Origin of the sequence: Streptomyces sp. NPDC005496 (assembly GCF_042872045.1) — a bacterium.
Taxonomy (GTDB): domain Bacteria; phylum Actinomycetota; class Actinomycetes; order Streptomycetales; family Streptomycetaceae; genus Streptomyces.
On record NZ_JBIAJQ010000015.1, the window covers coordinates 1 to 115,343 of the forward strand.

The following is a 115,343-nucleotide window of genomic DNA, read 5'->3' on the forward strand; positions in this document are numbered from 1 at the left end:
CTTTGTACTCACCCTCTCGGGCTTTCCTCCGGGCGCTTCCCTTCGGTCTTGCGTTTCCGACTCTATCAGACCGTTTCCGGTTCTGATTTCCTCGGTGCTTTCCAGGTTTCCGCTTTCGCGTTTCCCTTTCCGGCGACTCCGACTTTATCAGAGACTCTGAGTCGGAATTTCCACCCGGTCGAGGTGGTCCAACGCATAGTCACGTCGGGTTCCCCTCGGGCGGAGCCGTAAACGTACTGGAGCGGGCGGCCCCGATGCAAATCGGGGCCGCCCGCTCCAGGTTGGGGCGTGGCCGGGGTCAGACCTCGACGACGACCGGGAGGATCATCGGGCGCCGGCGGTAGTTGTCCGAGACCCACTTGCCCAGCGTGCGGCGGATGAGCTGCTGCAGCTGGTGGGGCTCGACGACCCCGTCCTGGGCCGAGCGCTCCAGGACTTCCGTGATCTTGGGGACGACGTCCGAGAAGGCGCTGTCGTCGATACCGGAGCCGCGGGCCTGGATGTGCGGGCCCGCGGTGATCTTGCCGGTACTGGAGTCGACCACCATGAAGACCGAGATGATGCCCTCGTCGCCGAGGATGCGGCGGTCCTTCAGCGCGGGCTCGCCCACGTCTCCGACCGAGAGGCCGTCGACGTACACGTATCCCGCCTGGACCTTGCCGGAGATCTTGGCCTTGCCGCCGATGAGGTCGACGACGACGCCGTCCTCCGCGATGACGATGCGGTCGTGCGGGACGCCGGTGAGGGCGCCGAGCTCGGCGTTGGCGCGCAGGTGGCGCCATTCGCCGTGGACCGGCATCAGGTTCCGCGGCTTGCAGATGTTGTAGAAGTACAGCAGCTCGCCCGCGGAGGCGTGGCCCGAGACGTGCACCTTGGCGTTGCCCTTGTGGACGACGTTGGCGCCCCAGCGGGTCAGGCCGTTGATGACGCGGTAGACCGCGTTCTCGTTGCCCGGGATGAGCGACGACGCCAGGATCACCGTGTCGCCCTGGACGATGCGGATCTGGTGGTCGCGGTTGGCCATGCGGGACAGCGCGGCCATCGGTTCGCCCTGCGAGCCGGTGCAGACGAGCACGACCTCGTGCTCCGGCAGGTCGTCCAGGGTCTTCACGTCGACGACCAGGCCCGGCGGGACCTTCAGATAGCCGAGATCCCGGGCGATGCCCATGTTGCGGACCATCGAGCGGCCGACGAAGGCGACCCGGCGTCCGTACTCGTGGGCCGCGTCCAGGATCTGCTGGATGCGGTGCACGTGGCTGGCGAAGCTCGCCACGATGATCCGCTTGCGGGCGCCGGCGAAGACCGTGCGCAGCACGTTCGAGATGTCGCGCTCGGGCGGGACGAAGCCCGGGACCTCGGCGTTCGTGGAGTCCGAGAGGAGGAGGTCGATGCCCTCCTCGCTCAGACGCGCGAAGGCGTGCAGGTCGGTGAGGCGGCCGTCCAGCGGGAGCTGGTCCATCTTGAAGTCGCCGGTGTGCACGACCATGCCCGCGGGGGTGCGGATGGCCACCGCGAGGGCGTCCGGGATGGAGTGGTTGACCGCGACGAACTCGCAGTCGAACGGGCCGATGCGCTCGCGGTGCCCCTCCGCCACCTCGAGGGTGTACGGGCGGATGCGGTGCTCCTGGAGCTTCGCCTCGATGAGCGCGAGGGTGAGCTTGGAGCCGATCAGCGGGATGTCCGGCTTCTCGCGGAGCAGGAAGGGCACGCCACCGATGTGGTCCTCGTGGCCGTGCGTGAGGACGATGCCCTCGATGTCGTCGAGGCGGTCCCTGATGGACGTGAAGTCCGGCAGGATCAGATCGATTCCGGGCTGCTCCTCCTCGGGGAAGAGCACTCCGCAGTCGACGATCAGCAGGCGGCCGCCGTACTCGAAGACGGTCATGTTCCGGCCGATTTCGCCGAGACCGCCGAGCGGGGTGACCCGGAGGCCGCCCTGGGGAAGCTTCGGCGGCGGCGCGAGTTCAGGATGCGGATGACTCAAAAGACTCTCCTCACCACGCGCGCCACGTACCTGGCAAGGCACGTGGCGCGCGTGACGTTCGTGCAGTAGCAGTTGTCTGTGTGGGTGCAGGCGGACGCCTGCGGGTCGTGCGTATTCAGTTGTGAAGTCTTTGTCAGAGCTGTACCCCGCCGGCGGCAAGATCGATCTTGAGCTGGTTGGTCTCCTCGGGGGACAGCTCGACCATCGGGGCGCGCAGCGGTCCGGACGGCAGGCCCTGGAGGGCCAGCGCGGCCTTGGTCGTCATGACGCCCTGGGTGCGGAACATGCCGGTGAAGACGGGGAGCAGCTTCTGGTGGATCTCGGTCGCCTTGTGGACGTCGCCCTGGAGGTAGGCGTCCAGCAGCTCGCGCAGTTCCGGGCTGACGACGTGGCCGACGACGGAGACGAAGCCGACGGCGCCTACGGAGAGCAGCGGGAGGTTGAGCATGTCGTCGCCGGAGTACCAGGCGAGGCCGGAGCGGGCGATGGCCCAGCTGGCGCGGCCGAGGTCGCCCTTGGCGTCCTTGTTGGCGACGATCCGCGGGTGCTCGGCGAGGCGGACGATCGTCTCGGTGTTGATCGGGACGCCGCTGCGGCCGGGGATGTCGTAGAGCATCACGGGCAGCTCGGTCGCGTCGGCGATCGCCGTGAAGTTCCGGTACAGGCCCTCCTGAGGGGGCTTGTTGTAGTACGGCGTGACGGTGAGCAGGCCGTGCGCGCCGGCCTTCTCGGCGTCGCGGGCGAGCTCGATGCTGTGGCGCGTGTCGTTGGTGCCGACGCCCGCGACCACGTGCGCCCGGTCGCCGATCGCCTCGACCACAGCCCGTACGAGCTGGGCTTTCTCCGCGTTGCTCGTGGTCGGTGACTCGCCGGTGGTGCCGTTGATGACCAGGCCGTCGTTGCCTGCGTCCACCAGGTGGGCGGCGAGCCGCTGCGCGCCGTCGAGGTCGAGTGCGCCGTCCGCCGTGAAGGGCGTGACCATGGCGGTGAGGACCCTCCCGAAGGGGGTCTGCGGAGTGGAGGTCGGAGCCATGGGTGACACGCTACTCGCTGCTCAACGCGGGGTCTGCCCTCGGGGCAGGCGACAAGTGGGGACAAATGCGGAGCCCGGCACTGCCTGCTCGGGGGTTCAAGCAGTGCCGGGTCCGTTTGATCAGGCTAGATGAACTTCTAGAAATGCCGCAATACGGACACTTCGACCGGCTGATGCGTACATCTGTGCCGGATGGCGCGCGGAAGCGCGTTACGGCGCGACGCGGCCGTTCGCGTTGAAGGCGGCGTACGTGAGCGGCATGAGCTTGGCCCACTCCGCCTCCATCTTCTCGCCGACCATCTCGATCTCGCGCTGCGGGAAGGACGGGACCTTGGCGAGCTCGTGCTGGGTGCGCAGGCCGAGGAAGTGCATCAGCGAGCGCGCGTTGCACGTGGCGTACATCGACGAGTAGAGGCCCACCGGGAGCACGGCGCGGGCCACCTCGCGGGCCACGCCGGCCGCGAGCATCTTCCGGTAGGTCCGGTAGGACTCGGCGTACGACTCGTCCATGGAGTCCGCCACCAGCTCCCGCTGCTCGGGCGTGCCCTCCACAAAGACGTACTTCCCAGGGCGGCCCTCCTGGACCAGCCTGCGGGACTCGTCCGGGACGTAGAAGACCGGCTGGAGCTCCCGGTAGCGGCCTGATTCCTCGTTGTACGACCAGCCCACGCGGTGACGCATGAACTCGCGGAAGACGAAGATCGGGGCGCTGACGAAGAACGTCATCGAGTTGTGTTCGAAGGGGCTGCCGTGCCGGTCCCGCATGAGGTAGTTGATCAGTCCCTTCGAGCGCTCCGGGTCCTTGTTCAGCTCGTCCAGGGACTGCTCTCCGACCGTCGAGACGCGGGCGGCGAACAGCACGTCGGAGTCGGCGGCACTGTGCTTCACCAGCTCGACGGTGACGTCGCTGCGGAGTTCGATCTTGGGATCGTCGGCGGGGGTGTCGGTCACGATTCGAGGGGTCCTTCCATCACAGCTCTCAACGCCGCCACTCTACGGCGCGGCGGCACGGGGAACACCTGTCCCCCTCCGCGGGGAAATCGGCGGAATCGGGCACCTCTCGGCCCGTTCGTACGTCTGTATCGGTGACAGAGATACCTTCGAGTCACCAGAGGAGAAGAACCGCCCATGTTCCGTCGGCGCGAGCCCGTTCCCTTCGCCTTCATCGCCGAGGCCGACAGGTTCCGCAGCAATGTCGCTCCCCCGCCGCGCCGGCGCCCCTCCGCCGGCGAGCTGGCCGGCCGCTGGCTCATAGGCCTGACCGTGGTCGCGGGTCTCGTGGGCTCACTGCTCATCGGGATGCCCTCCCTCTCGCTCGACCGGTCGGTCCCGGCCACGCAGCACTCCCAGGCCTCCGACGGGCGCTGACCCGCGCCCGCCCGCCCGGACGGCCCACAGGCACCCCCATGGCCCCCCAAGGGTGGTGAGCGGGGATCCGGCTCGATAACCTCACCGGGCATACCCCATGCGTGGATTGAGTGAGGATCAGTCGTGCCCCTGCCCTTCCTGACGGCGGACCGCGCTTTTGACGAGGCAGCGGACGATCTCGCACTGCCGTTCGACGACCGCGACCAGTGGCGGCGTCCGTACCGGCCCGGTCCCTGGCGGGTGGGCGCGGCCGCGCTCGTCCTGCTGCTGGCCTCCTACGTGCTCTTCGCCGCCGTGATCATCGCGCTCACCGGGACGACGGCCGGCGCCGCCGTCTGCCTGGCCGGCGCTCTCGTCGTCATACTGTGCGCGCTGCGGCTCCTGCGGATGGGCGTGTGGGTCAGCGCGAACGGACTGCGCCGGGTGAGCTTCCTGCGTACGAGCACGACTCCCTGGGAGCAGGTCGGCGCGGTGCGCACGGTCCAGCAGCCGGTGCGCTGGCTCGGGCTGCCGCGCACGGTGCAGGGGCAGGCGCTGGTCCTCGTACGCAAGGGCCGCTCGCCGGAGGACCTGGTGCCGCTGCTCACCACGCACGGTGCCGACTTCCTGGCGCGCATGGAGGCCTTCGACCGGGCGGCGGACGCCGTGGAGGTGTGGGCCGACGAGTACCGCAGGGCCTGAGCGGCCCGTCAAGGCCCGGAAAAGGGGCCGGTCCGCCTGGTGCGGGCCGGCCCCTTCGCCGTACTCCTGGTGCCCTGCCCTCCGGTGTGCGCCGGTGCCATCCGTCAGACCTGGACGGAGCGGCCCTCGTGCAGGGCGATCGCGCGCTGCATCGCCTTCCGGGCGCGCGGGGTGTCGCGGGCGTCGTGATAGGCGACCGCCAGCCGGAACCAGCTGCGCCAGTCGTCCGGGGAGTCCTCGGTCTCGGCCTTGCGCCGGGCGAAGACCTCATCGGCCGAGTCGCGGTCGATGCGGCCGCCCGGCGTGCGCTTCAGCTCGTCGACGGGCAGGCCGCCCTCGGCGTCGAGCTCGGCGGCGAGCCGGTTGGCCTTGCGCACGAACTGGGTGTTCTTCCAGAGGAACCAGACGCCGATGACCGGCAGGATCAGCACGGAGACGCCGAAGGTGACGGTGAGGAGCGTGCCGGTCCGGACGAGCAGGACTCCGCGCCAGCCGACCAGCCCGAAGTAGGCGACCAGGACGGCCGCCGTGATGGCGTATGTGATCTTCGCGCGCATGTCTCTGCTATCTGCTGTCTGCTGTCGGTCCCCGCCCCCGGCTCAGCCGAGGTCCAGGAAGTGTTCCAGGCCGAAGGTGAGGCCCGGGGTGGTCACGACGCGGCGCACCCCGAGCAGGATGCCCGGCATGAAGCTGCTGTGGTGCAGCGAGTCGTGCCGGATGGTCAGGGTCTCGCCCTCGCCGCCCAGCAGGACCTCCTGGTGGGCGAGCAGGCCGCGCAGGCGGACCGCGTGCACCGGGACCCCGTCGACGTTCGCGCCGCGGGCGCCGTCCAGGGTGGTCGTCGTGGCGTCCGGCTGGGCGGCGCTGCCGGCGCGCTCCCGGGCGGCGGCGATGAGCTGGGCCGTGCGCGTGGCGGTGCCGCTGGGGGCGTCCACCTTGTTCGGGTGGTGCAGCTCGACGACCTCGACCGACTCGAAGTACGGCGCGGCCACCTCGGCGAACTTCATGGTCAGCACGGCGCCGATGGAGAAGTTGGGCGCGATGAGCACGCCCGTCTCCGGGGAGCCGGACAGCCAGGCGTCGAGCCGCGCGAGCCGCTCGTCGTTCCAGCCGGTCGTGCCGACCACGGCGTGGATGCCGTTGCGGACGCAGAAGTCGAGGTTGTCCATCACCGAGTCCGGTGTGGTCAGTTCGACCGCGACCTCGGCGCGGGACGCGGTCAGCGCCTCCAGTGAGTCGCCCCGGCCCAGCGCGGCCACCAGTTCCAGGTCCTCGGCGGCCTCGACGGCTCGTACCGCCTCGGCCCCGATCCGGCCCTTCGCACCGAGGACCGCCACGCGCAGCTTGCTCATTGCTTGGTTCCTTAACTGAGACGGGGGTTAAGCGACCGCATCGTGCAGCCGGGACGCCTGCTTGTCCCGGAGCGGGCCGATCACCGACAACGAGGGCCGCCGGCCCAGGATCTCGTGGGCGACCGAGCGGACCTCGTCCGGGGTGACCGCCGCTATCCGGGCCAGCATGTCGTCGACGGACATCTGGTCGCCCCAGCACAGCTCGCTCTTGCCGATACGGTTCATCAGCGCGCCGGTGTCCTCCAGGCCGAGGACCGTCGAACCCTGGAGCTGCCCGACGGCACGGCCGATCTCGTCGTCCGAGAGACCGTGCTCGGCCACGTGGTCGAGCTCGTCCCGGCAGATCTTGAGCACGTCGTGCACCTGGGACGGGCGGCAGCCCGCGTACACGCCGAACAGACCGCAGTCGGCGAAGCCCGAGGTGTACGAGTACACGCTGTACGCCAGACCGCGCTTCTCGCGGACCTCCTGGAACAGGCGGGAGGACATCCCGCCGCCCAGGGCGGTGTTCAGGACGCCGAGCGCCCAGCGCCGGTCGTCGGTGCGCGCCAGGCCCGGCATGCCGAGGACGACGTGCGCCTGCTCGGTCTTGCGGCCGAGCAGCTCGACGCGGCCCGCGGTGCGGATGGTGCGCCGGCCGTCGCGGGGGGCGACCGGAGCCGCCTCGGGACCCTTGAGGGCGCCCGCCTTCTCGAAGGCCGCGCGGACCTGCCGTACGACCTTGTTGTGGTCGACGTTGCCCGCGCACGCCACGACGAGGTGCGTCGGGTCGTAGTGCTTGCGGTAGAAGCGGCGGATGCGGTCGGCCGACAGGGCGTTGACCGTGTCGACCGTGCCGAGGACCGGGCGGCCGAGGGGGGTGTCGCCGAGCATCGTGTGCGCGAACAGGTCGTGCACGCAGTCGCCCGGGTCGTCCTCGGTCATGGCGATCTCTTCGAGGATCACGCCGCGCTCGGCGTCCACGTCGGCCTGCTCGATCAGCGAGCCGGTGAGCATGTCGCACACGACGTCGATGGCGAGCGGCAGGTCGGTGTCGAGCACGCGTGCGTAGTAGCACGTGTACTCCTTCGCCGTGAACGCGTTCATCTCGCCGCCGACCGCGTCGATGGCGGAGGAGATGTCCAGGGCGGAGCGGCGCCGCGTGCCCTTGAAGAGGAGGTGCTCCAGGTAATGCGTGGCGCCGTTCAGTGCCGGCGTCTCGTCACGGGAGCCGACGTGCGCCCAGATGCCGAAGGTGGCGGAGCGGACGGAGGGCAGGGTCTCGGTGACGATGCGCAGGCCACCGGGGAGGGTGGTCTTACGGACCGTGCCGATGCCGTTGCGGCCCTCGATGAGGGTTTGGGTACGGGCGACGGCCCGCGCCTCCGAGGAGGTGCGGGCCGTCGCCGTGGAGCTGCTCGACGTCACTTGTCGGTGTCGTCCTTCTGGTCGTCGCCCTCTTCGCCCTCGATCACGGGGATGAGGGAGAGCTTTCCGCGGGAGTCGATCTCGGCGATCTCGACCTGGACCTTCTGGCCCACGCCGACGACGTCCTCGACGTTCTCCACGCGCTTGCCGCCGGCGAGCTTGCGGATCTGCGAGATGTGCAGCAGACCGTCCTTGCCCGGGAGCAGCGACACGAACGCACCGAAGGTGGTCGTCTTCACGACCGTGCCCAGGTAGCGCTCGCCGACCTCCGGCATGGTCGGGTTGGCGATGCCGTTGATCGTGGCACGGGCGGCCTCGGCCTGCGAGCCCTGGGCGGCACCGATGTAGATGGTGCCGTCGTCCTCGATCGTGATGTCGGCGCCGGTGTCCTCCTGGATCTGGTTGATCATCTTGCCCTTGGGGCCGATGACCTCACCGATCTTGTCCACGGGGATCTTGACCGTGATGATCCGCGGGGCGTTCGGGGACATCTCGTCCGGCGTGTCGATCGCTTCCATCATCACGTCGAGGATGTGGAGGCGGGCGTCGCGGGCCTGCTTGAGGGCCGCGGCCAGGACGGAGGCGGGGATGCCGTCCAGCTTCGTGTCGAGCTGGAGGGCGGTCACGAACTCCTTGGTACCGGCGACCTTGAAGTCCATGTCGCCGAAGGCGTCCTCCGCACCGAGGATGTCGGTGAGGGCGACGTAGTGCGTCTCGCCGTTGATCTCCTGGGAGATCAGGCCCATGGCGATACCGGCGACGGGGGCCTTCAGCGGCACACCGGCGTTCAGCAGCGACATGGTCGAGGCGCAGACCGAGCCCATCGACGTCGAGCCGTTGGAGCCGAGGGCCTCGGACACCTGACGGATCGCGTAGGGGAACTCCTCGCGCGTCGGCAGCACCGGCACGATGGCGCGCTCGGCGAGGGCGCCGTGGCCGATCTCGCGGCGCTTCGGCGAACCGACGCGGCCGGTCTCACCGACGGAGTACGGCGGGAAGTTGTAGTTGTGCATGTAGCGCTTGCGGGTCACCGGGGAGAGGGTGTCCAGCTGCTGCTCCATGCGGAGCATGTTCAGGGTGGTGACGCCCAGGATCTGGGTCTCGCCACGCTCGAACAGTGCGGAACCGTGCACGCGCGGGATGGCCTCGACCTCGGCGGCCAGGGTGCGGATGTCGGTGACACCGCGGCCGTCGATGCGCTTCTTCTCCTTGATGACGCGCTCACGGACCAGGGACTTGGTCAGCGAGCGGTACGCGGCGGAGATCTCCTTCTCGCGGCCCTCGAACTGCGGGAGCAGCTTCTCGGCGGCCAGACCCTTGACGCGGTCCAGCTCGGCCTCGCGCTCCTGCTTGCCCGCGATGGTGAGGGCCTGCGAGAGCTCGTCCTTGACGGCGGCGGTGAGCGCCTCCAGGACGTCGTCCTGGTAGTCGAGGAAGACGGGGAACTCGCCGGTCGGCTTCGCGGCCTTGGCGGCGAGGTCGGCCTGGGCCTTGCAGAGCACCCGGATGAAGGGCTTCGCGGCGTCCAGACCGGCGGCGACGACCTCCTCGGTCGGCGCCTCGGCGCCGCCCGCGACCAGCTGGATGGTCTTCTCGGTGGCCTCGGCCTCGACCATCATGATCGCGACGTCGCCGTCCTCGAGGGTGCGACCGGCGACGACCATGTCGAAGACGGCGTCCTCGAGCTCGGTGTGCGTCGGGAACGCGACCCACTGGCCGTTGATCAGCGCGACGCGGACGCCGCCGATCGGGCCGGAGAAGGGCAGGCCGGCCAGCTGCGTGGACGCGGACGCGGCGTTGATCGCGACGACGTCGTACAGGTGGTCGGGGTTGAGCGCCATGATCGTCGCGACGACCTGGATCTCGTTGCGCAGGCCCTTCTTGAAGGACGGGCGCAGCGGGCGGTCGATGAGACGGCAGGTGAGGATGGCGTCCTCGGAGGGACGGCCCTCACGGCGGAAGAAGCTGCCGGGGATCTTGCCGGCGGCGTACATCCGCTCCTCGACGTCCACCGTGAGGGGGAAGAAGTCGAGCTGGTCCTTGGGGTTCTTGGAGGCGGTGGTGGCCGACAGCACCATGGTGTCGTCGTCCAGGTACGCCACGGCGGAGCCGGCGGCCTGCTTGGCCAGGCGGCCCGTCTCGAAACGGATGGTGCGGGTGCCGAAGGAACCGTTGTCGATAACGGCCTCGGCGTAGTGGGTCTCGTTCTCCACTAGCGTTTTCTCCGATACTTTTCGTCTTTCGTCCTTCCTGCCCGTGTGACAGGGGGACGGTGGCGGAGAAGCGCTCCTTCTGGTGCGGGCCGGTCTTCGATCGAAGCACCCGGGCTTGCTTCCCCCGGGGGCCACTACCGAGGACCGGCGGCGGCGAGGCGCGCTTCTCCTCGTTCAGTGTGTGATCTCGCTCTACCCGGTGCGGGTAGGCGCAGTCACGCTGTGTCGTACGTGGTGTGTCGTGCTACCACATTACAAAGGGGCGGCGACACTCCGCACGTACAGCAAAGGGAGCGGTCCCATCCTGAGGTGGGAACCGCTCCCTTCACGGCGTCTTACTTGGCGCCCGCCGCACCGCGGCGGATGCCCAGGCGGTCGACCAGCGCACGGAAGCGCTGGATGTCCTTCTTGGCCAGGTACTGCAGCAGGCGGCGACGCTGGCCGACCAGGATCAGCAGACCACGGCGGGAGTGGTGATCGTGCTTGTGCGTCTTCAGGTGCTCGGTCAGGTCCGAGATCCGGCGGGACAGCATGGCGACCTGGACCTCGGGGGAGCCGGTGTCGCCCTCCTTCTGACCGAACTCGGTGATGAGCTGCTTCTTCGTAGCGGCGTCGAGCGGCACGCGTACTCCTCGTAGTCTTCTGATGGCCACCGAGTGCCCCTGGTCCACATCTCAGGGGAGCTTCCGTGACTCGGTAGGCGGGGATCCGCTGGGCGCGACCTCCAGAACGCGGGGCTCCGGGGGTGCGTACACAAACGGCCGTCACACAGCGTACCAGCCTGGGAGGACCCGCTCGCCCGGGTCCCGGAAGCACCCCTACCGGGGAGGGCCCGGCCACTAGGGTGAGCGCTCGGATCGTCGGTACACCGGGAAGGGGTCGCTTCGCCATGGCCGAGGCACAGGACAAGGATGTCAGGGCCCGCAAGGAGCGCGAGAAGGACGAGCTCTACGCCCTCGACATCTCGGGCGTCGAGTGGCACAGCGCGCCGGGTACGGAGGAGCACGAGGAGCGGGTCGAGATCGCGTATCTGCCGGCCGGCGCCGTGGCCATGCGGTCCTCGCTGGACCCGGACACGGTCCTTCGCTACACGGAGGCGGAGTGGACCGCCTTCGTGCTCGGAGCGCGGGACGGGGAGTTCGATCTCGAGTCGGCGCCGGGCGGTGGGGTGGACGCGGATTCCGCGTCGTGACCACGCTCCCGGCGGGCGGTGCCGCGCCGGGGGCTTGAACGACGGCGGTGCGGCCCGCGTCCAGGGCTTGGACGGCGGAGGTGCGGCCCGCGTCCAGGGTTTCCGCCCCGCCGCGCAGCCGTGAAGCCTGCCGTGGACTTCTCGACCGTCCGCCGGCCCCCTCCGTGCCGTGATCCGACCGGCCGGAGGGGTGTGCGAGGCGGCGGGCCCGCCCTCAGCTGGTCATGGCTCGGGCTGCCGCGTACACGTCGAAGACCGCCAGAGCGAGCGGGACCAACGTCAGCAGGACGAAGCCCTCGGCAATCTCCAGGAAGCGGCCCCAGAACGGGGTGACCCCGCCGCGCGGCAGGATCAGGCCGAGCGCGGTGACCAGCGCTGCGGCCGCCGCGATCACCGCGACGAGCCAGACCGTGCGCAGGTCCAGCGCCGAGCGGTCGCCCGCCAGGGCGTCGCGCATCAGGGCGTGCGGCGGGTTCAGCGCCAGGCCGAGGCCGAGCAGGACGAGGGCGGCGAGACCGGCGGCCAGGATGGGCGCCACCTGCGCGGTGTAGCGGAAGAGGTGGGCGCGCATCAGCAGGGCGACACCGGTCGCGCAGGCGAGCAGCTGGCCCCAGAGGTCGTCGGAGAAGCCGAGCACCGCGCAGGCCGCGACGGCGACCAGCGCGCAGCCGCCGACCAGGCCGACGAGGAGTTCGTGGCCGCGCCGGGCCTGGGCCTGGATGCGCTCGGCGTCCACCGGCTCGGGCTGCACGGGGTCGGCGCCGTACGCGCCGCGCCGGTCGCTGTCCGGCGGGTCGAAGCCGATGGGCAGGCGGGCGAAGCGCATGGACAGGCCGGGCAGGAAGGCCAGGGCGCCCACGGCCACGGGGGCGCACAGCGCGGCGGTCTCGGTGGGCGTCCAGTGCGCGAGGAGCGAGACGAACACGGCGAGCACGCCGATGGCGGAGGCGCACACGAAGGCCACGAACGGGCCGTCGCCCCGCGGGGAGCACAGGGTGAGGACCACCGAGGCCACCAGGACCGCCGCGCAGCCCAGCAGGAACTGGAGCTTGCCCACGCCCTGGCCCTCGGCGAGGGCCAGCAGTCCGGAGCCGGCCACCGCGGTGTTCGGCAGGGCACCGAGTCCGAGCGCGATCGCCGAGGCCCGGTCGTCGTAGACCCGGGCGCGCACGGCGGCGACGACGACCAGGAGCACGCCGGTGACGGCCGCGAGGATGCCCGGCAGGCTGTGCATGTCGTGCAGCGGGTCGGCGGTCCACGCGACGAAGGCGAGCAGGGCGGGCAGGACACCGCCGCCGACGAGGCCCGCGGCGCGGGTCAGGTCGCCGTTCCACAGGGTGCGCTCCCGGGTGACCGCGGAGGCGACCGCCTCGGACACGTCGTCGAAGACGGCGGGCGGCAGCGACTCGGAGAAGGGGCGCAGCGTGAGGAGTTCGCCGTCGAGAATGCGCTGGGCGGCGAAGGAGCGGGAGCTGTCGAGGACCGTGCCGTCGCGGCGTACGAGGTGGTAGCCGACCGGGGCGCCCTCGGCGGGGCTCTGGCGGGAGAGCCGCAGGATCTCCGGGTAGATGTCGGCGACGGGGATGTCGTCGGGCAGCGCCACGTCGATCCGGCTGTCCGGCGCGACGATGGTGACCCGGCAGAAACCGAGTCCGGTGCCCGCCCCGGAAGGGGCCCCGGTTCCGGGGCCGCCGGCTCCGGTGGTCGTCGCGGAGGCCGTCATGCTCACCTGCTGCTCCCCCTCAGTGATGGTTGTGGAACTGCGCCGTGAAGGTCCTGCGCCTGTTGCTCCGGTTTCCTGGTGCACCGCGCCGATCGCTCGGCGCGACGCGGAACCGGCGCCCGTCAGGCCGAGCGGCGGGCTCCGCGCACCTTCACATGGCGCGAAATGCCCTGATTCCCCGGCCTCGTTCGCGTGTGCTCACGCGAACATCCGGCACCCTACCGCCCACCGGTCCGCTGTGAAGTCAGTAGGATCACGCGGCGGCCTCCGCCCGCCTGACACGGGGCGGCGGGCGGAAGACCCTGGGGCCGGCAAGGGAATTGGTGAGCAGTGAGCCAAATCGTCGTGAAGCGCCCGCCGCGGGCGCTGCCGTCCGAGGTGCCCACGGACGAGGTTGTCCTGCAGCCTCCGCCCGAGTTGCCGCGCGGTCATCATGAGAGCGTCCTGATGCAGCTGCTGCCGACCCTCGGCATGGGCGGCTCGGTGGTCTTCTTCTTCACGAACGGGCAGCCGTTCATGAAGATCATGGGCATGGTGATGATCGCCTCGACGGTGGCCATGTCCATCGCGATGGTGGTCCGCTCCCGGCGCGGTTCCCAGGGCCAGCTCGCCGATCTGCGGCGCGACTACCTGAGTTATCTGTCGCAGACCCGGCGCGCGGCCCTCGGCACCGCGAAGGCGCAGCGCGACGCGCAGTACTACCTGCACCCCTCCCCCGAGCAGCTGTGGGCGCTGGTCGCCGAGGGCAGCCGGCTGTGGGAACGCCGCCCGGGTGACGAGGACTTCGCGCAGGTGCGCATCGGGCTCGGCCCGCAGTCGCTCGCCACCCCGCTGCTCACCCCCGAGACCGGTCCCGTCGACCAGCTGGAGCCGCTGACCGCGGGCGCCATGCGGCGGTTCGTGGCCACCCACAGCACGCTGGACGACCTGCCGATGGCCGTGTCGCTGCGCGCCTTCTACCACGTGACCGTCAGCGGTGAGCCGCAGTCCGTACGGGCCTCCGCGCGCGCCCTGACCGGTTCGCTGGCCTCGCTGCACTCCCCCGAGGACCTGGTCATCGTGGTCGCGGCCGGGCGCGAGTCCCTGCCGCACTGGGAGTGGGCCAAGTGGCTGCCGCACGTCCAGGTGCCCGGCGCGGTGGACGGCGCGGGCACCCGCCGGCTGATCGGCAGCGACTCCCGTGAGCTGGAGGACCTGCTGGCCGGCCGTCTCACCGGCCGCCCGCGCTTCCACCCGAACGCCGCCCCGCTGGCCGACGAACCGCACATCGTCGTCGTACTCGACGGCCTGTCGCTGCTTCCCGGTTCCGTCCTCGCCTCCCCCGAAGGCCTGCAGGGGGTGACGGTCATCGAGGTCGTGCCCGGGGAGCTCACGGGCGCGCCGGGCGACCTCTCCATCGTGGTCCAGCCGAACGAACTGCACCTGGAGTCCGGGCACGGGGTCGTCTACGAGGGGATCCCGGACGCCCTCTCCTACGAGTCCGCCGAGGCGCTCGCCCGGCAACTGGCGCCGCTGCGCATGGCGTCGGGCGGCGACGACGACGAACCGCTGCTCGCCAACCTGGAGTTCACCGATCTGCTGAGCCTCGGGGACGCCGCGTCGGTGGACACCAAGCGCACCTGGCGGCCGCGTTCGCTGGCCGAGCGGCTGCGGGTGCCGATCGGTGTCGGCGAGGACGGCCGGCCCGTGATGCTGGACCTCAAGGAGGCGGCCCAGGAAGGCATGGGCCCGCACGGCCTGTGCGTGGGCGCCACCGGTTCCGGCAAGTCGGAGCTGCTGCGCACCCTGGTGCTCGGCCTCGCGGTCACGCACTCCTCGGAGACCCTCAACTTCGTCCTCGCGGACTTCAAGGGCGGCGCCACCTTCGCGGGCATGGCGCAGATGCCGCACGTGGCGGCCGTCATCACCAACCTCGCGGACGACCTGACCCTGGTCGACCGCATGGGCGACTCCATCCGCGGCGAGCTCAACCGCCGCCAGGAGATGCTGCGCGACGCGGGCAACTACGCGAACATCCACGACTACGAGAAGGCGCGCGCGGCCGGCGCCCCGCTCCAGCCGATCCCGTCGCTCGTCCTGGTGATCGACGAGTTCAGTGAACTGCTCAGCGCCAAGCCGGACTTCATCGAGATGTTCGTGCAGATCGGCCGCATCGGCCGTTCGCTCGGCGTGCACCTGCTGCTGGCGTCGCAGCGCCTGGAGGAGGGCCGGCTGCGCGGACTGGAGACGTACCTGTCGTACCGCGTCGGTCTGCGGACGTTCTCCGCCGCCGAGTCGCGTGCGGCGCTGGGCGTGCCGGACGCCTACGAACTGCCGAACGTGCCCGGTTCGGGTTTCCTGAAGTACGGCACGGACGAGATGGTGCGCTTCAAGGCGGCGTACGTCTCCGGGGTGTACCGCTCGGGTTCCGCGCAGGCCGCCGCGCTGGGCGGCCCGCTGCCGGTGGACCGGCGTCCCGTGGTGTTCACGGCGGCCGAGGTGCCCGTGCGGTACGTGACCGTGCCCCAGCAGCGGCCGGAGGCGTCCTCCGACACGGACGACGCGCTCGCCGACACCGTCCTGGACGTGATCGTGCGCCGGCTGGAGGCACAGGGGCCGGCGGCGCACCAGGTGTGGCTGCCGCCGCTGGACAGCCCGCCGTCGCTGGACGGGCTGCTGCCGGGTCTGACGGCGGTCCAGGGCCGGGGGCTGACCCAGCCCGGGTACGAGGGGGCGGGACGCCTCGTGGTCCCCGTCGGCCTCGTCGACAAGCCGTACGAGCAGCGCCGCGACCCGCTGTGGGTCGACTTCTCGGGCGCGGCCGGCCACATGCAGATCGTCGGCGGTCCGCAGTCCGGCAAGTCGACACTGCTGCGGACGCTGATCGCCGCGTTCGCCCTGACCCACACACCGTACGAAGTGCAGTTCTACGGGCTCGACTTCGGCGGTGGCGGCCTGTCGGCGATCGCCGGGCTGCCGCACGTCGGCGGTGTCGCGTCCCGGCTCGACCCCGAGCGGGTGCGCCGCACGGTCGCCGAGGTGTACGGCGTCATGACCCGGCGCGAGGAGTACTTCCGCTCGTCCGGCATCTCGTCCATCGCGGAGTTCCGCACCAAGCGGGCCCGCGGGGAGATCTCCGTGACCGAGCAGCCGTGGGGCGACGTCTTCCTCGTCATCGACGGCTGGGGCAACTTCCGCGCGGACTACGAGGGTCTGGAGCAGGTCGTCCTCGACATGGCGGCGCGGGGCCTCGGCTACGGCATCCACGTGGTGCTGAGCGCGTCGCGGTCGATGGAGGTGCGGTCCAACCTCAAGGACCACCTGATGAACCGTCTGGAGCTGCGGCTCGGCGACACGATGGACTCCGAGCTGGACCGCAAGGTGGCGGCGAACGTCCCCACCGGCGTGCCGGGGCGTGGCCAGTCGCCGCAGAAGCTGCACTTCATGGCCGCCGTCCCGCGGATCGACGGGCTCACCTCGGACACGGACCTCGCCGACGCCACGGCGGCGCTGACGACGGAGGTCGCCCGGCACTGGCAGGCGCCGGGTGCGCCCGAAGTCCGGCTGCTGCCGCGGGAGTTCCCGGCCGGGCAGCTGCCGCCCGGTGACCGGTTCCCGCGGCGCGGGGTGGCCTTCGCGCTCGACGAGGACAACCTCGAACCCGTCTTCGTCGACTTCGAGCAGGACCCGTTCTTCCTCGTCTTCGGCGAGAGCGAGACCGGCAAGTCGAATCTGCTGCGGCTGCTCATCAAGCAGCTGACCGAGCGCTACTCGGGCGACGAGTGCAAGCTGTTCGTCGTCGACAACCGGCGCTCCCTGCTGGACGTCACGCCGTCCACGCACCTGGCGGAGTACATCCCGATGTCCAACGCCATGGACCACCACATGACGGCGCTCGCGGACCTCATGCAGCGCCGGACGCCCACGGCCGACGTGACCGCGCAGCAGCTGCGGGACCGGAGCTGGTGGCAGGGGCCGACGGTGTACGTGATCGTGGACGACTACGACCTGGTCTCCACGTCGAGCGGGAACCCGCTGGGCGGACTGACGGAACTCCTGCCGTTCGCCCGGGACGTCGGCGTGCGCTTCATCATCGCGCGGTCGACCGCGGGTGCGGGGCGCGCGGCGTACGAGCCGTTCATGCAGCGCATGAAGGAACTGGGCGCGCAGGGTGTGGTGATGGCCGGTGACCCGGGCGAGGGCGACATCCTCGGCGGGGTCAGGCCCCGGCCGATGCCGGTGGGCCGGGGCGTCTTCGTCTCCAGGAAGCGCGGAAAGCCGCTGGTGCAGACGGGACTTGTGCCGGAGGTGTCGTACTGACGAGGCGGGGTGGCCGGAACCAACGGCCGTCAAGAAGTAAGGACAAGAAGGGCGACTCATGGACCTCGACGCGCTCCGCTTCGCCGACTTCAAGCTGCTCGAAGAAGCGGTCACCGACTGGACCACCATGATCGGCGACCTCGACGAACTCAAGGAGTCCGCCGACAAGGGACTCAGAGGCGCCGCCAACAAGGCCGCCTGGACCGGCCAGAACGCCACCGTCTCCAAGGAGTTCGTCGGCAAGACCGCCGGTGAGTTCGCGGACGCCCACACCCAGGCGACGTCCATCAGGAACATCCTCCGAGACACTCTCACCGAACTCGAGGGCTACAGGACCAAGCTCAACGACGCCATCGCGCGCGGCGAGAAGAAGAACCTCACCGTGACCACCAACGCCGGCGGCGGCTTCACGGTGGCCACGCATGTCCACCCTGATCGTGTGGCGCAACCCAGTCATGACGCCGACGAGGTCACGGCTTTGCGCGACGAGGTTCAGAAGATCCTCGACGACGCGACGGCGAGCGACGACTCGGCCGCCAAGGTGCTCCAGGCACTGGTCGACCAGAGCAGGCTCGGCTTCTCCGACGCCAGCTACGCGAACCGGGACGCCGCCGCCGACGCCGTCAAGGAAGCCGACGAACTCGCCGCACTGGCGAAGAAGAAGCCGGAGGACCTCAGCGTCGAGGACTTCGACAGGCTCAACTCCGGCCTGAAGAAATACGCCAACGACGATCTCTTCGCGGAAGAATTCGCTACCAAGCTCGGCGCCAAAGGCACGCTCGAGTTCTGGACGAACGTCAGTTCACCCGCAACCAATCCAAAACTCTACCGCGCGCGACGCGAACAGCTCGACGATCTGCAGCAGCACCTCGGCCTCACCCTCGCTAGCGCGACCCAGAGCGACACCGCTGCCATGACGGAGTGGAAGAGCAGAGTGGTGGAGCTCGGTGACAAGCCGCTCTCCAAAACTGGCGGATTCCCCCTTGGCGTCCAGGTCATGAGCAACCTCATGCGGTGGGGGAATTTCGACGACCAGTTCCTGAACGACTACGGCCACAAACTTGTCGAGACGGACAAGAAGTTCACCGGCGATGGAAAACATGGCGCATGGCGGCGTACTGGCGCCGACTGGTATCTCAACCGCACAGACAGCGACGGCGGTTCGGATCCCATGACCGGATTCCTGGAGGCCCTCGGGCACAATCCTGATGCCTCAACAGAGTTCTTCTCCGCACCTGAAGGAACGAAGGGGAGAGTCACTAGCGAACCGGAAGTCAATGAAAATCTTAGCTACCTTATCGACCGCCACTGGTTGAACGACCCTGCGTCGGAGGGCGGCAACGGCAAGATCATGGCTGGACGAGACGCCCTGGGGCACGCCCTCGAAGCCGCAACCACCGGCTACGCCTACGACGCATCTGCGACAGCTGGCGATAATTCTGTGGTTCCCGGCAGCGGAGACCGCCGCACCCCGGCGGCAGCGGGCGTTATGGAACAGGTGGCCTACCTCTTCGGCGACCAGGACGGCGCAAAATTGCTGCATGAGCAACCGGAGTTGGCTGACAGCCTCGGCAAAATGGGCTCCGCCTACATCGACGATATCAATTACAGCCTGTCGGGTATCGGCGATCACGGGCGAGACACCGGCGATTTCCCCGCCATGTACCGCGATCGAGCTGACTTCGGCAATCAGGGGGCCATCAATTTCCTCAGCGTGCTCGGACAGGACGAGACCTCGCATGGCATCGTCACGGCGGGCCAGCATCTTTATACCCTGAGCCTTCTCGACTCCAATCCGCCAACTAACCAGGCGGGCTATGAGCACGGCAAGGACGCCCTGTTCATGGAGGCGGAGGCGCGAGGGATCCTGGATCACGCACGGGTCCAGCAAGCCGAGACCGATTTCAAGGCGGGCTCGGAGGATGCGAACAAATCGCTCGGCAGGTCAGCTGAGTGGGGAAAGTACTTTGCGGGCGCTGCAGTTGGAACCGGAATCGCTTTCCTTCCTTTGCCCGGCGCTCAGTATGCCGGCGTCGCACTCGCCCCCATTGCAGCAGACCTCACGGGGGAGGCTCTGAACACATTCATTGGGCAAGAGACCGATAGAGCCGTCGACAAAGCGGAGCAAGACCATATCGAGCAATCCCAATTGACGAGTCAGCAATTTTACAATAAGGGAGCAGACACGCTGGGGAAAAGTTACGATGCATACTTCGAAGACTATGCAAAGTACGGCGGCAAAGCAGATGCCGACGATGTCGCCCGACAGTTGCGGACCACTTACGTTTCGACAGGCTCCGACGAAGATGACCTGCGCGGTCTCCCTCCCTACAAGGACTGATCGATGAGGCGACACGACAGCATCAGCGTAGGCGCCGTGCGCGCCTACCGTGGTCGAATCCGGTGGGGTGCGCTGAGTGCGACATTCCTGCTGGCGCTCTCCGGATGTTCGGGCGAGGACGACAAGAGTATGCCCGGCCGTCCGCCCGGTCGGATCTGCGACGGTACGCTGAATAAATCAGCGGCGGACTCTCTGCGCAGACTCGCCGGAACCGGAAGGTTTACTGAACTCACAGGAACGAACGAGGTCGGCGAGCCGAACAGGTTCTCCTTGGAGAAGGCCGCTTCCCATCTTCACAAGGAGACGCCCGAACGCAGCAGATGTACGGTCTACAGGGCGGATGACGACAGCGGAATTCCCCTGATCCAGATCGATTTCAAGGCAGCAGACCGCTACCCCGACCGAGAGAAGACCGATCAGAACCAGGCACGCAAGACGGTTTTTTATGACATCGGAGCCTACGCAAGCACAAAGGGTAATGATTCGACTTCTTTGTATTTTCGCTGCCAGTCCAGCGACGGCAAAGAGAACACCGAGTACGTCAACGCAGGAATGTTCAGCACAGGAAGCAAACTGAAGGGAAGTTTCAAAAGCAGCGACAGGATGAACATCCTCAACTCCGTAGCACGTCACGTAGCCACGCAATTGAAGTGCAGCGATGAGGCAGGACTGCCCGTCGAAGTGACCGAGAAGGAAGGTGAATGAGCTTTTGCAGGCATCCGCATAGTCCTGCGTGCGGCACACAGGCAGCGTGGAGTTCGTCTCTTGGCCGCACTGACGTCTTCTCCGATGCACCCGCTTGAACTTGGCGATAAAGCAAACAGTATGCCGAATGGTTTCATTGCCCCACCGTTGGTCGCATCCGAGAGTTGCAAAGACGTGTGCCAGGGGCGGTGGAGAAGATGGTGAGGTCCGTGAAGGCTCTTGATTTGGCCTCATGGATCTGACCAGTTGGTGAGTGACGGAGTGGGTCTCGTCCTTGGGGGCGGGTTCGACGGGGACACGGGAGGGGTTCGCGCATGGCGTGGGACGAGTGGGAGCAGTTGAAGTCGCAGGCTGCCGAGCGGCGGTCGGACGACCACATGCAGCTCAATCAGCTGGAGCCGGGCGGAGGCGGCGGCCGGGTCGTGGACCCCGCCCAGTACGGGGACCTCACCGTGAACCAGGGTGACCTGGCGAAGATCGGCGAGCACGCGTTCACGCTCTACAACGACCTGTGGAACAAGGGCCGCAGGGCCGTGCCGAGCAGTGACAAGGCGGCCGGTGACCTCACCCGGCAGGGCTTCGCCCTCGGCGGCGGACTTCAGCACGTCTCCTCCCGCTGGGACGAGCAGTTGTCCTCCCTGCGCGACGCGTGCGCCCACATCTCCAACCACATGAGCGTCACCAAGAAGCTCCACACCGGCGACGACCACTACATCCGGCGGCAGATGAGCAGCATCGACGTCCTGGACGCGGGCTTCGACGAACGCGTGGGCGCTCCGGGCGAGAAGAACCCCGCGTACGCCGAGAAGGACGACAAGAAGGACAAGAAGGGCGACTGATGGACCTCGACGCGCTCCGCTTCGCCGACTTCAAGCTGCTCGAAGAGGCGGTCACTGACTGGACCACCATGATCGGCGATCTCGACGAACTCAAGGAGTCCGCCGACAAGGGACTCAGAGGCGCCGCCAACAAGGCCGCCTGGACCGGCCAGAACGCCACCGTCTCCAAGGAGTTCGTCGGCAAGACCGCCGGTGAGTTCGCGGACGCCCACACCCAGGCGACGTCCATCAGGAACATCCTCCGGGACACTCTCACCGAACTCGAGGGCTACAAGACCAAGCTCAACGAGGCCATTTCACGCGGCGAGAAGAAGAACCTCACCGTGATCACCACCGCGGGCGGCGGCTTCACCGTCACGATGAACATCCACCCCGACCGCGCGGCGAAGGGGACGACGGTCCCCGAACACGTCGCGCAGGACGTCACCGCCCTGCGCGACGAGGTCCAGAAGATCCTCGACGACGCGACGGCGAGCGACGACTCGGCCGGCAAGGTGCTCCAGGCACTGGTCGACCAGAGCAGGCTCGGCTTCTCCGACGCGAGTTACGCGAACCGGGACGCGGCGGCGGACGCGGTCAAGGAGGCCGACGAACTGGCCGCACTGGCGCGGAAGAAGACGGAGGACCTCACCGTCGAGGACTTCGACCGCCTGAACGCCGGGTTGAAGAAGTACGCCAACGACGACCTGTTCGCGGAGGAGTTCGCCCGCAACCTCGGGCCGAGGGGCACGCTCGACTTCTGGACCGGGCTCAACGACCCGCACAGCGCCTACGCGGTGGGCAGCAAGCGGGTGGACCAGTACGACGATCTCCAGAAGAACCTGAGCCTCACGCTGGCCAACGCCACCCAGAGCGACACGGCCGGCATGACGGAGTGGAAGAGCGGGATGGTCGACCTGGTCGACAAGCCCGTCGGCCGCAACGGCGGCTTCCCCCTCGGCGCCCAGGTCATGTCCAACCTGATGCGGTGGGGCGACTACGACGACAGGTTCCTGGTCGACTACGGCGACAAGCTGATCGACGCGGAGAAGAAGTTCACGGGCAACGGCCGGCACGGCGCCTGGCAGCGCATGGGCATGGACCCGCTCGTCAACCGCACCGGCACGGACTCCGGCTGGGACCCGATGACCGGCTATCTCAAGGCGCTGTCGAACAGCCCCGACGCCGCAACGGAGTTCTTCAACGGCGACTTCGTCACCAAGGACGAGGACCACGACTTCACCGAGAAGAAGGACGGCAAGGACGTCAAGCGCTCGCTGTCCAACTTCGACTACCTTTTCGAAGAGCGCGACTGGCCCATGGACCAGGACGACAAGGGCGAGGACAGCATCGCGGGCCGCAACAATCTGGCGCTCGCCCTGGAGGCGGCGACGACGGGGCATCCGGCGGGTGAGCTGCCTACTTCGGACACTCCGCCGCACAACGCGGAGCAGGCGAAGCTGATGGAGAGCCTCGTCGCGTCCGTCTCGGACAACAACGAGCGGGTCACCGACCACGGATACATGAGTGACAGCCTCGGACAGATCGCGTCGGAGTACCTTCCGGACATCAACCGGGCCATGACCGACGACGGTGACGGGGACACCGACCGCCTCTTCCCGGTCGCGGGTACCGAAGCCGAGCTCGACCACCGGGACGTGACGCGTTTCCTCTTCACCGTCGGCCAGAACCCCGAGGGGTACGCCGCGGTCGAGGTGGGCCAGAAGGACTACATGTCCAGGCTGATGGAGTATCACCTGAATCCCGACCTCCCGGCGGGCGAACGCTACGCCCAAGACCCGCAGTTCGTGGTCGAGCAGATCGCGAAGGGATCGGGTGAGGTGTCGGGAACGCTGGCACAGGGCCGGGCGGAGGCCGTCGCCGGTGAGGCTGAGGAGAAGGACAAGGCCTACGAACACTCCATCGCCCAGCGGAAGAACTTCATCTCGGGTGCGGTCGGTACCGTCACCGGAGTCGGCGCGTCCTTCATCACCAGTCCCGTCGGAGGTGCGGCGGCCGGCGGCGCCGCTGGAACGGCCACGAGCATGGTCCTCGAAGAGATCTTCAAGGACGCCGAGGGCAAGGCCAAGGACGACGCCGGGCCGGTGATGGGCGAGTACTGGGAAACCGGCCTGGACAGCAACAGCAAGTACACGGAGATGGCTGCCGAGGAAGCGGCCAAGGGCCACAGGCGAACCGATCTGCCCGACGTCGGAGAATGGGCTCGGGACGGTGCGCAGCGCGGCTTCAAGGAGTCCGGCACGAACGTCAGCGCCATGGCATCCGACCTCAAGACGGACATCTGACGTGACCGCCCCCGCCTCACCCCCAGGTCTTGCGTCGCGCTCCTTCCGCACAGAGAGGCATACGGCTTTGCGGCATCTGCGTCTTCGACATGTTCCGGGATTGCGGACGGTCGCCCTGACCGCCGCCGTCGTGTTGGGAACGGCCCTCTCGGGCTGCTCGCAGGAGGAGAAGCGCGAGTACGCGCTCCCGGAGTCTCTCTGCGGAGCCCCTGTCCAGCCCGAACTGCTGGATTCGTTGCTGCCGCCCGGGAAGAAGGTGTCCGCCCGGACGCAGACACCCAACGGAGGGACCAGGCGGTGCAGCGTCACCGTGGACGACAAGGTCGCCCTGGTGGCCGGACAGATCTGGTGGGACAAGGACGAAGGTGTGTCCGATGTGGCGGCCGCTCACGCGAAGGTGAGCCCCGGCACGGTCACCGGGTCCGGGAAGTACCTGTACTCCGGCACCGGCGCCGTGGGCAGGACCGAGGGGTGTGAGACGTCGGAGCACCCCGGTCAGGCGCTCTTCGCCACACTGCAGCTCTACGCGTCCGGCCGGAGCGACAAAGCCGCGATGAAGAGCCTGATCGCGGACTACACGACGTCGGTCGAGAAGTCGGGCGCCTGCGCCTGAAGCGAAGACTCGACGGGCTCCCCACTCCTCTTCTCACACTCAGGAAAGCTTCGGATCATGCTGGGACTGTCCCACCGCCGCCACCGGATCGTCGCCGCCTTCGCCCTCCTCCCACTCCTCGCCGCTTGTGGTACGGACACGGACGAGGGGACTCCGCTCGACGCCAGGACGACGCGCGACGTACTGCCGGACGAGAAGGCCGTCCCCGGCTGGGACATCACGGCGGAGCCCACCGCGGAATCCCTGAAGAAGGCCAGGTCTCAGGGTCTCGTACGGTGCTACACCCGTGCCTCGTGCGAAGACGTGCGCTTCGCGGGCGTCTCGCTGTTCCAGGGCACTCACAAGCCCCGGTTCACCTTCATGATCATGTCCTATGAGGACGCGGACACGGCCGAATCCGCGTACGGCCGGGTATGGAAGGCGTGGAAGGCGCGCGTCCCGAAGTCGCGGGTCGTGAATGTCGGCGACATCGGCGACCAGCGCGACGCCGTGGTCGGGCCGGGCTCTTCCTTCGACGAGCGGACGAAAAGCACGCTCGTTCAAGTACGTGTGGGCAGCGCGCTCATGTTGACCACCGGGGAGTCCGCGGCCGGGGTCGACATGAGCGACGACCTGGTGGCCGAGTTCGCCTCCACGTTCGCCGAGCGCGCACGCCAGGTCCAGGACGGCGAGGTGGCTTCCGCCGCCGTGGACGCCGGCTGACGGCGATTGACGCCGCGGAACGGCTCCTGGCGCGCCGCCCCGCGCGCGTGGGAACGCGCCTGGAACACCGGCAGGGCGCACAGCGCGGTGCCGCTTCTCAGGAACCCTGTGATCAGGGCACAGTTCGGGGTGGGCGCCTCCCGCGCGCGCCCACCCCGGTGACCTGTGCTCATCAGCGCTACGCGTAGTAGCTGGCGGCCTTCTTGTCGCCGCCCATGTAGTCACCGCCGGCGCGGCCGACGACCTGCGCGATGGAGACCAGGGCCTGGTGGATGTCCCGGGCTTCCTTGTCCCAGAGGGCCTGCTGCTGCTTGTACATGTTGTGGGCCTCGCCCTCCCAGCCGGAGGCAACGCTGGCGACCATCTTCTTGATCTCTTCCAGGTCCTGCTCGAGCTGCTTCGCCTGGTTGCCGATCTCGGTCGCGGCGGCGTCGAGGGCCCCGTACTTGACTACGAGTTCATCGTGGCTGTTGCCGGCCATACTCACTCCACTCCTTCATGTTGTGCATCGACGGATCCGGCCCCGGGTGTCCGAGGACGGCACTCGCTCAGAACCCGCTGAGGCTCGACTTCGGGGCTCCGTCGTACACGTTGATGCTGTTGACGGCCTGACGGACGTCGTCCTCGGTGCCGTCCTTGATCTTCCGGGTGGCGCTCATGGCCTCGAGGAACTTGGTGAGGATGTTGCCGATCCGCACCAGGGACGTGTTGATCTCGTACTGCTTGGTGTTGAAGGCACCGGCACCGATGCCCTTCCACTGACCGCTCTCGAGGCTGTCGATGGTGCCCTGGAGGCGGTGGACCTGCCCCTTGATCGACTCGAACTTCGTCGCGATGTCCTGCTCGAGCTTGACTACTTGGGCATCTGATAGCCGCTGGCCGTCTGCCATGAATGGGCTTCCTTCCTGGATTGCCGTGCGAACGTGCCGGGTTCGCGCGCCACCGGGCGGTGGGTGCGCGACCCGGCCTGGAAAGTCGGGCCGGAGTTGGACCGGAGGGGAGGGCTTGCTCAGCCGTTGCGGCGCGCACGCAGCACGGCGAAGCCGCCTCCTCCGATCACCGCCGCCGCGGCGACGGCTCCCAGGACCACCCACAGCGTGTTGCCGTCGGACGGCTCCGAGCTTGATCCTGCCGCTGAAGTCTCCCCGCCTGAAGTGCTTTTCGGGGGCTGTGACGAGGCTGGGACGGAGGTGGAGGGGGTGGCGCCCGCGGCTCCGGCCGGTGTCTTCTCGTTGGTGATCGGGTTGACGTCGGCGGGGCCTGGGTCGCCCTTGCCCTTGAGCAGATTGGCGCTGGGGCGGATGAGTCCGTAGCCGAGGTACTTGCTCGGCGTGTTCTTCGGCCAGTCACGCGCCGCCGTGTCGATCAGAACGCGGAGCACCTGGTTCGCCGTCCACTCGGGGTGCGCGGACCAGACGAGGGCGGCAGCGGCGGAGGCGATGGCGGAGGCTTGGCTGGTGCCCGTGCTCTTGCAATAGCTGTGGAACGTGTTGTCGCACCACACTGGTACGTCCAAGCCCGGTGCCGCCAGAGTGATGTAGTCCCCCGACTGCGAGAACTCGCCTACGGCACCACTTTCGTCAGCCGCTCCCACTCCGACTACTTCCGGGTACGCAGCTGGGTAGCCGATGAAGTTGTCGGTGTCGCCGTCGTTCCCGACAGAGGCGAAGAGCAACTTGCCCTTTTCCGCCGCATACTTGACGGCAGCCTTTTCGTCCTCTTCCGGCGTATACCCACCGATCGACATATTGATGATCCGCGCGTCGGAGTCGGCTGCTGCACGGATCGCCTCAGCGGGCGAAGAGGTGCGCTTGCGCTCGGCCTTGTCCTTGAGTGACGAGAGCGTCACCCTGAACGGGATGATTTTCGCCTCGGGCGCAAGGCCTCGAATGCTGTTCCCGCGACCTGTGCCCGCGATCAACTCGGCCATACTCGTACCGTGGCCCTGGTAGTCCTTGGTCGCCCCATAGGCCACCTCGCGTGGAACGTCCTCGGTCAGCAGTTGCCCCTTCAGCCCAGGTGTTGAAGCACTGACGCCACTGTCCAGCACCGCGACCTTGATGCCCTTGCCCGTGCTGACCTTCCACATCTGCGGAGCGGACAAGGCCTCCAGGTACCACTGCTTCGGTGACGCGCCGTCGGCGTGTGCCTGCGGAGTCATTCCCGCGGATACACCGACGCAGACAGCGAATGCAGCGGCTGCCGACGCAGTCCTTCGCCAGACGCCGCCCCGACGTGTCGCCGTTCCCGTGCCGAGTCGGCTGGTTCCTGCCTTCATGCCTCTGAACGTCCCTGCTCGCGCCTGTCGGTCACTGGTGGTGCAGAGCCCTGCCCGGGAGGGGTGCTCTCTTCGTCGGTCGTGCCTTCCTCAGCCTTCCGGGAGGCACTGCGACCGGCATTATGCGCGGATCGGCTATTGCTCGGAGAGCTACGCACCAGCCCCGCGCCGCCTGCGGTAGGAACTCCACGAGTGTTACGAGGTCCAGCAGCTCGGCCTTGAGGGGCACCGACCACTCCGTCGGCATTGGCCGTCGAGCGAGCGCCGGCAGAGCGGCCCTCACCGCTCGTCGCACCCGGATTGCCGATCACACCACGTTGCCTGACCCTTGCGCCCGTACCCGCGCCTGGGTTTCGTGCGGCAGCGGACTTCTCGCCGCCGATGACCGTGCCTCGGGGGACCCGTGAACCGGAACCGCTGGGTGCGGCCCCGGTCGGACGCCCGCCCACGACTCCGTTGCTGCGCGCTGCGCCGGTGGCCCCACTACGCGGCGCATTGTTCGCTCCGGTGGCCCTCGGCGTGCCTCCTGAGACCGGTCGCCCCATAGGGGATCTGGCACTCGCCGACGAGCGTCCCCCGGCCGTGCCTTGGCCGGTCGCTGCCGCGCGTCCCATGGGACCGGCGGTGCGGTTCGCGGCGTTCGCGGCCGCGCGGCCGGTAGCAGCGGGATTACCTGCTCGCCCGGTGGCGGCCGGGTTGCCTGCTCGTCCCGTAGCGGCCGGGTTTCCGGTTCTTGCCGCGCTTTGTCGAGCGCTCGCCTGAGTCTGCCCAGTCGCCCTTGGTCCACCTGAGGCAGTGAGGGACTTGGACGGACCACTCGCTCCCGTTTTCACGAATCCCGGAGCGAACGGCATCGGGGTACCGGTCGAGGACGGCGTCCCGCTGCTCGTCGAAACGGGCGTGTTGGTGGTGGGCGCGTTCACCGTGGGCAGGGTGGCCACGCTGTCGATCTCCGTACCGACGTGCGCCACTGGCGGGGCAATCGACTGGCCCAGTTCGGTGCCCCCGGGCTGTCCCTCGGAGGCCGTCCCGACATGCCCGTAAGCGGCGTGCGGGCTACCAGCCTGCCTCCCGCCACCCCCTTGCGCACCGATCTGTTCTTCTCGCCCGCCCCAACCACCGCCAGAAGCCGGCTTGGGAACCCCAAGGTCCGGCATCGTCGAGAACGTGGGCGGTTCGCTCGCTGCCAGGGTTTGCTCCGAGACGGAGTAGAAGGACGCGAGGCGGTTCATCTGGTTGATGGCCTCTTGGCGGTCCTTCTCCACCTTCAGGGCAGCGGCATAGTCCTCGTTGCCCTCGACCCTGCCCGGCGTGGGGATGTCGTCCACGGTCTTCTTGTCGGTCCTGGTGTCACGCGGCGGCATCGCCTTGCGCACGGACGCCAGACCCGTACCGGCAGCGGTGATCTGTACGCCCGCGACCTCCGCGTAGTCCGCCAGCAGGTTCGAGTCCTTGGCGAGGTTCCGCCCCCACTTACGGAAGGCGTCACCGGCCTCGCCCTCCCACTCGACGCGGTCGATGTGCTCGCTGAGCTCCTTCGCCGCGGCGCTGATGGCGTCCCGTGCCTTCCACAGGGCCTCGCCGGCGCGCTCGAGTTCCTCGGGCTTGGTGTTCTCCACCAGGTCGATCATCGCGTTGAGGGAGTGCCCCTCGAAGTTCGTGCTCCCGAACATGTTCATCCGGGCGAACCCGAAGGCGTCGTGCATGATCTCCGACACGCGGTTCGGCATGTCGGTGACGCCTACCTGGACGTCGGCCGCCTCGTGGACGTCCTTGGGCTGCTCTTTGTCCGTCACTCGTCGTCCCCCCAGCCGCCGTCGACCTTCTTGTCGTTGCTGCGCTGCGGCTGCTGCTTGCCGTCCTTGGTCCGCTGCGCGGCTTCGTGCTCGTGGTCCACCTTGGCCTTGATCGCCCAGAAGCGACTGCGCAGATCGTCCTCGAGATTGTCGTACGTGACGTCCGCGCCGTACACCGCGATGCCCATAGCCTCGATCTGGAGACCCAGCGTCTTGGAGAGCGAGGTGAGGCGCTCGTGCACCTGGTGGTACTGCGTGTAGAGGCCGTCAGCCTCGGGGAAGTCGCCCGCTCCACTGAAGGCGTGCTTCGGGATGGTGTGCGCCGCGACCTTGGACGCGTCGGCCGCCGAGCCCTCGAACTCCGTCAGCAGTGTGTCCACGCGCTTCTTGAAGTCCTTCAAGGCTTCGAGACCCCGTCTCAGGCCCACCGCCCCGCTGCCCATGTCCGCAGGAAGCACGATGCGTCCCCTTCCCCGTTCCCCGTTTGTCCAGCTGTCGAGCGGCTGTTGCGGCTCAACCGCCCGCAGCGCACTCATTGACCACTGTAGTCACTGTGTAAATCGCGGCCAACTGAACTTCGTACTGAGTCAGTTACGAAGCAGTCGGGAGGTCGACAGTAGCCGTCCGTCAATCGATCTCAAATATCCAGATAGAGCGCCAAATCACACATCTCCTCCGTGGTCGAGTGGTGACTCTCACCATCCCCCGGGCCTCGCCGCCGACCTGAGTGGATCTTTGCAACTACAAAACCTGCGGGTGCCGCCGCCCGTTCCCGTGTTGACGGCGGCTGAGCGGGGGTCAAGTCGCGCCACCCCCGTCCCTCCAACGTGTCGCGGCAACCCGCTCACCGCACGTACTCGCACTTCGCGCACCCCTCCCCCTTCCGGCGTCCCGCTCGGCACCCACGAACAACGCTACTCTGCGTCACTGACAACGACTGAGAGTGCACTTGGGGAGGTGGCCCGCCGTGACGTGGGACGAGTGGGAGCAGGCGCGAGGGCGGGCCGCCGGGCAGGTCGGCGTACGGCTGGACCAGTTGCCGGCGCAGCGGAATGGCCCCGCCGGCGGCGGTGCCGGCGGCCCTGATCTGGCGTCACGTCCCGCCGAGAAGAAGGCCGCCGCGCGGGCCATCGAGGAGCATCTGGAGCCCGACACGCGGAAGTCGGGCGCCTGGGCCGACGAGGAGACTACCGCCGCCGTCAAGGAGTTCGGGGCGCGGGACGGGCACGGATGGGTGACGTCCGGCGCCCTCAAGCGCGCGCACAAGGCGTGGGGCGATCAGGTCAAGGCGTTGATGGACCGGCTCGGTTCGGAGAAGGACGCGCTGCGCAGCACCTCGGCCCTCTTCCAGAAGACGGACGTCGGGGTGGGTGCGCAGGTACGTCGCCCGTCAGGTCTCGACCTGCTCTAGTCCGAGTCGGGACCTCAACCCCGTTGCTGAGCAGTCGCGTTGTGCTGATCGCACTTCTCCTCGTCCTCGTTGCCGTCCTCGTCCTCACCCCTGGAACCATGCCGACGTACCACGAGATCATGACCACCGACCTCTCCTCTCTCGTCACCGCCGCCGAGCGCTGGGACGGCATGGCCGGGGAGTTCGAGAAGCGCGAGGCCCAGTACCGACGAGACGTGTACGGCGTCTCCGTCGGGCGCTCCTGGGAGGGGATGAGCGCGGACGCGGCCCACGCCCGTTTCGACATCACCCTCAAGGAGTTCCAGGCCGCCCAGACCGAGGCCAAGGCGCTCGCGTCGCTACTGCGGGACGCGCACGCGCAGTTCGTCGAGCTGCGCGGCAAGGTCAAGGCCGTACGGCGGGAGGCCGTGGAAGCGGGTATGCGGGTCTCCGAACGGGGAGTCGTCTCGTACGCCGGGCAAAGCGCGTCGGTGCACCCGGACGCCGGCCACGCCCAGCGGGCCTGCACGTCGACGTCCTCCTGGCAGGACAGCCTCGACCGCGCGGTCCGTGCCGTCGCCGACGCCGACCGGGGACTCGAGATCGCCCTCAAGGCCGTCACCGTCGACTCCGACGTCACGGACGGCACCTGCGACGGCTTCAACTCCCGTGCCCGCGGCGACATCGAGAAGTACGAGGCAGAGGCTGCGGACGCCATCGCCCTCCGGCTGAACGGCGGTGCGGAACTGTCCGACCGCGATGTCGCGGAGCTGCGGCGCACCTTCCGCGACAACGGCCACGACAAGGCGTTCAGCCGCACGTTCCTCGACGGACTCGGCGCCGGCGGCACCATCAGGATGACCAACCGTCTCAACGACCTCATCCACGTCCGTGGCGGCAAGGGCGTCCGCGACTTCTCGACGATCGAGTCCGGACTGGCACGCACCCTCGCCACGGCCACCAAGGACACGAAGTCCAAGTGGTACGAGGAATGGCGGCGCGACATGCGGAAGGCCGGCGTCGAGCGGTACGAGACGGACTTCCAGGGCGCCCGTCTCGACAAGGCCCGCGGTTACCAGTCACTCGTCACCCTCATGCAGAAGGGGGACGGTTACGCGCCTCAGTTCCTGAAGGATCTGGGTGACGACATCATCAGGGCCGAGAAGAGCGACCCCGACGTCTGGGATCTCAAGGGCGGCTACTCCGGCAGGCGGGACGGGTGGTTCGCGAACGATCCGCTCGACGGGCTGCTCGGCGTGATGAGCCACGATCCGGACACCGCCGCGTCCTATCTGAAGTCCGACGACCGGATGAAGTACCTCATGGAGGAGCGCGACTGGAAGGTGGTCGAGGAGGCGCAGGAAGGCGCCAAGGCTCCGACCTACGGCGCCGCCCTGGACAAGGACGACCGCGCCGGGTTCGCGGCCGCGCTCCAGGCCTCGACGACGGGGATCGATCCCTCCGACCGGGACGCGGAGTTCGTCCCCCACTCCGAGGAGAACAAGGCGATTCTCCGGTCCACGGTGCGGTATCTCGCCGACAGCGGCGACGACTTCCCGCCCTCCCTGCGGGAGCCCGTGGCCAGGATCCTCGCCAATCACGGCGACACCGTGCACGTGGCTGCCAGCAGCATCGACATGTCGGAGGCGCCGCTGAAGCAGGAGCAGCTGATCGAGGTCATGAAGCAGGTGTCCAGGGATCAGGGCGCCTACGGGACCCTGAACCGCGGGATGAACCAGGCGCTGGTCGCCGCGATCCACGAGCCCGATCAGCGGTACCCCGACGAGTCCCTTCTCCGCGCGGGACGCACGGTCGGCTTCATGGAGGAGGCCCGCGCCCAGGTGGCAGCGGAGCCCAAGACGGCGGAGATCCAGGGCAAGTGGGTGGTCGACCAGGCGATCGGCTACCTCCCCGTGGGCAGCGGCGAGGTGCAGGCAGGCGTGGACTACGTGACCGAGCAGTGGCTCGCCGATGAGCAAAGACGCCTTGATGACGAGATGGCCGACCGGAAGGTGGCCACCTACGACAACCGGATCTCTCAGCTGATGGCTCTGAGCGGTGAATGGTGGTCGGCACATGGGACTGGCGGTCCGACGCCGTACCCCATCAGGAGTACCGCCGAAGAAGCGACGGAGGCCGGAATCAGCCGGGCTCAGGGAGTGTCAGGAGTGTAAGTCCGTTGAAACTCAGGGGAATCGCATGGCTCGGCCTTCTGCCGGCTCTGGTTCTTGTCGCATGCAGCCGCACCTACTCCGAGGACAGCATTCCGAGGACTCTCTGTGGTACGCCCGTCAGCAGAAAACTGTCCAACGGGCTACTTCACCCGCTGGACAAGGTCACGGAGTGGACGAGCGCCGGTTTCAGGGAACCGGGAGCCTCATCGTCCTGCGTGGTCTACGTGGGCGACGAGCGTGCGCTGCACCTGAAGTTCGCCTCTCACGGCGGCCCCATGAGCCCCATGAAGGCCGCCTCCCCCGACAACTCCGTAACCGGGCTCCAGAACGCCCGGCCCCTCCCCCGTATCCCCCTCGCCGACAAGGCCGTCGGGGCCGATGACGGGGCCATCGCCACCACGCGGTGCAAGGACGGGAGCGGGGCCGATCACTTCACGCTCGCGCTCAAGGTGACGCGGGGGGAGTTCGACGCGGAGCGCCGGGTCGCCATCGAGAGGTTCATGCGGGCCTACATGCCGGCCACGGTGAAGACGCTCCACTGTCAGGAGAAGCGGCCCTCCCGTTAGCGGCCGGCGACCCGGCGGGAGCGGCGCCGCGCGTCCCGTACGGCGACGGCCGTTCCACCCAGTGCGGCGACCAGGACCGCCGCGCCGACGGCCACGTACGTGCCGAGGCGGGCGTTGCGTTCGTCAGGGGACTCGCCGAGCTGGAGCCTGGCCGGGGTGGGGGCCTCCGCCTTGGTGACGCCCTCGTGGGGGCGGGGTGACTCGATCGGCTGGTCGTCCTCCGTCAGGGCGCGGACCGGGTCCACCACGCCCCAGCCGACGAGGCGGTCGTGGCCCGCGACGGAGCGCTCCGCGGTCTGCTCGATCTGGGCGACGATCTCGCGCTGGGTCCAGTCGCCGTGCTTCGCCTTGATGAGCGCGGCGACTCCGGCCACGTAAGGGGCGGAGAAACTGGTGCCGTTGTCGGGGCAGTGGCCGCCCTTGGGGACGGTGGAGATCATGTCGACGCCGGGTGCGGCCACGCCGACGAACTCGCCGGACTGGGAGAAGGCGGCGCGCTCGTTGTTGCGGTCGGAGGAGGCCACGGCGAGGACACCGTCGTACGAGGCCGGGTAGGTCCGCTTGACGTTGCCGCCGAGGCCGTCGTTGCCCGCGGAGGCGACGACCACGATCTGCCGGGCCAGCGCCGCGTCCACCGCCTGCTTGAGGTCGGGTGCGGGCTCGACGGCGTTCGAGGTGTCCTGGGAGATGTTGATGACGTCGGCGCCCGCCTTGATCGCGTGGCGGATGGCCTTGGCGAGGGTGTCGGCCGTGCCGTGGCCCTCCGCGTCGTTCTGCTTGACCGGGATGATCGTCGCCTCCGGGGCCAGGCCCACGAAGCCGGTGCCCTTCGCGGGGCGGGCCGCGATGATGCCCGCGACGCGCGTGCCGTGGCCGACGGTGTCCGTGGTGCCCTGGGAGTTGCCGCGGTCGATCTTCTCGCCCTTGTCGTCCTTCGGAGGCAGGAAGTTGGCGCCATCTGAGGCGTCCACCGCGTGCGTCAGCTGCGGGTTCTTGACGTCGACTCCGGTGTCGATCACCGCCACCCGTACGCCCTTGCCCCGGGACTGGCTCCACAGTTCGTCGAGGAGGACGCGCTGGAGGGACCAAGGGCGGCCCGCGTACTTCTTGTTGGGGAAGGTGCACTGGTCGGTGGAGGAGTCGGCGGTGGCCGGGGGCGCGAGCGCGAGGCCGGTGAGGGTCAGCGCCGCGGCCGCTGCGGCGACCGTGCGGCGGGTGCCCGCGGCGGCGGAAGGGGCGTACGGCATGGTCTCCTCCGTCCTACGAGCCCTGCGGCTGACGTGCGGCCGACGTCGACAGGCGGGGGCCCGTGGACAGGAAGCGGGACCACTCGGCCGGGATCGGCGCCGGGTCCACGTCGGCGTAACCCAGGCGGATCTGGGCGAGTTTGGCCTCCTGTTGGAGCTGCTTGCGCTCCTTGGCCGTGGTGCCGATGCCCGAATCGTCCGTGGCGCTGTCGTCGTTGGACTGCATGGCGTAGCGCAGGCCGGTGTCGGTGACGAGGAAGACGCCGCCGGCCTTGACCTCCTCGCCCTTGAACTGGCGGTACAGCTGGCCGGAACCGGGCGTGACGTACGCGCTGTCGCTGCCGGTGGGCAGGGCGGCCGGGAATCCGGTGCCCGCCCAGGTGCTCAGCGTCGTGGCGCCCTTGTTCTCCTCGTCCACGTCGCGCAGGACGTTGCAGACGGTGTTGCGGCTGCCGTCCGTGGTGCCCGCGTCGTTGACGGCGGTCGGGGCGTGGCTCGGCCAGTCGCGGTCCGCCGCGAAGGCGGCGGTGGTCGGGACGAAGGCTCCCGCGCTGACGTCGAGGGCGTTGCCTGCCTGACCGGTGGCGACCAGATCGCGGCTGTTCAGGAGGAGTTTCGCGGTGAAGTCCGAGACGGGGACCACCTTGCCGGGCTCCACGAGGTAGTGCTGCTCGGTGTCGCCGTTGGGGGCCTTGAGGATCATGCCGATCCTGTTCGCCTCGTCGGGCAGGCTGCCCTCGACGCCCGCTCCGGCGCCGATCCGCCCCTGGACCTTCGGGAAGTCGATGGCGTCGCCCTGGTGCAGGGTCGCCAGCCAGGGGGCGGACACACGCTGCGGTTCGCGGCCGGAGCCGACCAGGGTGCGCAGGAGCAGTTCGTCGGTCGCGTCCACCTGGTACGCGGTGCCGTGCGCGTCCACGATGTAGCGGGTCTTGTCCGGGCCGACGACGTACATGAGTTCGCCGCCGCGCAGCCGGTTCCCGCCCTCGGTCTTGCGCATGTCGCGGGAGGCGAGGACGAAGGCGGCCTTCTGGATGGACCGGCCCCCGGCGCTGGGGCGTTCGCAGACGGCCCAGCGCTTCGCGGAGCCGGCCTCCTCGTCGGACGGCAGGCGGTCGGGGGCGTACGGGATGCCGATCGTGACGCCGCGCGGGATGTCGCCCTTGTCGAGGACGGACTCGTCGACGGTGACGACCTCGCCCTCACCCGTTTTGAGGAGGAGTTTGGCGGACGCCATGTTGAGGACGGGGTGGAGGCGGGTCTTGCCCTTGGTCGTCAGGACCACGTAACGGGTGGTCGACTTGCTGGCGACGATGACCTTCTCGCCGGGGCTGTCCCAGCCCTGCGGGGCGGTCGGCTTGAACATGCCCCACGCCCCGAACGCGGCCATCACGATCACCCCGACGATGACACCCGGGACGACCGCCCGCAGCGGACGCGGCGCCCCCTCCTCGGAACCGTCGGGGGACGACTGCACGAAGGACGCGAGCATGCGGCGCTTCGCGAAGGTGTAGGCGTTGAGCTGGTCCCGCCGAGATGCCATGTGTGCCCGCTTCTCCCCGTGTCTCGCCTGGTCGGCGCTCGGGGGTCACCGTCCCCCGCCCTCCGTTGTCGGACCGGCCCCCTACTATGCCTGGTAAAAGAACGGTCTCGTGGAGCGGGTAGGGTACCCGGACCTTCAAGGGCCCCATGCGGTGGCGTGATTCCAGCGAGTTGTGAGCATTACGGGGGGATGGAGTGATGGCTTCCGGAGCGCGGACGCGATTGCGCGACCGGTCACGGACGCGCGGCTCCGCGGCACCTGAACCGCCGCACGCGCAGCGGCAGTCCGCCCCGCCCGGCCGGCCGCAGGACGCGGACACGACTCATCTGCGGACACGGCCCGGGCAGTTCGGGTCGTTCCGGTTGCAACGGGTCGTCCTGCTGGAGCTCGCCGCCGCCGTGCTGCTCACCGGCTGGGTCGTCGACCCCATGGCGCTGATGGCGGCCGGCGTGATCGCCGTGGTGCTGGTGCTGCTCGCCTTCGTCCGCCGTCGCGGCCGCTCCCTGCCCGAATGGCTGGGTACGGCACGGGCGTTGCGCGCCCGCAGGCGCCAGGCGGCCGGTACGGCGATACGGCCGGGCACGGAGCCCGGTCTCGCCCCCGCCGTCGAGTGCGACCCGAGCCTGCGCACGTACGCGTACGGCGGCCGGGACCGGCGCTCCGTCGGGATGATCGGCGACGGCACGTTCGTCACCGCGGTCCTCCAGGTGGAGGCCGACGCGACGGCGCTGCGGGCCGAGCGGAGCCGGCAGCCGCTGCCGCTCGGGCTGGTGCGGGACGCCCTCGAAGTGGACGGGATCCGGCTGGAGTCGGCGCAGATCGTGCTGCACACGCAGCCCGCGCCCGCGCTGCATCTTCCCCAGCAGTCCGTGGCGGTGAGCAACTACGCGCCGCTGCAGGCGCAGACCGGGGCCCCCGCCGTGCGCATCACGTGGATCGCGCTGAAGCTGGACCCGGAGCTGTGTCCGGAGGCGGTGGCCGCGCGCGGGGGCGGGCTCGTCGGGGCGCAGAAGTGCGCCGTGCGGGCGGCCGACCATCTCGCGAGCCGGCTGACGGGCGCGGGTTTCCGTACGACGGTGCTCGACGAGGAGGAGCTGATCGCGGCCGTCGCCACGTCGGCGTGCGCCAACCCCCTGGTGACCGCCGAGGCCGGGCGGACGGACGTGCCCGAGCGGCGGACCGAGGAGTCCGGCCGCAGCTGGCGCTGCGACAACCGCCGGCACACGACGTACTGGGTGCGCCGCTGGCCCCGGCTGGGCGGGCGGGGTCCCTCGATGGCGCAGCTCGTGGCGCTGCTCACCGCCGTTCCCGCGCTGGCCACCACCTTCAGCCTCACGCTGGCGCGCGGTGAGCGGCAGGACGTCTCGCTCGTCGGGCATCTGCGTGTGACGGGGCGTTCCGACGACGAACTGGTCGCGGCCCGGCGCGCGTTGGAGGATGCCGCGCGGCAGGCGGGGGCCGGCCTGGCCCGCCTCGACCGGCAGCAACTGCCCGGCGTACTCGCCACTCTGCCCCTGGGAGGTGCCAGGTGACGGCCATGACCTCACCGCCGACGGGCGGGCCTGGCGCGCAGGCGCCGGGGCCGTACGGGCCAGGCGTGGGTCCGGCAGCGTACGTACCGGCCGGAGGCCCCGCCTCCGGTGGTCCCGCGTCTGGTGGCCCCGCGGGGCCGTCGGCCGCGGACCGGCTGCGCTCGCGGGTGCGGAGCGGGTTCGGGCTGCTCGGCCCGCGGCACGGACGGCACACGCTGTCCGCGGAGCAACTGGACGCGCTCGCCCTGCCCATCGGCGACGACGGGGTGGTCATCGGCGTGGACGCCGGCGGGCAGCCCGCGGTGCTGGGCCTCAACCGGCCCACTCCGTACGACGTCGTCCTGATCGGCGGGTTGTGGACCGCCCAGGTGCTGGCCCTGCGGGCGGCGGCCACGGGGACGCGCGTCGCCGTGGAGACCGGCCGCGCGCAGGCCTGGGCGCAGATGGTGCAGGCAGTCGGCGGCGGGCAGTCGGGGATGACCGTGTACGACGTGGGCCGGGTGCCGCCGCAGGGCGCCTCGGCCGGCAACCCGGTGCTCGTGGTGCGGGACTGCGGCATGCGGCCGCCGCGCGGGCGGGTCGTCGCGGGACCGTGGCAGGCGGTACTGACGCTGCTGCCGTATCTGAGCCCGGTGGCACCGCGGTTGATGCGGCAGGCACGGCTCGTCGGGGTCCAGCGTGTCTCGCCGGACGAGGCCGCGGAGATAAGCCGCACGCTGGCGCTGCCGCAGGGGGACATGGACTCCCTGCCGACGCTCGCCGACGGCGTCACCCTGTGGTGCGCCGATCGCGACCGGCAGTACGTGATGACCCAGCCGATGGACGCCGAGACCGGATTGTTGGGTACGCCACGCAGGATGGACTGATCCCTCAACAGGCGACCGCCCTGGGGCGTTTGAGACCGTTTCGCCCCCGCTTCCGCTCGATACGTTCACCACAATCACCCGTTTTGTTCGCGGGCGGTCCACGTGTGCACGGCACCCGTGGGCCGCGCGTGACGGAGCGGTCGGGCGCGGAGGGGTGGACGGCCCTGCCCTGGGGACGCTTGTGGTGATTAGGCTGGGACAGGGCGCGACACCGAGACCCGCGAGCGGGCCGTCGGCACCCCAGGGGGACAGCCGGGCGGATTCGGACGACTTCGGACAACGAGAGCGGTCGCCCCGGCACGGCACGAGGGTGCTCGACCACACCAGGAGGAATTGTGAACAGCGATCGGGACGGGATCCGCGGGGGCTGGGCCACGCCCGGCGATGACCAGTCCGACGCGGAGTCCGCCATCGAGACGACGGGCGAGTTCACCATCGACTACGCGCCGCCTGCCTGGTACACGCAGAACGCGTCGGGCGGTACGGCGGAGACGTCACCGGCTCCGGAGCCCCAGGCCCCGTCGCAGCCGGCCCCGCCGGCACCCCCGGCGCCTCCGTTCGGCCAGGTCCCGCCGTTCCACCAGGCTCCGCCGGTCAGTCCGGCTCCCCCGGTCGGTGCGGCGGCGACGGCTCCTCCGCCGGTCGGTGTGCCCGTCGACCTGCCGCCCCCGCCCGCGGACGGTTTCCCGCAGCAGGGCCAGCCGAGTTGGACGCAGCCGGCCCCGCCGGTCGCCGAGGCCGACAGCGGGAACGGCGACCTGGAGAGCGGCGCGACGATGCGCTTCTCCTCCGCCGCGCTGCGCCGCGAGATCGCGGACCGGGCCGAGGCCGCGGCGACCGCCGAGCCGACGAGCGCCGAGCCGACGTCTCCGGGCGCTGGTACGGGCCCCGAGGGCGCCGGTACGACGGCTGCGGGCGCCGATGCGCAGGACGGTGCCCGTACGCAAGCCGCCGCCGGGTCCGCTGCCGACGGCTCCGGTCCAGAGGCTCCCCATGTTGACGGTTCCCGTGCGGACAGTTCCCGTTCCGACGGCACCGGTCTGGACGCTTCCCGTGCCGGGGGTTCCGGCGTGGACGGGCTCGGCACTCCGCCGTTCCGGAGTGAGGAGAGCGCCGGGTCCGGAGACGCCCACGCCTCGGACGGCGCCTCCGATGCCGCCGTGGTGTCCGAGAACGCCGCTCCCCACAACGCCGTCCCCGGTGCCGATCGGGCCGAGGTCGGCCTGGGCTCCGCTGACGCAGAGGACAGTTCCTCCGGTCCCGCTCAGGACTCCGGGCCGGAGCCCGCGGCCGACGGTGCGGGTGTGACCGACGTCGACGGCACCACCGTGACGCCAGACGTCGCCGTGTCCGACGTGCGTACCGGCGACGGCGTGGACCTCTCGGCCTCCGCTGCCCCGACCGACGCCCGATCGGCCGAGGCCGGATCGACCGAGGCCGGATCGACCGAGGCCGGATCGACCGAGGCCGGATCGACCGAGCCCATCGGGCCCGCCGAGTCCGGTGCGACCAGTGCGTCCGCCCAATCCGACGTGGCCGTGGACGCCGACGGGCCTGAGGGCACCCCCGGTCCGGCGGCTCCGGTCGCCGACGCCGTTCAGGAGACCCCGGGACCGGACGCGGAAGCGCCCAACTCCCCCGAGGCCGACGGCAATCCGAACGCCCCGGCACCGCCGGATGCCGGTACGGGAGCCGATGCGGACGCGTCCGCATCCGCGCCCGGCGTGCCCACGCCCGGCCACGCCCCCGCGGGACCGCCGGCCTGGACTCCTCCCCCGGCGCCGCAGAGCGGTCTTCCGCCGCTGCCGCCCGCCTACCAGCCCGCGGCACCCGCCCCCGCCGCCCAGTGGCCCGCCTCCACGCAGCCCGCCGAGCCGCAGGCACCCGTACCCCCGCACGCCCAGCCGCAGACCGCGCAGGCCCAGCAGCCCGCCGCCCCCGCGCAGGCACCCGTGCCCCCGCAGGCCCCGGTACCGCAGCAGGCGCCCCAGCAGCCGTCCTTCCAGCCTCACGCCCACCCGGACGCGCAGCCCCGGCCCGAGGTCCCGCAGGCCGCTCAGCCTCAGGCCGCGCAGCCCGCCCCGGCCGCCTGGCAGGCGGCCCCGGCACCGCAGCCGCCCCAGCCCGCACAGCCGCAGGCCCAGCCCGCGGCGGACACCCCGCAGGTCCCGCAGGCCCCGCACGCCGGTTACGGCTTCCCTCAGCCCGGCACCCCGGGCACGCCTGCCGTGGCACCCGAAGCCCCGGCGCAGCCGACCGGTTACGGATTCCCGCAGCCTTCGACCCCGGCCCCGAACGCTCCTGTCCCGAACGCCGCTGTCCATCAGCCGCCCACACCGCAGGACCCTGCCCCTCAGTCCTCGGCGCCCCAGCCCGGCTACGGCTTCCCACAGGCCGGCGCACCGGTCCCGGCACAGGGCGGCTACGGATTCCCCCAGCCGGGAACACCGGCCCAGAACGCCCCAACTCCCCAACCGTCGGCACCCCAGGCCCCTGCACCCCAGGACTCGACACCCCAGCCCGGCTACGGCTTCCCGCACACCGCTCCGCCTGCCGCGCCCAACGCCCCCGCCCAGCCGACCGGTTACGGCATCCCGCAGCAGCCGGCGCCGCAGGGGTACCCGCAGCAGGCCGCCCCGCAGGGTGGTAACCCGCCGCAGCCTCCCGTCGCCCCCGTGGATCCCCGCGCCGGCAACGCGTGGCCGCAGCCGATCCAGCACGACCAGCGGCAGCCGGTCAACCCGGGTGCCGCGCCGCTCGGTTACACCGCGGCGGTGGAGCTGTCCTCGGACCGGCTGCTCAACAACAAGAAGCAGAAGCCGAAGAGCGGTCGTCCCACCGCGGGCGGATCGCGGTTCAAGATCGGCGGCAAGAAGGAAGAGGCGGAGCGCCAGCGGAAGTTGGAGCTGATCCGCACGCCGGTCCTGTCCTGCTACCGGATCGCCGTCATCAGCCTCAAGGGTGGCGTGGGCAAGACGACCACGACCACCGCGCTGGGCTCCACGCTCGCCAGTGAGCGGCAGGACAAGATCCTCGCGATCGACGCCAACCCGGACGCCGGCACGCTCGGACGCCGGGTGCGCCGGGAGACCGGTGCCACGATCCGCGACCTCGTGCAGGCGATCCCGTACCTCAACTCGTACATGGACATCCGGCGGTTCACGTCGCAGGCGTCCTCGGGGCTGGAGATCATCGCCAACGACGTCGACCCCGCGGTGTCGACGACGTTCAACGACGAGGACTACCGCCGGGCGATCGACGTGCTCGGCAAGCAGTACCCGATCATCCTCACCGACTCGGGCACCGGTCTGCTCTACAGCGCCATGCGCGGCGTGCTCGACCTCGCCGACCAGCTCATCATCATCTCGACGCCGTCCGTCGACGGTGCGAGCAGCGCCAGCACGACGCTGGACTGGCTGTCCGCGCACGGGTACGCGGACCTGGTCTCGCGGTCCATCACGGTGATCTCCGGGGTGCGCGAGACCGGCAAGATGATCAAGGTGGAGGACATCGTCGGGCACTTCGAGACGCGGTGCCGGGGCGTCATCGTCGTGCCGTTCGACGAGCACCTGGCGGCGGGCGCCGAGGTCGACCTGGACATGATGCGGCCGAAGGTGCGGGAGGCGTACTTCAACCTGTCCGCGCTGGTCGCCGAGGACATCGCGCGCCACCAGCAGTCGCTCGGCCTGTGGACGTCCGACGGCAACCCGCCGCCGGTCGCCGCCCCGCCGCTGCCGGGCCAGCCGATGCCGCAGCAGCCGATGCCGGGGCAGGCCCATCCCGGCCAGCCGATGCCGGGGCAGCCGTATCCCGGCCAGGCGCCCGGCCGGCCGATGCCGGGGCAGGCGCATCCGGGCGCGCCGTTCCCGGGACAGGTTCCTCAGCCGCCGCAGCCGGGACCGGCGTACCCCCAGCAGCCCGGCGGCGCCCCCTACCCGCCGCAGCAGCCCCATCCGCAGCAGGGTGCCGCTCAGCCGGGGTATCCGCAGCAGGGCGTCCCCCAGCCGGAGTACCCGCAGCACCCGGGGCAGACCCCGCCACCGTCCGCGCCCCCTCAGCAGTAGTCCGGCCGGTCCTCTCCGGGGACCGGTCACCGCCCGGGCCCGCACCGTCGACGACGGTGCGGGCCTTTCGCATGTCAGCCGGATCCCTTCTCACGCTTCCCCGGTCCACGCATGGACGATACGGAGCGTCAGGCCCCCACCTGGGCGACTTCAGGGGTCTGGACCAATGAGCGAGAAATCCGCATCAACTCGTTATTTCCGCAGGCCACATGGGGTTCACGCGCCGTTGACGTGCGGAGACCGCCGCTGATAGACACACACATCAACCCCGCCGGCGTCACCCGATCAACCTTGATCCAGCAGTCCGAGAAGCCATCCCTGTGCGAGCGATGACGCGAGGTCACCGAGCCATGAACACACAAGACCACAACGCCAGAGGGCCGTTGCGCCCACGGATCCGTCTGCCCCGGCTCGTCGCCCTCGCAGGCGCCGCGGCGCTGACCCTCACCGCCGGTCTCGCCACGCCGCTCAACCCGGCGCCCCGGACGGCGCAGGCCGACGAGGGCAAGAAGGTCCTCACCGTGGCGGTCGCGCAGAGCGTCGACTCGCTGAGCCCGTTCCTGGCGTCGCGCCTGGTCAGTACGAGCATCCACCGGCTCATGTACGAGTACCTGACCAACTACGACCCCAAGGACAACCACGCGATCCCGGGCCTCGCCACCAAGTGGTCGCCGTCCGCGGACAAGCTCACCTGGACCTACACCATCCGCTCCAACTCGAAGTGGTCGGACGGCGAACAGGCCACCGCCGAGGACGCGGCGTGGACGTTCAACAAGATGATGACCGACGAGGGCGCGGCGACGGCGAACGGGAGTTTCGTCGCCAACTTCCGCAAGGTGAGCGCCCCGAGCCCCACCGAGCTGGTCATCGAGCTGAAGAAGCCGCAGGCCACGATGGCCGCGCTCGACGTGCCGATCGTGCCCAAGCACGTCTGGGAGAAGGTCGACGACTTCTCGAAGTTCAACAACGACAAGAGCTTCCCGATCGTCGGCAACGGCCCGTTCGTCCTGACCGACTACAAGGCCGACAGCTACGTGAAGCTGAAGCCCAACAAGAGCTTCTGGCGGGGCGCGCCCAAGTTCGACGAGCTGGTCTTCAAGTACTACAAGGACGGTGACGCGGCGGTCGCGGCCCTCCAGAAGGGCGAGGTGTCGTTCGTCTCCGGCCTGACGCCGGCCCAGGCGTCGGCGCTCAAGAGCCAGGACGACGTCAAGGTCAACGACGCCCCCGGCCGCCGCTTCTACGCCCTGGCCACCAACCCGGGCGCCCAGGCGAAGAACGGCAAGCACTTCGGCGACGGCGCCAAGTCGCTGCTCGACCAGAAGGTCCGCCAGGCGCTGTTCATGGCGATCGATCGCGAGGCCCTCATCGACAGGGTCTTCCAGGGCCACGCCGTGGAGGGCGAGGGATACATCCCGCCGCGCTTCTCGACGTACTACTGGAAGCCGTCGGCGGATCAGAAGCTCGCGTACGACCCGGCCAGGGCGGCCCGGCTCCTGGACGAGGCCGGCTACAAGAAGAACGGCGACGGCAAGCGCGTCGAGAAGAACGGCAAGCCGATCAACTACCGCGTGCTGTGCCACGCCACCGACCCGAACGACAAGGCGGTGGGCAAGTACCTCAAGGAGTGGTTCGGCAAGCTCGGCATCGGCGTCACGCTCAACTGCCTAGACAACGTGACCGATCCGTGGCTGGCGGGCACCTACGACCTCGCGTTCGACGGCTGGTCCGTCAACCCGGACCCGGACTTCGTCCTGTCCATCCACACCTGCGCGGCGCTGCCCGCCACGCCCAAGGACACCGGCGCCACCGACAACTTCATCTGCGACAAGAAGTACGACGACCTGTACACCCGCCAGCTCGCCGAGTACGACACGGCCAAGCGCGCGGACCTGGTCAAGCAGATGGAGTCGCGGCTGTACGACACCGCCTACATGAACGTCATGGCGTACCCCAACGCGGTCGAGGCCTACCGCACCGACCAGATCAAGTCGATCACCACGATGCCGGAGGCCGCGGGCAACATCTACGGCCAGGACGGCTACTGGAGCTGGTGGTCTGCGGTTCCGGCCGCCTCCTCCGGTGAGTCCTCCGACGATTCGAGCTCGACGGGCGTCATCATCGGCATCGTCGCGGGCGTCGTCGTCCTCGCGGGTGCCGGCCTGTTCTTCGCGCTGCGCCGACGCTCCACCGCCGAAGACCGCGAGTAGTGAGAGCCACTGATGACCGCTGAGGCAACACCAGCGCTGGTCGAGGAGACCGGCGGTCCGGCTGCGGCCGGGCCGTCGGCCCGCGGCCCGAGAGCGCGCACCAGGACCGCGTATCTGCGGTACCTGGCGGGCAAGTTGGGCGGGGCCGCGGTCTCGCTGCTCGCCGTCCTCGTCACCAGCTTCTTCCTCTTCCGGCTGATCCCGGGCGACCCGGTCAAGTTCATGACGGGCGGCCGCCAGGTCTCTGCCGAACAACTGGCTTCCTACCGGCGCGAGTTCGGGCTCGACCTGCCGATGTGGCAGCAGTTCACGGACTACTGCGGCAAGGCGCTGACGGGCGACCTGGGCACCTCGTACCAGTTCCGGGCGCCCGTCATGGACAAGATCACCGAGGCGCTGCCGAACACGCTGCTGCTCACCGGCACGGCGTTCGTGCTCTACACCGTGCTCGGCATCTTCCTCGGCACGCGCTCCGCGTGGCGCAACGGCGGGCTGGGCGACCGGCTCAACACCGGTCTCGCGCTGACCCTCTACTCGATCCCGTCGTTCTGGCTCGGGCTGCTGCTCATCATCGTCTTCTCGGTGGGCATCGGACCGGTCCCCGGTCTCTTCCCGACCGGTGGCATGGAGTCCGGCGGCGAGGAGGGCTTCGCCTACGTCCTCGACGTCGCCCACCATCTGATCCTGCCCGTGGTCACCCTGGTGGCCGTCGAGTACGGGCAGACGCTGCTCGTCACCCGCTCCGCACTGCTGGACGAGATGGGCAGCGACTACCTGACCACCGCCCGCGCCAAGGGCCTGCGGGACGACCTGGTGCGTCGCCGGCACGCGGTGCCCAACGCGCTGCTGCCGACGGTGACGCTGATCTTCGTCAACCTCGGCCGCACGGTCGCGGGCGTCATCCTCGTCGAGACGGTGTTCTCCTGGCCCGGTCTCGGCGGCCTCTTCTACCAGGCCCTGAGCGTGCCCGATCTGCCGCTGGTGCAGGGGCTGTTCTTCGTCTTCGCGGCCGCGGTGATCGTGATGAACACGCTGGCCGACCTGATCTATCCGCTCCTGGACCCCCGGGTGGGCCGATGACCACGACCGAGTCGGACGGGCCGCTGACGCCCGGGGCAGCCCCCCGCGCGTCCACGGCCGGTCCGCGCGCCCTCGCCTGGCAGCGCCGCCGCCACTCCGCCGCGCGCTTCTGGCGGCAGTACCGCACCCACCGGGCCGGCGTCGCCGGACTGGCCGCGCTCGCGCTGTTCGCGCTGATCGCCCTGACCGCCCCGCTGACCGTGGGCGCGGACGTGCAGAACGTCACGGACGCGCCGGGCCGGCCGATGGAGAGCCCGAGCGCCGAATTCCCCCTCGGCACCGACCAGTTCGGGCGCAACCTGCTGGGCCTGCTGGTGTGGGGGGCGCGGGTCTCGCTGCTCGTCGGGCTGCTCGCCGCCGTCCTGTCCGTCGCCATCGGCGCGCTGATCGGCATCACCGCCGGGCACTTCCGCGGCTGGTACGCGACGGTGATCATGCGGATCACCGACTGGTTCCTGGTGATGCCGACCCTGGTCCTCGCCATCGCCCTCGCGACGGTCATGTCCCGCTCGCTCGGCACGATCATCCTGGCCATCGGGGTGACCACCTGGCCGACGACGGCACGGCTGGTGCGCGCCCAGACCCTGGCGGTCGAGTCGCGGCCGTACATCGAGCGCGCGAAGGCGCTCGGCGGCGGCCACTGGCACGTCATGTCCCGCCACGTGCTGCCCAACGTGATGCCGCTCGTGCTGGCCCAGACGACCCTGATCATCTCCTCGGCGATCCTCGCGGAGGCCACCCTCGCCTTCCTCGGCCTCGGGGACGCGACGGTCGTGTCGTGGGGCGGGCTGCTCCAGGACGCGCGGGAGGCGGGCGCGGTCAGCTCCGGCGACTGGTGGTACCTCGTGCCTCCCGGGGTGGCGATCGCCGTCGTGGCACTCGCCTTCACCCTGTGCGGGCGTGCCGTGGAGTCCGTCCTCAACCCCAGGCTGGGGGTGGCCCGTTGAGTCTCCTTGAACTGCGCGACCTGGAGGTGACCTACGCGGGCGGCGCGGCGGCCGTACGCGGGGTGAACCTCTCCCTCGACGCGGGGCAGAAGCTCGGCATCGCCGGCGAGTCCGGCTGCGGCAAGTCCACACTCGCGCTCGCGCTGCTGCGGCTGCTGCCCGCCGGGACCCGTGTCGGCGGGCAGATCCTGCTCGACGGCGAGGACGTCCTGACCATGAAGTGGGGCCGGGTGCGGGCGGTCCGCTGGGCCGGCGCCTCGATCGTGTTCCAGGGCGCGATGCACTCGCTCAACGCGGTGCACCGCATCGGCGACCAGATCGCCGAGCCGATCCTGCTGCACCGCAAGGCCACGCCCGCGGGGGCGAAGAAGAGGACCGGGGAGCTGTTGGAGCAGGTGGGGCTGCCCGCCGCCCGCGCGGACGCGTATCCGCACGAACTGTCCGGCGGCCAGCGCCAGCGCGTCATGATCGCCATGGCGCTGGCCTGCGACCCGCGGCTGGTGGTCGCCGACGAGCCGACCACCGCTCTCGACGTGATGATCCAGGCGCAGATCCTGCGGCTGATCGAGCAGCTCGTGAGCGATCAGGACCTCGGGCTCGTCATGATCAGCCACGACCTGGCGGTGCTGGCGGACACCTGCGACCGGCTCGCGGTGATGTACGCGGGCCGCGTGGTCGAGGAAGGGCCCGCGGCGCAGGTCTACGAGGACGCGCTGCACCCGTACGGCAAGGCGCTGTCGGCCGCGTTCCCGCGGATCGGCGACCCGGCGTCCCGGTTCGCGCCGCGCGGCCTGCCGGGCGACCCGCCGGACCCGGCCGACCTGCCGACCGGCTGCACGTTCCATCCGCGGTGCGCGGAGGCGCTGGACAGCTGCGCCGGCCAGGACCAGCCGCTGCGGTTGGCGGGTCCGCGGCGCCGGGCGGCCTGCGTGCACGTCGGGACCGCCCCCGACCGGGGCACCCCGGCGAGCCCGCTCATGGCCCCCGACCCCACGCCCGTCGACCAGGGGACCGCCACTCCCCCGGAGCCGGACACCCCCACCGCCCCCGGAACACAGACCGCGCCCCCGTCCCCCGGGCCCACCACCACGACCGGCGACCGACCCACCCCCGCGAAGCCAGACACCCCCACCACCCCCGGCGACCGGACCACCGCCTCAACGCCCGACCGAGCCGTCACCCCCACACGCCCGGAGCCCGGAGCCCCCGGCGCCTCCACAGGTGTCGCTGACGACGACGCGAGGAGTACCGCATGACCACCACTCCCGAGGTCGACGTCGAACGCACCTCCACGGCACCTCTGTTGAGCGCCGAAGGGCTGCACGTCTCCTTTCCCGGGCGGCACGGCGCGGCCCGGGCGCGGGCCGTCGACGGGGTCGACCTGGACATCCGGCCCGGCGAGATCGTGGCCCTGGTCGGGGAGTCGGGCTGCGGCAAGACGACGCTCGCCCGCTCCCTGCTCGGACTCGTCCCGCCCACCGGCGGCCGGGTCACCTTCGGCGGGAAGCCGCTGGACTACTCCTCGCGCGCCCTGAAGACCTACCGCAAGCGGGTCCAGCTGGTCCTCCAGGACCCGAGCGGCTCCCTCAACCCCCGGCACACGGTGTACGACGCCGTGGCGGAGGGACTGCGCATCCACCGGTACGGCGGCGACGAGCGGGCGGCGGTCGCGGAGGCACTGTCGCGGGCCGGGCTGCGGCCCCCCGAGCGCTTCTTCCTGCGCTATCCGCACGAGCTGTCCGGCGGTCAGCGCCAGCGTGTCGTGATCGCGGGCGCCCTGGTCCTGGAACCCGAACTCATCGTCGCCGACGAGCCGGTGGCCTCCCTGGACGCGTCCGTGCGGGGCGAGATCCTCGCGCTGCTCCTGCGGCTGCGGTCCGAACTCGGCCTGTCGGCACTGGTGGTGACGCACGACCTCGGACTGGCCTGGAACATCGCCGACCGGGTCGCCGTGATGTACCTCGGCCGGATCGTGGAGACCGGCGCGGTCGAGCAGGTCCTGACGGCACCTCAGCATCCGTACACGCAGGCCCTGTTGTCGGTGCTGCCGGAAGCCCCAGGTGAGCCGGTCGTGCTGACCGGGGAGCCGCCGGACCCCTCCCGCATCCCGTCCGGCTGCCGTTTCCACGCGCGCTGCCAGATCCTGGCGAGCGGTGAGGCTGCGCGGGCCGGGGTGGCGGACGCGTGCCGCGGCGAGGACCTGGAGGTGCTCGGCGGGGGCGGCGAGGCGCAGGTCGCCTGCCACTGGGCCAGGGCGCGCGTCACGTCGTAGGAGAGTCGACGGAGGGCCGGTGCTCGGCACCGGCCCTCCGCACACGTCTCGGGAGAGCGCGGGCTACTCGCCCTCGTACGCCTCGATCAGTTCACGCGACCGCTTCACGTCGTCCCGGATGGCGACCAGCAGTTCGTCGATGGAGTCGAACCTGGCCTGGCCGCGGACGAAGGCGAGGAAGTCGACGGCGACGTGCAGGCCGTACAGGTCCAGGCCGATCCGGTCGATGGCGTACGCCTCGACGGTCCGCTCGGTGCCGTCGAACTGCGGGTTCGTGCCGACGGAGATCGCGGCGGGCATGATCTCGCCCTGGGCGTGCAGCCAGCCCGCGTAGACGCCGTCGGCGGGGATCGCCGTGTGCGGGAGCGTCTCGACGTTGGCCGTGGGGAAGCCGAGTTCGCGGCCCCGCTGGGCACCGCGCACGACGACGCCCTCGACGCGGTGCGGACGGCCGAGGATCTCCCGCGCGCCCTGGATGTCGCCGTCCGCGATAAGCCGGCGGGTCAGGGTGGAGGAGAACGGCTCGCCGCCTCCGGCGTCACCGGTCACGTACAGGTCGACGACCTCGACCTCGAAGTCGTACGTCCGCCCCTGCTCGCGCAGGAAGTCGACGTCGCCCGCGGCCTTGTGGCCGAAGCGGAAGTTCGGGCCTTCCACGACGGCCTTCGCGCGCAGTTTGTCGACCAAAACCTTGGCGACGAAGTCGGCGGGCGACAGCTTCGAGAACTCGGTGGTGAAGGGGAGGATCAGCAGGGCGTCCACCCCCAGCTCGGCCACCAGCTCGGCGCGCCGGTGGTGCGGGGCGAGCAGCGGGGGGTGGCTGCCGGGGCGCACGACCTCGCTCGGGTGCGGGTCGAAGGTGACGACGACGGAGGGGACGCCCAGCTCGCGGGCGCGGTCCACGGCATGCCGGATGATCAGCTGGTGCCCGCGGTGCACCCCGTCGTAGGAACCGATGGTGACGACGCTGCGCCCCCAGTCCTCGGGGATGTCCTCCAAGCCACGCCAGCGCTGCACTGTGACTGCTCCTTGTCGCAAACTCGTCGAACCCGTGTCCGTGGTTGCCTCTACGCAGGTCTAAGGGTGCCATGCCGCGGGGCGTCGGATCGCATCGGCATGGAGGCTGTGACGGGGCGCACCCTCACGGACCGGGTTCAGGCGGGCACCCGCACCCCCGCCAGGTTCTCGATCATGCGCCGGGCGCTGGGTCCCACGACCGCCGACCAGTCCTGCGGGGCGTCGGTGAGCCAGCCCGCGACCAGGGCCGCGAACCCCGGCACGCCACGGGCCAGGTCGACCAGCCCGCAGTCGAACAGGGTGGCGCCGTCCGGTGTGCGGACGAGCAGCAGCCCGGCGCGGCGGACCAGCTCGCGGGCGTGTTCCTCGTCGCCGCGCGCCGCTCCCGCCGCGGCGGCCCGCAGCAGGGCGTCGAGGACGGTCAGGTCCCGCTCGCCGGCGAGCAGCAGCTCCAGGAGCTCGTGCCGGAGCGGGCGCGAGCGGGGGCTGCCGGGGGCGACGAGGACGGACACGAGCCGCGCCCGCAGCGCGGGCGGGCCGCCGTCGAGGAGCCCGGTGAGCAGCGGGAGGAGTACGGCCCGGGCGTCGGGGCCGTGTTCGAGGCGCCGGTCGACGCGGTCGGCCACGTGCCCGGCGGCGTCGGGGCACACCTCGGCGACCCGGCGCACGAGCGCGGCGACGCGGTGGGCGAGGGCGGGCGTGGCGGCGTCGGTGAGGGGGCGCAGCAGCTCGCCCGCGTCCGGTCCGGGCCGCCGCAGACGCGCCTCGAAGGCGTCGAGCACCGGCTCGGGGTGGGTGTCGAGGGCGGCGACGAGCGCGCTCGCGGGCAGCTGCGGATCACCGGCGGTGAACCGTTCGAGCGCCTGGGGCAGGTGCCGGGCCCGGGTCCGCGGGTCGCCCACGAGGAGCGCGAGCGCCGCACCGTGCGCGGCGCCGTCGGCGGGGCGGGCGAGCAGGGACAGCGCCGCGAACCGCAGCAGCTCGCGGTCGGCCTCGGTGCGCGCGTGCGGCGCGGTCCGCAGCCCGTACGTCATCGCCGCCACGTGCCTCGCCGGGCGCTCGTCGTGGGCCCACCGGTCTACCGCCCGGCACATGGCGGACGGCTCCTCCTCGGCTAGGACGGCGAGCAGTTCGTCCCCGCGCCGGTGCGCGCAGGCCACCAGCGCCTCGGTGAGGTCGTCGAGGGCGCGCCGGCGATGGGCGTACAGCAGGGCCTGCGCCGCGGTCGCCACGGTGGCGTCCGGGGTGGCGGGCAGCGGACGCTCGTCGTCGAACCAGCGGGTGAGGTGGGGCAGGACGGCGGTCGGATCGGCGGCGAGAAGGCGGGCCACGGTGTCGAGAAAGCGGGGCGTCCGAGGGCGGGCGGCCTCGGGACCGCCGGGCTCCCCGGGCACGGCGGTCCCGTCCGCCGGGTCGTCCGCGGTGCCGCCGTCGGCCCGCCACGGCTGTTGTGCGGGCGTCCCCCGTCCCGGGTCCGCCGGGTGCGGTGCCTCGTCCGCGACGACCAGCCGCCTCAGCAACTCGAACCGCTCCGCGCCGGGCAGCCGTACCGCCTCCCAGAACCACGGCCCGAACTCCCCCGGCACGTGCCGCCCTTGGGCCCGCCAGGCCACGATGCGCTCGGCGAGCTGCCGCAGCACACCGGAGTACGGGCTCGCGTCGGGCACGCGCGTCAGGACGTCACGAAGGAGGTGGGTGGCCCACCAGACGGGGTCGCCGGGCGGCTCGGGCGCCGCGGGCAGCAGGGCGTCCACGGCGTCGACCAGGTCCTCCAGGCGGCCGATGAGCTCCGTGCGGGCGTGCTGTCCGTCCAGGAGGAGCAGCGCCTGGACGACCGGGCCGATGCGGTGGCGCGGCACGGGGAGCGCGTGGCGCCGGGCGTCCGCGCGCGCGGTACGGGACCTGCGGCGGGCGGCGGCCCCGGCGGGGCGGGGCCCGGCCGGGTCGCCGTCCGGGCCGGCCGGGACGGCGTGGGCCCGGTGGACGAGGGCGTGCAGGGCCGCGTCCACGTCGAGGTGCGTGCCCTGGATCCAGTCGGCGAGTTCCTCGTGGGCGAAGCGGTAGCCGGTGCCCGCGGGCACGACGAGGCCCTCGGTGAGGACGGCGGAGGCCCAGCCCGTGGTGGCCCCGAGCCGGCTCGCGGGGGCCGGTCCCCAGGGGAAGACGGACTCGAAGGCCGCCCGGTCCAGCTCCCCCTGTCCGGGGCCGAGGCAGCGACGCGCGGCCTCGTGCACCTGCCCGGAGACCCGCGCGACGAGCCGTCGTACGTCCGTGCCGCGCAGGCCGTTGGCCGCGGCGAGCCGGACCGCGACGCGCAGGCACATCAGGTCCAGGTACGCGGCGAAGACCTCGTCCCGCCTTAGAGGCCGCTCCGGCACCGTGTCCGGCGCGACGGGCAGGGCGGCGCGTACCTCCGCCAGCAGCCGCAGGGTCAGCGGGTGGCGTGCGTCGGCGTCCTGGAGGAGGCCCTCGGGGATCCCGTGGCGCGCGCGGGCCCGCCGGGCCGCCTCCTCGCCCAGGTCGCCGAGCCGCACGCAGGGCGGCAGCCGGTCCCCGTCGGCCCGCGGCACGTCGCCCGCCCCGGCGTCGGCTCGGGGCGCGCGCTCCCGCAGCGGCTCCCGGTCGCCTCCCGTGCCCGCACCCGCGCCGTGCAGCAGCTCGCGCGGGAACTCCTCCCCCGCCTGCTCCCAGTACTCCTCGCGGCACCCCACGACCAGCCGCGCGCCGCTCTCCCGGAGCCACGCGGCGGTCCCGGCCGTCCACTCGGGGAGCCGGTGGGCCAGCTCGGGCGGCATCTCCTCGGGGCTGTCGAGGATCAGCAGCAGGGGACGTCCGGCGGCCCGCGCGAGCCGAGCCGGCCGACCGGGATCGAGGTCCCCGAGGTCCCCGTCGTTCCCTCCGAAGGACAGCGCGCGGTCCGGCAGCCCGGTTTCCGGGGCCGCCACGATCCGTCCCGCCCGCTCCAGTGCCCGGGTCGCCGCGTCGGCCACCGAGGTGTCCGTCGCCAGCAGGTCGGCGCCGCGCAGCCACAACGTGGGCGCCGGTTCGGGGCCCCCGGTCCGGCGGGCGGCGAGGGCGGTGAGTTCCGTCGTACGGCCGCTGCCCGGGCGCCCGACGAGTGCGAGGACGGCCGCCTCACCGGCCGCGAACGCCGCGAACTCCTCGATGACGTCGGGCCGCTCGGCCGACTCGGGCACCCCGGCGAAACTCCCGGTCCCGAAGCCCGTCGGCGCCTGCTCGGCCGCGTCCTCCCCGGCCCCCGCTGCCGTGGACGGGCAGTAGTCCCACGCCTCTGCGTGCACGTGCGCCGAACCTCCGCGCGGGGAGGAGGCGCACCCGGCGCCGAACGCCCCCGCCGGCCCGTCGGACCCCAGGGACGTGGCCGTGAGTTCCAGTACTCCCGCCAGGTTCAGGTCGGCGCCGTACGCGGGCACCGTCGCGGCGTTGCGCTCCAGCAGGTCCGCGAGCACGGGCGGCAGTCCGGTGGCACGCAGGGGCACGGCCAGGCCGGCCGTCGGGTGTCCGGTGCGCAGCGCGGTGCCGAGGACCGCGACGACGGCGCCGGTCGCCGCGTCGAGCACCGGTCCCCCGGCGGCGCCGCCGCCGAGCCGCAGCGCGTCCGCGCCCGCCGTCCCGATCGCCAGCTCCAGGGCTGCGTCGAGCTGGTGGAAGCGGTCCGTCGCCGCGTACGTCGCCCGGGTGGTGCCGAGGACGCGGGCCTCCCGCCAGCCGCCCGCGGCGATCCGGACGTACGCGCCGGTCTCGACGCGGTCCCGCGCGGTGACGGGGAGCGGGTCCAGGCCGAGGTCGTCGGTGCGTACGAGCGCGAGGTCCGTCCCGGGCAGAGCGGTCACGGCGTCTGCGCCGACGATGCACGTACGGCCGCCGGGGGCGTGCAGGACCAGGCGGGCCAGGCCGTCCACAGCCTCGTGACTGGTGACGACGGTGCCGTGGTGGTCGGCGGCGAACCCCGTGCCGCGCGGGCGTCCCGCGAGGTCGCGCACCTGCACCAGGGCCGTGTCCGGGACCGCCTCGGGGGCGGCGCCCGGTGTCCGCCGGCCCCCGGTCCGAGGGCCACGTCCCGCCATGGTCGAACCTCCCGGAGTGTGCCTGTTCACGACGGTAGGCACGGGTTGATCAGCGGAACAGATCGCGTGGTGAACGCGCCCCCTTCCGCTCCCTCGGTTCACTCCGAGCGCCCGCCCGAAGGGGTGAATGGACGGAAGGGGATGGATAGACCCTTGGGTGGGGGAACCGAGGGGGGACCGTGGAGCGGCGATCAGTGACAACCCCGTGACCGCCGCTCCACGGACACCGGGGGCACACAGAAGGCCCGCAGGGGCTGGCGACACCGCCGAAGCAGTGACCGTCCCCGGCGGGAGCCGACGTTCACGGCGTGATCCGGCACGGAAGACCGGCCCGCCCGCACGGCCGGAACGGCTCCCACGACGGCGAAAGGGCGGCGCCCGTCGAATCCGACACGGCACCGCCCATGAACCCGTAAGTGGCCTCAGCCGAACACGGCCAGGCTCTTCGCCTTGCCCTTGTGCGCCTCCACCAGCGCCAGGAAGCGGCCCGTCGCGTCGTAGACGGCGACGGCACCGGCGCCCGCGTACTCCTCGGGCATGTCCAGGCGGACGCCGTTCAGGAGCAGCCGGGCACGGCGTTCGTCGACGTCCCAGCGCGGGAACGCGGCGGCCGCGGCGTCGGCGATCGGCATCACGGTCAGCTCCTGCTGGAGCTGGTCGAGGGTGCGCGCCGTGTCCAGCTTGTACGGGCCGACGCGGGTGCGGCGCAGGGCGGTCAGATGGCCGCCCACACCGAGATCCGCGCCGAGGTCCCGGGCGAGCGCCCGGATGTAGGTGCCCGAGGAGCAGACGACGGACACGATAAGGTCGAGGACGGGCGTGCCGTCCTCCGCGACCGCGTCCCGGACGTCGTACACCGCGAACGAGGAGATGGTCACCGGGCGGGCCGGGATCTCGAAGTCCTCGCCCTCCCGTGCCCGCTTGTACGAGCGCACGCCGTCGATCTTGATGGCGCTGACCTTCGACGGCACCTGCATGATGTCGCCGCTCAGCTTGGCGATCCCGGCGTCGATGGCGTCCCGCTTCACACCCGAGGCGTCCGCCGAGGACGTGATGTCGCCCTCCGCGTCGTCCGTCAGCGTGTTCTGCCCGAGCCGGATCGTGCCGAGGTACTCCTTCTCGGTCAGCGCGAGGTGACCGAGCAGCTTGGTCGCCTTCTCGACGCCGAGGACGAGCACGCCGGTCGCCATGGGGTCGAGGGTGCCGGCGTGGCCGACCCGCCGGGTCCTGGCGATCCCGCGCATCTTGGCGACCACGTCGTGCGAGGTGAAGCCCGACGGCTTGTCGACGACGACAAGCCCGTCGGGCGTCCTGTGCTTCTCCGTCATTCGGCGGCGTCGTCCTCGTCGTCCCGGTCGTCCTCATCGGGCTTCTTGTACGGGTCGGCGTCACCGGCGAAGGCGGCGCCCGCCGAGACCTCGCGCACCTTCGCGTCGGAGGCGCGCGCCTTGTCGAGGAGGTCCTCGATGGTCTTGGCGGTGTCCGGCAGGGCGTCCGCCACGAAGGTCAGGGTCGGCGTGAACTTCACGCCGGCCGCCGCGCCCACGGCGGACCGGAGCACGCCCTTGGCGCTCTCCAGGCCGGCGGCCGCGGCCGCCCGCTCCTCGTCGTCCCCGTACACCGTGTAGAAGACGGTCGCCTCCCGGAGGTCCCCGGTGACCCGGGTGTCCGTGATGGTCACATGCGAACCGAGCCGCGGGTCCTTGATCCCGCGCTGCAGCTTCTGGGCCACCACCTCTCGGATGAGGTCCGCCAGCCTCTTCGCCCGCGCGTTGTCGGCCACTGGTCCGTCTCCTTCTTCGCCTTGCTTGTTCCGTCAGTCTTCGTCTTTGTGGAGTCTGCGCCGTACCGACAGCAGATCCACCTCCGGTCGCGCCGCGACGAGCCGTTCGCACCGGTCCAGTACGTCGGTGAGGTGCTCGGTGTCTCCGGAGACCACCGCCAGGCCGATCTCGGCCCTGCGGTGGAGGTCCTGGTTGCCCGTCTCCGCCACGCTCACCGGATACTTCCGCTGGAGTTCGGCGACGATCGGCCGGACGAGAGAGCGCTTCTCCTTCAGCGAGTGGACGTCGCCGAGGAGCAGGTCGAAGGACAGTGTCCCCACGTACATGTGTGTCCGGATGTCCCGCCGGTACGGGGTAGATGGCCCGGCCACGTGTGTGGCGGGACATCAGAACCGTACATCGGAGGGCCGGGGTCCTCGACAGGGTTTCCGGGGCGGGGCCCCGGCAAACGGCAAGCTGGCCGGCGGTGACTTGTCACCGCCGGCCAGCTCACACAACCGCCCTACGAGCGCGGCTTCTCGCGCATCTCGTACGTCGCGATGACGTCGTCGACCTTGATGTCGTTGAAGTTTCCGAGGTTGATACCACCCTCGAAGCCTTCGCGGATCTCGGTGACGTCGTCCTTGAAGCGACGCAGCCCGGAGATGTTGAGGTTCTCCGCGATGACCTTGCCGTCGCGGACGAGGCGCGCCTTGGTGTTGCGCTTGACCTCGCCCGAGCGGACCAGGACACCGGCGATGTTGCCCAGCTTGGACGACTTGAAGACCTCGCGGATCTCCGCCGTGCCGAGCTCGACCTCCTCGTACTCCGGCTTCAGCATGCCCTTCAGGGCCGCCTCGATCTCCTCGATGGCCTGGTAGATCACCGAGTAGTACCGGACGTCGACGCCCTCGCGCTCCGCCATCTGCGCCGCTCGGCCCGCGGCGCGGACGTTGAAGCCGATGACGATGGCGTCGGAGCCGGTCGCCAGGTTGATGTCCGACTCGGTGACCGCACCCACACCGCGGTGCAGGACACGGATGTCGACCTCGTCGCCGACGTCGAGCTGGAGCAGCGAGGACTCGAGAGCCTCCACCGAACCGGACGCGTCGCCCTTGATGATGAGGTTGAGTTCCTGCACCAGGCCGGCCTTGAGCGCCTCGTCCAGGTTCTCCAGGGAGAACCGGACTCCGCGCCGGGCGAAGTTGGCGTTGCGCTCACGCGCCGCGCGCTTCTCGGCGATCTGGCGTGCCGTGCGGTCCTCGTCGACGACGAGGAAGTTGTCGCCGGCGCCCGGGACGTTGGTGAGACCCAGGACCAGGACGGGGGTCGACGGACCCGCTTCCTCGACGTTGTTGCCGTTGTCGTCGAGCATCGCCCGGACACGGCCGTACGCGTCGCCGACCACCATGGTGTCGCCGATGCGCAGCGTGCCGCGCTGGACCAGGACCGTCGAGACGGCACCGCGGCCACGGTCGAGGTGGGACTCGATCGCGATGCCCTGCGCGTCCTGCTCCGGGTTGGCCCGCAGGTCGAGCGAGGCGTCCGCGGTGAGGACCACGGCCTCCAGCAGGCTCTCGATGTTGAGGCCCTGCTTGGCGGAGATGTCGACGAACATCGTGTCGCCGCCGTACTCCTCGGCCACCAGACCGAACTCGGTGAGCTGACCGCGCACCTTGGTCGGGTCGGCACCCTCGACGTCGATCTTGTTGACCGCGACCACGATCGGCACGTCGGCCGCCTTGGCGTGGTTCAGCGCCTCGATCGTCTGGGGCATCACACCGTCGTTGGCCGCCACCACGAGGATCGCGATGTCGGTCGACTTGGCACCGCGGGCACGCATGGCGGTGAACGCCTCGTGACCGGGGGTGTCGATGAAGGTGATCTTGCGCTCTTCACCGTTGACCTCGGTGGCGACCTGGTACGCACCGATGTGCTGCGTGATACCGCCGGCCTCGCCCGCGACGACGTTCGTCTTGCGGATGGTGTCCAGCAGTCGGGTCTTACCGTGGTCGACGTGACCCATGACGGTCACGACCGGCGGACGGACCACGAGGTCTTCCTCGTCGCCCTCGTCCTCGCCGAACTCGATGTCGAAGGACTCGAGCAGCTCGCGGTCCTCCTCCTCGGGGCTGACGATCTCGAGGACGTAGTTCATCTCGTCCGCGAGGAGCTTCAGCGTCTCGTCGGAGACGGACTGCGTGGCAGTGACCATCTCGCCGAGGTTCATCATCACGGCGACGAGCGACGCCGGGTTGGCGTTGATCTTCTCCGCGAAGTCGGTGAGGGACGCACCGCGCGACAGGCGGACGGACTGTCCGTTGCCGCGAGGCAGCATGACGCCGCCGACCGACGGGGCCTGCATGGCCTCGTACTCCTGGCGCCTCTGCCGCTTCGACTTGCGGCCACGACGGGCGGGCCCGCCGGGACGGCCGAACGCACCCTGCGTGCCACCACGGCCACCGGGACCACCCGGACGACCGCCGAAGCCGGGACGGCCACCGCCGCCGCCACCGGGACCACCCGGACGGCCGGCGAAACCGCCGCCACCGCCACCGGGGCCACCGGGACGACCCGCGAAACCGCCGCCGCCGCCACCGGGACGACCGGCGAAACCGCCGCCGCCACCCGGACGACCGCCGCCACCGGCACCGCCGGGACGACCGCCGCCGCCGGGACCGCGGCCACCGCCGGGGCCACCGCCGGGACGCGGACCCGCAGCGGGACGCTGCGGCATCATGCCGGGGTTCGGACGGTTGCCGGCGGGGCCGCCGCCGGGACGCGGAGCGCCGCCCTGCGGACGGGGCATGCCGCCCGGGCTCGGACGGGCACCGCCCTGGCCCTGGGGACGCGGAGCGCCGCCGGGACCGCCCTGCGGACGGGGACCACCCTGGCCGGCGCCCTGCGGACGCGGGGCGCCCGGGGCACCGGGGCCACCGGGACGCGGCGCGCCGCCCGGACGGGGCGCCTGCGGGCGCGCCATGCCGGTGGAGCCACCAGAGGTGAAGGGGTTGTTGCCCGGACGGGGACCGGCCGGACGAGCGCCCGGACGCGGGGCCTGGCCGCCGGGACGCGCAGCGCCCTGACGGTCACCGCGGTCGCCGCGCTCGGGACGGTCACCACGGCCCTGGCCGCCCTGGCCGGGACCGCCGGCGGGACGGGCACCGGGACGCGGGGCCTGACCGCCGGGACGCGGAGCACCCGGACGGGCACCCGCGGCGGGCGTGGAGGGAGCCGAGGCCGCCGGAGCGGCGGGCGCCGACGGAGGCGCCGTGAACTCGGGCGCCGCCGGAGCCGGAGCCGCCGGAGCGGGCTTCGGGGCCGGCTTGGGACCCGGGCGGGGGCCCGAAGCCGCAGGGGTGACCGGAGCGGCCGGAGCGGCGGGCGCCGCCGGCTTCTCGGCCGCGGCCGGCTTGGGGGCCGGCGGGCGCGGGGCGGCCGGACGGGCCGCCTGCGCCGGAGAGGGGGCTGCCGGACGAGCCGGCGAAGACTTGCGCGGGGCGGACTTGCCGCCGCCGTTGCTGCCCTGCTGGAAAGCATCGGTCAGCTTGCGTACAACGGGCGCCTCGATCGTCGAGGACGCCGAACGGACGAATTCACCGAGTTCCTGGAGCTTGGCCATGACGGCCTTGCTCTCCACCCCGAACTCCTTGGCGAGTTCGTATACCCGGACCTTAGCCACATCGCTCCTTTTAGGTCCGGGTTGCGTCCGGACCGTCGCTACTTCATGGGCGTACTCATCGCGTGCTCATCGAGTGCTCATCGCAATCTCGACCTACTTCCAACTCGCGGGGTACCAGGGCCGCACGGGGTTCCGTGCGACACACGTCTTACGGTGTTGCCTGCTCGGCAACCGTCTCCTCGACCACTCGGCGCAGCGCCGTTGTGTCGAGCGGTCCCTGGGCACGCAGCGCCCGTGGGATCGCCCGGCGGCGGACCGCCAGGTCGAGACAGACCACGGCGGGGTGGATGTACGCACCCCGGCCGGGCAGCGTACCGCGAAGATCAGGGACGCATGCGTCCTCGATCGCCACGATGCGCAGCAGATCGGTCTTGGCCGCTCGCTCCCGGCACCCCACACAGGTGCGTTCAGGGCATGCACGGGCTCGCGTCCGGCCAGACACTCTTAAGTCTACCTCCCCGCACGGACCTCACCCCTTTGGGGCAGGTGTCGAACAGTTGCCGTGCGTAAAACTGTCGTGATCAAAGCGTCACACGGCCGGGATCCATTCCCGGCTCCCGGCCGCGCGTGCCCGCGTCAGTCCCGGTTCTCGTCCGGCTGCTGCTCGGTGTCCGGGCGGATGTCGATGCGCCAGCCGGTCAGCCGGGCGGCGAGGCGGGCGTTCTGCCCCTCCTTGCCGATCGCCAGCGAGAGCTGGTAGTCCGGGACCGTCACCCGCGCGGAGCGGGCGGCGAGGTCCACGACCTCGACCTTGGACACCCGGGCCGGGGACAGCGCGTTCGCCACCATGTCGGCCGGGTCGTCCGACCAGTCGACGATGTCGATCTTCTCGCCGTTCAGCTCGGCCATGACATTGCGCACCCGGCCGCCCATGGGGCCGATGCAGGCGCCCTTGGCGTTCAGTCCGGAGCGCGTGGAGCGCACCGCGATCTTGGTGCGGTGACCGGCCTCACGGGCGATGGCGGCGATCTCGACGGAACCGTCGGCGATCTCCGGCACCTCCAGGGCGAACAGCTTCTTCACCAGGGCGGGGTGCGTACGGGACAGGGTCACCGACGGGCCGCGTACGCCCTTGGCGACCCGGACGACGTACGAGCGCAGGCGGGTGCCGTGCTGGTACTGCTCGCCGGGCACCTGCTCCTGCACCGGCAGGATGGCCTCCATCTTGCCGATGTCGACCATCACGTTCTTCGGGTCGCGGCCCTGCTGGACGACGCCCGTGACGATGTCGCCCTCCCGGCCGGCGTACTCGCCGAGGGTCGCGTCGTCCTCGGCGTCCCGCAGTCGCTGCAGGATCACCTGCTTGGCGGTGGTGGCGGCGATACGGCCGAATCCCGACGGTGTGTCGTCGAATTCGCGTGCCTCCTGCCCCTCCTCCAGATCGGCCGGGTCCTCCTTCGCCCACACGGTCACGTGACCGCTCTCCCGGTCGAGCTCCACGCGCGCGTGGCGGCGGCTTCCGTCGGTGCGGTGGTAGGCGATGAGGAGGGCCGACTCGATCGCTGCGACCAGCAGGTCGAAGGAGATCTCCTTCTCCCGTACCAGGCCCCGCAGGGCACTCATGTCGATGTCCACGGCTACGCCTCCTCTGCGTTCTCTTCGTTCTGGTCGTTCTGGTCGTTCTTGCTCTTGCGGTTGAACTCGACCTGGACGCGCGCCTTGGCGACGTCCGAGAAGGCGAGCCGCCTGGCGGTGGGCTTGCGCCCCTTCACGCCGGGCACCTCGACGTCGATGCCGTCCTCGTCGACCGCCAGGATCCGGGCGACCACCTCGTCGTCCCCGGCCAGCTGGAACCTCACGAGCCGGTCGACGGCGCGCACGTAGTGACGGTGCTCCTTGAGCTCGCGCTCGGCACCGGGGGTCCCGACCTCGAGGGTGTACTCGCCCTCGCCCATCGCGTCCGTCTCGTCGAGCTTCGCCGAGAGCGCGCGGCTCACATCGGCGATCTGGTCCAGGTCGGCACCGGCGTCCGAGTCGACGACCACACGCAGCACGCGCTTGCGCCCGACCGAGTCCACTGCGATCTCCTCGAGATCGAGTCCCTGAGAGCCGACGAGCGGTTCCAGCAGTTCTCGCAGCCTCTCGCTCTGGGTGGTGCTCATCCGGGTGACTCCTCGGCCGCGTGTGCTGTTGTGGGTAGGTCGCGTGTCAGGTCAAAGGGTATCCGGTCGCAAGGGGTGTTGCCGTCCACCGTGGCGGGGCGGGACGCGACGCCCGGCCGCGGGAGAGCCGCTGGCGGACGCCGGGCCGGTGCGCGGGTACCGTGATCGCGGGCGTGCCGCCCTCCCTGTCGTTCGAGCCTGCCGAGGACGTCTGCCGTGCCGTTCACCCTGCCGCCGCGCACCCCGCCGGGGCCGCGCCGAAGGAGCCTGCTCGCGTCGGCCGCGGGCGCTCTCGCGCTCGCGGGCTGCTCCGCTCCCGAGTCCGACTCCGACACCACCGGCTCGAAACGGTCCGCGAGCGACCGGGCACGCGCGCGTGCGGCCCGCGACAGCGAGACGCTCGCCGCGCGCTACACCGCCGTGATCGCCGCCCATCCGCCGCTGGCCGCCCGGCTGGACCCGCTGCGCGCCGAGGTCCTGCGCCACGCGAAGGCGTTCACGACCGGCCTGCGCACCTCGGCCACCCCCTCGGCGTCCGCGTCCCGGTCCGGCGCCGCGGCTCCCTCCGCGAGCGCCTCCGCGGCCGTGCCGGAGCGGGAGAAGGACGCGCTGGCCGAGCTGGCGGCGACGGAGCGCACCCTGGCCGACAAGCGCGCCAGGGACCTGCTGGAACTGCCGGGAGAGACGGCCAGGCTGCTGGCGTCGGTCGCGGCGGCCGGGGCGGCGCACGCCTATCTGTTGACGGAGGACGGCAAGTGAGCACGCCGGGCAGTGGGGACGGGACCGCGAAGGCGGCCGAGCTGAAGGCCCTGCAGGCCGCGCTGGGCGCCGAGCACGCCGCCGTGTACGGGTACGGCGTGGTGGGCGGCCGCATCGCCGGGGAGCGCCGGGACGAGGCGCGGGCGGCGTACGACGCGCACCGGGCCCGGCGCGACGAGCTGGAGCGCCTCGTGCGCGACCTGGACGGCCGGCCGGTGGCCGCGGCGGCCGCCTACGCGCTGCCGTTCGCCGTGCCGGACTCGGCGGCGGCCGTGCGGCTGGCCGCCGAGCTGGAGGAGCGCGTGGCGGGCGTCTACGGCGACCTGGTGCGGGCCGCCGAGGGGGCGCGGCGGCGCACCGCCGCGGACGCGCTCAGGGAGGCGGCGGTGCGGGCGGTGCGCTGGCGCGGCGAGAGCGTAGCCTTCCCTGGTCTCGCCGAGCGGGCGGCCGGCCCCTCCGCCGCGGCGAGTCCACCGGCATAGGGCGACCTGGAAGGAACTCCTCGCGCATGGCTTTCGAACCGCCGCAGCGCCTCGTGCGGGCGCTCGGCGAGACGCGGCGGAACGGGACCGACGGGGCCGCCGAGTGGCTGGAGAAGCTGCCCGAGCAGGTCCATCAGGCCACCGTTCTACGCGAGTTGACGGTCGAGCGGGTGCAGGCTCCCGGTGGCCGCAGCAGTCTGGTCGTCATGGTCCGGCAGGTGGACGGGACGCCCGCCGTGCTGAAGCTGGCACCCGACCGGGCCCGCCCCGAGCACGAACGGGCGGCGCTGGCGCACTGGGACGGCTTCGGGGCCGTACAGCTCCTCAATCCCGGGGACACTCCCGGGGTGCTGCTGCTGGAGCGGCTGCACCCGGAGGTGTCGGTGCGCTCGCTGCCCGAGGCGAAGGCGCTGCTGGAGGCCGCCGGGACCCTGCGGCGGCTGTGGGTCGAACCGCCCGCCGGCCATGTCTTCGAGACGGTGGCCGAGCGCACCGGGCGGCAGGCCGAGGCGATGCGGGCGGGCGCCGACGCCGAGACGGGGCCGCTGGTGGAGGCGGCGCTCGCGGCGCGCGAGGAATTGCTCGCCGGCCCTCCCGAGGAGCGGCTGCTGCACGGCACGTTCCGGCAGAGCAAGGTGCTGGCCGGGGAGCGGCTGCCGTGGCTGGCCGTGGGCCCCGATCCGGTGGTGGGCGAATGCGCCTTCGACCTGGCCCGGCTGGTCCGGGACCGGGTAGAGGACCTGATCGGCTCGCCGTCGGGCGCGTCGATCACCCGCCGCCGGGTGAAGCGGCTGGCCGAGTCTCTGGACCTGGACCAGGAGCGGCTGCGCGGCTGGACCCTTTTCCGGGCGGTCGAGTCGGGCGTACGGGCCCGGCGCGTCGGGCGGGCGCGGGACGCGGAGCTGCTGCTGGAGTTCGCGGGCTGGCTCTGAGCGGCGCACGGCGGCCCCGCGAAGGCGTTCCTTCGCGGGGCCGTGGTGCGGACCTGGGGCCGGTGACTAGGCCGACAGGCGGGCGATCGCCTCGTCGACGGTGAGCTCCTCGCGCTCGCCGGTGCGGCGGTCCTTGAGCTCCAGGACGCCCTCGGCGGAGCGCCGGCCGGCGACCAGGATCTTCGGTACGCCGATGAGCTCGGCGTCCGTGAACTTAACGCCCGGCGAGACGCCGGCCCGGTCGTCCACCAGGACCCGCACGCCCGCCGCGCCCAGCTTCTCGGCGACGTCGAGGGCCAGTTCGGTCTGCAGGGCCTTGCCTGCGGCGACGACGTGGACGTCGGCCGGGGCGATCTCCTTGGGCCAGCACAGGCCCTGCTCGTCCGCTGACTGCTCCGCGAGCGCGGCCACGGCGCGCGAGACGCCGATGCCGTAGGAGCCCATGGTCACGCGGACCGGCTTGCCCTGCTGGCCGAGGACGTCGAGCTGGAAGGTGTCCGCGTACTTGCGGCCCAGCTGGAAGATGTGGCCGATCTCGATGGCGCGGTCCAGCTTCAGGCCGGTGCCGCACTTCGGGCAGGGGTCGCCCTCCTGGACGACGACGACGTCGAGGTAGTCGTCCACCTCGAAGTCGCGGCCGGCGACGACGTTCTTCGCGTGCTTGTCCGCCTTGTTGGCGCCGGTGATCCAGGCGGTGCCGGGGGCGACCCGCGGGTCGGCGATGTAGCGGACCTTGTCCAGGCCCTGTGGGCCGACGTAACCCCGTACGAGGTCGTCGCGGCCCTCGAAGTCCTCGGCCGTCACCAGCTCCACGACGGCGGGGGCGAGGTGCTCGCCCAGCTTGCCGAGGTCGACCTCGCGGTCACCGGGGACGCCGACGGCGACGATCTCGCCGTCGACCTTGACCAGCAGGTTCTTCAGGGTGGCGGAGGCGGGGACGCCGAGGTGCTCGGCGAGCGTCTCGATGGTCGGGGTGTCGGGGGTGTCCAGCTCCTCGACCGGGCCGTGCTCCGCGGAGACGGGGGCGAGGGCGAAGGTGACCGCCTCGGTGTTGGCCGCGTAGTCGCAGTTCGGGCAGTCGACGAAGGTGTCCTCGCCGGCGGCGGCGGGGGCGAGGAACTCCTCGGAGGCCGAGCCGCCCATCGCGCCGGAGACGGCGGAGACGATGCGGTAGTCCAGGCCCAGGCGCTCGAAGATCTTCTGGTACGCGGCGCGGTGCAGCGCGTACGACTGGGCGAGGCCCTCGTCGGTGGTGTCGAAGGAGTACGAGTCCTTCATCTGGAACTCGCGGCCGCGCAGCACACCGGAGCGCGGACGGGCCTCGTCGCGGTACTTCGTCTGGATCTGGTAGAGCATGACCGGCAGGTCCTTGTAGGACGTGCACTGGTCCTTGACGACCAGGGTGAAGATCTCCTCGTGGGTCGGGCCGAGGAGGTAGTCGCCGCCCTTGCGGTCCTTGAGGCGGAACAGCAGGTCGCCGTACTCCTCCCAGCGGCCGGACGCCTCGTAGGGCTCCTTGGGCAGCAGGGCCGGCAGCAGCACCTCCTGGGCGCCGATCGCGTCCATCTCCTCGCGCACCACGCGGGAGATGTTGTCGAGGACCTTCTTGCCCAGCGGCAGCCAGGTCCAGATGCCTGCGGAGTTGCGGCGCACGTAGCCGGCGCGGACGAGCAGCTTGTGGCTGAGCGTCTCGGCGTCCGCCGGGTCGTCACGCAGTGTCTTGACCATCAAACGGGACATGCGCTGGACCTGGGCCATGATTCTCGACTCCTGCTGCGTAAGGGTGATGGCAAGGAGGTTAGCCGGGCGGTACGGGACGGTGGAAATCGGATTACGCGGGCGACGCCCGGCCTGCGCCTTTCAGCGGTGCCGCAGCGGCAGCGGAGCGCCCATCACCGCGTACGGTTTCGGGGCGCTCGGGAAGAGGACCCGGCGGGCCAGGTCCTCGTAGCCGAGCGAGCGGTAGAGGCCGCGGGCGGGGCTCTCGGTGTCGATCGCGGAGAGGATGGAGCGGGGCTCGGCGGCGCCGTCGGTGATGGTGGTGATCAGGGCCCGGCCGACGCCCCGGTTCTGGTGGTCCGGGTGGACGTGCAGTTCGGTGATCACGAAGGAGTTGTCGAGCCAGCCGTCCTGACCCTGTTCGCGCAGGTACGGCTCCACGACGGTGGACCACCAGTGGGTGCGGTCGTTGGGCATGCCGTAGACGAAGCCGACGAGCCGTCCGTCGGCGGTGGTGGCGCCGAGGGCGCGGGCTCCGGGGTAGACGAGGTGCCGCAGCACGATCTGCCGTCGTACGGCGATCTCGTCGGCGCCGAGTCCGAAGGCGAGGGCCTGCACGGCGAGCGCCTCGTCGACCCGTGCGGCGAGATCCAGCGGACCGATGACCACGTCGTCCGGGCTGTGGGGACCCTGACCGGGAAAGCGCAGCATGCCGGGGAGACTACAGGCAGCCCCGGGCTGTCAGAACAGCACACTCATGAAGGCCCCGACCTCCTGGAATCCCACGCGCCGGTACGTCGCCCGGGCGGCGGTGTTGAAGTCGTTGACGTAGAGGCTGACGACGGGGGCGACGTCGGCGAGGGCGAAACGCAGCACGGCCGCCATGCCGGGCGCGGCGTATCCCCGTCCCCGGTACTCGGGGGCGACCCAGACGCCCTGGATCTGGCAGGCGTGCTCGGTGGCGGCGCCGATCTCGGCCTTGAAGACGACCTTGCCGTCCTCGTCCAGGCGGGCGAACGAGCGTCCGGAGCCGACGAGTTCGGCGACCCGGGCCTGGTAGAGGAGCCCGCCGTCGCCGGCCATCGGGGAGACCCCGACCTCCTCGGTGAACATCGCCACGCACGCCGGCATGATCGTGTCCATCTCGTCCTTGCGGATGCGGCGGACGTACGGATCGGGGGCGATGTCGTCGGGGAGGCGGTCGGTGACCATCAGCGGCTGGTTGGCGCGGACCTCGCGGGCGGGGCCCCAGTTGGGCTCCAGCAGACGCCACAGCTGGGTGGTGGGTTCGGCGGGGCCGACGATGGAGGAGCAGCGGCGGCCGGCGCGGCGGGCCCGGTCGGCGAAGGCGCGTACGGCGCGCGGGGTGGCGCAGATAGGGACGAGGTTGGCGCCCGCGTAGCAGAGCGAGGTCAGCATGCCGTCCTCGTACCAGCCCCACATCTCGCCGCCGAGGCGCCAGGGGTCGAGGCCGGCGACCTTGACCCGGGAGGCCACGAAGGCGTTCGACACCGGCTCGCTGTCGAGGACGGCGAGCGCGGCGTCCAGGTCACTCGGTTCGAGGACCCTGGTGGTGGTCTGGGTCAACACGTGCGGGGGCCTCACCATACGGTCTGCTGATCTCCGCACTGTACCCGGCACGGGTGTGCGGCGCCGCCCGGTGTCCCGGCCCCGGGGCGCTGCCCGGTGCCGGGCGGAACGGGGCCCGGGGGCGTGGGCCCCCGGGGCGTGGGACGGGTGGGGCGAGCGGGGTGGGTGGTCAGCCCGCGACCGAGACGGAGGGCTCGCCGGAGGCGATGCCGTCGGCCTCCATCTGCTCGGCGAGCTTCATCGCCTCTTCGATGAGGGTCTCGACGATCTTCGACTCGGGCACGGTCTTGATGACCTCGCCCTTGACGAAGATCTGGCCCTTGCCGTTGCCGGAGGCGACGCCGAGGTCGGCCTCGCGGGCCTCGCCGGGGCCGTTGACGACGCAGCCCATGACGGCGACGCGCAGCGGGACCTCCATGCCGGTGAGGCCCGCCGTGACCTCCTCGGCCAGCTTGTAGACGTCGACCTGGGCACGGCCGCAGGACGGGCAGGAGACGATCTCCAGGCCGCGCTGCTTGAGGTTGAGGGACTCCAGGATCTGGAGGCCGACCTTGACCTCCTCGGCCGGCGGGGCCGACAGCGAGACGCGGATGGTGTCGCCGATGCCCTCGGACAGCAGCGCCCCGAAGGCGACCGCCGACTTGATGGTGCCCTGGAACGCGGGGCCGGCCTCGGTCACGCCGAGGTGCAGGGGGTAGTCGCAGGCGGCGGCGAGCTGCCGGTAGGCGTTGACCATGACCACGGGGTCGTTGTGCTTGACCGAGATCTTGATGTCGCGGAAGTCGTGCTCCTCGAAGAGGGACGCCTCCCACAGCGCCGACTCCACGAGCGCCTCTGGCGTCGCCTTGCCGTACTTCTGGAGCAGACGCTTGTCGAGCGAGCCCGCGTTCACGCCGATCCGGATCGGGGTGCCCGTGTCCTTCGCGGCCCGCGCGATCTCCTTCACCTGGTCGTCGAACTGCTTGATGTTCCCCGGGTTGACCCGCACCGCCGCGCAGCCGGCATTGATCGCCGCGAACACGTACTTCGGCTGGAAGTGGATGTCCGCGATAACCGGGATCTGCGACTTGCGGGCGATCGTCGCCAGCGCGTCCGCGTCGTCCTGCGTCGGACACGCGACCCGCACGATCTGGCAGCCCGACGCGGTCAGCTCCGCGATCTGCTGCAGCGTGGCACCGATGTCCGACGTACGCGTCGTCGTCATCGACTGCACCGAGACGGGTGCGTCTCCGCCCACGGCCACGGTTCCGACCTGGATCTGCCGGCTCTTCCGGCGCTCGGCGAGCTTGGTCGGAACGGACGGCATACCGAGAGAAATCGCAGTCATCTGCTGTGCAACCCCAAGTGATGGATCAAGGTCCCGGGACAGTGGGCTCCAGGCAACGAGATTACGGCACGGGCTCCCGGCGGAGCACATCCCGGGCGTAAACCCACTCAATGGTGATGGCCGGGCACACACCGTGCCCGGCCATCGTGAACGACTCGCCTCAGGAGATTCTCACCGGGTTGACGACGTCCGCGATCAGCACCAGGAGCGTGAAGCAGACGAAGATGCCGGCCACCACGTAGGCGACGGGCATCAGCTTCGCCACGTCGAACGGGCCCGGGTCGGGCCGGCGCAGCACCTTCGCGGCGGTCCTGCGCAGCGACTCCCACAGCGCGCCCGCGATGTGCCCGCCGTCGAGCGGCAGCAGCGGGAGCATGTTGAACAGGAAGAGGGAGAGGTTGAAGCCGGCGACCAGGAACAGCATCATCGCGATCTGCTGGGAGGCCGGGATGTCGAGGGTGAAGACGTCACCGCCGACCCGGGCCGCGCCGACCACGCCCATGGGCGAGTCCGCCTCGCGCGGGCCGTCCCCGAAGGCCGCGTCCCACAGGGCGGGGACCTTGCCGGGCAGCGAGATCAGCGACTCGACGCCGTTCTGCATCATGTCGCCCATGCGGTCCACGGACTCGCCGAAGGACTGCTCGACGATCCCGGAGGCGGGCGTGAAGCCGAGGAAGCCCGCGTAGACGTACTTGCCCTGGACGTAGCCGCCGTTGCCGTCGGTCTTGCTGACCTGGTTCCTGATCAGGTGGGCGGTCAGGTCGAGGCGCTCGCCCTTGCGGTCGACGGTGAGCGTGACGTCCTCGCCGGGGTTGGCGCGGATGTCGGACTGCAGGCTCGACCAGTCCTCGACCGGCTTGCCGTCGAACGCGACGATCTTGTCGCCGAGCTTGAGTCCGGCGGCCTTGGCGGGCGCGGGCTGGTCGCCCTTCTCGCACTTCGTGCGGTTCTCGCTCTGCTGGATGACGCAGTCGGAGACCCGGCCGACGGTGGTGGTCTGGGTGTTGATGCCGAACGTCATCATCACGCCGAGGAAGATCGCGACGGCGAGGATCAGGTTCATGAAGGGGCCCGCGAACATCACGATGACCCGCTTCCACGGCTTGCGCGTGTAGAAGAGGCGGGTCTCGTCGCCCGGCTTGAGCTCCTCGAACGCGGCCGACCTGGCGTCCTCGATCATGCCGCGGAAGGGGGAGGTGGAGCGGGCCTCGATCTTGCCGTCGGGGCCGGGCGGGAACATCCCGATCATGCGGATGTAGCCGCCGAGCGGGATGGCCTTGACGCCGTACTCCGTCTCGCCCTTCTTGCGCGACCAGACGGTCGGGCCGAAACCGACCATGTACTGCGGCACGCGGATGCCGAAGAGCTTGGCCGTCGACAGATGCCCCAGCTCGTGCCAGGCGATCGAGATGAGCAGGCCGACCGCGAAGACGACTATGCCGAGGATCATCATCAGGGTCGTCATGCACGGGCCTCCGCGGTCGTGTGCGCTGTCGTCTCGGTCAGCTCACGGGCCCGGGCGCGCGCCCAGGTCTCCGCTTCGAGGACGTCCGCGACGGTCAGGGAAGTTCCCGTACGCGGGGTGCCGTGTTCCTCGACCACTCGCGTGACGGTCTCCATGATCCCGTTGAACGGCAGCGCGCCGTTCAGGAACGCGTCGACGCACTCCTCGTTGGCGGCATTGAACACCGCCGGGGCCGTGCCCGCGAGCTGTCCCACGTGCCGGGCGAGTCCCACGGACGGGAAGGCCTCGGTGTCGAGCGGGAAGAACTCCCAGTTCGACGCCTTGGTCCAGTCGAAGGCGGGCGCCGCGTCCGGGACGCGCTCGGGCCAGCCGAGCCCGATGGCGATCGGCCCGCGCATGTCGGGGGGCGTCGCCTGGGCCAGCGTGGATCCATCGGTGAACTCGACCATCGAGTGAACATACGACTGCGGGTGCACCACCACCTCAATCCGTTCGAAGGGAATGTCGTAGAGGAGGTGCGCCTCGATGACTTCCAGGCCCTTGTTGACGAGGGTCGCGGAGTTCACCGTGATGACGGGTCCCATGGCCCAGGTGGGGTGCGCCAGCGCGTCCGCGGGGGTCACGTCCGCCAGCTCGGACTTCGTACGCCCCCGGAACGGGCCACCGGAGGCGGTCACGACGAGTTTGCGCACGTCGGCCCGGGTGCCGCCGGCGAGCGCCTGGAACAGGGCCGCGTGCTCGGAGTCGACGGGGATGATCTGCCCCGGTTTGGCCAGGGCCTTCACCAGCGGGCCGCCGACGATGAGCGACTCCTTGTTGGCCAGCGCCAGGGTGCGGCCGGCCTCCAGGGCGGCCAGGGTCGGCGCGAGGCCGATGGAGCCGGTGATGCCGTTGAGCACGGTGTGGCAGTCGGAGGCGGCGACCCGGGTGGCCGCGTCGGGTCCCGCGAGGATCTCGGGGATCCGCTCCCCCGCTCCGAACTGTGCCGACAGCGCCTCGCGCAGCGCCGGGACGACGTCCTCGCGGGCTACGGCGACCGTGCCGACGCGCAGGCGGTGGGCCTGCTCCGCGAGCAGTCCGACCCTCCCGCCGGCGGCGGAGAGCGCGGTGACCCGGAAGCGGCCGGGATTGCGCAGCACGAGGTCGATGGCCTGGGTGCCGATCGAGCCGGTGGATCCGAGGATCACGACATCCCGGACCCCGTCCACGGGGTCGAAAACGAGATGCGGATCAGCGAGGGGGACTGGACTGTCGCTCATCCCCCCATTGTTGCCGCAACGCGCGTCCGGCAGGACAGGGCGTCCCCACTCCTGGTCCTTTTAGCACTCCTGGGGACCGGATGGGGTGACAACGGCCTTTCGGCGGACGGTACGCCCATCGCATGAGCACACTGCTCCCCTGGCCGGTGGACGACCGGCCGGAAAACCACCCTGGGGGTCCTCATGCGCGTTCGCGCTGTCCTGCCCGCGCTCGTCGGCGCCATGGCTCTGACCGGCACGTTCCTCGCCACCACTCCGGCCCACGCGGCCGGCAGTGTCTTCATCTACGAGGTGTACTACGACAGCCCCGGCTCGGACGGCGGCTCGAACTCGTCGCTGAACGCCGAGTGGGTCCGGATCAAGAACACCACCTCATCCGCGGTCTCCCTGAAGAACTGGACGCTCAAGGACGAGACCGGCTACACCTACACCTTCGGCGACGTGAAGGTCGGCGCGGGGCACAGCAAGAAGGTCCACACCGGGTCCGGTACGAACAACGCGTACGACAAGTACTGGGGGCGTTCCTGGTACGTGTGGAACAACACCGGCGACACGGCCCGGCTCTCCAAGGCGAGCGGCACGCGGGTCGACTCGTGCTCCTGGTCCTCGCGCGGCGCGGGCTACAAGTACTGCTGAGCCGGCCCCGGCGCCCGCGTCCGCGCCCGTCCGCCGTCCCGCTCCCCGACGGGCGGGCGGGGGAACGGCGGAGGGGACTGACGCGGCTCGGGGGGCGGGGGTCAGCGGATGGGGCGGTGGACGTTCTTGTGCCGGCTCGGACCCGGACTCGCGTCCGCGATCCACGGGCCTTCGCCCGAGGGGTCGACGACGCCGTGCTCCAGCCACTCGTACGTGCCGGAGAGGACGCCCTTGACCACGGTGTGGTCGAGATCGTCGGTGTTGTTCCAGAGGCGCCCGAAGAGTTCCTCGACGCGGATGCGGGACTGGCGGCAGAAGACGTCGGCCAGCTGGTAGGCCTCCCGGCCGTGGTCCTCGGTGGTGCGCAGGAGTTCGGCGCGCACGCAGGCCGCGCTCATCGCGAAGAGCTCGGCGCCGATGTCGACGATCCGGCCGAGGAAGCCCTGCTTGGTCTCCATGCGCCCCTGCCAGCGGGACATGGCGTAGAAGGTGGAGCGGGCGAGCTTGCGGGCCGTTCGCTCGACATAGCGCAGGTGCCCGGAGAGGTCGACCTCGCGCTTGAACTCGCTGTAGGAGTTCGGCAGTTGTCCCGGTCCCGCGACGAGCTTGGGCAGCCACTTGGCGTAGAAGACGCCCGCGCCCGCGCCCGCCTTCGCCTTGTCGGACAGGGACTTGTCGGGGTCGATCAGGTCCCCGGCGACCTTCAGGTGGGCGTCGACCGCCTCACGGGCGATCAGCAGGTGCATGATCTCCGTGGAGCCCTCGAAGATGCGGTTGATGCGCAGGTCGCGCAGGATCTGCTCGGCGGGGACCGCGCGTTCGCCGCGGGCAGCCAGCGACTCGGCGGTCTCGAAGCCGCGGCCGCCGCGGATCTGGACCAGCTCGTCGGCCATCAGGCAGGCCATCTCCGAGCCGTACAGCTTGGCGAGGGCGGCCTCGATGCGGATGTCGTTGCGGTCCTCGTCGGCCATCTGGGACGACAGGTCGAGGACCGCCTCCAAGGCGAACGTCGTCGCCGCGATGAAGGAGATCTTCGCCCCGACCGCCTCGTGGAACGCGACCGGCTTGCCCCACTGCTCGCGAGCCGCCGACCACTCGCGGGCGATCTTCAGACACCACTTGCCGGCGCCCACGCACATGGCGGGCAGCGACAGCCGCCCGGTGTTGAGCGTGGTCAGGGCGATCTTCAGGCCGGCCCCCTCGGGACCGATCCGGTTCGCGGCCGGCACCCGGACCCCGTGGAAGCGGGTCACACCGTTCTCCAGTCCGCGCAGCCCCATGAAGGCGTTGCGGTGCTCGACGGTGACGCCCTCGGACGCGGCCTCCACGACGAACGCGGTGATGCCGCCCTTGTGGCCCTCCGACTTCGGGACGCGTGCCATCACGACGAGCAGGTCCGCGACGACGCCGTTGGTCGTCCAGAGCTTCACGCCGTCCAGGACGTAGTCGTCCCCGTCCGGGACGGCCGTCGTGGCCAGCCGGGCCGGGTCGGAGCCGACGTCGGGCTCGGTGAGGAGGAACGCGGTGATGTCCGTGCGCGCGCAGCGCGGCAGGAACGCGTCCTTCTGCTCCTGGGTGCCGAAGATCTTCAGCGGCTGCGGTACGCCGATGGACTGGTGCGCGGACAGCAGGGCTCCGATGGCGGGGCTCGCGGAGCCGACCAGGGCGAGCGCCTTGTTGTAGTAGACCTGCGTGAGGCCGAGGCCCCCGTACTTGGTGTCGATCTTCATGCCGAGGGCGCCGAGCTCCTTGAGCCCGTTGATGACCTCGTCGGGGATCTGCGCCTCCCGCTCGATCCGGGCCGAGTCGATCTTCGTCTCGCAGAAGTCGCGCAGTTTGGCGAGGAACTCCTCGCCGCGCTGTGCCGCCTCGTCGGACGGCATGGGATGCGGATGGATCAGATCGAGCCGGAAGCGGCCGAGGAACAGTTCCTTGGCGAAGCTGGGCTTGCGCCAGTCCTGTTCGCGCGCGGCCTCCGCGACCTGTCGGGCCTCACGTTCGGTGACTGTGGGCTGGTGGGGTGTTGCGGACAAGAGGCTCACCTCGCCGCGAATAGGGATCTTGGGGCTGTTCGTTACCGACCGGTGCTACCCGATCGTATGTACCCGATCCGCACCGGCCCCACCAGTCCTGGCGCAGCGTTCGGCCCAATGCGCGTCCGCCCCCAGGGGGCGCCGGCCGGTCCGGGAGAAGGGGGGCGGGGTGTTGCGTCGGGGCTCCTTGCCGGGGGACCGTCTGGGGCACGCCCTCCGGCGCCCGACGTACGCGGCCGAGGCCGCCGCCCGGTCCGGCGGGGCGTCGTCCGGGAGACCGTTGCGCGGGGGCGGCGAGACGTACGGAGACTGCCGCGCGCGGGGCGCGACGGGATGTCCGGGAGCGGGCCCGTACGCGGGCTCGCGTCGGACGTCCGGGAGTGCCGTACGCGGGCGCGCGGGACGCCGGGCAGCGCGCGGTGGGGGCGCGGCCCCAAAAACGAGTCGAAGCGCTTCGACAACCTATGGACACCCATCCCCCGTCGGGCTACTGTCGTGCCACCCTCACTCGCCGTTGCCCGCAGCACGCGCTGTCGAAGCGCTTCACACAATGCTTGGAGAGCTGGATGGTCACCCTCGCCGAGGTCGCCCAGCACGCCGGAGTCTCGGCGAGCACGGTGAGCTATGTCCTCAGCGGCAAGCGGTCCATCTCCGCGGGCACCCGGCAGCGGGTCGAGCGGAGCATCCAGGAGCTCGGCTACCACCCGAACGCGGGCGCCCGGGCCCTGGCGAGCAGCCGGTCCAACATCATCGCGCTGATGATCCCGCTCCGCACGGACATGTACGTACCCGTGATGATGGAGATCGCCATCGCGGTGGCGACCACGGCCCGCACGCACGGGTACGACGTCCTGCTGCTCACCGGCGAGGAGGGCCCGGACGCCATGCGCCGGGTCACCGGCAGCGGGCTCGCCGACGCCATGATCCTGATGGACGTCGAACTCGACGACGAGCGGCTGCCGTTGCTGCGCGAGAGCGACCGGCCGGCCGTGCTCATCGGTCTGCCCGCCGACACCACCGGACTGACCTGCGTCGACCTCGACTTCGGCGCGACGGGCGCCCTCTGCGCCGAGCACCTCGCGAAGCTCGGCCACCGTGACATCGCTGTCATCGGCGAGGCACCCGCCGTCTACGAGCGGCACACGGGCTTCGCCGAGCGCACGCTCGACGGACTCCGGTCCCGCTCGCGGGAGTTGGGCCTGCGGGTGCTGCACCGCCCCTGCGAGGGCGGGTACGACGCGATGGCCGTGACCCTCGCCCGGCTCTTCGACGAACGCCCCGGCACCACGGGCTTCGTCGTGCAGAACGAGTCCGCGGTCGAACCGCTGCTCGCGCTGCTGCGCCGGCAGGGCCGCGCCGTGCCCGAGGACGTGTCCGTGATCGCGATCTGCCCGGACCAGGTCGCCACCCAGGCGTCCGTGCGGCTGACCTCGGTCGCCATCCCGGCGCAGGAGATGGGCCGGCGGGCCGTCGAGCAGCTGATCGCCAAGCTCGACGGGCACGGCGAGGACGACGTCGTCCTGCTCGCGCCGGAGCTGACCGTGCGGGCGAGCACGGGCCCCGCCGCCTCCTGACCCCACCGCCACCACGACACCTCGGCGACCTCCGCCCCGGGGCCGCCGAGGGCACCTCCGCCTCGCCCCGGCGCGCCACAGCCGTGCAGGGTCCTGTCGCCACTCCTCATCCCGGGAGCACCCCTCGTGAACCAGCCCGCCCAGAACACGCCCCAGCAGGGGGCGGTCAGCCTCGCCCAGTCCTCGCCCACGGTCGGCACGTTCCGCGAACGGGACGGCGCGCTGGAGTGGAGCGGCCGCCAGGAGACCGTGCGCGTCGAACCCTGGGGTCCCGACGCCGTCCGGGTCCGCGCCCGACTCGGCGGCCCGGTCCTGCCGGACCTGCCGGGCGCGCTGCTGGACGAGCCGCCGGCCGCCGCCGGCACCGTCAAGATCGAGGGCGGGCAGGGCCGGCTGACGGTCGGCGCGCTCACCGTCGAGGCCGACGCCGAGGGGATGCTCCGCTTCGTGCGCACCGAGGACGGCGCGGAACTCCTCGCCGAGGAGCGCGCGCACTTCTGGTGGCCGGGCCCGCGCCTCTACACCCCGACCGGGAACGGCCACCACCGCCTGGAGCAGCGGTTCGCCGCGTACGACGGCGAGAAGCTGTACGGCCTCGGACAGCACCAGCACGGGTTGCTGGACCAGAAGGGCGCGGTCCTCGACCTGGTGCAGCGCAACGCCGAGGTGACCATCCCGGTCCTCACCTCCAGCCGCGGCTACACCCTCCTGTGGAACAACCCGGCGATCGGCCGCGTCGAGCTGGCCGGCAACGGCACGCGCTGGGTGGCCGACTCCGCCCGCCAGCTCGACTACTGGATCACGGCGGGCGATCCGGCCGACGCGCAGCGCCGCTACAGCGCGGTGACCGGCCGGACGCCGATGCTGCCCGCGTGGGCGACCGGCTTCTGGCAGTGCAAGCTGCGCTACCGCACCCAGGACGAACTGCTCGCGGTGGCACGGGAGTACAGGCGCCGGGGCCTGCCGCTGGACGTCATCGTCTGCGACTTCTTCCACTGGACGCACCTGGGCGAGTGGAAGTTCGACCCGGTGGAGTGGCCCGACCCGGCCGCGATGCGACGGGAGCTGGCCGAGCTGGGCGTGGAGCTGGTGGTGAGCGTGTGGCCGTCGGTCTCGCCGCTGTCCGAGAACCACCGGCCGATGGAGCAGCGCGGCTACTTCATCGGCACCGAGTACGGCCCGACGGCGCACGCCGACTGGCCCGACAAGGGGGTCGCCTCCACGGTCCAGGTCGCCTTCTACGACGCGACGAACCCCGAGGCCCGCGACTTCGTCTGGTCGAAGATCCGCGACCACTACCTGGAGCCGTACGGCATCAGGTCGTTCTGGCTGGACGCCTGCGAGCCGGAGCTGAAACCCGGGTTCCAGGAGAACCTGCGCTATCACGCGGGCCCGGGCCTGGAGGTCGGCAACCTGTACCCGCGCGAGAACGCCCGCACCTTCCACGAGGGCATGACCGCCGCCGGGGAGAGCGAGATCGTCACCCTCAACCGCTCGGCGTGGGCGGGCAGTCAGCGCTACGGCGCCGCCCTGTGGTCCGGCGACATCGGCACCGACTTCGCCACCCTGCGCCGCCAGATCGCGGCCGGCCTGAACACGTCCCTGTCCGGCATCCCGTGGTGGAACACCGACATCGGCGGCTTCCACGGCGGCGACCCGGACGACCCGGCGTACCGCGAGGTGATGGTCCGCTGGTTCCAGTTCGGGGCGCTGTCCCCGCTGATGCGGCTGCACGGCTTCCGCGACCCGGGGATGCCGCTCGGCCCGGAGATGACCGGCGGTCCCAACGAGGTCTGGTCGTACGGCGAGGAGGCCGGCGCGATCATGGAGAAGTACCTGCGGCTGCGTGAGCGGCTGAAGCCGTACGTGCTGGACGTCATGCGGGAGGCCCATGAGGAGGGGCTGCCGGTGATGCGCCCGCTCTTCCTGGAGTTCCCGCACGACCAGGCCGCCTGGTCGGTGGACGACGCGTACCTGTTCGGCGCCGACCTGCTCGTCGCGCCGGTGCTGACGGCGGGGGCGACGGTCCGCACGGCGTACCTCCCGGCGGGCGCGCGCTGGACGGACGCGTGGACCGGCGAGGAGTACGCGGGCGGTGCCCGGGTGACGGTCGCCGCCCCGCTGGACCGCATCCCGCTGTTCCTGCGGGACGGGGCCCGGCTGCCGGTGGCGCCGTAGCCCTCGCGGACGCGTGCGGCCGGCCCCGGGGAGGGACCGGCCGCACGTCACTGCCTGCGTCAACTGCTGCTGACGGTCAGGTTGTTGGTGGTGAAGTTCAGACCGCCGGACGAGGACGTGATCTCGTAGCCGAACTGGACGTCACCGATGGTCTCGTTCCCGAACCAGTGCTTGGTGTCCTTGATCCACTTGAGGATCGGCAGGATGTTCACCGTGCCCGACGACGAGTCCGAGGTGCGCAGGAACGAGAAGACCTCGTTGGCGCCGTTGCTGCCCTTGTAGACGGTCCAGGTGTGGCCGCCGAGGGTGACGTCGCCCTGCGAGGTGCCGAGGGGGCCGACGGCGCCGTTGTAGTTGACCCAGAGCATGATCTCGTAGTCGTGGTCGGTGTCCCAGATGTCGTACGAGGTGTTGTAGGCGCCGGACGACGGGACCGAGACGTTGTAGCCGCTGCTCAGTGAACCGAGCGAGGTGATCGGCTTGTTGATCACCTTCTTGGCGTTGGGGTACGACTTGATGCCGCCGGTGTCGGGGTGGTTGGCGTTGACGCCCCAGTTGGTGCCGGAGTTGGCCCAGACGCACTGCGAACCGGCGCCGGAGCCCCAGATGTTGTTGTAGAGGGTGTAGCCGTTCAGCGAGGTGTTGCCCCACTGGTCGCAGGAGCTCCAGACGGCGGCCTGGGCGGGGGCCGAGGCGAGGCCGACGGTGGCGCCGAGGGCGAGCGCGGGCGCCAGCAGCGCCTCGGCGATCCGGCGCGGGGTACGTGATGCCATGGTGTCCCTTCCATGGGTGGGGGGAGGTTTCGGTGGTGCGGTGGGTCTACCGCGGCCCCAGGGTGAGGACGCGGTCCTCTCCGGCGCGCAGGCGGAGCGTCCGCGCCCCGGAGGGAGTCCTGAGTTCGACGCGTGCGGTGCGGGTGGGGCGGACGACGGCCGTACGGCGGCCGGGGGCCCAGTCGAGGTCGACCTCGGCGCCGAAGCGGGTACGGACGCCGTGCAGACGGCCCGTCGGGTACGCCGTGGGGAGCGCGGGGAAGAGGACGAGCCGTCCGGGTGTGGAGTGGACGAGCATCTCGATGAGCACGGCCGGGAGGGCGTGGGCGGCGTCCGCGTTGTAGACGTGGCGGTGCGGGTAGTGGCCGCTCATCAGGGAGGCGTGGAAGTAGTCGCCGGCCAGCACGGCGCCGAGGGCGCCCGCCACCCGCTCGCCGTCGCACAGCCGGGCCGCCACCAGGGCGTGGTGCAGATGGCCGTGCGCGGAGTCGTTCTCGGCGCCGCGCAGGGCGAGGGCGCGGCGGGCCGCCGCGGCGAGGTCCGGGGTGTCGCAGGGGTTGATCTCATCCAGCGGCCACACCCCGTAGAGGTGGCTGAGGTGCCGGTGGTCGTAGCTGTCCCGCAGCCCCTCGTGGGCCCATTCCGCCAGCGCGCCCTCGGCATTGATGTGGTGGGGAGGCAGCCGCCGGGCGAGCGCGCGGTACCGCTCGGCGTCGGGCCCGGGGTGGTAGTCGGCGGCCGTGAGCAGGGCGTGGCGGGCCGCCGAGAGGTCCATGGCGGCGTTGACGGTGACCGGACCGGAGTTCGCGGGACGGTTCTCCGGCGAGTAGGACGGCACGACGACGAGCCGGCCCTCCTCGTCGGTACGGGTGAGGAAGTCCTCGTAGAACGCCGCGACTTCGGCGAGGGCGGCGGCCAGCCGAGGGTCGCGTTCGCCGCGGGTCTCGTCGTGGTCCACGAGGGGCTTCAACAGCCAGTCGGCGCCGGCCGTCCACACGTGCAGCGGATGGGCGCGGCTGAAGTGGCAGAGGTGCCCGGACTCCCCGTCGGTGTGGGCGGGGGCGACGACACCGCGGGTGCCGAGGATCGCGCGGGCGTTGTCGCGCCAGTCCGCCCACTGGCCGTGCACCAGCGCCGCGTGGGCCTCGGTGACCTCGGGCAGCGCTGCCGCGGCGGCGGAGGCGGTCTGGAGGTTCAGGTTGGCGTCGGTCGTGAACGCCCCCGACCAGGCCGTGTCCCACTCACCGGTCCACAGCCCGGTCAGCCGCGGCGGCAGCATGCCCGAGGCGGACAGCAGGTGGTACCGGCCGGCCGCGAAGAGCCGTTCGGCGAGCGCGGGACTTCCGGGCCGGCGCAGCAACTCCGAACCGGGCAGCGCGCGTTCGGCCGGGTCGGCCCCCAGGTCAAGGCCCACGCGCAGGTAGGCGGCGCGGTGCGGGGCGGTGTGCCGCTCCAGCAGGCACCGGTACGCGTCCTCCTCGCCGTCCGGGAGCAGGGCGCGCAGGGCGCGGGCCTCGTCGAGCACGTCCAGCTCCCCCGGGTGCCGCCGTACCCGCGTGAGCAGGAGGACCGCGCGGGCCCCGGTGACCCGGACGCCGGGCGGCGCGGTCGCGGTCCGCCCGCCGGTGACCACCACGAGGGTCACGCCCGTGTAGGCCCACTCGCTCATGGGGTAGCGGGCCCGCAGGGTGAGGAGCGCGCCCTCGGGGGTCAGGACGGCGCCGTGTCCCACCCCGAGGTCCCGCGGGGCGCCCGGCAGCCGGTGGTCGAGCGTGACGTCGGCGGTGAGGCCCGGCCCGCGCACGTACTGCACGATCACGTCGTCGGCGCGGGAGACGAAGACGTCGCAGCGCCGGCCGTCGCACTCGGTGCGCACGACGCCGGTGGTGAAGTCGACCTCCCGCCGGTAGGAGGTCCACGGGGCGCCGGGCCCACGCAGCCGTACCTGGAAGGCGGGGTGGAAGGGCCGCACCCACCGGAGCGGCCGGCCGTCGGTGAAGTCGTCGCCCGCGGTGGTGTCCCCGGCGAGCAGGCGGTCCTGGAGCCCGGGAAGGGCCGCGGCCAGCGCGGGCGGCCGGGTGTGCTCGTCGCCGTTCGGCCGGACCAGGCGGTGGTGGTTGACGACGATCCGCTCGTCGTCCGGGGCGCCGGACACCATGACGCCGTGCCGTCCGTTGCCGCTCAGGAAGGCGTCCTCCCAGCGGGCGGCGGGCGCCGGCTCCCAGGTGCCGTGCACGGGCTCACTCATCGGCCGTCTCCAGCACGGCCACGCCGTAGCGGCCCAGTTCCACGGCGTCCGTGACGCGCTCGCCGGTGAGCAGGTCGCGGTGGCGGCCGGGGACGGGCACGGTGACCGCGTCCCGTCCGTGGTGGAGCAGGAACAGCAGCCCGCCGCGCCGTACGGCCTCGACCCGGTCGGGGAGCGCGTCGAGCGGCGGCCGGACCCCCGCGTCGGCGGCGATCCCGGCCAGCAGGCCGCGCAGCGCCGCGGGTTCGGGCAGCGTGGAGAAGTACCAGGCGCGGCCCTTGCGCAGCACGGCCGGGAGCCCGTCCAGTTCGCCGCCCCGGTACGGCGTGACGCCGTCGGCGTCGGCCGCCTCGATCTCCTCGGACCACAGGGTGCCGCGGAAGCCCTCGACGCCGACGTGCTCACCGGCGTCCAGCGGCCACCACTCGTGCAGGGTGCGGATGCCGAAGAGGTCGCGCAGCCGGGCGTCCATGCCGCCGGGGCGCACCCGGTCGTCCTCGTCCGCGACGCCGGTCAGGAAGCCGGAGACGAGGGTGCCGCCGTCCCGTACGTACGCCACGAGGTTGTCGGCCGCGGCGTCCGTCAGCAGGTGGAGCTGGGGGACGACGACGAGTCGGTACGCGGACAGGTCGTGCTCGGGGTGGGCGAAGGACACCGTGGTGTGCGCCTCCCACAGGGCGCGGTGCCAGGCGCGGACGACCGCCGGGTGGTCGACCTCGGTGGAGAGCCGGCCGTCCTGGAGGCCCGCCCACCAGGCGTGCCAGTCCAGCAGGAGCGCGATGTCGGCTCCCTCCACCCGGGTGCCGGCCACCCGCTCGCCCAGCCGGGCCAGTTCCGCCCCGATCCGCTTGACCTCCTGGAAGGTGCGGCCCTGCTCACCCGCGTGACCGAGCATGCCGGAGTGGAACTTCTCGGCGCCCTGCCGGGACTGCCGCCACTGGAAGTAGCAGACGGCGTCGGCGCCGCGGGCCACGGCCTGGAGGGACCACAGGCGGTTCAGGCCTTGCGGCTTGGGGTGGTTCACTCCGCGCCAGTTGACCGGTCCCGCGGCCTGCTCCATGACCATCCAGGGGCCGCCGCGGGCCTGCGAGCGGGTCATGTCGTGGATCAGCGCGGAGTACTGGCCTCCGTCGGGGTCGCGGGGGTCGGGGTAGACGTCGACGGAGACGACGTCCTCCTCGGCCGCCCACGCCCAGGCGTCCTGCCCCTGCCAGAAGGGCATGAAGTTGGTGGTGACCGGGATGTGCGGGGTGTGCCGGGCGACGATGTCGCGTTCGGCGAGGTAGCACTCCAGGAGCGCGTCGGAGGTGAAGCGCCGGAAGTCGAGCATCTGGGTGGGGTTGTTCATGTACTGGGCGCGGCGCGGCGGGATGATCTCGTCCCAGGTGTCGTAGCGCTGGCTCCAGAAGGCGGTGCCCCAGGCCGTGTTGAGGGCGTCGAGTGTCCCGTACCGGCGTCGCAGCCAGTCGCGGAAGGCGCGGGCGGCCTCGTCGCCCCAGTCGTGGGTGCAGTACTCGTTGTTGATGTGCCACATGGTGAGGGCGGGGTGGCCGCCGTAGCGGGCGGCGAGGTCCTCGGTGATGGCGGCGGCGTACCGGCGGTAGACGGGGCTGGAGTGCGAGAACTGCTGGCGCGAGCCCCACCAGACGGTCTGCCCGTTCTCGTCGCGCGGCAGCGTCTCGGGGTGCAGCCTGCCCATCCACGGGGGCGGGGCGGCGGTCGGGGTGGCGAGGACGACACCGACGCCGTTCCCGTGCAGCAGGTCCATCAGCCGGTCGAGCCAGCCGAACTCCCGCGCGCCGGGCCGGGGTTCGAGCCGGGCCCAGGAGAAGACGCCCACGGTGACGGAGTTGACGCCGGCGTCCTTCATGAGCCGTACGTCCTCCTGCCACGTCTCCTCGGGCCACTGCTCGGGGTTGTAGTCGCCGCCGAAGAGGAGGCGGCCGCGGGTGGCGTCGTCGAGGGCGGGCATCAGGCCGGGTCCCCGTACTGGATGCCCCGGCCGTTGGTGCCGAGGTAGACGCGGCCGTGGATGCGGGGGTCGCCGGTGACGACCTCGCCGGTCCAGCCCCACCGGTGGGCGTCGTCGTCGATGCGCACCCAGGTCCTCGCCTCGTCGTCGGACCGCAGGACGGCGGTGACCGTCCCCGTCGAGCCGACCTGGTAGAGCGCGGGATAGCCGGCGCCCCGGGCCGCACGACCGAAGCCGAGCGTGTACGAGGACCGGCAGCTGCCGACCCTGGCGAAGCCCGCGCCCCCGTCGGTGGACCGGTGCAGGCCCTCGCCCTTGGCGGAGAGCCACAGGTCGCCGGTCCTTCCCGGGGCCGCGGCCAGCCTGAACTGGCTGTCGCCGAGGGGAAGTCCGTCCGCGCGGGCCGCGAAGGAGGCGCCGCCGTCGGTGCTGGCGTACAGCGTCCCGGTGCCGGTGTCGTACGCGTAGAACAGCGCCGGGTCGACCGGGTCGGCGACCGGCGTCGCGCCCTTGGGGAAGGAGGTGACCTCGGTCCAGGTCGCGCCGCCGTCCACCGAGCGGTGGGCGGCGTACCTCGTGCCGTCCCAGTGCACGAACGACCACAGCAGGACCGAACCGTCCGCGCCGGCGGCGATCGGACCCGGCGCGTCCTTCGCGACGGCCGGCTGGGCGGCGAAGGGCGTCCAGGTGCGCCCGCCGTCGTGCGAGTACGCGCCGTTGCCGTGGTCGCCCCAGCCGGTGCGGACGACGTACGACGGTCTGGCCGCGGCCTGCGCGAGGCCGGTCGCCGAGCCGAAGACGGGGTTCGCGGCCATCCCCCGCGACGGGGAGGCGGTCAGCCGCTCGTGGTACATCACACCGATGTCCCCGAGGCCGCTGATCAGGTGCGCCCGGCCGGCCGGGGGCGAGATCAGCAGGCGTACGGCCGTCTCCTCAAGGCCGCGGATCCACGGCGACCAGTGGGTGAGGTCGCGGGTGCCGTAGACGGTCGCGCCGGTCCCGTAGGCGATGTGCCGCGAGTCGTGGGGGTCGACGGCGACCGTCTGGATCCACCAGCCGAACTTGGGCTTCTCCTCACCCCAGTTGAGATAGGGGGTCTCGGTGACGTCGAGGACGGCGGTGTCCTTGAGGGACGTCCAGGTGCGGCCGCCGTCGGTGGTGCGGAAGAGGGTGTCGACGGCCGCCCAGCGGTTGTTGGTGGAGACGACGGCGGTGCCGGGGCGGCGCGCATCGACGGCCACCCCGCCGTAGCCGAAGGTGTCGGCCGGTTCTCCTCCCCCGCCGCCGGAAGGCCGTACGGGTGTGACGTCGGTCCAGGTCCCGTGCGCGGTGCGCAGCTTGTGCACGCTGCCGTCGCTCTGGCCGTTGGGCCCGGGTGCGTCGGCGTAGGTGACGTACAGCTCGCGGGTGTGCGCGTCGTACGCGGCGCGGACCGGGACCTTGGCCGAGGTGCCGGAGGGCTGTCCCGGGACGGCCTCCCAGGTGGTGCCGTCGGCCGTGCGGTACAGGTTCGCCGAGCCGGCGGTGCCGTCGCCGTCGCCCCAGCCCGCGTAGAGGGTGCGGCCGGCCGCGACGATCAGGGTGACGCCCTGACCGGTGGCGCTCGCCTCGGCGGGAAAGGCTTTCACGGGTGCCCAACTGGCACCGCGGTCGGTCGACTTGAGGAGTCCGTCGTGGCGGGTGCCGAGCCAGAGGGTGTCGCTGTCGCGCGGGTCGACGAGGAGCCGCTCGCCCGCGCCGCGACCGTCCTCGTTGGCGCCGAGCCGGACGTCGAGGCCGGTGCGGGTCCAGGTGGCGCCGCGGTCCTCGGAGCGCAGGACGGCACCGGGTCCGGCCCATGACTGGGCGTACGTGCCGAGCGCCAGGTAGAGCCGGTCCGGGTGCGCGGCGTCGACGGCGACGGCCTCGACGCCGAGGAGGTTCCAGTCGTCCCAGCCGAGGTGGTCGGTGAGCGGGGTCCAGCGGGCGGTGCGCTGCTCCCAGCGGTAGGCGCCGCCGATGTCCGTGCGGGCGTAGGCGAGGCCGCGCACGGTGGGGTGGAAGAGGACTCCGGTGACGAAACCGGTGCCGCCGATGACGACGTTGCGCCAGCGGTAGGGGGCCGCCCCTGCTTCTCGTGCCTGGGCCGCGAGGGCGGGGGCGCCGGGGACGGCGGTGAGGGCTGCGGCGGCGGTCCCGGCGAGCACGGTCCGCCGGCTCGGGTGTGACGTAGGCATGACATACCTCGTTCCTGGGGAGCGTGGGGAGGGGGTCCGTCGGGGCGCGGGGTGCCCGGCGGTGGTCCGGGCGCACGGCCGCGCACCAGGGAGCGGGACGGGGCGGGCGCGCGTCAGCCCTTCACGGCGCCGGTGAGCATGCCCTTCTTGAAGTGCCGTTGGACGAAGGGCGAGAGCACGGCGACCGGGAGCAGCGCCAGCACCATGACCGCCATCTGGACGGCCAGCGCGGACAGTTCGCCCGTCTTGATGGCCTGCCCCATCCCGACCGGCGGCTCCTGCTTCTGGACGAGCTGGATCATGACGTTCTGCAGCGGCATCATGTCCTGGTCGCTCAGGTAGATCGAGGCGTTGAACCAGGCGCTCCAGTAGCCGACGGCGTAGAAGAGCGTGATCACCGCGATGACCGCGCGGGACAGCGGCACCACGATCCCCCACAGGATCCGCCAGTCCCCCGCGCCGTCGATCCGCGCGCTGTCGACGAGTTCCTGCGAGATGCCCATGAAGAAGCCGCGCAGCACGAGGATGTTGAAGACGCTGACCGCGCTCGGCAGGATCAGCGCGAGGTAGGTGTCCGTCAGGCCCAGCGACTGCACGAGCAGGTACGTGGGGATGAGTCCGGCGCCGAAGAACATCGTGGCGAGCAGGGTCATGAGGAACCAGCGGTGCCCGACCGACCCGATCCGGGAGAGCCCGTACGCGGCGAGGACGGACACCGTCATGGAGAACAGCGTGCCGACGAGCGTGACACCCAGGCTGACGAGGGTGGCCCGGGTGACCTGGCCGCCGCTCAGCAGTTCCTGGTACGCGATGAAGGTGACGCCCTTGGGGACCACCACCAGACCGCCCGCCTCGGTGACGGTCTCCTTCGAGGACAGGCTGGTGACGACGACGATCCACAGCGGGAACAGGACGGCCAGGCAGGCGCCGGCCAGCACGATGGCCTTGCCCGCGAGTCCGGCCCGGCCGGGCGGCTCCTCCCAGACGGGCCTCGACGGCGCGGCCCAGCGGCCGGGGGCCTTCGGTCGGGGCCCGGTCACGGCGCTCACTTCTTGTACACCCCCTGCTCGCCCATGAGATGGGCCACCTTGTTCGCGGCGAGGACCAGCCCGAGGCTGACCACGCCCTTGATCAGACCGGCCGCGGCCGCGTAGCTGAAGTCCTGGTTGCGGACGCCGTTCCACCACACGTAGGTGTCGAGGACCTCGGAGGCGCCGGGGCCCACCGCGTCCCGTTGCAGCAGGATCTGCTCGAAGCCGACCGTGAGCGCGTCACCGACCCGCAGCACCAGCAGCAGGGCGATCACCGGGCGCAGGGCGGGCAGCGTGACGTGCCACAGGCGGCGCAGGCGCCCGGCGCCGTCCATCGCCGAGGCCTCGTACAGGTCCGGGCTCACCGAGGCCAGCGCGGCGAGGAAGACGATGACGCCCCAGCCGGCGTCCTTCCACACGCCCTCCGCCGTCACCAGGAACTTGAAGATCCCCGGGTCCGTCATCAGGTCGAAGCCCTCGTACCCGTGCCGGCGCAGGGTCTGAGCGATGATGCCGGCCCCGCCGAAGATCTGCTGGAACACGGTGATGACCAGCACCCAGGAGAAGAAGTGCGGCAGGTAGAGGATCGCCTGCGACACCGCCCGCACCCGGGGCCTGATCACGCTGTTGACGAGCAGCGCGAGCGCGATGGGGACGGGGAAGAACAGCACGAGCTGGAGCACGAACAGGACGAGGGTGTTCCGCACGGCGTCCCAGAACGCGGAGTCCTCGAAGATCCGGGTGAACTGCTCGAAGCCCACCCACGGGCTGTGGAAGACGGCGACGAAGCCGTTGTCGCCGACGTACGGGTCGTACTCCTGGAAGGCGACGACGTTGCCGAGGATCGGTACGTAGTTGAAGACCAGGACGAGCAGGATGGCCGGCAGCGTCATCAGGATCAGGGTGCGGTCCCGCCGCAGACGGGTGCGGAGGGAGCCGTACCTCGGGACGCGGGCGGCCCCGGGGGCCCGGCCGGTCGTGGCGGCCCTCGCGCGGCCGGCGGACGGCTCGTCGGTGTCCGTCTCCGACGACGCGGCCGTACGGGCGGGGCCCGGTGCGGTGCTGTGTGCCACCTCGTCACCCCTGTGCGGAGCCGGTGTCGTCCAGCAGCTTGCGGTACCAGTCCCGCAGCTTGTCGCCGCCCTGGCTCTTCCAGTCCGACACGGCCTGCTGCATGTCACCGGTCTTCCTGCGGCCGCGGACGATGTCGTCCTCCAACTGCTCGAAGTCGTTCGAGAGGTTGGTGTAGCGGGCCGGCTCGGTGATCTGCAGGCCGTAGAAGGAGGACTTCCCTGTGAAGGCGCCCATCCGCTGCTGCCACCGCACCTGTTCCTCCGCGATGTCGGGGAAGTCGGGGTGCGCGATGGTCGGGGCGGGACTCGCCAGCATCACGTACGCGTTCAGGACCTCCTGGTTGCCCTTGTCGTTCTTGACGGGCATACCGTCCCGGACGGTGTAGTGCGTGCCCTCCACCCCGTAGTTCGTGAGCATGTACTCCTTGGTGCCGTACGGGGCGGCGGAGACGTTCGCGGCGGCCAGCACGTCGTGGATCACGGCCTTGGACGCCTTCTTGTTGACGAAGGCGAAGATGCCGGCGGGCGACCCGGCCCAGAGCCGGGGGTCACCCCCGTCGTGGCCGAAGATGTCCATGCCCGCGATGCGGAAGTCCTTGTTGTGGCCCGCCTGTTCGGCCGTCTTGCCCCACCAGTCCGAGATGTTCTGGTTGTACATCAGGACCTCGCCGGCGGTGAAACGCTGGCCCGCGTTGCCCTGGTTGGCCGCCCTGGCCTCCGGGTGGACGACACCGGCCGCGTACAGCTTGCGCGTCCACTCCAGCGCTTCCAGGTACTCGTCGGTCTCCACCCGGTAGACCAGCTTGCCGTCGACGAGGTTCCAGCCGAGGGGCTTCTCGCTGCCGGACAGCACGCCGAAGACGTTGAAGGCGGTCCACTTCATGTCGTCGCAGGCCCACACCTTCGCCCTGGCCCGGGTGATGTCCTTGGCCAGGGCGAGGAACTCCGCCGCGGAGGTGGGGAGTTCGTACCCCTCCTTGTCGAAGACGTCCTTGCGGTAGAAGGGCACGATGCCGGTGACGGTGGGCGCGGGCTGCGGCAGACCGCGCAGCTTGCCCCCGAAGATGGAGTACTTCCAGGCGTCGCTCGGGATGGCGGCGAGGTTCGGGTACTCCTTGACCCGGTCGCCGGAGAGATAGGGCCCGAGGTCGGCGAACTTGCTGATGATGGCGCTGGGGATCTTGCCGCCCATGTTCCAGCTGGGGATCACCACGACGTCCGGCAGGTCGCTGGAGGCGAGGACGGCGCCGAGCTTCTCGTCGTACGTGTTGCCGTCCTGGTTCTGCCAGACGACGTCGGCGCCGATCCGCTCGTTCATCGCCGCGTAGTAGGCGTTGCTCCCCTTCGGCGGCGTCCCCCAGAAGGGCGACATGACCCGGACGGTGCCGCCCTTGCCCAGCTTGCGCGGTACCGAGGTCTTCAGTCCGGCCAGGGAGAGCTCGCCGGTGAAGCCGGCCGCGGAGCCGTTCTTCGAGGGGATGTCCGGCGTCACCACGTTCTGCGCCACGAAGGCGGGGAGGATCCTCCGCGCGTCCTTGCCCGAGGTCGTCCCCTCCTTGGAGCCGCCGTCGGACCCGCCGCAGGCGGCGAGCAGCGGCATCCCGCCCGTCACGGCGGTTGCGGCCACCGCCGTGGAGGCGAGGAAGCTTCTCCGGCTGGTGCCGGAGGTGGCGGAGTTCGGCGTCATTGCGTCAACCCTTCGTGGCGCACAGCAGGACACCCGGCGGGGAGCCGTCGGCTGCGGTGTCTCGAGTGGAACTGGCTGAGCTGAAGCGGTCCCTGGCGGACTACGCGCCCCAGGACGGGCTCTCGCCGCTTGTCGAAGCGCTTCGATGTTGCTGCGAGGTTAAGTGAACACCCAGGGGCGCACAAGAGCCGATCCCAACATTCCTGGGCGCCTCGCCGGACCGGCGCGGGGCATCCACGGTGCTTGAAATGCCAATAGATGTACGGTGTTTCGCGTCCACATGTCTTGACACCCGGTCTCGTCGCCCTGAGCATCGAAGCGCTTCGAAAGCGCCCCGTCGCTCCATCGCAAAGGGACCCCCACGTGACCGCACCCACGCCTTCCGCGCCGCCCTTCCGGGATACGCGGCTGCCGTTCGCGAAGCGCATCGACGACTTGCTGGCACGGCTCACGCCCGACGAACGCATCGCGTTCCTGCACCAGTTCACGCCCCCGGTGGAACGCCTCGGCGTCGCCGCCTTCCGCACCGGACAGGAGGCTCTGCACGGGGTGGCGTGGATGGGCCCGGCGACCGTGTTCCCGCAGGCCGTGGGGCTCGGCGCGACCTGGAACGAGGACCTCGTCCGCCGGGTGGGCGAGGCCGTCTCGCGGGAGGCCCGTGCCATGCGCGCCCGCGACGACCGCGTCGGCCTCAACGTCTGGTCGCCAACGGTGAATCTGCTGCGCCACCCGCTGTGGGGGCGCAACGAGGAGGGCTACTCCGAGGACCCGAGGCTCACGTCCGCCATCGCCACGGCGTACACCCGGGGCCTGCGCGGCGACCATCCCGTGTACTGGCGTACGGCCCCCGTGCTCAAGCACTGGCTGGCCCACAACAACGAGACCGACCGGGACACCTCGTCCTCGTCCGTGCGCCCACGCGTGCTGCACGAGTACGACCTGCGCGCCTTCCGCGAGACGGTGGAGGCGGGCGCGGTGGCCGGCGTGATGCCCGCGTACAACCTCGTCAACGGGCGCCCCAACCACGTCTCGCCGGACCTGCGCGAGCAGTTGCGCGCCTGGACGGACCAGGAGCTGCTGGTCTGCTCGGACGCCGGGGCGCCCTCCAACCTGGTCGACTCCGAGCACTACTTCGACACCCACGAGGAGGCGGTCGCGGCCGCGGTACGCGCCGGGGTGGACAGCTTCACCGACCACGGCACGGACAGCTCGAAGACCGTCGCCCGCCTTCAGGGGGCCGTAGCCCGGGGCCTGTTGAGCGGGGCCGACATCGACGCGGCGGTCCGCAGGCAGCTCTCGGTCCGCTTCCGGCTGGGCGAGTTCGACCCGGGTTCCGATCCGTTCGCGGGCACGGACGACTTCGACACCCCGGCCCACCGCGCCCTCGCCCGGGAGGCGGCCGAGCAGGCCGTGGTCCTGCTGAAGAACGACGGACTCCTGCCGCTCGCCCACGACACCCGCGTCGCCGTCGTCGGCCTGCTCGCCGACGAGTGCAAGCTCGACTGGTACAGCGGCACCCTCCTGCACCGTTCGACACCGCTGGAGGGCCTGTACGAGCGTCTCGGCGCCGACCGGGTCGTCTTCGCCGAGGGCGTGGACCGGGTACGGCTGCGGACGTCGTCCGGGACCTACCTCGTCGTGCCCGCCGCGCCGGACGCGGCGGACGACGTGCCCGGTGCCGAGGGCGCGCTGGACCCGGCGCTCGTCGCGGGCCGCACCGACCTGTCCCCGCTCTCCGCGGACGCCCACGGCACCGAACTCGCCCTCGCCGACTGGGGCGACGGCGTGCTGACCCTGCGCGCGCCCGACGGCCGCTACCTCTCGGTCGCCGAGGACGGCTTCCTGCGCGCCTCCGCGGACCAGCCCGGCGGCTGGGTCGTCCAGGAGACGTTCCGCCTGGAACCCTCCGCGGCCCATAAACGGGGTCACCTCCTCAAGCACCTGGGGACGGGCGGACACGTCTGTGTCGCCGCCGACGGCGTGAAGGTTGCCGCACAGGACGCGGAGGTCTTCGAGGTTGAGGTGGTCGAGCGTGGCGAGGACGCGGTGGCCCGCGCCGCGGCCGCCACCGACGTGGTCGTCGTGGTCGCCGGCAACGACCCGCACATCAACGGCCGCGAGACCGAGGACCGTACGACGCTGCGCCTGCCGGCGCACCAGGAGCGGCTGCTGCGGGCGGCCCGGGCCGCGAACCCCGCCACCGTCCTCGCCCTGGTCTCCGCCTACCCGTACGCGGTGGACCCCGCGGACCTTCCCGCCGTCCTGTGGACCGCGCACGGCGGCCAGGCGGCGGGCGCCGCGCTGGCGGGGATCCTTACCGGTGACGTCTCACCCGCCGGCCGCCTCCCGCAGACCTGGTACGCCCGCGACGACGACCTGCCGGACCTCCTCGACTACGACGTGATCGGCGGCCGCCAGACCTACCTGTACTTCGAGGGCACCCCGCTGTTTCCGTTCGGGCACGGCCTGTCGTACGCGTCGTTCGCGTACACGGACCTGCGGGTGACGTCCGGGCCGGACGCGGTGCGCGTCTCCTTCACCGTCACCAACACCGGCGCGGTGACGGCCGACGAGGTCGCCCAGCTCTACGTCCGCGCCGTCGCCCCGTCCGTGCCCCGCCCCCGCCGCGAGCTGGCCGGACACCGCCGCGTCCGCCTGGACCCCGGCGCCTCGGCCGGCCTCTCCTTCGAACTGCCGCTGCCCGTCTTCGAGTTCTGGGACGTGGCGCACGGCCGATGGCGCCTGGAGCCGGGCACGTACGAGATCCTGGCGGGCGCGTCCAGCGAGGACGTCCGGCTCCGCGCGAGGGTCGGCCTCGACGGTGAGCCTGCCGGACCGCGCCCGGTCCGCGAACGCGGCCTGGAGGCAGCGGACTTCGACGAACACCGCGGCACCCGGATCGTCGACGCCACCAGGACGGCGGGGGACGCCGTGACGCCGCTCGACGACGGCCCGGGCGAACTGGTCTACCGGGCCTGCGACTTCGGGACCGGCGTCACCGGCGTCACCGCGGAGGTGGCGGGCGAGGGAGTAGTGGAGATCTCCCTGGACGACGGCCCGGCCCTCGCGTCTCTCACACTGCGCCCGACGAAGGGCCCGTACGACTACACCACCGTGGACGCCGCCTTCCACGCCACCGGCGTGCACGACGTCCACGTCACCCTGCGCGGCCCTCTACGGCTCGCGCGAGTCGGTTTCGGCGGCTGAGGGCGGGGGGCCTGCGCGGGGCCCGCCTCAGCTCGTGAAGGTGAAGTACTTCCACGCGCCGTACGTCGTCGAGTTCACGGTGTCGCCCGACGAGTCGTTGATGTACGAGGAGCGGACGCGCATCCGCTGGCCCGTCTGGTGCTCGCCGGTCAGCTCCACCTTGGAGACGCCCGCGGAGTCCAGCGTGAAGTACTTCGAACCACTGCCGTACCAGCTGCCGTTGTAGTAGACCTCGAACTGCTGGCGCTGCTTGCGGCCCGGGTAGGCCGTCATCGTGTTGGTGAACAGCGGGTTCTTGGTCTTCTTGAAGTAGTAGTAGGTGTGGCCCGACGTGTACGCCGTCTTGTAGTGGCCGCTCACCGACGTCGACACCTTGACCTTTGCTCCTACCGTGCTGGTCACCGTCTTCGGCGCGGAGCGGGCGTCACCCGCGAACTTCGCCGTGACCTTGGTGTCCCGCTTCAGGTCCAGGACGACGGACAGGTTCCCACTGGAGTTGACCGTGCCGGACTTCACCAGCGCGTTCGGCTTGTCCGAGCCGTAAGGGTCGGCCCAGATCTCCACCTTGCGGTTCTTGTATGTCGTGCCGAGGTGCGCGGTGAAGCCGACGTCGGCACCGTAGGAGTAGACCTTGCCGTTGTTGTTCAGCGTCAGAGTCGTCGAGGTGCGCGACACCTCGACGGTGTCCGAGCCGGTGCCGGAGGCGTGCCCGGCGTCGCCGGCGTACGTCAGCGTGTACGTGACCTTGCCACCGGCGGGCGGGGTGTCCACGAAGGAGTAGGTGCCGTCCGCCTTGACGGTCACCGTGGCCAGCGCCTTGCCGCTCGGCGACTCCAGGTCGGTGCGGTTCGCCGTCAGCTTGATGCCGACGGGCAGCGCCACCCTCGAGGAGACCTTGCCCTTGACGGTGAGCTGCTTGGCACGGGTCGCGGTGGCCGGGGCGTCCACGGTGATGGAGGTGGCCGGCGTGGTGGGCGCCTCCAGGACCCGCAGGGAGTAGGTGCCGGAGAAGTTGGATGTGATCGCGAACAGCCGTGAGCCGTCCGGTGCCCAGGCCAGGCCCGCGGCGGCGAGTTCGTCTTTGCCGGTGACGGTGGGGTCGGTGTCCGGGAAGTCGTACTCGCGGATGGATTTGGTGGCGCCGGGCTCGTAGATGTAGACGTCGGGCTCGTAGGGCCCGCTGACGCCTGCTGCGACGGCGCCGTCGGGTGCGATGGCGATCGCGTTCGGGCTGGAGTCGCTGGTGTAGGAGCCGTCCTCGGTGAGGTCGGACGTCCGCAGCACCTGGTGGTGGTAGGGCGCGCCGCTGGCCACGACGACGTGTCGGCCGTCCGGGGTGACCTGGAGGTCCCCGAGGTTGCCGCCGGTGCCGTTGGTGAAGACGGTGCGGGTGGGCGTGCCCGAGGAGACGTCGTAGGAGGCCAGCGACACCGGACTCCCGCCGATCGCGGCCGCGACCACGGTGCTGGAGCCGGGTGCGGCGTCCAGCATCGGCGCGAGGTACCAGACGCGGCCCTCCTGCGCGAGCGTGACCACGGGCTGCTGGCCGGACAAGTCGACCGAGCCGATGTTGCCCTCGCCGGGCCCGCCGTAGCCGAACCACAGTCTGCCGCCCGCCAGGGCGACGCTCAGCGGGTTGTCGCCCACTGGGTAGCGGGCGGTCTCGACGACGGCCGCGGTGTCGAACGCGGCGATCACGTCGGCGTCCCGCACGGCCGCGTAGAGCGTGCCGGAGTCGGCGGACAGTTCCAGACCCACGACACCTGGCAGATCCGTCAGTTGACGGACCACGTTCCCGGTGTAGTCGGTGACGACGATCTTGCCGTTGCTCGGGTCGCTGACGAAAACACGCTGGTGGACGCCGTCGACCACGATGTCGGCGGTCCGCTCCACCGGCAGGCTCGCGGTGGTGTCCGCGTCCGCCGGCGTGGCGGTCAGAACCACCGAGCTGAAGAGGACCGCCAATGTGGTGGCGGTTGTGAGGGTGCGTATACGCACTGCTGGTTCGAACCCCCCGGAACGAATGAGGATGCCTGGACGCCCTGCCATGTGTGGGAACCGGGGGGCGTGTGTGGCCAGTGAGCGAAGATTAGGCCATGCCCTTGGCATAGTCACCACAAGGGCCACCGGTTGTCGGCCGTCGTCCGGTCAACCGACGGCGCCCGCGCCGCGAGGTCTCGGTGTCCAGGCCCACCGACTGAAGAATGGGGCCGCCGTCGTACGACGGCGGCCGGAACCCCCGCACAGTGGGTTCCGGCCGCCGGTTTCGCGCGTCCTTACAGGGCGAGGCCCGTCAGGACCAGTACGCGCTCGTAGGTGTAGTCCTCCATCGCGAACCGCACGCCCTCGCGGCCGACGCCGGACTGCTTCACACCGCCGTACGGCATCTGGTCGGCGCGGTAGGAGGGCACGTCGCCGACCACGACGCCGCCGACCTCAAGCGCCCGGTGGGCACGGAAGGCGGTCTGCAGGTCGTGGGTGAACACACCTGCCTGGAGGCCGTACTTGGAGTCGTTGACGGCGGCGAAGGCCTCGGCCTCGCCGGTCACCCGCTGCACGGTGAGGACCGGTCCGAAGACCTCCTCGCAGGACAGGGTGGCGTCCGCCGGGACGTCGGCGAGGACGGTCGGCGCGTAGGAGGCGCCTTCGCGCTTGCCGCCGGTGAGGAGCGTGGCGCCGGAGGCGACGGCCTCGTCGACCCAGGACTCGACGCGGCGGGCGGCGTCCTCGCTGACCAGCGGGCCGACGTCGGTCCGGTCGTCCGAGGGGTCGCCGGTGACCTGGGCCTCGACGGCGGCGACGATACGCGGCAGCAGCCGCTCGTACACCGAGGCGTCGGCGATGACCCGCTGCACCGAGATGCAGGACTGGCCGCCCTGGTAGTTGGAGAAGGTGGCGATACGGGTCGCCGCCCAGTCCAGGTCCTCGTCGCTCGCGAAGTCGGCGAGGACGACGGCCGCGCCGTTGCCGCCGAGCTCCAGCGTGCAGTGCTTGCGCGGCACCGAGTCCATGATCGCGTAACCGACCTTCTCGGAGCCGGTGAACGAGATGACGGGCAGCCGCTCGTCCTGCACCAGCGCGGGCATGCGGTCGTTGGAGACCGGCAGGATGCTCCACGAGCCGGCGGGCAGCTCGGTCTCGGCGAGCAGGTCGCCGATGATCAGGCCGGACAGCGGGGTCGCGGGCGCGGGCTTCAGGATGATCGGGGCGCCGGCCGCGATCGCCGGGGCGACCTTGTGGGCGCACAGGTTCAGCGGGAAGTTGAACGGCGCGATGCCGAGGACGACGCCCTTCGGGAAGCGCCGGGTCAGCGCGAGGCGGCCCTGGCCGCCGGCGTCGGTGTCGAGGCGCTGGGCCTCGCCGCCGTTGAACCGCCGGGCCTCCTCGGCGGCGAACCGGAACACGGACACCGCGCGGCCGACCTCGCCGCGGGCCCACTTGATGGGCTTGCCGTTCTCGGCGGAGATGAGGCGCGCGATCTCCTCGGTGCGTTCGGCGAGCCGCTTGCTGACGTGGTCGAGGGCGGCGGCGCGGACGTGCGCGGGGGTCGCCGCGAACTCGTCGCGTACGGCGTGGGCGGCGGCGACGGCCTCCTCGACCTGGGCCTCGGTCGGCACGCTGACCTTCCCGACCAGCTGCCCGTCCCAGGGCGACGTGACGTCGAAGGTGGTCTCGCCGGTGGCCTGGCGGCCGGCGAGCCAGAAGGCGTGGGTGGAAGTCATTGTCGAGTCCCGGCCCTTCCGAGGTTGGTGTGTCCGTGTCTTACGGCCCCCACGGTAGGGCCCGCCGGACGCCCTGGCGCTTGTCCACCCCGTAGCACTCCCCTCCCACCCCACTCCGCAACGGCCAACCCACCCCGTCGCGGCCCCCGGGCCCCCGGTGCCTTCCCTCCCCCCGGCTACATCAGCCCCCTGGGCTGCGACTGAGGCCGGAACCCGTGAGTGGTCCCACTTCCCCTCACCTACACCGGCACCCGGTGCCGCAGCCAAGGTCGAGGCAGGACGGCGAACCCGGCGCCAACGGGGAGCCGCCTGGCGCCCACCCGTGCCGCCCCAGCGGCACGATTGCCCGCAGCTGCGGCGGGCGGCCCCCGCCGCACGCCTGTCCGCAGCTGGAGCGGGCGGCCCGCCGGCGCCAGCCGGGTGGGTGGGCGCCACCCCTCGCCGCACGCCTGTCCGCAGCTGGAGTGGGCGGCCCGCCGGCGCCAGCCGGGTGGGTGGGCGGTCCACCGGCACCAGCCGGGTGAGTGGGCGCCGCCCCCGCCGCACGCCCGACCGCAGCCAGGTGGGCGTCGCCCACCGGCCCCGCACCGGAGCCACCGGACCCGCGCCCCCGCGGCTCAGCCCCCACGACCCGCAGCCGCCATCCGACCGAAGGGGCCGTGCCGCAGGTGGGCGTCGCCCACCGGCCCCGCACCGGAGCCACCAGGCCCCAGCCCCCCGCAGCTCAGCCCCCACGACCCGCAGCCGCCATCCGACCGAAGGGGCCGTGCCGCCGGTGGGCGTCGCCCACCGGCCCCGCACCGGAGCCACCGGACCCGCGCCCCCGCAGCTCAGCCCCCACGGCCCGCAGTCGCCCTACGACCGAAGGGGCCGTGCCGGTACATCAAATGGCCGTCGAGACGGGGACGTACCCGACCGAGGAACGCTGGTGACGGACGCCCACACCAACTACCGACGGCCGGATGTACCGGCACGGCCCCGACCCACCCACCGGCCCGAAGGCGCCCGACGGTCACCGCACCGACCCACCCGACCGACCTACTCCCCCACCCCCGTGGCCTTCAGCGCCAGCCACAGTTCCATCCGGACGTCCGGATCATCCAGCGAGCGTCCGAGGATCTCCTCGACCCTCCGCATCCGGTACCGCAACGTATGCCGGTGCACCCCGAGATCCGCCGCCGCCGCGTCCCACTGCCCGTGCCGGGACAGCCACGCCCGCAGGGAGGCCACCAGATCCCCCCGCCCCGTCGCGTCATGCTCGCGCAGCGCCCGCAGCAACCCGTCCGCGAACGCCCGCACCGCGTCGTCCGCGAGCAACGGCACCACGGACCCCGCGGCCACCTCCTCGTGCTCGACGAGCGCCCGCCCCCTCCGCCGGGCCACCGACAGCGCCTGCTCGGCCTGCTTGTAGGCCGCCCCCGCCGCGATGGGCCCGGCCGGCGCCGACAACCCCACGACCAGTTCGCCCTCGTCCGCCGCGGCCTGCTCCCGCCCTGCCGCGCGCCCCGCGGCCCGCGCCGCGTCCAGCGCCTCCGCATGCGCCTGGCAGGCCGCCACCGCCGCGCCCCCGTCCGCGGCGAGCACGACGAGCCGCTCCCCGTCCGGGACGACCAGCACGGACTCGCCGGACCGGGCGGCGGCGGACTCGACGACCTCGGCGAGCCCGCCCAGCGGATCACCGTGCGCGTCGGCCACCGCGACGGAGGCGACGGCGGGCTTGGGGGCGACGCGCGCGTGCCCGTCGGCATGCGCCCGCGCGGCCGACGCGGACGCGGACTCGGCGAGGATCAGCCGGAAGGGCGCGTCGAGGAGCTCCCCGTACAGGCCCCCGGCGACGGCGCGCGCGTGGTCGGACTCCCCGGCGAGCAGCATCCGCAGCACGGCCGCCCCGATCCGCTGCTCGGCGGCGTGCAGTGAGGTCGACCGCTCGGTGGTGAGCGTCAGCAGGGCGATCGCCGAGTGCACGGCGTACCGCTCGGCGGTGCCGAGGGCGGCGGCCGTCCCGACGGCGAGCGCGGCGCGGGGCCGCCGCCCGGTGCCGAGGGAGTGCAGCTCGATGCGGTCCTCGCCGTCGGGGCCGCCGACCACGGAGCTGGCGGGCGCGGGCCGCTCCCGCAGCCGCTCGACGTCGGCGGTGATCCGCGCGGCGCGGCGCCCGGCCCACTCGGGCGCGGTGGCGACGACGGCGCCGGACGCGTCGTACAGGGCGGCCCAGCCGTCGACCTGCCCGGCGAGCGCGGCGAGCAGCTTCTCGGGGCCGTCGTTCAGTGCCTGCTTGGTCAGCTCGCGTTGGGCGGCGAACCCGGCGGTGACGGCCCGGTACTGGTCGGCGGCGATGGCGGCGGAGACGGCCTTGCTGATGGCGAGGAAGGGGGTGCGCCGGGGCACCTCCAGCAGGGGGAGCCCTTCCTGTTCGGCGGCGTCGACGAGGGCGTCGGGGATGTCGTCGTAGTTGACGCCGACGGCGAACCCGAGGCCGACGACACCCGCGGCGGCCAGCCGCTTGACGTACCGGCGCATGGCGTCGGGATCCTCCGCGTCCAGGGTGAGCGCGGTGATGAGGAGCAGCTCCCCGCCCTCCATGTACGGCACGGGGTCCGCGAGCTCGCTGACGTGCGCCCAGCGGACGGGCACGTCCAGGCGTCCCCCGCCCGCCCGCACGGTCAGCTTGAGCGCGGAGTGGTGGACGAGGGAGGCGAGCGTGGGGGGCATGGGACCTTCAGGTCTGAGGCGGGCGCGGGGCGATCGGCCGGGGTGATCTTTTGGCCGCTTCGTATGAAGGGCCGCTATCGATTCTGCCTCACCGTAGGAGTGCCCCGCGCGCCGTTTCAGCCGCGCAGATCCACCAGGAGCGGTGGCGCGTGCTCACCCTGCACGGTGGTGAGCGAGAGCACCGCGTGCCCCGGCGGCACCCCGTGCGCCAGCTCGGACGCCGACCAGCGTTCGCGCTCGACCTGCCGGACGGTGACGGCGCGCGCGGTCGGCGCGTTGCCGGTGATGACGCGCCGCAGCATGTGGACGGCCTTGCCGGCGGGGGTCTCGGCGATGATCTGCCGGTCGGTGACGTCCCGGGCCTCGGTCCATTCCTTGCCCCAGACCTCGGCGAAGTCCTGGCCGTCCCAGGGGGTGAGGCCGGAGAGCGCCATGCGGCAGCCGATGGCGCCGAGCAGCGGACTGCGCAGGGCCCGGGGGACGTCGTCGAGGGTGCGCAGGGTGAGGACGGTCCCGGCGTTGGCGGAACGCAGCCGCTGGATGCCGCGGACGGCCTCGGGGGTGATGACGCCGGTCGCGTCGTCGAGGACGAGGCAGGCGAACAGCGAACGGTCCTCGCGGACGGCGACGCCGGCCGTGAACTGGGCGAGCACGAGCCGGGCGAGGATGCGCGAGGCGTCGGCGTGGCCGCGCTGGGGCAGGTCGATGCGGACCCGGACCGGGTGGTCGAGGGCGCGCAGCGAGAAGGGCCGGGACTGTCCGGAGGTGTCGAAGAACCCGGCGAAGGCGGGCCGGTCGAGGAGGGCGACGCGGTCGGCGAGGACGCCGCCGACGTCCCCGGGGTGTCCGAGCTGCCGTTCGCGGGCGTCGAGCTCGCGCAGCAGCGACTCCTGCCCGGCCTCCTCCAGGCCGCGGCGCAGGGCGGCGAGGGGGGCGGGAGAGCCGTCGAGCAGCTGGCGCAGTTCGGGGACGGAGGGGAACCGGCCGTGGACGGCGCGGTAGGGGCCGAGGAGCTGGGCGAGGACGGTGGTGGAGCGCCGGCTGTCGCCGCCGGGGTGCGGGTCGGCGAGGTCGCCGACGAGGGCCTCGGCGAGTACGGCCGCGGCCTCGTCGGGGTCGGTGGTGCCGCCGTAGAGGTCGAGGTCGTAGACGGACTCGGGGTTCCCGACGCGCACGACGACGTCGTAGGCGTCGGCGGAGCCGAGCCCGGCGCCGGCGGCTCCCACCACGACGACGGCGGCGCGTCCGGCGAGGGCGTGCAGGCACAGGGACTCGGCGAGGGGCCGGACGACGCCGCCGGTCTTGCCGGATCCGGCGGGGCCGACGGCGAGTAGCGAGGTGCCGAGGAGGTCGGGGCCGAGGGCGAGTCCGGTGGCGCGGTAGGCGTAGGGGTTGCGGGGGTCGTCGGCGGTGGTGCCGAGCCGGACCTGTCCGGTGAGCAGGTCGTGCCGGGCGTGCCGGCCGGGCAGGTCGCGGTGCCCGGAGGGGTGGAGGCAGGCGGCGGCGCCGTCCTTCAGCACGGCGCCGGTGAAGGTGGCGAGGCTGTGCCGGCCGCTGCGTACGCCCTGCCAGGCGCGGGCGATGCGGGCGTGGTCGACGTCGCGCATGAGCCCGGTGCGGGCCTCGGCGGCGAGCCGGTCGGCGGCGTCGGCGGCTCCGGCGGCGCGGAGCTGGTTCCACTGGGCGGGGTCGTCCTCGGGGGCGGGCGGCCGTACGTCCACGGGCGCGGACCGGCGCCAGGCGGGCAGCCCGTAGCGCCGCCAGACCTCACCCCAACGGCCGAGCCGCCCGACCCCGATCATGATCGCGAGGGCGACGGCGGTGTAGTAGGCGTAGACGGCCACGACGGAGCCGAAGCTGTGGGGCTCGGCCCAGGAGTCGGGGATCATCGCGTAGAGCGGCAGCAGCCACCAGCCGCCGAGGTAGCCGTTCCACAGCAGCGACCAGAGCAGCCAGCCGACGAGGAAGGCGATGAGCGCGCCGCTGAGGAGCTGGCGCGCGGGCACGGTCTCGGGTTCCTCCGCGGGCCTGGGCCGGTGCCCGAAGCGCCACACGCCGGGTGCGGCCTCCGGCCGTGGTGTGCGCAGCCAGGTCAGGAAGGCGGACCCGTCCGGCAGCGGCGGCATGCCCGGTGCCCGGGCGGGCCGCGGGGGTGTCGCGGGGGCCGGGGGCCGCGCGGGGTGCGGGGTCGCGGGCACGGCGGGGGGTCCCGCCGGGCGCGGCACGGGGCCCGCGTGTGTGCCCCGTGCGTCCTGCGTGCCGTCGCCGTCCATCGCCGTTGCCCCCTGACCAGCCGGTCCGTGCCTCGTACGCGGGTCAATCTAGTGCCCCTGCCGGGGGAGTTCACCGCTTACGCGGCCGGACCCGCGCGGACCCGGTCGGGTCCGGCCGCCATCTGTTCTATGTCCACGGCGGACAACCGATTCCTGCGACAACGCCCACATGGAGCATGCCCCGCCCCCTGCCGCGGCCCTAGCCTGCGGAGAAGCGTCCGAAAACACCCCCGCCCGGAAACCCCCGGTCCGCCGGAACACCGGTTCGCAAGATCTTCAGGGAGCCCCTCATGACCGCACTTCCGCAGGAGCGCCGCGTCGTCACCGCCATCCCCGGCCCGAAGTCGCAGGAGCTGCAGGCCCGCCGTACCGCGGCGGTCGCGGCCGGTGTGGGCTCGGTGCTGCCGGTCTTCACCACGCGCGCGGGCGGCGGCATCATCGAGGACGTCGACGGCAACCGCCTGATCGACTTCGGCTCCGGTATCGCCGTGACGTCGGTCGGCGCCTCCGCCGAGGCCGTCGTACGCCGGGCCTCCGCGCAGCTCCAGGACTTCACCCACACCTGTTTCATGGTCACGCCGTACGAGGGCTACGTCGCCGTCGCCGAGGCGCTGGCGGAGCTGACCCCGGGTGACCACGCCAAGAAGTCGGCGCTGTTCAACTCGGGCGCCGAGGCCGTCGAGAACGCCGTCAAGATCGCGCGGGCGTACACCAAGCGCCAGGCGGTCGTCGTCTTCGACCACGGCTACCACGGCCGGACGAACCTGACGATGGCGCTGACCGCGAAGAACATGCCGTACAAGCACGGTTTCGGCCCGTTCGCGCCCGAGGTCTACCGCGTGCCGGTGGCCTACGGCTACCGCTGGCTGACGGGTCCGGAGAACGCCGGTGCCGAGGCGTCCGCGCAGGCCATCGACATGATCAACAAGCAGATCGGGGCCGAGAACGTCGCCGCGATCATCATCGAGCCGGTGCTCGGCGAGGGCGGCTTCATCGAGCCCGCGAAGGGCTTCCTGCCGGCGATCAGCCAGTTCGCCAAGGACAACGGCATCGTCTTCGTCGCGGACGAGATCCAGTCCGGCTTCTGCCGCACCGGCCAGTGGTTCGCCTGCGAGGACGAGGGCATCGTCCCGGACCTGATCACCACCGCCAAGGGCATCGCGGGCGGCCTGCCGCTGGCCGCGGTCACCGGCCGCGCCGAGATCATGGACGCCGCGCACGCGGGCGGCCTGGGCGGCACCTACGGCGGCAACCCGGTCGCCTGCGCGGGTGCGCTCGGCGCGATCGAGACGATGAAGGAGCTGGACCTCAACGCGCGGGCGAAGAGGATCGAGGCGGTCATGAAGGCCCGCCTGGGCGCGATGGCCGAGAAGTTCGACATCATCGGCGACGTCCGCGGGCGCGGCGGCATGATCGCGATCGAGCTGGTGCAGGACCGCGACACCAAGGAGCCGAACCCGGCCGCCACGGCCGCGCTCGCCAAGGCCTGCCACCAGGAGGGTCTGCTGGTCCTCACCTGCGGCACCTACGGCAACGTCCTCCGCTTCCTGCCCCCGCTGGTCATCGGCGAGGACCTCCTGAACGAGGGCCTGGACATCATCGAGCAGGCCTTCGCCCGCATCTGACGTCTCACCGGTCCCGGCCGCGGGGCCGCACCGGCGCCCGTCTCGGATTCCGTTTCCGGCCGGGGCGGGCGCACCGAGAGGCAGAGCGTGTGAAGAAGGTGTGCGAGGTGGATGACGGGACGCGAATGTGGCTGTCGGAGCCGCATCCGCTGTCGTAGGTTCTACGCAGATGAGAGAAACACCCCGCCCACAGGGGACTGTGGGCGACGCCGGGTCGGGGCCTCCCCAGCTTCGCCCTGGTCGTGCCCTCGCGCACACACCCGGAGCTTCCGGCTCCGGAACACCTCACCGATCGGATGGCCGCCCGCCCCAAACCCCCCGGGGCGCGCGGCACACCGATCCGGTCGGCCACCCCGGAACCACCCCCCCTGTTCCGGGGTGGCCGACCATCCTCCTCGGCCTTCCGGCCCTCCTTCTCGCGCTGATCACCTGGCAGGTCGCGGCCCACGGCCCCCTCGCCCGCGCGGACGAGCGCCTCAGTGACGCCGTCGTCCGCCCGAACCGGTTCTTCGAGCTGCTCGCCGACCTCGGCAACGTCTCCGTCGCCGTCCCGGTCCTGGCCGTCGCCCTCGTCCTCACGGCCCGCCGCTCCCGCCGCGAAGGCGCCGCCCGATGGTGGCTGCCGTCCGTCGCGGCGGCCGTCCTGATGGCCGCCGTACCGGCCGTGATCGTGCCGGCGAAAGAACTGATCGCCCGCCCGGGCCCACCGGTGATGGGCCCGGGTACGGGTTTCTACCCCTCGGGTCACACGGCGACCGCCGCCGTCGCGTACGGCGCCGCGACCCTGCTCCTCCTGCCGGGGCTGCGCACCGCCCCGGCCCGTCGCGCCCTGCTCGCCGCCTGCCTGGTCCTGAACCTGGCGGTCGCCACCGGCCTCGTCGTCCGCGGCTACCACTGGCCGCTGGACGTGGTGGCGAGCTGGTGCCTGTGCGCGCTGCTGCTGGCGGGGCTCGCGCTGTTCCTCAGCCGAAGTAGGCGTCGAAGTTCTTCGAGAACTCCCAGCCGCCGAACCGGTCCCAGTTGATCGACCACGTCATCAGGCCGCGCAGGGCGGGCCAGGTGCCGTGCGGGCTGTACGAGCCGCAGTTGGTCCTCTTCGTCAGGCAGTCGAGGGTCTTGGTGACCTCCGCGGGCGAGACGTGGCCGTTGCCCGCGTTCGTGGTCGCCGGCATGCCGATCGCGATCTGGTCGGGGCGCAGCGGCGGGAAGACGTTGTTCGCGTCGCCCGCGACCGGGAAGCCGGTGAGCAGCATGTCGGTCATGGCGATGTGGAAGTCGGCGCCGCCCATGGAGTGGTACTGGTTGTCGAGCCCCATGATCGAGCCCGAGTTGTAGTCCTGGACGTGCAGCAGCGTCAGGTCGTCGCGCAGGGCGTGGATGACGGGCAGGTAGGCGCCGGCGCGCGGGTCCTGGCCGCCCCATTTCCCGGTGCCGTAGTACTGGTAGCCGAGCTGGACGAAGAAGGTCTCGGGCGCCATCGTCAGGACGAACTTGGCGCCGTACCGGGCCTTGAGGGTCCTCACCGCGGAGATCAGGTTCACGACGACCGGGGTCGTGGGGTTCCTGAAGTCGGTGTCGGAGGCGTTCAGGGAAAGGGAGTGGCCCTCGAAGTCGATGTCCAGGCCGTCGAGGCCGTACTCGTCGATGATCTTCGACACCGAGGAGACGAAGGTGTCGCGGGCCGCGGCGGTGGTGAGCTGGACCTGGCCGTTCTGGCCGCCGATGGAGATCAGGACCTTCTTGCCCGCCGCCTGCTTGGCCTTGATGGCGGCCTTGAACTCGGCGTCGCTCTCCACGTTCGGGCACTCGGTGACCGGGCAGCGGTTGAAGCGGATGTCGCCGGAGGTGGTGGAGGTCGGCTCGCCGAAGGCCAGGTCGATGACGTCCCAGCTGTCGGGGACGTCGGCCAGGCGGGTGTAGCCGGCGCCGTTGGCGAAGCTCGCGTGCAGGTAGCCGACCAGGGCGTGCGCGGGCAGGCCGGAGGAGCCGTCGCCGGTGCCCGGAGAGGTGGTCGCGGTGACGGCCGCCGACTTCGCCGACTCGCCCGCGTCGTTCACGGCCGCCACCTGGAAGCTGTACGCGGTGGCCGGTGACAGGCCGGTGACGGTGACCGAGGTCCCGCTCGCCGTCTGCGCCTTCACGCCGTTGCGGTAGACCGCGTACCCGGTCGCGCCGGGGACCACGGACCACGACAGCGCGACGCTGCCGGAGGTCACCGTTCCGGTCTTCAGGCCGGTGGGCGGGGCGGGCGGCTGGCTCGCGTCGGCACCCGGGCCGACCAGGGAGACGTCGTCGGCGTAGTAGGTGCCGGTGCCGTACCAGCCGTGCGTGTAGAGGGTGACCTTCGTGGTGGACGGGCCGGTGCGGAAGGTGGTGGTGAGCTGCTGCCAGTCGGCGGCGGACTGCGTCCAGGTGGAGACGTCGGTGGTGCCGGTGCCGCTCGCGCCGAGGTAGACGTAGCTGCCGCGCACATGGCCGGTGAGGGTGTACTGCGCGTCCGGCTTCACGGTGACGGTCTGGCTGCACTGGGCGTAGTCGTTGCCGGCCGGGGTCGCCTTCAGCGCGGAGGCGCCGGTGCGCACGGGCGAGGTGACGGTACTGGCCGCCGTGCAGGTCCAGTTGTCCAGGCCCGCCTCGAACCCGCCGTTCCTGACGAGGTCCGCGTCGGCCGCACGGGCGGCCGACGAGAGGACGGTGAGGCCGGGGACGGCCAGGACGGTGGCCGTGCAGACGGCGAGAAGTCTGCGCCGTGCGAATGGTCTGTCGGGTCCGGTGCGGTCCACAGCTGCCTCCGGGCATGGGGGAATTGGAGGGTGGAGCGCGCCCAACTTGGTCCAGACCAATTGCGTTGTCAAGACCTCCGGCGTGATCCCGCGCGGGACCGGCGTGCGGTCAGGGGCCCTCCTCGCCCGCCAGACCCGCCGCCGCCTCGTGCATCGCCAGCTCCAGCAGCGCCGGATCGGTGAGGGTGCCCGAGCCGTCCGGCGGCACCAGCCAGCGCACTCCGCCGGTCGACCTGCCGGGGTACGGCACCACGATCCACGTGCCGCGGCCCGCGGTGCGCACCCCGGTGCCGAGCCAGCGGGTGGCGGTGCCTGCGGGCACGAAGAACCCCATCCGGGCGTCACCGAAGTCGACGAGCACCGGACCGAGTTGGTCGATCACCCGGGTCAGCACGTCGAGCGTGGGATAGCCCAGCTCCCCCGGCAGGATGAGCACGTCCCAGAGCCGGCCGGCCGGCAGCAGCGCGACCCCGGTCGGGTTGCGTTCCCACTCCCAGCGGCAGGCCTCGGGATCCGGCGCTGCGGATGCCAGCCACTCGACCGCCGTCTTGGCGCCTGTCATGACGGAACCTCCCTTTCTCGTGTCGACGCTGGTCGCGTCACTGGGGAGAGGGAGGTCCGGGCCGGGCATTACGCGGGTTCCCGCGACTTGTCGGTGGTGAACCGTGTCACAGGGTGTGAGCAGGGCGTACCCGAGTGGATCAGTCGCTCCCGCGTACGCCCGGCGATCATCCGTGCCGGAAGGCGGGCGTCCGGCGCGGGCTCAGCTGTCGAAGCCGAGTCCGAGCCGGTCCATCGTCTTCAGCCAGAGGTTGCGCCGCCCGTCCCGCGCGTCGGCACGCGCGAGCGACCACTTGGTGAGCGCGATGCCGGCCCAGGCGAAGGGCTCGGGCGGGAACGGGAGCGGTTTCTTGCGGACCATCTCCAGTTCGGCGCGCTCGGTGCGCTCCCCCGCCAGCAGGTCGAGCATGACGTCGGCTCCGAAGCGGGTCGCGCCCACCCCGAGGCCGGTGTACCCGGCCGCGTAGGCGACCCGGCCCTGATGGGCGGTGCCGAAGAAGGCGGAGAAGCGCGAGCAGGTGTCGATGGCGCCGCCCCAGGCGTGGGTGAACCGCACGCCCTCCAGCTGCGGGAAGCAGGTGAAGAAGTGCTCGGCGAGCTTCGCGTACGTCTCGGGGCGGTCGTCGTGCTCGGCGCGCACCCGGCCGCCGTACGGGTAGACCGCGTCGTAGCCGCCCCACAGGATCCGGTTGTCGGCCGAGAGGCGGAAGTAGTGGAACTGGTTGGCCGAGTCCCCCAGGCCCTGGCGGTTCTTCCAGCCGACGGACGCCAGCTGGTCGGCGGTCAGCGGCTCGGTCATCAGCGCGTAGTCGTAGACCGGGACGGTGTACGCGCGCACCCGCCGGACCAGGTTCGGGAAGATGTTCGTGCCGAGGGCGACCCGGCGGGCCCGGACGGAGCCGTAGGGGGTGCGTACGGCCATGCCCGCGCCGTGGGGCCGCAGGGCGAGCGCGGGGGTGTTCTCGTAGATCCGCACGCCCAGTTCGCGGCAGGCGCGCTTCAGTCCCCAGGCGAGCTTGGCCGGGTGGAGCATGGCGACGCCCCGCCGGTCGTGCAGCCCCGCGAGGAACGTGGGCGAGTCGACCTGCTCGCGCACCGCGTCGGCGTCCAGGTACTCGATGCCGTCCGCGAGGCCCTCGCGCCGCAACTCCTCGTACCACTCGCGCAGTTCGGTCGCCTGGTACGGCTCGGTGGCGACGTCGATCTCGCCGGAGCGCTCGAAGTCGCAGTCGATGGAGTAGCGGGCGACCGCCGCCTCGATCCCGTCGAGGTTGCGGGCGCCCAGCTCCTCCAGCTTCCTGATCTCGTCCGGCCACCGGGTCAGGCCGTTGGCCAGCCCGTGGGTGAGGGACGCGGCGCAGAACCCGCCGTTGCGGCCCGAGGCGGCCCAGCCCACCTCGCGGCCCTCCACCAGCACCACCTCGCGCCGCGGGTCGCGCTCCTTGGCGAGGAGCGCGGTCCACAGTCCGCTGTAGCCGCCGCCGACGACGAGCAGGTCGCAGGTCTCGGCGCCGGTGAGGGCGGGCTCGGGGCGGGGCTTGCCGGGGTCGTCCAGCCAGTAGGACACCGGCCGGGCGTCGGAAAGAGACGTCGTCCAACGGTTCATGGCGCCTGGGGCCATGATTTCAACTCCCTACGAAAGAATTGCTCTTACGCCTTCTGCCGGTTGCGGCGATTGCCGATCACCATTCCGGCCAGGACGAACAGTACGGCGACGACGAACATGGCCGTACCGATGACATTGATCTGAACGGGTGTTCCGCGCTGTGCCGATCCCCAGACGAACATGGGGAAGGTGACGGTCGATCCCGCGTTGAAATTGGTGATGATGAAATCGTCGAAGGAGAGCGCGAAGGCGAGCAGCGCGCCCGCGGCGATCCCGGGGGCCGCGATGGGCAGCGTGACCCGCAGGAAGGTCTGCACGGGACCGGCGTACAGGTCCTGGGCCGCCTGCTCCAGGCGCGGGTCCATCGACATCACGCGTGCCTTGACGGCGGTGACCACGAAGCTGAGGCAGAACATGATGTGGGCGATCAGGATCGTCCAGAAGCCCAGCTGGGCCCCCATGTTGAGGAACAGCGTCAGCAGCGAGGCGGCCATCACGACCTCGGGCATCGCCATCGGCAGGAAGATCAGCGAGTTCACGGCGCCGCGGGCCCGGAAGCGGTAGCGGACCAGCGCGAAGGCGATCATCGTGCCGAGGGCGGTGGCCCCGAGCGTCGCCCAGAAGGCGATCTGGAGGCTGAGCGAGAGCGAGCCGCACATGTCGGCGACCCCGCACGGATCGCGCCAGGCGTCCGTGGAGAACGCCTGCCATTCGTAATTGAAGCGCCCCTTCGGCTTGTTGAAGGAGAACACCGTGACGACGACGTTCGGAAGGAGCAGATATCCGAGGGTCACGAGACCCGCGATGACGACGAGATGGTGCTTGAGCCAGCGCAAGAGGGCCATCAGACCAGATCCTCCGTCCCGGACTTGCGGATGTAGAGCGTGACCATGACGAGAATCGCGGCCATGAGGATGAACGAGAGCGCGGCGGCCGTCGGATAGTCGAGAATCCGCAGGAACTGCGTCTGGATGACGTTGCCGACCATCCGGGTGTCCGTGGAGCCGAGCAGGTCGGCGTTCACGTAGTCGCCGCTCGCGGGGATGAAGGTCAGCAGGGTGCCGGAGACGACGCCGGGCATCGACAGCGGGAAGGTCACCTTGCGGAAGGTCGTGACGGGCCTCGCGTAGAGGTCGCCGGCGGCCTCGTGGAGCCGTCCGTCGATCCGCTCCAGCGAGGTGTAGAGCGGCAGGATCATGAACGGCAGGAAGTTGTACGTGAGTCCGCAGACCACCGCGAGCGGAGTCGCGAGGACCCGGTCGCCCGAGGTCATGCCGAGCCAGCTCGTGATGTCCAGGAGGTGCAGCGAGTTGAGCGCGCCGACGACCGGGCCGCCGTCCGCGAGGATCGTCTTCCAGGCGAGCGTGCGGATCAGGAAGCTGGTGAAGAACGGCGCGATCACCAGGATCAGCACGACGTTGCGCCAGCGGCCCGCGCGGAACGCGATGAGGTACGCGAGCGGGTAGCCGAGGATCAGGCACAGGACCGTCGCCGAACCGGCGTACAGCACCGAGCGCAGGAACTGCGGCCAGTAGTCCGCCAGCGCGTCCCAGTAGGTCGCGAAGTGCCAGGTGACCCGGTAGCCGTCCTCCAGGGAGCCCGTCTGCACGGACGTGGAGGCCTGGTAGACCATCGGCAGCGCGAAGAAGACGACGAGCCACAGGATGCCGGGCAGCAGCAGCCAGTACGGGGTGAGGCGGCCGCGTCGGCGCGGCGGCTTCTTCTCGGGGGCGGTGGGCGCGAGAGGCGGTGGCGCCTCGGTGAGGGTCGACATCAGGCGGCCTCTTCCTCGACCGACTCGACGCCCGCGTCGATGTCCTGCGCCGCGTCCAGGCCGAAGGTGTGCGCCGGGTTCCAGTGCAGGACGACGTCCGCGCCGGGCCGCAGCCGGGAGTCGCGGTCGACGTTCTGCGAGTAGACCTCGAACCCGGGGCAGACGGCGCTGTCGACGACGTACTGCGTGGAGACGCCGATGAAGCTGGAGTCGGCGATCCTGCCGGTGATCCGGTTGCGGCCGGCCGGGATCTCGCCGGCGTCGTCGGCGTGCGTGAGCGTGATCTTCTCGGGGCGGACACCGGCCAGGAGCTTGCCGCCGGCCGTCGCGGGCGCCGAACATCGCGCGGCGGGCAGGACGAGCTTGCCGCCGCCCGCCTTGAGGACGATCTCGTCGCCGCTGCGGGTGTCGACCTCGGCCTCGATGAAGTTCGAGGTGCCGAGGAAGTTCGCCACGAAGGTGGTGTTCGGGTTCTCGTACAGGTCGGCGGGCGAGCCCAGTTGCTCGACGCGGCCCGCGTTCATCACGGCGACGGTGTCGGCCATGGTCATGGCCTCCTCCTGGTCGTGCGTGACGTGCACGAAGGTGATGCCGACCTCGGTCTGGATGCGCTTGAGCTCCAGCTGCATCTGGCGGCGCAGCTTGAGGTCGAGGGCGCCGAGGGGTTCGTCGAGGAGCAGCACCTTGGGGTGGTTGATGAGGGCGCGGGCCACGGCGACGCGCTGCTGCTGGCCGCCGGAGAGCTGGTGCGGTTTCTTGCGGGCCTGCTCGCCGAGCTGCACCAGTTCGAGCATGTCCTCGACCTGCTTCTTCACCGACTTGATGCCGCGCCGGCGCAGGCCGAAGGCGACGTTCTCGAAGATGTCGAGGTGCGGGAAGAGCGCGTAGGACTGGAAGACGGTGTTCACCGGCCGCTTGTAGGGCGGCAGGTTCGTCACGTCCTGGTCGCCGAGCGAGACGGTGCCCGAGGTGGGCTCCTCCAGGCCGGCGATCATGCGCAGGGTGGTGGTCTTGCCGCAGCCCGAGGCGCCGAGGAGCGCGAAGAACGAGCCCTCGGGGACGGTCAGGTCGAGCGGGTGGACGGCCGTGAACGCGCCGTAGGTCTTGCTGATGCCGGAGAGGCGGACGTCGCCGCTGTTGTCAGTCTTCATCATCGTCACGCCCCTGTGAGCTTCGCGAACTTCTCTTCGTAGGCCGTCTCTTCCTTCTGGCTCAGTGAGCGGAAGGGGTGTGACCTGGCGGCCATGGCCTTGTCGGGAATGATCAGCGGGTTGTTCGCCGCGTCCTCGTCGATCTTCGCGAGCTCGTCCTTCACGCCGTCGACGGGACACACGTAGTTGATGTACGCGGCGAGTTCGGCGGCCGGCCTCGGCTCGAAGTAGTAGTCCATCAGCCGCTCGGCGTTCGTCTTGTGACGTGCCTTGTTGGGGACGAGCATGTTGTCCGTGGACGTGATGTAGCCGCTCTCCGGGATGATGAAGTCGACGTCCGGGCTGTCCGCCTTGAGCTGGACCACGTCACCCGCCCAGGCGACACAGGCCGCCAGGTCGCCCTTGGTGAGGTCGGACGTGTAGTCGTTGCCGGTGAAGCGGCGGATCTGGCCCTTGTCGACGGCCTTCTGGAGCCGGGCGATCGCCGCGTCGTAGTCGTCGTCGGTGAACTTCGCCGGGTCCTTGCCCATGTCGAGCAGCGTCATGCCGATGCTGTCGCGCATCTCGGAGAGGAAGCCGACGCGCCCCTTGAGCTTGGGGTTGTCGAGCATGTCGGAGATCGACTCGACCTTCTCGCCGTCGAGCGCCTTCTTGTTGTAGGCGATGACGGTCGAGATGCCCTGCCACGGATAGGAGTAGGCGCGTCCGGGGTCCCAGTCGGGGTTCCGGAACTGCTGGGAGAGGTTCGCGTAGGCGTGCGGCAGGTTGGAGGCGTCCAGCTTCTGCACCCAGCCGAAGCGGATCAGCCGGGCCGCGAGCCAGTCGGTGACGACGATGATGTCGCGCCCGGTGTCCTGGCCCGCCGCGAGCTGCGGCTTGATCTTGCCGAAGAACTCGACGTTGTCGTTGATGTCCTCGGTGTACTTGACCTTGATGCCGGTACGCCGGGTGAACGCGTCGAGCGTCGGGTGGTGCTTCTCGCTCTCGTCCACGTCCATGTACTCGGTCCAGTTGGAGAAGTTGATCGTCTTCTCCTTGGCCGAGTGGTCCTCGGCGGAGACGCCGCCCTGGGTCTTGCCCGCGGCGGGGATCCCGCAGCCGCTCAGTGCTCCGAGACCGCCGACGGCCAGCGCGCCGCCGGCGGAGGCGCGCAGCAGCGAACGCCGGGTGAGGGATGCCCTGCCGTTCCTCAGACTGCGGTGAAAGGCGGCCAGTTGGGCCGGGGACGGACGGTCGGGCTCGTACTGCTCCATGCTCCTGGTGCCCTTTCGGGAGGGAAGCGGCCGTGGTCACGCGGCCTGTTCTGGCTATCGGTCCCCGAAGATCGTGCGGTGCCAGTCCTTCCTGGCGACCGCGGTGTTGTCGAACATGACGTGCTTGATCTGCGTGTACTCCTCGAAGGAGTAGGCAGACATGTCCTTGCCGAAGCCGGACGCCTTGTAGCCGCCGTGCGGCATCTCGCTGATGATCGGGATGTGGTCGTTCACCCACACGCACCCGGCCTTGATCTCCCGGGTGGCGCGGTTGGCCCGGTAGACGTCGCGGCTCCAGGCGGAGGCGGCGAGGCCGTACGGGGTGTCGTTGGCGAGCCGGATGCCCTCGTCGTCGGTGTCGAAGGGGAGCACGACGAGGACGGGGCCGAAGATCTCGGACTGCACGATCTCGCTGTCCTGCGCGGCGTCGGCGACGAGGGTGGGGCGGTAGTACGCGCCGTCCTTCAGGTCCTGCGGGATCTCGCCGCCGGTCACCACGCGCGCGTAGGCGCGGGCCCGGTCGACGAATCCGGCGACCCGGTCGCGCTGGGCGTGCGAGATGAGGGGGCCGAGGTCGGTGTCCGGCGCGAACGGGTCGCCGACGCGGACGCCCGCGATGAGGGCGCCGGTCCTCGCGACGAACTCGTCGTAGAGGGGCCGCTGCACGTACGCGCGGGTGGCGGCCGTGCAGTCCTGACCGGTGTTGATGAGGGCGCCGGCGACGGCTCCGTGCACCGCGGCCTCCAGGTCCGCGTCGTCGAAGACCACGAAGGGTGCCTTGCCGCCGAGCTCCAGGTGCAGCCGCTTCACGGTGGCGGTGGCGATCTCGGCGACGCGCTTGCCGACGCCGGTGGACCCGGTGAAGGAGGTCATGGCGACGTCGGGGTGGCCGACGAGGTGCTCGCCCGCGTCCTTGCCCGCGCCGGTGACGATGTTGACAACGCCGTCGGGGATGCCTGCGTCGGTGGCCGCCTGGGCGAAGAGCAGCGAGGTGAGCGGGGTGAGCTCGGCGGGCTTGAGGACGACGGTGTTGCCCGCGGCGATCGCCGGGAGGATCTTCCAGGCGGCCATCTGGAGGGGGTAGTTCCAGGGCGCGATGGAGCCGACGACGCCGATGGGCTCACGGCGTACGTAGGAGGTGTGGTCCCCGGAGTACTCGCCCGCGGACTGGCCCTGGAGATGGCGGGCCGCCCCGGCGAAGAAGGCCGTGTTGTCGATGGTCCCCGGGACGTCGAACTCGCGGGTCAGCTTGAGCGGCTTGCCGCACTGCAGGGACTCCGCCTGGGCGAACTCCTCGGCCCGCTCGGTGAGGACGGCGGCGAAGCGGTGCAGCGCGTCGGAGCGCTCGCCGGGGGTGGCGCCGGACCAGCCGGGGAACGCCGCTCGGGCGGCGGCGACGGCGGCGTCCACGTCGGCGGGGGACGCCAGCTCGTACGTGTAGACCTCCTCGCCGGTGGCGGGGTCGACGACCGCGTGCGTGCGGCCCGAGGTGCCCTTGACCAGTCGGCCCGCGATGTACTGCGCGCCGTCCGCGAAACGGTCCTGCGCCTGGAAGCGATGGCCCGGTTTGTGCATGTCGCTCTCCTCCGCCGCCCTCCCCGTCCCACGGGGGTCGGCGTAGCTCCAGCTCGATTTGAGTGCCGATCCTGACAGAGAGAGGTGACCTCAACAAGTGATTCCGTTGTTGCCTTTTGGTTACGCGACGGAATCTGTCGACCAGGTGTCGAGTCAGCCTGGAAAAGGCGGGACGGACTGTCAGTGGTGCGTGCCAGACTCGCGTGCATGGGGACGATCGATTCGAGGGAAGCCCTGGTCAGGGAGGTCCGCGCGGGGGCGAGGATCAAGTACCTGCACTTCTGGGGGCACCGGCCGCGGCCGGACGGGCGGGTCGGCGCGAGCTGCCTGAGCCAGTGGTGGCCGTCGCCGTTCACGGTGGCCGGCGTCGAGTACGCGACCGCCGAGCACTGGATGATGGCGGGCAAGGCGCGCCTCTTCGGCGACGCGGAGGCGGAGCGGCAGGCACTGCTGGCGCCGAATCCGGCGCTGGCCAAGAAGGCGGGCCGGCTGGTCCGGGACTTCGACGGCGAGATCTGGGAGCGGGAGCGCTTCCGGATCGTGGCCGAGGGCAGCGTGCACAAGTTCGCCGCCCACCCCGACCTGCGGCACTTCCTGCTGGACACGGGCGACCGGGTGCTCGTCGAGGCCAGCCCCGTGGACCGGATCTGGGGCATCGGGCTCGCCGCGGACGACGAACGCGCGGGAGACCCCGAGCGCTGGCTGGGCCCGAACCTGCTGGGGTTCGCGCTCATGGAGGCACGGGAGCGGCTGAGAACCACCGGCGTCCCGGCGCCCGCCGAAGCGGACGGCTCCCTGTCGTAAGGACGGTTCCCTGTCGTAGAGGGGAGTGCCCGGAGTCCTGTGGCGTCTTGGAGAGGACGTCCGGGATGCGGGCCGCCCCGCGTCCGTCCCCTGAGGGACCGAGCGGACGCTAGCGCGCCTGCTCCACCACCAGGGACGTCGAGTAGTCGTCAGTGCCGAAGTACGGGTCCTCGTCGTTGTCGTCGGGCAGGGCGAAGATCAGCACGGCGAAGCCGATGCCGAGCAGCAGTCCGACCGCGCCGCAGATGATGCCCGCCAGTGCCTGGCCCGGGTTCGTCGCCTCGCCCCGGCCTGCCCTGCGGCGGCCGATCACGCCGAAGACGAGCGCCAGAATGCCCAGCACGATCGCCACCGGCCACAGGCAGAAGAGCACGGCCGCGATGATGCCGAGCACCAGCGAGGTGGTGCCCATCCCGTTGCTCGGCATCGGCTGCGGGACGCCCCAGCCGTAACCGGAGTGCACACCGGGGTAAGGGCTGTGGCCGCCGTGCACCGTGGGACCGGGGTAATGGGGATAGCCGTACAGAGGCTGACCCGGGCCGCCGGGGGCCACGGGCGGTGGCGGAACGGGCTCACCGGGGAGCGGCCCGCCGAAGGAGGCCGGTCCGGCGGGCGGGGCGAAGGGGTTGTGCGGCGCGGCGCCGCCCGGCGGCATCGTCCCGGCGGGCGGGGCGTACGGGTCGGCGGACCCGCCGGACGCCGGTGGCGCGAAGGGGTTGGCCCAGGGCTGAGGGGTCGCCGCGCCGGGCGTCGAGGTGTCCGGGCTGGGCGGCAGCGCCGAGCCCATGGCGGGCAGCGAGGTCACGGTGGGCTGGTTGTGGACGGAGGGCGGCGGCGGGGTGCCGCCCTGCCCGGCGCCCGGGGGCACGGCGTCCGCCGGAGCGGCCCAGGGGTCGCGCTCGGGGGCGGGGGCCTGCTTGTCCAGGCCGACCTTGCGGGTGGGGGGCGCGTCCTGCGGGCCGGCGTGGGGTCCGCTGTCCGGGGAGGCGGGGGCCGCCGGCCAGGTGTGGTCCGGCGGTTCCGGCGTGCGGGCGTCGTCGGACATGCGCGAGGTCCCCTCAGTTGTACGTTCCGTCATGCTACGGCCCGCGCCCTGGGCGTGCGGACGGCGGCCTACGATGATCCCCGAGTCACCGATCAGCCGATCACCCGCGTCCCCCGACACGCACGTGCGGGACGCCGTTCCCGGGGAGCAACCCTTGACCGACCACCTCGACGTCCGCGACCCGCACGCCTTCATCGCCGGGCTGCCCAAGGCCGAACTGCATGTGCACCACGTCGGCTCCGCCTCCCCCCGGATCGTCTCCACGCTGGCCGCGCGCCACCCCGACTCGAAGGTCCCCACCGACCCCGAGGCCCTCGCCGACTACTTCACCTTCACGGACTTCGCCCACTTCATCGAGGTGTACCTGTCCGTCGTCGACCTCATCCGCACCCCGGAGGACGTCCGGCTCCTCACGTACGAGGTCGCCCGGGACATGGCCCGGCAGCAGGTCCGGTACGCCGAGCTGACCATCACCCCCTTCTCCTCCACCCGCCGCGGCATCGACGAGCTCGGCTTCATGGAGGCGATCGAGGACGCCCGCAAGGCCGCCGAGGCCGAGCTCGGCGTCGTCCTGCGCTGGTGCTTCGACATCCCCGGCGAGGCGGGCCTCGAAGCCGCCGAGGAGACGACCCGGCTCGCCACCGACGACCGGATTCGCCCCGAGGGACTCGTCTCCTTCGGACTCGGCGGCCCGGAGATCGGCGTCCCCCGGCCGCAGTTCAAGCCGTACTTCGACCGGGCGATCGCCGCCGGCCTGCGCTCGGTGCCGCACGCCGGGGAGACGACCGGCCCGCAGACGGTGTGGGACGCGCTGACCGACCTGCGCGCCGAGCGCATCGGACACGGCACCAGTTCCGCGCGGGACCCGAAGCTGCTCGCCCACCTCGCCGAGCACCGCATCGCGCTGGAGGTCTGCCCGACCTCGAACATCGCGACCCGCGCGG

At 71.3% G+C, this 115,343-nt stretch carries 83 protein-coding genes and 1 pseudogene (1 of these 84 running past the window's edge); 32 read left to right on the forward strand and 52 right to left on the reverse strand.

Going from position 1 to position 115,343, the window contains the following annotated elements; translation table 11 throughout:
* Positions 1 to 298 precede the first annotated feature (298 nt).
* The 3 genes from ACFYQQ_RS35385 to thyX all read right to left on the reverse strand — a co-directional run bounded on the left by ACFYQQ_RS35385 (position 299) and on the right by thyX (position 3,968).
* Complete coding sequence (locus ACFYQQ_RS35385; protein WP_356170841.1) at positions 299 to 1,984, reverse strand: ribonuclease J; 1,686 nt, start codon at positions 1,982 to 1,984, stop codon at positions 299 to 301.
* 133 nt (positions 1,985 to 2,117) lie between these two features.
* On the reverse strand, positions 2,118 to 3,017 hold the full coding sequence (dapA, locus tag ACFYQQ_RS35390; protein WP_355786014.1) for a 4-hydroxy-tetrahydrodipicolinate synthase: 900 nt from the start codon (positions 3,015 to 3,017) through the stop codon (positions 2,118 to 2,120).
* A 210-nt stretch (positions 3,018 to 3,227) separates the two neighbouring features.
* A complete protein-coding gene (gene thyX, locus ACFYQQ_RS35395; protein WP_355786017.1) occupies positions 3,228 to 3,968 on the reverse strand; it encodes an FAD-dependent thymidylate synthase in 741 nt (246 codons plus the stop codon).
* A 177-nt stretch (positions 3,969 to 4,145) separates the two neighbouring features.
* On the opposite strand from thyX, the gene ACFYQQ_RS35400 reads away from it, so the two are divergent.
* Both ACFYQQ_RS35400 and ACFYQQ_RS35405 read left to right on the forward strand, forming a co-directional pair.
* Positions 4,146 to 4,385 carry a hypothetical protein gene (locus ACFYQQ_RS35400; RefSeq protein ID WP_355786019.1) on the forward strand — a complete coding sequence of 80 codons (240 nt, stop codon included), beginning with the start codon at positions 4,146 to 4,148 and terminating at the stop codon, positions 4,383 to 4,385.
* A 123-nt stretch (positions 4,386 to 4,508) separates the two neighbouring features.
* Positions 4,509 to 5,066, forward strand: coding sequence for a hypothetical protein (locus ACFYQQ_RS35405; protein WP_356170846.1), 558 nt, complete (start codon positions 4,509 to 4,511; stop codon positions 5,064 to 5,066).
* Between the two features lie 104 nt (positions 5,067 to 5,170).
* Here the strand turns inward: ACFYQQ_RS35405 and ACFYQQ_RS35410 are convergent, their stop codons facing one another.
* The 5 genes from ACFYQQ_RS35410 to rpsO form a co-directional block, all read right to left on the reverse strand.
* Complete coding sequence (locus ACFYQQ_RS35410) at positions 5,171 to 5,623, reverse strand: tetratricopeptide repeat protein (RefSeq protein ID WP_355789699.1); 453 nt, start codon at positions 5,621 to 5,623, stop codon at positions 5,171 to 5,173.
* A 42-nt stretch (positions 5,624 to 5,665) separates the two neighbouring features.
* Entirely contained in the window at positions 5,666 to 6,418 is a 753-nt protein-coding gene (gene dapB / locus ACFYQQ_RS35415) for a 4-hydroxy-tetrahydrodipicolinate reductase (RefSeq protein WP_355789701.1), read from the reverse strand.
* A 27-nt stretch (positions 6,419 to 6,445) separates the two neighbouring features.
* Complete coding sequence (locus ACFYQQ_RS35420; protein ID WP_356170855.1) at positions 6,446 to 7,825, reverse strand: pitrilysin family protein; 1,380 nt, start codon at positions 7,823 to 7,825, stop codon at positions 6,446 to 6,448.
* Entirely contained in the window at positions 7,822 to 10,038 is a 2,217-nt protein-coding gene (locus ACFYQQ_RS35425) for a polyribonucleotide nucleotidyltransferase (RefSeq protein WP_355783445.1), read from the reverse strand. The genes ACFYQQ_RS35420 and ACFYQQ_RS35425 overlap by 4 nt, the downstream gene beginning before the upstream one ends.
* A gap of 335 nt (positions 10,039 to 10,373) precedes the next feature.
* Positions 10,374 to 10,661 carry a 30S ribosomal protein S15 gene (gene rpsO / locus ACFYQQ_RS35430; protein WP_020128575.1) on the reverse strand — a complete coding sequence of 96 codons (288 nt, stop codon included), beginning with the start codon at positions 10,659 to 10,661 and terminating at the stop codon, positions 10,374 to 10,376.
* A gap of 266 nt (positions 10,662 to 10,927) precedes the next feature.
* Here rpsO and ACFYQQ_RS35435 point away from each other — a divergent pair, with 266 nt between their 5' ends.
* Entirely contained in the window at positions 10,928 to 11,230 is a 303-nt protein-coding gene (locus ACFYQQ_RS35435) for a DUF397 domain-containing protein (protein ID WP_355783448.1), read from the forward strand.
* A 214-nt stretch (positions 11,231 to 11,444) separates the two neighbouring features.
* Here the strand turns inward: ACFYQQ_RS35435 and eccD are convergent, their stop codons facing one another.
* A complete protein-coding gene (gene eccD, locus ACFYQQ_RS35440; RefSeq protein WP_388906813.1) occupies positions 11,445 to 12,953 on the reverse strand; it encodes a type VII secretion integral membrane protein EccD in 1,509 nt (502 codons plus the stop codon).
* Between the two features lie 330 nt (positions 12,954 to 13,283).
* Between eccD and eccCa the strand changes: the two genes are divergently transcribed.
* The 7 genes from eccCa (at position 13,284) to ACFYQQ_RS35475 (ending at position 24,737) form a co-directional block, all read left to right on the forward strand.
* Positions 13,284 to 17,252 (forward strand): type VII secretion protein EccCa, encoded by a 3,969-nt coding sequence (gene eccCa / locus ACFYQQ_RS35445; protein ID WP_355783454.1) that lies wholly within the window; start codon positions 13,284 to 13,286, stop codon positions 17,250 to 17,252.
* A 58-nt stretch (positions 17,253 to 17,310) separates the two neighbouring features.
* The gene (locus tag ACFYQQ_RS35450) at positions 17,311 to 19,593 is read left to right on the forward strand and encodes a DUF6571 family protein (RefSeq protein WP_356243214.1); all 2,283 of its coding nucleotides are present in this window, start codon (positions 17,311 to 17,313) and stop codon (positions 19,591 to 19,593) included.
* A 3-nt stretch (positions 19,594 to 19,596) separates the two neighbouring features.
* A complete protein-coding gene (locus ACFYQQ_RS35455; RefSeq protein WP_355792070.1) occupies positions 19,597 to 20,298 on the forward strand; it encodes a hypothetical protein in 702 nt (233 codons plus the stop codon).
* A gap of 314 nt (positions 20,299 to 20,612) precedes the next feature.
* Positions 20,613 to 21,137 carry a hypothetical protein gene (locus tag ACFYQQ_RS35460; protein ID WP_355792067.1) on the forward strand — a complete coding sequence of 175 codons (525 nt, stop codon included), beginning with the start codon at positions 20,613 to 20,615 and terminating at the stop codon, positions 21,135 to 21,137.
* Positions 21,137 to 23,422, forward strand: coding sequence for a hypothetical protein (locus tag ACFYQQ_RS35465; protein ID WP_356243216.1), 2,286 nt, complete (start codon positions 21,137 to 21,139; stop codon positions 23,420 to 23,422). Before ACFYQQ_RS35460 ends, ACFYQQ_RS35465 begins: the two co-directional genes overlap by 1 nt.
* Positions 23,423 to 23,522: 100 nt before the next feature.
* The gene (locus tag ACFYQQ_RS35470; protein ID WP_355779900.1) at positions 23,523 to 24,035 is read left to right on the forward strand and encodes a hypothetical protein; all 513 of its coding nucleotides are present in this window, start codon (positions 23,523 to 23,525) and stop codon (positions 24,033 to 24,035) included.
* 57 nt (positions 24,036 to 24,092) lie between these two features.
* Complete coding sequence (locus ACFYQQ_RS35475; protein WP_355779903.1) at positions 24,093 to 24,737, forward strand: hypothetical protein; 645 nt, start codon at positions 24,093 to 24,095, stop codon at positions 24,735 to 24,737.
* A gap of 178 nt (positions 24,738 to 24,915) precedes the next feature.
* On the opposite strand, the gene ACFYQQ_RS35480 is transcribed toward ACFYQQ_RS35475, so the two are convergent.
* From ACFYQQ_RS35480 to ACFYQQ_RS35500, 5 genes are all read right to left on the reverse strand, one after another.
* Entirely contained in the window at positions 24,916 to 25,218 is a 303-nt protein-coding gene (locus ACFYQQ_RS35480; protein ID WP_355779906.1) for a WXG100 family type VII secretion target, read from the reverse strand.
* 67 nt (positions 25,219 to 25,285) lie between these two features.
* Positions 25,286 to 25,627, reverse strand: coding sequence for a WXG100 family type VII secretion target (locus tag ACFYQQ_RS35485; RefSeq protein ID WP_355779908.1), 342 nt, complete (start codon positions 25,625 to 25,627; stop codon positions 25,286 to 25,288).
* Between the two features lie 119 nt (positions 25,628 to 25,746).
* Positions 25,747 to 26,898 (reverse strand): S8 family serine peptidase, encoded by a 1,152-nt coding sequence (locus ACFYQQ_RS35490; protein WP_388906658.1) that lies wholly within the window; start codon positions 26,896 to 26,898, stop codon positions 25,747 to 25,749.
* Between the two features lie 113 nt (positions 26,899 to 27,011).
* Positions 27,012 to 28,811, reverse strand: coding sequence for a hypothetical protein (locus ACFYQQ_RS35495; RefSeq protein WP_355779914.1), 1,800 nt, complete (start codon positions 28,809 to 28,811; stop codon positions 27,012 to 27,014).
* Positions 28,808 to 29,269, reverse strand: coding sequence for a hypothetical protein (locus tag ACFYQQ_RS35500; protein WP_355779916.1), 462 nt, complete (start codon positions 29,267 to 29,269; stop codon positions 28,808 to 28,810). Before ACFYQQ_RS35500 ends, ACFYQQ_RS35495 begins: the two co-directional genes overlap by 4 nt.
* 509 nt (positions 29,270 to 29,778) lie before the next feature.
* Here ACFYQQ_RS35500 and ACFYQQ_RS35505 point away from each other — a divergent pair.
* Genes ACFYQQ_RS35505 through ACFYQQ_RS35515 form a run of 3 tightly spaced genes read left to right on the forward strand, consistent with a single transcriptional unit; the run spans position 29,779 to position 32,941 of the window.
* Entirely contained in the window at positions 29,779 to 30,222 is a 444-nt protein-coding gene (locus tag ACFYQQ_RS35505) for a hypothetical protein (protein WP_355779919.1), read from the forward strand.
* A 41-nt stretch (positions 30,223 to 30,263) separates the two neighbouring features.
* Complete coding sequence (locus ACFYQQ_RS35510) at positions 30,264 to 32,375, forward strand: DUF6571 family protein (protein ID WP_355779921.1); 2,112 nt, start codon at positions 30,264 to 30,266, stop codon at positions 32,373 to 32,375.
* A 5-nt stretch (positions 32,376 to 32,380) separates the two neighbouring features.
* Positions 32,381 to 32,941 carry a hypothetical protein gene (locus ACFYQQ_RS35515; RefSeq protein ID WP_388906663.1) on the forward strand — a complete coding sequence of 187 codons (561 nt, stop codon included), beginning with the start codon at positions 32,381 to 32,383 and terminating at the stop codon, positions 32,939 to 32,941.
* Here ACFYQQ_RS35515 and mycP read toward each other — a convergent pair.
* Positions 32,938 to 34,188, reverse strand: coding sequence for a type VII secretion-associated serine protease mycosin (gene mycP / locus ACFYQQ_RS35520; protein WP_355779926.1), 1,251 nt, complete (start codon positions 34,186 to 34,188; stop codon positions 32,938 to 32,940). The two genes, ACFYQQ_RS35515 and mycP, sit on opposite strands and share 4 nt — an antisense overlap.
* Positions 34,189 to 34,201: 13 nt before the next feature.
* On the reverse strand, positions 34,202 to 35,731 hold the full coding sequence (gene eccB, locus ACFYQQ_RS35525; protein WP_355779928.1) for a type VII secretion protein EccB: 1,530 nt from the start codon (positions 35,729 to 35,731) through the stop codon (positions 34,202 to 34,204).
* Between the two features lie 197 nt (positions 35,732 to 35,928).
* Between eccB and eccE the strand changes: the two genes are divergently transcribed.
* The 8 genes from eccE to ACFYQQ_RS35565 all read left to right on the forward strand — a co-directional run bounded on the left by eccE (position 35,929) and on the right by ACFYQQ_RS35565 (position 48,702).
* Complete coding sequence (gene eccE, locus ACFYQQ_RS35530) at positions 35,929 to 37,263, forward strand: type VII secretion protein EccE (protein WP_355779931.1); 1,335 nt, start codon at positions 35,929 to 35,931, stop codon at positions 37,261 to 37,263.
* 5 nt (positions 37,264 to 37,268) lie between these two features.
* The gene (locus ACFYQQ_RS35535; RefSeq protein WP_355779934.1) at positions 37,269 to 38,129 is read left to right on the forward strand and encodes a hypothetical protein; all 861 of its coding nucleotides are present in this window, start codon (positions 37,269 to 37,271) and stop codon (positions 38,127 to 38,129) included.
* A 335-nt stretch (positions 38,130 to 38,464) separates the two neighbouring features.
* Entirely contained in the window at positions 38,465 to 42,193 is a 3,729-nt protein-coding gene (locus tag ACFYQQ_RS35540; RefSeq protein WP_388906668.1) for an SCO5717 family growth-regulating ATPase, read from the forward strand.
* Between the two features lie 350 nt (positions 42,194 to 42,543).
* Complete coding sequence (locus ACFYQQ_RS35545; protein WP_388906671.1) at positions 42,544 to 44,403, forward strand: ABC transporter substrate-binding protein; 1,860 nt, start codon at positions 42,544 to 42,546, stop codon at positions 44,401 to 44,403.
* Positions 44,404 to 44,415: 12 nt separating this feature from the next.
* On the forward strand, positions 44,416 to 45,483 hold the full coding sequence (locus tag ACFYQQ_RS35550; protein ID WP_355795398.1) for an ABC transporter permease: 1,068 nt from the start codon (positions 44,416 to 44,418) through the stop codon (positions 45,481 to 45,483).
* Entirely contained in the window at positions 45,480 to 46,430 is a 951-nt protein-coding gene (locus tag ACFYQQ_RS35555) for an ABC transporter permease (RefSeq protein ID WP_388906674.1), read from the forward strand. Before ACFYQQ_RS35550 ends, ACFYQQ_RS35555 begins: the two co-directional genes overlap by 4 nt.
* A complete protein-coding gene (locus tag ACFYQQ_RS35560; RefSeq protein WP_355790907.1) occupies positions 46,427 to 47,686 on the forward strand; it encodes an oligopeptide/dipeptide ABC transporter ATP-binding protein in 1,260 nt (419 codons plus the stop codon). Before ACFYQQ_RS35555 ends, ACFYQQ_RS35560 begins: the two co-directional genes overlap by 4 nt.
* The gene (locus ACFYQQ_RS35565) at positions 47,683 to 48,702 is read left to right on the forward strand and encodes an ABC transporter ATP-binding protein (RefSeq protein WP_355790904.1); all 1,020 of its coding nucleotides are present in this window, start codon (positions 47,683 to 47,685) and stop codon (positions 48,700 to 48,702) included. Before ACFYQQ_RS35560 ends, ACFYQQ_RS35565 begins: the two co-directional genes overlap by 4 nt.
* Before the next feature lie 63 nt (positions 48,703 to 48,765).
* On the opposite strand, the gene ACFYQQ_RS35570 is transcribed toward ACFYQQ_RS35565, so the two are convergent.
* The 9 genes from ACFYQQ_RS35570 to rimP form a co-directional block, all read right to left on the reverse strand.
* Positions 48,766 to 49,719 (reverse strand): bifunctional riboflavin kinase/FAD synthetase, encoded by a 954-nt coding sequence (locus ACFYQQ_RS35570; RefSeq protein WP_355790902.1) that lies wholly within the window; start codon positions 49,717 to 49,719, stop codon positions 48,766 to 48,768.
* Between the two features lie 137 nt (positions 49,720 to 49,856).
* The gene (locus ACFYQQ_RS35575; RefSeq protein ID WP_388906678.1) at positions 49,857 to 53,807 is read right to left on the reverse strand and encodes a trypsin-like peptidase domain-containing protein; all 3,951 of its coding nucleotides are present in this window, start codon (positions 53,805 to 53,807) and stop codon (positions 49,857 to 49,859) included.
* Between the two features lie 422 nt (positions 53,808 to 54,229).
* On the reverse strand, positions 54,230 to 55,135 hold the full coding sequence (truB, locus tag ACFYQQ_RS35580; protein WP_355793306.1) for a tRNA pseudouridine(55) synthase TruB: 906 nt from the start codon (positions 55,133 to 55,135) through the stop codon (positions 54,230 to 54,232).
* Positions 55,132 to 55,590, reverse strand: a complete 459-nt coding sequence (gene rbfA / locus ACFYQQ_RS35585) for a 30S ribosome-binding factor RbfA (RefSeq protein ID WP_355793304.1) — start codon at positions 55,588 to 55,590, stop codon at positions 55,132 to 55,134. Before rbfA ends, truB begins: the two co-directional genes overlap by 4 nt.
* A gap of 33 nt (positions 55,591 to 55,623) precedes the next feature.
* Complete coding sequence (locus ACFYQQ_RS35590) at positions 55,624 to 55,917, reverse strand: DUF503 domain-containing protein (RefSeq protein WP_355793302.1); 294 nt, start codon at positions 55,915 to 55,917, stop codon at positions 55,624 to 55,626.
* Positions 55,918 to 56,093: 176 nt separating this feature from the next.
* Positions 56,094 to 59,252 (reverse strand): translation initiation factor IF-2, encoded by a 3,159-nt coding sequence (gene infB, locus ACFYQQ_RS35595; protein ID WP_356243257.1) that lies wholly within the window; start codon positions 59,250 to 59,252, stop codon positions 56,094 to 56,096.
* A gap of 148 nt (positions 59,253 to 59,400) precedes the next feature.
* Positions 59,401 to 59,694: a YlxR family protein gene (locus ACFYQQ_RS35600; protein WP_355790962.1), complete on the reverse strand. Its 294-nt coding sequence runs from the start codon at positions 59,692 to 59,694 to the stop codon at positions 59,401 to 59,403.
* A gap of 134 nt (positions 59,695 to 59,828) precedes the next feature.
* Complete coding sequence (gene nusA, locus ACFYQQ_RS35605; RefSeq protein ID WP_355790965.1) at positions 59,829 to 60,827, reverse strand: transcription termination factor NusA; 999 nt, start codon at positions 60,825 to 60,827, stop codon at positions 59,829 to 59,831.
* A gap of 2 nt (positions 60,828 to 60,829) precedes the next feature.
* Positions 60,830 to 61,354: a ribosome maturation factor RimP gene (gene rimP / locus ACFYQQ_RS35610; RefSeq protein WP_355790968.1), complete on the reverse strand. Its 525-nt coding sequence runs from the start codon at positions 61,352 to 61,354 to the stop codon at positions 60,830 to 60,832.
* 216 nt (positions 61,355 to 61,570) lie between these two features.
* Here rimP and ACFYQQ_RS35615 point away from each other — a divergent pair, with 216 nt between their 5' ends.
* Genes ACFYQQ_RS35615 through ACFYQQ_RS35625 form a run of 3 tightly spaced genes read left to right on the forward strand, consistent with a single transcriptional unit; the run spans position 61,571 to position 63,527 of the window.
* Positions 61,571 to 62,113, forward strand: coding sequence for a hypothetical protein (locus ACFYQQ_RS35615; RefSeq protein WP_355790971.1), 543 nt, complete (start codon positions 61,571 to 61,573; stop codon positions 62,111 to 62,113).
* Entirely contained in the window at positions 62,110 to 62,595 is a 486-nt protein-coding gene (locus ACFYQQ_RS35620; RefSeq protein WP_356243260.1) for a ferritin-like domain-containing protein, read from the forward strand. Before ACFYQQ_RS35615 ends, ACFYQQ_RS35620 begins: the two co-directional genes overlap by 4 nt.
* A 26-nt stretch (positions 62,596 to 62,621) precedes the next feature.
* A complete protein-coding gene (locus ACFYQQ_RS35625) occupies positions 62,622 to 63,527 on the forward strand; it encodes an aminoglycoside phosphotransferase family protein (protein WP_355790836.1) in 906 nt (301 codons plus the stop codon).
* Between the two features lie 66 nt (positions 63,528 to 63,593).
* On the opposite strand, the gene ACFYQQ_RS35630 is transcribed toward ACFYQQ_RS35625, so the two are convergent.
* The 6 genes from ACFYQQ_RS35630 to dxr all read right to left on the reverse strand — a co-directional run bounded on the left by ACFYQQ_RS35630 (position 63,594) and on the right by dxr (position 70,887).
* Positions 63,594 to 65,285 carry a proline--tRNA ligase gene (locus tag ACFYQQ_RS35630; protein WP_355790833.1) on the reverse strand — a complete coding sequence of 564 codons (1,692 nt, stop codon included), beginning with the start codon at positions 65,283 to 65,285 and terminating at the stop codon, positions 63,594 to 63,596.
* Between the two features lie 102 nt (positions 65,286 to 65,387).
* A complete protein-coding gene (locus ACFYQQ_RS35635) occupies positions 65,388 to 65,957 on the reverse strand; it encodes a GNAT family N-acetyltransferase (RefSeq protein WP_355790830.1) in 570 nt (189 codons plus the stop codon).
* 30 nt (positions 65,958 to 65,987) lie between these two features.
* A complete protein-coding gene (locus ACFYQQ_RS35640) occupies positions 65,988 to 66,836 on the reverse strand; it encodes a GNAT family N-acetyltransferase (RefSeq protein ID WP_355790827.1) in 849 nt (282 codons plus the stop codon).
* Between the two features lie 169 nt (positions 66,837 to 67,005).
* Complete coding sequence (gene ispG, locus ACFYQQ_RS35645) at positions 67,006 to 68,163, reverse strand: flavodoxin-dependent (E)-4-hydroxy-3-methylbut-2-enyl-diphosphate synthase (protein ID WP_095852303.1); 1,158 nt, start codon at positions 68,161 to 68,163, stop codon at positions 67,006 to 67,008.
* Positions 68,164 to 68,323: 160 nt separating this feature from the next.
* Positions 68,324 to 69,628, reverse strand: a complete 1,305-nt coding sequence (locus ACFYQQ_RS35650) for a site-2 protease family protein (protein WP_355781498.1) — start codon at positions 69,626 to 69,628, stop codon at positions 68,324 to 68,326.
* On the reverse strand, positions 69,625 to 70,887 hold the full coding sequence (dxr, locus tag ACFYQQ_RS35655; RefSeq protein WP_355781495.1) for a 1-deoxy-D-xylulose-5-phosphate reductoisomerase: 1,263 nt from the start codon (positions 70,885 to 70,887) through the stop codon (positions 69,625 to 69,627). Before dxr ends, ACFYQQ_RS35650 begins: the two co-directional genes overlap by 4 nt.
* Before the next feature lie 183 nt (positions 70,888 to 71,070).
* Between dxr and ACFYQQ_RS35660 the strand changes: the two genes are divergently transcribed.
* Positions 71,071 to 71,523, forward strand: a complete 453-nt coding sequence (locus ACFYQQ_RS35660; RefSeq protein ID WP_355781493.1) for a lamin tail domain-containing protein — start codon at positions 71,071 to 71,073, stop codon at positions 71,521 to 71,523.
* A 101-nt stretch (positions 71,524 to 71,624) separates the two neighbouring features.
* On the opposite strand, the gene ACFYQQ_RS35665 is transcribed toward ACFYQQ_RS35660, so the two are convergent.
* Positions 71,625 to 73,565 (reverse strand): acyl-CoA dehydrogenase family protein, encoded by a 1,941-nt coding sequence (locus tag ACFYQQ_RS35665; RefSeq protein ID WP_355781490.1) that lies wholly within the window; start codon positions 73,563 to 73,565, stop codon positions 71,625 to 71,627.
* Positions 73,566 to 74,122: 557 nt separating this feature from the next.
* On the opposite strand from ACFYQQ_RS35665, the gene ACFYQQ_RS35670 reads away from it, so the two are divergent.
* On the forward strand, positions 74,123 to 75,130 hold the full coding sequence (locus ACFYQQ_RS35670) for a LacI family DNA-binding transcriptional regulator (RefSeq protein WP_355781487.1): 1,008 nt from the start codon (positions 74,123 to 74,125) through the stop codon (positions 75,128 to 75,130).
* 126 nt (positions 75,131 to 75,256) lie between these two features.
* Positions 75,257 to 77,308 carry a TIM-barrel domain-containing protein gene (locus ACFYQQ_RS35675; RefSeq protein WP_388906690.1) on the forward strand — a complete coding sequence of 684 codons (2,052 nt, stop codon included), beginning with the start codon at positions 75,257 to 75,259 and terminating at the stop codon, positions 77,306 to 77,308.
* Between the two features lie 59 nt (positions 77,309 to 77,367).
* Here the strand turns inward: ACFYQQ_RS35675 and ACFYQQ_RS35680 are convergent, their stop codons facing one another.
* From ACFYQQ_RS35680 to ACFYQQ_RS35710, 7 genes are all read right to left on the reverse strand, one after another.
* Entirely contained in the window at positions 77,368 to 78,081 is a 714-nt protein-coding gene (locus tag ACFYQQ_RS35680; RefSeq protein ID WP_355792265.1) for a hypothetical protein, read from the reverse strand.
* Positions 78,082 to 78,127: 46 nt separating this feature from the next.
* Positions 78,128 to 80,329, reverse strand: coding sequence for a glycoside hydrolase N-terminal domain-containing protein (locus ACFYQQ_RS35685; protein WP_388906693.1), 2,202 nt, complete (start codon positions 80,327 to 80,329; stop codon positions 78,128 to 78,130).
* A complete protein-coding gene (locus ACFYQQ_RS35690) occupies positions 80,322 to 82,301 on the reverse strand; it encodes a beta-galactosidase (protein ID WP_355791362.1) in 1,980 nt (659 codons plus the stop codon). Before ACFYQQ_RS35690 ends, ACFYQQ_RS35685 begins: the two co-directional genes overlap by 8 nt.
* Positions 82,301 to 84,517: a 1,4-beta-glucanase gene (locus ACFYQQ_RS35695; protein WP_388906696.1), complete on the reverse strand. Its 2,217-nt coding sequence runs from the start codon at positions 84,515 to 84,517 to the stop codon at positions 82,301 to 82,303. Before ACFYQQ_RS35695 ends, ACFYQQ_RS35690 begins: the two co-directional genes overlap by 1 nt.
* Positions 84,518 to 84,630: 113 nt before the next feature.
* A complete protein-coding gene (locus ACFYQQ_RS35700; RefSeq protein WP_355784953.1) occupies positions 84,631 to 85,566 on the reverse strand; it encodes a carbohydrate ABC transporter permease in 936 nt (311 codons plus the stop codon).
* Positions 85,563 to 86,621, reverse strand: a complete 1,059-nt coding sequence (locus ACFYQQ_RS35705; RefSeq protein WP_355784950.1) for an ABC transporter permease subunit — start codon at positions 86,619 to 86,621, stop codon at positions 85,563 to 85,565. The genes ACFYQQ_RS35700 and ACFYQQ_RS35705 overlap by 4 nt, the downstream gene beginning before the upstream one ends.
* A 4-nt stretch (positions 86,622 to 86,625) precedes the next feature.
* Positions 86,626 to 88,308 carry an extracellular solute-binding protein gene (locus tag ACFYQQ_RS35710; protein ID WP_355784947.1) on the reverse strand — a complete coding sequence of 561 codons (1,683 nt, stop codon included), beginning with the start codon at positions 88,306 to 88,308 and terminating at the stop codon, positions 86,626 to 86,628.
* Positions 88,309 to 88,671: 363 nt separating this feature from the next.
* On the opposite strand from ACFYQQ_RS35710, the gene ACFYQQ_RS35715 reads away from it, so the two are divergent.
* The gene (locus tag ACFYQQ_RS35715; RefSeq protein WP_388906701.1) at positions 88,672 to 91,515 is read left to right on the forward strand and encodes a glycoside hydrolase family 3 C-terminal domain-containing protein; all 2,844 of its coding nucleotides are present in this window, start codon (positions 88,672 to 88,674) and stop codon (positions 91,513 to 91,515) included.
* A 27-nt stretch (positions 91,516 to 91,542) separates the two neighbouring features.
* On the opposite strand, the gene ACFYQQ_RS35720 is transcribed toward ACFYQQ_RS35715, so the two are convergent.
* The 4 genes from ACFYQQ_RS35720 to ACFYQQ_RS35735 form a co-directional block, all read right to left on the reverse strand.
* A complete protein-coding gene (locus ACFYQQ_RS35720; protein WP_355793036.1) occupies positions 91,543 to 93,513 on the reverse strand; it encodes an Ig-like domain repeat protein in 1,971 nt (656 codons plus the stop codon).
* 278 nt (positions 93,514 to 93,791) lie between these two features.
* Entirely contained in the window at positions 93,792 to 95,237 is a 1,446-nt protein-coding gene (locus tag ACFYQQ_RS35725) for an aldehyde dehydrogenase family protein (RefSeq protein WP_355794873.1), read from the reverse strand.
* Positions 95,238 to 96,275: 1,038 nt separating this feature from the next.
* Positions 96,276 to 97,949: a PucR family transcriptional regulator gene (locus ACFYQQ_RS35730; RefSeq protein ID WP_388906705.1), complete on the reverse strand. Its 1,674-nt coding sequence runs from the start codon at positions 97,947 to 97,949 to the stop codon at positions 96,276 to 96,278.
* 116 nt (positions 97,950 to 98,065) lie between these two features.
* Positions 98,066 to 100,222 carry an ATP-binding protein gene (locus ACFYQQ_RS35735; RefSeq protein WP_356243287.1) on the reverse strand — a complete coding sequence of 719 codons (2,157 nt, stop codon included), beginning with the start codon at positions 100,220 to 100,222 and terminating at the stop codon, positions 98,066 to 98,068.
* A 290-nt stretch (positions 100,223 to 100,512) separates the two neighbouring features.
* Here ACFYQQ_RS35735 and gabT point away from each other — a divergent pair, with 290 nt between their 5' ends.
* Together gabT and ACFYQQ_RS35745 are read left to right on the forward strand one after the other, a co-directional pair.
* Positions 100,513 to 101,847, forward strand: coding sequence for a 4-aminobutyrate--2-oxoglutarate transaminase (gene gabT / locus ACFYQQ_RS35740; RefSeq protein ID WP_355784923.1), 1,335 nt, complete (start codon positions 100,513 to 100,515; stop codon positions 101,845 to 101,847).
* Positions 101,848 to 102,016: 169 nt separating this feature from the next.
* Positions 102,017 to 102,871 carry a phosphatase PAP2 family protein gene (locus ACFYQQ_RS35745; protein ID WP_355784926.1) on the forward strand — a complete coding sequence of 285 codons (855 nt, stop codon included), beginning with the start codon at positions 102,017 to 102,019 and terminating at the stop codon, positions 102,869 to 102,871.
* Here ACFYQQ_RS35745 and ACFYQQ_RS35750 read toward each other — a convergent pair.
* The 8 genes from ACFYQQ_RS35750 to ACFYQQ_RS35785 form a co-directional block, all read right to left on the reverse strand.
* Complete coding sequence (locus ACFYQQ_RS35750) at positions 102,810 to 104,630, reverse strand: glycoside hydrolase family 18 protein (protein WP_355784929.1); 1,821 nt, start codon at positions 104,628 to 104,630, stop codon at positions 102,810 to 102,812. The genes ACFYQQ_RS35745 and ACFYQQ_RS35750 overlap by 62 nt on opposite strands.
* Positions 104,631 to 104,739: 109 nt before the next feature.
* The gene (locus ACFYQQ_RS35755; protein WP_355784932.1) at positions 104,740 to 105,192 is read right to left on the reverse strand and encodes a hypothetical protein; all 453 of its coding nucleotides are present in this window, start codon (positions 105,190 to 105,192) and stop codon (positions 104,740 to 104,742) included.
* 201 nt (positions 105,193 to 105,393) lie between these two features.
* Positions 105,394 to 106,812: an FAD-dependent oxidoreductase gene (locus tag ACFYQQ_RS35760; protein ID WP_355784935.1), complete on the reverse strand. Its 1,419-nt coding sequence runs from the start codon at positions 106,810 to 106,812 to the stop codon at positions 105,394 to 105,396.
* A gap of 29 nt (positions 106,813 to 106,841) precedes the next feature.
* Complete coding sequence (locus tag ACFYQQ_RS35765) at positions 106,842 to 107,642, reverse strand: ABC transporter permease (protein ID WP_355784938.1); 801 nt, start codon at positions 107,640 to 107,642, stop codon at positions 106,842 to 106,844.
* Positions 107,642 to 108,571 carry an ABC transporter permease gene (locus ACFYQQ_RS35770; protein WP_356170958.1) on the reverse strand — a complete coding sequence of 310 codons (930 nt, stop codon included), beginning with the start codon at positions 108,569 to 108,571 and terminating at the stop codon, positions 107,642 to 107,644. Before ACFYQQ_RS35770 ends, ACFYQQ_RS35765 begins: the two co-directional genes overlap by 1 nt.
* Positions 108,571 to 109,731, reverse strand: coding sequence for an ABC transporter ATP-binding protein (locus ACFYQQ_RS35775; RefSeq protein WP_355794711.1), 1,161 nt, complete (start codon positions 109,729 to 109,731; stop codon positions 108,571 to 108,573). The genes ACFYQQ_RS35770 and ACFYQQ_RS35775 overlap by 1 nt, the downstream gene beginning before the upstream one ends.
* Entirely contained in the window at positions 109,728 to 110,975 is a 1,248-nt protein-coding gene (locus tag ACFYQQ_RS35780) for a spermidine/putrescine ABC transporter substrate-binding protein (RefSeq protein WP_356170961.1), read from the reverse strand. The genes ACFYQQ_RS35775 and ACFYQQ_RS35780 overlap by 4 nt, the downstream gene beginning before the upstream one ends.
* A gap of 54 nt (positions 110,976 to 111,029) precedes the next feature.
* Positions 111,030 to 112,550, reverse strand: coding sequence for a gamma-aminobutyraldehyde dehydrogenase (locus ACFYQQ_RS35785; RefSeq protein ID WP_356170964.1), 1,521 nt, complete (start codon positions 112,548 to 112,550; stop codon positions 111,030 to 111,032).
* A gap of 207 nt (positions 112,551 to 112,757) precedes the next feature.
* Between ACFYQQ_RS35785 and ACFYQQ_RS35790 the strand changes: the two genes are divergently transcribed.
* On the forward strand, positions 112,758 to 113,354 hold the full coding sequence (locus ACFYQQ_RS35790) for an NADAR family protein (RefSeq protein WP_355795128.1): 597 nt from the start codon (positions 112,758 to 112,760) through the stop codon (positions 113,352 to 113,354).
* A gap of 109 nt (positions 113,355 to 113,463) precedes the next feature.
* Here the strand turns inward: ACFYQQ_RS35790 and ACFYQQ_RS35795 are convergent, their stop codons facing one another.
* Complete coding sequence (locus tag ACFYQQ_RS35795) at positions 113,464 to 114,399, reverse strand: DUF4190 domain-containing protein (protein WP_356170970.1); 936 nt, start codon at positions 114,397 to 114,399, stop codon at positions 113,464 to 113,466.
* A gap of 54 nt (positions 114,400 to 114,453) precedes the next feature.
* On the opposite strand from ACFYQQ_RS35795, the pseudogene ACFYQQ_RS35800 reads away from it, so the two are divergent.
* Positions 114,454 to 115,343 (forward strand): annotated as a pseudogene (locus ACFYQQ_RS35800) (adenosine deaminase); it runs 260 nt beyond the window's last position.

Coding starts and splice junctions, on each gene's coding strand:
- ACFYQQ_RS35635 (WP_355790830.1), bottom strand. CDS start 65,957: ATGCTGCGCTTTCCCGGTCAGGGTCCCCACAGCCCGGACGACGTGGTC.
- eccB (WP_355779928.1), bottom strand. CDS start 35,731: ATGGCATCTCGGCGGGACCAGCTCAACGCCTACACCTTCGCGAAGCGC.
- ACFYQQ_RS35450 (WP_356243214.1), top strand. CDS start 17,311: ATGGACCTCGACGCGCTCCGCTTCGCCGACTTCAAGCTGCTCGAAGAA.
- eccD (WP_388906813.1), bottom strand. CDS start 12,953: ATGACGGCCTCCGCGACGACCACCGGAGCCGGCGGCCCCGGAACCGGG.
- ACFYQQ_RS35690 (WP_355791362.1), bottom strand. CDS start 82,301: ATGCCCGCCCTCGACGACGCCACCCGCGGCCGCCTCCTCTTCGGCGGC.
- ACFYQQ_RS35400 (WP_355786019.1), top strand. CDS start 4,146: ATGTTCCGTCGGCGCGAGCCCGTTCCCTTCGCCTTCATCGCCGAGGCC.
- ACFYQQ_RS35695 (WP_388906696.1), bottom strand. CDS start 84,517: ATGCCTACGTCACACCCGAGCCGGCGGACCGTGCTCGCCGGGACCGCC.
- mycP (WP_355779926.1), bottom strand. CDS start 34,188: ATGCCGTACGCCCCTTCCGCCGCCGCGGGCACCCGCCGCACGGTCGCC.
- ACFYQQ_RS35480 (WP_355779906.1), bottom strand. CDS start 25,218: ATGGCCGGCAACAGCCACGATGAACTCGTAGTCAAGTACGGGGCCCTC.
- ACFYQQ_RS35475 (WP_355779903.1), top strand. CDS start 24,093: ATGCTGGGACTGTCCCACCGCCGCCACCGGATCGTCGCCGCCTTCGCC.
- gabT (WP_355784923.1), top strand. CDS start 100,513: ATGACCGCACTTCCGCAGGAGCGCCGCGTCGTCACCGCCATCCCCGGC.
- dapA (WP_355786014.1), bottom strand. CDS start 3,017: ATGGCTCCGACCTCCACTCCGCAGACCCCCTTCGGGAGGGTCCTCACC.
- ACFYQQ_RS35670 (WP_355781487.1), top strand. CDS start 74,123: ATGGTCACCCTCGCCGAGGTCGCCCAGCACGCCGGAGTCTCGGCGAGC.
- ACFYQQ_RS35765 (WP_355784938.1), bottom strand. CDS start 107,642: ATGGCCCTCTTGCGCTGGCTCAAGCACCATCTCGTCGTCATCGCGGGT.
- dapB (WP_355789701.1), bottom strand. CDS start 6,418: ATGAGCAAGCTGCGCGTGGCGGTCCTCGGTGCGAAGGGCCGGATCGGG.
- ACFYQQ_RS35465 (WP_356243216.1), top strand. CDS start 21,137: ATGGACCTCGACGCGCTCCGCTTCGCCGACTTCAAGCTGCTCGAAGAG.
- ACFYQQ_RS35555 (WP_388906674.1), top strand. CDS start 45,480: ATGACCACGACCGAGTCGGACGGGCCGCTGACGCCCGGGGCAGCCCCC.
- ACFYQQ_RS35460 (WP_355792067.1), top strand. CDS start 20,613: ATGGCGTGGGACGAGTGGGAGCAGTTGAAGTCGCAGGCTGCCGAGCGG.
- ACFYQQ_RS35730 (WP_388906705.1), bottom strand. CDS start 97,949: ATGCCCCCCACGCTCGCCTCCCTCGTCCACCACTCCGCGCTCAAGCTG.
- ACFYQQ_RS35780 (WP_356170961.1), bottom strand. CDS start 110,975: ATGGAGCAGTACGAGCCCGACCGTCCGTCCCCGGCCCAACTGGCCGCC.
- ACFYQQ_RS35735 (WP_356243287.1), bottom strand. CDS start 100,222: ATGGACGGCGACGGCACGCAGGACGCACGGGGCACACACGCGGGCCCC.
- ACFYQQ_RS35455 (WP_355792070.1), top strand. CDS start 19,597: ATGAGGCGACACGACAGCATCAGCGTAGGCGCCGTGCGCGCCTACCGT.
- ACFYQQ_RS35710 (WP_355784947.1), bottom strand. CDS start 88,308: ATGACGCCGAACTCCGCCACCTCCGGCACCAGCCGGAGAAGCTTCCTC.
- eccE (WP_355779931.1), top strand. CDS start 35,929: ATGGCTTCCGGAGCGCGGACGCGATTGCGCGACCGGTCACGGACGCGC.
- ACFYQQ_RS35785 (WP_356170964.1), bottom strand. CDS start 112,550: ATGCACAAACCGGGCCATCGCTTCCAGGCGCAGGACCGTTTCGCGGAC.
- ACFYQQ_RS35565 (WP_355790904.1), top strand. CDS start 47,683: ATGACCACCACTCCCGAGGTCGACGTCGAACGCACCTCCACGGCACCT.
- ACFYQQ_RS35745 (WP_355784926.1), top strand. CDS start 102,017: ATGAGAGAAACACCCCGCCCACAGGGGACTGTGGGCGACGCCGGGTCG.
- ACFYQQ_RS35770 (WP_356170958.1), bottom strand. CDS start 108,571: ATGTCGACCCTCACCGAGGCGCCACCGCCTCTCGCGCCCACCGCCCCC.
- ACFYQQ_RS35790 (WP_355795128.1), top strand. CDS start 112,758: ATGGGGACGATCGATTCGAGGGAAGCCCTGGTCAGGGAGGTCCGCGCG.
- ACFYQQ_RS35685 (WP_388906693.1), bottom strand. CDS start 80,329: ATGAGTGAGCCCGTGCACGGCACCTGGGAGCCGGCGCCCGCCGCCCGC.
- ACFYQQ_RS35650 (WP_355781498.1), bottom strand. CDS start 69,628: ATGACGACCCTGATGATGATCCTCGGCATAGTCGTCTTCGCGGTCGGC.
- ACFYQQ_RS35535 (WP_355779934.1), top strand. CDS start 37,269: ATGACCTCACCGCCGACGGGCGGGCCTGGCGCGCAGGCGCCGGGGCCG.
- ACFYQQ_RS35590 (WP_355793302.1), bottom strand. CDS start 55,917: ATGTACGTGGGGACACTGTCCTTCGACCTGCTCCTCGGCGACGTCCAC.
- ispG (WP_095852303.1), bottom strand. CDS start 68,163: ATGACTGCGATTTCTCTCGGTATGCCGTCCGTTCCGACCAAGCTCGCC.
- ACFYQQ_RS35660 (WP_355781493.1), top strand. CDS start 71,071: ATGCGCGTTCGCGCTGTCCTGCCCGCGCTCGTCGGCGCCATGGCTCTG.
- ACFYQQ_RS35725 (WP_355794873.1), bottom strand. CDS start 95,237: ATGACTTCCACCCACGCCTTCTGGCTCGCCGGCCGCCAGGCCACCGGC.
- ACFYQQ_RS35625 (WP_355790836.1), top strand. CDS start 62,622: ATGGCTTTCGAACCGCCGCAGCGCCTCGTGCGGGCGCTCGGCGAGACG.
- ACFYQQ_RS35490 (WP_388906658.1), bottom strand. CDS start 26,898: ATGACTCCGCAGGCACACGCCGACGGCGCGTCACCGAAGCAGTGGTAC.
- truB (WP_355793306.1), bottom strand. CDS start 55,135: ATGACGGAGAAGCACAGGACGCCCGACGGGCTTGTCGTCGTCGACAAG.
- ACFYQQ_RS35755 (WP_355784932.1), bottom strand. CDS start 105,192: ATGACAGGCGCCAAGACGGCGGTCGAGTGGCTGGCATCCGCAGCGCCG.
- ACFYQQ_RS35410 (WP_355789699.1), bottom strand. CDS start 5,623: ATGCGCGCGAAGATCACATACGCCATCACGGCGGCCGTCCTGGTCGCC.
- ACFYQQ_RS35680 (WP_355792265.1), bottom strand. CDS start 78,081: ATGGCATCACGTACCCCGCGCCGGATCGCCGAGGCGCTGCTGGCGCCC.
- ACFYQQ_RS35485 (WP_355779908.1), bottom strand. CDS start 25,627: ATGGCAGACGGCCAGCGGCTATCAGATGCCCAAGTAGTCAAGCTCGAG.
- ACFYQQ_RS35795 (WP_356170970.1), bottom strand. CDS start 114,399: ATGTCCGACGACGCCCGCACGCCGGAACCGCCGGACCACACCTGGCCG.
- rimP (WP_355790968.1), bottom strand. CDS start 61,354: ATGAGCACCACCCAGAGCGAGAGGCTGCGAGAACTGCTGGAACCGCTC.
- dxr (WP_355781495.1), bottom strand. CDS start 70,887: ATGAGCGACAGTCCAGTCCCCCTCGCTGATCCGCATCTCGTTTTCGAC.
- ACFYQQ_RS35630 (WP_355790833.1), bottom strand. CDS start 65,285: ATGGCCCAGGTCCAGCGCATGTCCCGTTTGATGGTCAAGACACTGCGT.
- ACFYQQ_RS35575 (WP_388906678.1), bottom strand. CDS start 53,807: ATGGCGGGACGTGGCCCTCGGACCGGGGGCCGGCGGACACCGGGCGCC.
- ACFYQQ_RS35760 (WP_355784935.1), bottom strand. CDS start 106,812: ATGGCCCCAGGCGCCATGAACCGTTGGACGACGTCTCTTTCCGACGCC.
- ACFYQQ_RS35550 (WP_355795398.1), top strand. CDS start 44,416: ATGACCGCTGAGGCAACACCAGCGCTGGTCGAGGAGACCGGCGGTCCG.
- ACFYQQ_RS35545 (WP_388906671.1), top strand. CDS start 42,544: ATGAACACACAAGACCACAACGCCAGAGGGCCGTTGCGCCCACGGATC.
- ACFYQQ_RS35435 (WP_355783448.1), top strand. CDS start 10,928: ATGGCCGAGGCACAGGACAAGGATGTCAGGGCCCGCAAGGAGCGCGAG.